At 59.7% G+C, this 115343-nt stretch carries 97 protein-coding genes, 3 tRNA genes and 6 pseudogenes (2 of these 106 cut by a window edge); 28 read left to right on the top strand and 78 right to left on the bottom strand.

The features are described from left to right. From R5R73_RS02195 to mobH, 14 genes are all read right to left on the bottom strand, one after another. Nucleotides 1-1904 carry the 5' portion of a heavy metal translocating P-type ATPase gene (locus tag R5R73_RS02195; RefSeq protein ID WP_322528646.1) on the bottom strand. The gene continues 637 nt to the left of window position 1, outside the view, so only the first 1904 of its 2541 coding nucleotides appear in the window; the start codon lies at nt 1902-1904; its stop codon lies off the left edge, out of view. A 688-nt stretch (nt 1905-2592) separates the two neighbouring features. Further along, nucleotides 2593-3582, bottom strand: coding sequence for an IS481 family transposase (locus tag R5R73_RS02190; protein ID WP_322527567.1), 990 nt, complete (start codon nt 3580-3582; stop codon nt 2593-2595). 92 nt (nt 3583-3674) lie between these two features. Further along, nucleotides 3675-4637, bottom strand: a complete 963-nt coding sequence (egtD, locus tag R5R73_RS02185; protein ID WP_071232303.1) for an L-histidine N(alpha)-methyltransferase — start codon at nt 4635-4637, stop codon at nt 3675-3677. Nucleotides 4638-4639: 2 nt separating this feature from the next. Next, entirely contained in the window at nt 4640-5956 is a 1317-nt protein-coding gene (gene egtB / locus R5R73_RS02180) for an ergothioneine biosynthesis protein EgtB (RefSeq protein ID WP_322528645.1), read from the bottom strand. 62 nt (nt 5957-6018) lie between these two features. Continuing rightward, nucleotides 6019-7428 carry an NADH-quinone oxidoreductase subunit N gene (locus R5R73_RS02175; protein ID WP_322528644.1) on the bottom strand — a complete coding sequence of 470 codons (1410 nt, stop codon included), beginning with the start codon at nt 7426-7428 and terminating at the stop codon, nt 6019-6021. Then, entirely contained in the window at nt 7428-8915 is a 1488-nt protein-coding gene (locus R5R73_RS02170; RefSeq protein WP_322528643.1) for an NADH-quinone oxidoreductase subunit M, read from the bottom strand. Before R5R73_RS02170 ends, R5R73_RS02175 begins: the two co-directional genes overlap by 1 nt. Continuing rightward, complete coding sequence (locus R5R73_RS02165; protein WP_322528642.1) at nt 8912-10798, bottom strand: NADH-quinone oxidoreductase subunit L; 1887 nt, start codon at nt 10796-10798, stop codon at nt 8912-8914. Before R5R73_RS02165 ends, R5R73_RS02170 begins: the two co-directional genes overlap by 4 nt. Then, on the bottom strand, nt 10798-11103 hold the full coding sequence (gene nuoK, locus R5R73_RS02160) for an NADH-quinone oxidoreductase subunit NuoK (RefSeq protein WP_035413666.1): 306 nt from the start codon (nt 11101-11103) through the stop codon (nt 10798-10800). Before nuoK ends, R5R73_RS02165 begins: the two co-directional genes overlap by 1 nt. Nucleotides 11104-11130: 27 nt before the next feature. Further along, a complete protein-coding gene (locus R5R73_RS02155; RefSeq protein WP_075563585.1) occupies nt 11131-11751 on the bottom strand; it encodes an NADH-quinone oxidoreductase subunit J in 621 nt (206 codons plus the stop codon). Nucleotides 11752-11776: 25 nt separating this feature from the next. Further along, complete coding sequence (locus tag R5R73_RS02150) at nt 11777-12703, bottom strand: NADH-quinone oxidoreductase subunit H (protein ID WP_322528641.1); 927 nt, start codon at nt 12701-12703, stop codon at nt 11777-11779. Further along, the gene (locus R5R73_RS02145; protein ID WP_322528640.1) at nt 12696-14006 is read right to left on the bottom strand and encodes a hypothetical protein; all 1311 of its coding nucleotides are present in this window, start codon (nt 14004-14006) and stop codon (nt 12696-12698) included. The genes R5R73_RS02150 and R5R73_RS02145 overlap by 8 nt, the downstream gene beginning before the upstream one ends. Further along, on the bottom strand, nt 13997-14344 hold the full coding sequence (locus R5R73_RS02140) for an NADH-quinone oxidoreductase subunit A (RefSeq protein WP_322528639.1): 348 nt from the start codon (nt 14342-14344) through the stop codon (nt 13997-13999). The genes R5R73_RS02145 and R5R73_RS02140 overlap by 10 nt, the downstream gene beginning before the upstream one ends. Before the next feature lie 668 nt (nt 14345-15012). After that, nucleotides 15013-15966 carry a tyrosine-type recombinase/integrase gene (locus R5R73_RS02135; RefSeq protein WP_322528638.1) on the bottom strand — a complete coding sequence of 318 codons (954 nt, stop codon included), beginning with the start codon at nt 15964-15966 and terminating at the stop codon, nt 15013-15015. After that, nucleotides 15959-17827, bottom strand: a complete 1869-nt coding sequence (gene mobH / locus R5R73_RS02130) for a MobH family relaxase (RefSeq protein WP_322528637.1) — start codon at nt 17825-17827, stop codon at nt 15959-15961. The genes R5R73_RS02135 and mobH overlap by 8 nt, the downstream gene beginning before the upstream one ends. A gap of 441 nt (nt 17828-18268) precedes the next feature. On the opposite strand from mobH, the pseudogene R5R73_RS02125 reads away from it, so the two are divergent. Together R5R73_RS02125 and R5R73_RS02120 are read left to right on the top strand one after the other, a co-directional pair. Next, nucleotides 18269-18880 (top strand): annotated as a pseudogene (locus R5R73_RS02125) (transposase); the annotation flags it as partial. Between the two features lie 71 nt (nt 18881-18951). Then, entirely contained in the window at nt 18952-19251 is a 300-nt protein-coding gene (locus tag R5R73_RS02120; RefSeq protein ID WP_322529551.1) for an RES family NAD+ phosphorylase, read from the top strand. A gap of 349 nt (nt 19252-19600) precedes the next feature. Here the strand turns inward: R5R73_RS02120 and R5R73_RS02115 are convergent, their stop codons facing one another. The 5 genes and pseudogenes from R5R73_RS02115 to R5R73_RS02095 form a co-directional block, all read right to left on the bottom strand. Further along, nucleotides 19601-20494 (bottom strand): SH3 domain-containing protein, encoded by an 894-nt coding sequence (locus R5R73_RS02115; RefSeq protein WP_322528635.1) that lies wholly within the window; start codon nt 20492-20494, stop codon nt 19601-19603. A gap of 148 nt (nt 20495-20642) precedes the next feature. Beyond that, on the bottom strand, nt 20643-20939 hold the full coding sequence (locus R5R73_RS02110) for a DUF6447 family protein (protein WP_322528634.1): 297 nt from the start codon (nt 20937-20939) through the stop codon (nt 20643-20645). Nucleotides 20940-20984: 45 nt separating this feature from the next. Then, on the bottom strand, nt 20985-21806 hold the full coding sequence (locus tag R5R73_RS02105) for an OmpA family protein (RefSeq protein WP_322528633.1): 822 nt from the start codon (nt 21804-21806) through the stop codon (nt 20985-20987). Between the two features lie 10 nt (nt 21807-21816). Beyond that, complete coding sequence (locus R5R73_RS02100; RefSeq protein WP_322528632.1) at nt 21817-34494, bottom strand: YadA-like family protein; 12678 nt, start codon at nt 34492-34494, stop codon at nt 21817-21819. 109 nt (nt 34495-34603) lie between these two features. Further along, nucleotides 34604-35098, bottom strand: a pseudogene (locus tag R5R73_RS02095) (integrase core domain-containing protein); the annotation flags it as partial. A 794-nt stretch (nt 35099-35892) separates the two neighbouring features. Here R5R73_RS02095 and R5R73_RS19260 point away from each other — a divergent pair. Next, on the top strand, nt 35893-36120 hold the full coding sequence (locus tag R5R73_RS19260; RefSeq protein WP_416221231.1) for an IS3 family transposase: 228 nt from the start codon (nt 35893-35895) through the stop codon (nt 36118-36120). A 46-nt stretch (nt 36121-36166) separates the two neighbouring features. On the opposite strand, the pseudogene R5R73_RS02090 reads toward R5R73_RS19260, so the two are convergent. Then, nucleotides 36167-36762, bottom strand: a pseudogene (locus R5R73_RS02090) (ISL3 family transposase). A gap of 244 nt (nt 36763-37006) precedes the next feature. Here R5R73_RS02090 and tnpC (R5R73_RS02085) point away from each other — a divergent pair. Next, complete coding sequence (gene tnpC, locus R5R73_RS02085) at nt 37007-38446, top strand: IS66 family transposase (RefSeq protein WP_023004967.1); 1440 nt, start codon at nt 37007-37009, stop codon at nt 38444-38446. A gap of 120 nt (nt 38447-38566) precedes the next feature. Here tnpC (R5R73_RS02085) and R5R73_RS02080 read toward each other — a convergent pair whose 3' ends face one another. After that, nucleotides 38567-39946 carry an IS1380 family transposase gene (locus R5R73_RS02080; RefSeq protein ID WP_416221211.1) on the bottom strand — a complete coding sequence of 460 codons (1380 nt, stop codon included), beginning with the start codon at nt 39944-39946 and terminating at the stop codon, nt 38567-38569. Between the two features lie 125 nt (nt 39947-40071). Between R5R73_RS02080 and R5R73_RS02075 the strand changes: the two genes are divergently transcribed. From R5R73_RS02075 to R5R73_RS02030, 9 genes and pseudogenes are all read left to right on the top strand, one after another. Beyond that, nucleotides 40072-41207 (top strand): IS3 family transposase gene (locus R5R73_RS02075; protein WP_322528243.1). Its coding sequence is split into 2 segments (ribosomal slippage): nt 40072-40342 and nt 40342-41207, totalling 1137 coding nucleotides; the frame shifts between segments, so codons are not numbered across the junction. Between the two features lie 314 nt (nt 41208-41521). Next, a complete protein-coding gene (locus R5R73_RS02070; protein ID WP_322528630.1) occupies nt 41522-44188 on the top strand; it encodes an AAA family ATPase in 2667 nt (888 codons plus the stop codon). 466 nt (nt 44189-44654) lie between these two features. Next, entirely contained in the window at nt 44655-44894 is a 240-nt protein-coding gene (locus R5R73_RS02065) for a hypothetical protein (protein WP_035415460.1), read from the top strand. Nucleotides 44895-44993: 99 nt separating this feature from the next. Then, complete coding sequence (locus R5R73_RS02060) at nt 44994-45527, top strand: hypothetical protein (protein ID WP_156961575.1); 534 nt, start codon at nt 44994-44996, stop codon at nt 45525-45527. A gap of 86 nt (nt 45528-45613) precedes the next feature. After that, nucleotides 45614-46012 carry a hypothetical protein gene (locus R5R73_RS02055; protein ID WP_035415462.1) on the top strand — a complete coding sequence of 133 codons (399 nt, stop codon included), beginning with the start codon at nt 45614-45616 and terminating at the stop codon, nt 46010-46012. 108 nt (nt 46013-46120) lie between these two features. After that, nucleotides 46121-47266, top strand: a complete 1146-nt coding sequence (locus R5R73_RS02050; protein ID WP_416221210.1) for a DUF3275 family protein — start codon at nt 46121-46123, stop codon at nt 47264-47266. 23 nt (nt 47267-47289) lie between these two features. Continuing rightward, entirely contained in the window at nt 47290-47550 is a 261-nt protein-coding gene (locus R5R73_RS02040; protein WP_035415463.1) for a hypothetical protein, read from the top strand. Nucleotides 47551-47626: 76 nt separating this feature from the next. Next, nucleotides 47627-48220, top strand: coding sequence for a hypothetical protein (locus R5R73_RS02035; protein ID WP_035415465.1), 594 nt, complete (start codon nt 47627-47629; stop codon nt 48218-48220). A gap of 14 nt (nt 48221-48234) precedes the next feature. Then, nucleotides 48235-48798 (top strand): annotated as a pseudogene (locus tag R5R73_RS02030) (DUF6094 domain-containing protein); the annotation flags it as partial. A 49-nt stretch (nt 48799-48847) separates the two neighbouring features. Here the strand turns inward: R5R73_RS02030 and istB (R5R73_RS02025) are convergent. Together istB (R5R73_RS02025) and istA (R5R73_RS02020) are read right to left on the bottom strand one after the other, a co-directional pair. Next, on the bottom strand, nt 48848-49621 hold the full coding sequence (gene istB / locus R5R73_RS02025) for an IS21-like element helper ATPase IstB (RefSeq protein WP_322527534.1): 774 nt from the start codon (nt 49619-49621) through the stop codon (nt 48848-48850). Continuing rightward, complete coding sequence (gene istA, locus R5R73_RS02020) at nt 49614-51137, bottom strand: IS21 family transposase (RefSeq protein ID WP_416221188.1); 1524 nt, start codon at nt 51135-51137, stop codon at nt 49614-49616. Before istA (R5R73_RS02020) ends, istB (R5R73_RS02025) begins: the two co-directional genes overlap by 8 nt. Nucleotides 51138-51258: 121 nt before the next feature. On the opposite strand from istA (R5R73_RS02020), the gene R5R73_RS02015 reads away from it, so the two are divergent. The 3 genes from R5R73_RS02015 to R5R73_RS02005 all read left to right on the top strand — a co-directional run bounded on the left by R5R73_RS02015 (nt 51259) and on the right by R5R73_RS02005 (nt 55739). Next, a complete protein-coding gene (locus tag R5R73_RS02015; protein WP_322528629.1) occupies nt 51259-51867 on the top strand; it encodes a hypothetical protein in 609 nt (202 codons plus the stop codon). A 91-nt stretch (nt 51868-51958) separates the two neighbouring features. Continuing rightward, nucleotides 51959-54190: a DEAD/DEAH box helicase gene (locus R5R73_RS02010; protein ID WP_322528628.1), complete on the top strand. Its 2232-nt coding sequence runs from the start codon at nt 51959-51961 to the stop codon at nt 54188-54190. Nucleotides 54191-54359: 169 nt separating this feature from the next. After that, complete coding sequence (locus R5R73_RS02005; RefSeq protein WP_416221209.1) at nt 54360-55739, top strand: IS1380 family transposase; 1380 nt, start codon at nt 54360-54362, stop codon at nt 55737-55739. Between the two features lie 391 nt (nt 55740-56130). Here R5R73_RS02005 and R5R73_RS02000 read toward each other — a convergent pair whose 3' ends face one another. Further along, nucleotides 56131-59376, bottom strand: a complete 3246-nt coding sequence (locus R5R73_RS02000) for a type ISP restriction/modification enzyme (protein ID WP_035415458.1) — start codon at nt 59374-59376, stop codon at nt 56131-56133. 286 nt (nt 59377-59662) lie between these two features. Between R5R73_RS02000 and R5R73_RS19255 the strand changes: the two genes are divergently transcribed. Together R5R73_RS19255 and R5R73_RS01990 are read left to right on the top strand one after the other, a co-directional pair. Beyond that, the gene (locus tag R5R73_RS19255) at nt 59663-60193 is read left to right on the top strand and encodes a helix-turn-helix domain-containing protein (protein WP_035415457.1); all 531 of its coding nucleotides are present in this window, start codon (nt 59663-59665) and stop codon (nt 60191-60193) included. Then, nucleotides 60121-60609, top strand: a complete 489-nt coding sequence (locus R5R73_RS01990) for an IS30 family transposase (RefSeq protein WP_322528626.1) — start codon at nt 60121-60123, stop codon at nt 60607-60609. Before R5R73_RS19255 ends, R5R73_RS01990 begins: the two co-directional genes overlap by 73 nt. A gap of 14 nt (nt 60610-60623) precedes the next feature. On the opposite strand, the pseudogene R5R73_RS01985 reads toward R5R73_RS01990, so the two are convergent. Continuing rightward, a pseudogene (locus R5R73_RS01985) lies at nt 60624-60917 on the bottom strand (IS3 family transposase); the annotation flags it as partial. Nucleotides 60918-61501: 584 nt separating this feature from the next. Between R5R73_RS01985 and R5R73_RS01980 the strand changes: the two are divergent. The 4 genes and pseudogenes from R5R73_RS01980 to R5R73_RS01965 all read left to right on the top strand — a co-directional run bounded on the left by R5R73_RS01980 (nt 61502) and on the right by R5R73_RS01965 (nt 64438). After that, nucleotides 61502-62422 (top strand): Rpn family recombination-promoting nuclease/putative transposase, encoded by a 921-nt coding sequence (locus R5R73_RS01980; protein ID WP_035415456.1) that lies wholly within the window; start codon nt 61502-61504, stop codon nt 62420-62422. Between the two features lie 75 nt (nt 62423-62497). Continuing rightward, the gene (locus tag R5R73_RS01975; protein WP_322528625.1) at nt 62498-62878 is read left to right on the top strand and encodes a hypothetical protein; all 381 of its coding nucleotides are present in this window, start codon (nt 62498-62500) and stop codon (nt 62876-62878) included. A 100-nt stretch (nt 62879-62978) separates the two neighbouring features. Next, a pseudogene (locus tag R5R73_RS01970) lies at nt 62979-63302 on the top strand (transposase); the annotation flags it as partial. After that, nucleotides 63248-64438 (top strand): IS1182 family transposase, encoded by a 1191-nt coding sequence (locus R5R73_RS01965; protein WP_322529550.1) that lies wholly within the window; start codon nt 63248-63250, stop codon nt 64436-64438. The pseudogene R5R73_RS01970 and the gene R5R73_RS01965, both read left to right, overlap by 55 nt. A gap of 81 nt (nt 64439-64519) precedes the next feature. On the opposite strand, the gene R5R73_RS01960 is transcribed toward R5R73_RS01965, so the two are convergent. Genes R5R73_RS01960 through R5R73_RS01940 form a run of 5 tightly spaced genes read right to left on the bottom strand, consistent with a single transcriptional unit; the run spans nt 64520 to nt 69218 of the window. Beyond that, nucleotides 64520-66037: a conjugal transfer protein TraG N-terminal domain-containing protein gene (locus R5R73_RS01960; protein ID WP_322528624.1), complete on the bottom strand. Its 1518-nt coding sequence runs from the start codon at nt 66035-66037 to the stop codon at nt 64520-64522. Between the two features lies 1 nt (nt 66038). Beyond that, a complete protein-coding gene (locus R5R73_RS01955; RefSeq protein WP_322528623.1) occupies nt 66039-66398 on the bottom strand; it encodes a hypothetical protein in 360 nt (119 codons plus the stop codon). An 11-nt stretch (nt 66399-66409) separates the two neighbouring features. Beyond that, nucleotides 66410-67840, bottom strand: a complete 1431-nt coding sequence (locus R5R73_RS01950; RefSeq protein ID WP_322528622.1) for a hypothetical protein — start codon at nt 67838-67840, stop codon at nt 66410-66412. A gap of 2 nt (nt 67841-67842) precedes the next feature. Then, nucleotides 67843-68799 carry a TIGR03756 family integrating conjugative element protein gene (locus R5R73_RS01945; RefSeq protein WP_275286853.1) on the bottom strand — a complete coding sequence of 319 codons (957 nt, stop codon included), beginning with the start codon at nt 68797-68799 and terminating at the stop codon, nt 67843-67845. Beyond that, on the bottom strand, nt 68796-69218 hold the full coding sequence (locus R5R73_RS01940) for a TIGR03757 family integrating conjugative element protein (protein ID WP_035415451.1): 423 nt from the start codon (nt 69216-69218) through the stop codon (nt 68796-68798). The genes R5R73_RS01945 and R5R73_RS01940 overlap by 4 nt, the downstream gene beginning before the upstream one ends. Before the next feature lie 518 nt (nt 69219-69736). Here R5R73_RS01940 and tnpC (R5R73_RS01935) point away from each other — a divergent pair. After that, on the top strand, nt 69737-71176 hold the full coding sequence (gene tnpC / locus R5R73_RS01935) for an IS66 family transposase (RefSeq protein WP_023004967.1): 1440 nt from the start codon (nt 69737-69739) through the stop codon (nt 71174-71176). A 9-nt stretch (nt 71177-71185) separates the two neighbouring features. Here tnpC (R5R73_RS01935) and R5R73_RS01930 read toward each other — a convergent pair whose 3' ends face one another. The 13 genes from R5R73_RS01930 to R5R73_RS01870 all read right to left on the bottom strand — a co-directional run bounded on the left by R5R73_RS01930 (nt 71186) and on the right by R5R73_RS01870 (nt 81515). Beyond that, a complete protein-coding gene (locus R5R73_RS01930) occupies nt 71186-71605 on the bottom strand; it encodes a hypothetical protein (RefSeq protein WP_322528621.1) in 420 nt (139 codons plus the stop codon). 23 nt (nt 71606-71628) lie between these two features. Further along, nucleotides 71629-72402 (bottom strand): DsbC family protein, encoded by a 774-nt coding sequence (locus R5R73_RS01925; protein WP_322528620.1) that lies wholly within the window; start codon nt 72400-72402, stop codon nt 71629-71631. Then, the gene (locus R5R73_RS01920) at nt 72399-73052 is read right to left on the bottom strand and encodes a hypothetical protein (protein ID WP_035415446.1); all 654 of its coding nucleotides are present in this window, start codon (nt 73050-73052) and stop codon (nt 72399-72401) included. The genes R5R73_RS01925 and R5R73_RS01920 overlap by 4 nt, the downstream gene beginning before the upstream one ends. Next, the gene (locus R5R73_RS01915) at nt 73022-73609 is read right to left on the bottom strand and encodes a DUF2726 domain-containing protein (RefSeq protein WP_322528619.1); all 588 of its coding nucleotides are present in this window, start codon (nt 73607-73609) and stop codon (nt 73022-73024) included. Before R5R73_RS01915 ends, R5R73_RS01920 begins: the two co-directional genes overlap by 31 nt. Further along, nucleotides 73606-76542: a conjugative transfer ATPase gene (locus tag R5R73_RS01910; protein ID WP_322528618.1), complete on the bottom strand. Its 2937-nt coding sequence runs from the start codon at nt 76540-76542 to the stop codon at nt 73606-73608. Before R5R73_RS01910 ends, R5R73_RS01915 begins: the two co-directional genes overlap by 4 nt. Next, nucleotides 76542-77024 carry a TIGR03751 family conjugal transfer lipoprotein gene (locus R5R73_RS01905; RefSeq protein ID WP_084076115.1) on the bottom strand — a complete coding sequence of 161 codons (483 nt, stop codon included), beginning with the start codon at nt 77022-77024 and terminating at the stop codon, nt 76542-76544. The genes R5R73_RS01910 and R5R73_RS01905 overlap by 1 nt, the downstream gene beginning before the upstream one ends. Beyond that, nucleotides 76987-78462, bottom strand: coding sequence for a TIGR03752 family integrating conjugative element protein (locus R5R73_RS01900; RefSeq protein WP_035415445.1), 1476 nt, complete (start codon nt 78460-78462; stop codon nt 76987-76989). The genes R5R73_RS01905 and R5R73_RS01900 overlap by 38 nt, the downstream gene beginning before the upstream one ends. Then, entirely contained in the window at nt 78459-79334 is an 876-nt protein-coding gene (locus R5R73_RS01895; RefSeq protein WP_052046823.1) for a TIGR03749 family integrating conjugative element protein, read from the bottom strand. Before R5R73_RS01895 ends, R5R73_RS01900 begins: the two co-directional genes overlap by 4 nt. Next, a complete protein-coding gene (locus R5R73_RS01890; RefSeq protein ID WP_035415444.1) occupies nt 79331-80026 on the bottom strand; it encodes a PFL_4703 family integrating conjugative element protein in 696 nt (231 codons plus the stop codon). The genes R5R73_RS01895 and R5R73_RS01890 overlap by 4 nt, the downstream gene beginning before the upstream one ends. Next, nucleotides 80023-80439 carry a TIGR03750 family conjugal transfer protein gene (locus R5R73_RS01885; RefSeq protein ID WP_052046822.1) on the bottom strand — a complete coding sequence of 139 codons (417 nt, stop codon included), beginning with the start codon at nt 80437-80439 and terminating at the stop codon, nt 80023-80025. The genes R5R73_RS01890 and R5R73_RS01885 overlap by 4 nt, the downstream gene beginning before the upstream one ends. Nucleotides 80440-80457: 18 nt before the next feature. Beyond that, nucleotides 80458-80826 carry a TIGR03745 family integrating conjugative element membrane protein gene (locus R5R73_RS01880; protein WP_052046821.1) on the bottom strand — a complete coding sequence of 123 codons (369 nt, stop codon included), beginning with the start codon at nt 80824-80826 and terminating at the stop codon, nt 80458-80460. Between the two features lie 87 nt (nt 80827-80913). Next, nucleotides 80914-81132, bottom strand: coding sequence for a TIGR03758 family integrating conjugative element protein (locus R5R73_RS01875; protein WP_035415442.1), 219 nt, complete (start codon nt 81130-81132; stop codon nt 80914-80916). An 11-nt stretch (nt 81133-81143) separates the two neighbouring features. Beyond that, nucleotides 81144-81515, bottom strand: a complete 372-nt coding sequence (locus tag R5R73_RS01870; protein ID WP_035415440.1) for an RAQPRD family integrative conjugative element protein — start codon at nt 81513-81515, stop codon at nt 81144-81146. Nucleotides 81516-81686: 171 nt separating this feature from the next. Here R5R73_RS01870 and R5R73_RS01865 point away from each other — a divergent pair, with 171 nt between their 5' ends. After that, entirely contained in the window at nt 81687-82109 is a 423-nt protein-coding gene (locus R5R73_RS01865; protein WP_052046820.1) for a DUF6166 domain-containing protein, read from the top strand. Between the two features lie 50 nt (nt 82110-82159). Here the strand turns inward: R5R73_RS01865 and R5R73_RS01860 are convergent, their stop codons facing one another. The 16 genes from R5R73_RS01860 to R5R73_RS01790 form a co-directional block, all read right to left on the bottom strand. Next, nucleotides 82160-82864, bottom strand: a complete 705-nt coding sequence (locus R5R73_RS01860; protein WP_035415439.1) for a TIGR03747 family integrating conjugative element membrane protein — start codon at nt 82862-82864, stop codon at nt 82160-82162. Then, the gene (traD, locus tag R5R73_RS01855; protein WP_084076106.1) at nt 82851-85031 is read right to left on the bottom strand and encodes a type IV conjugative transfer system coupling protein TraD; all 2181 of its coding nucleotides are present in this window, start codon (nt 85029-85031) and stop codon (nt 82851-82853) included. The genes R5R73_RS01860 and traD overlap by 14 nt, the downstream gene beginning before the upstream one ends. Further along, a complete protein-coding gene (locus tag R5R73_RS01850) occupies nt 85028-87037 on the bottom strand; it encodes a hypothetical protein (RefSeq protein ID WP_322528617.1) in 2010 nt (669 codons plus the stop codon). The genes traD and R5R73_RS01850 overlap by 4 nt, the downstream gene beginning before the upstream one ends. Nucleotides 87038-87047: 10 nt before the next feature. Then, nucleotides 87048-87629, bottom strand: a complete 582-nt coding sequence (locus R5R73_RS01845) for an integrating conjugative element protein (protein ID WP_322528616.1) — start codon at nt 87627-87629, stop codon at nt 87048-87050. 21 nt (nt 87630-87650) lie between these two features. After that, on the bottom strand, nt 87651-88394 hold the full coding sequence (locus tag R5R73_RS01840; protein ID WP_279585977.1) for a transglycosylase SLT domain-containing protein: 744 nt from the start codon (nt 88392-88394) through the stop codon (nt 87651-87653). Nucleotides 88395-88412: 18 nt separating this feature from the next. Further along, a complete protein-coding gene (locus R5R73_RS01835) occupies nt 88413-89144 on the bottom strand; it encodes a TIGR03759 family integrating conjugative element protein (RefSeq protein WP_052046818.1) in 732 nt (243 codons plus the stop codon). Beyond that, nucleotides 89141-89788, bottom strand: coding sequence for a hypothetical protein (locus R5R73_RS01830; RefSeq protein WP_322528615.1), 648 nt, complete (start codon nt 89786-89788; stop codon nt 89141-89143). The genes R5R73_RS01835 and R5R73_RS01830 overlap by 4 nt, the downstream gene beginning before the upstream one ends. 10 nt (nt 89789-89798) lie before the next feature. Then, nucleotides 89799-90548 (bottom strand): hypothetical protein, encoded by a 750-nt coding sequence (locus R5R73_RS01825; protein ID WP_322528614.1) that lies wholly within the window; start codon nt 90546-90548, stop codon nt 89799-89801. After that, nucleotides 90541-91170 (bottom strand): PilL N-terminal domain-containing protein, encoded by a 630-nt coding sequence (locus tag R5R73_RS01820; RefSeq protein WP_322528613.1) that lies wholly within the window; start codon nt 91168-91170, stop codon nt 90541-90543. Before R5R73_RS01820 ends, R5R73_RS01825 begins: the two co-directional genes overlap by 8 nt. A 147-nt stretch (nt 91171-91317) precedes the next feature. Then, nucleotides 91318-92082 carry a hypothetical protein gene (locus R5R73_RS01815; RefSeq protein WP_322528612.1) on the bottom strand — a complete coding sequence of 255 codons (765 nt, stop codon included), beginning with the start codon at nt 92080-92082 and terminating at the stop codon, nt 91318-91320. A gap of 172 nt (nt 92083-92254) precedes the next feature. Next, nucleotides 92255-92809 (bottom strand): STY4534 family ICE replication protein, encoded by a 555-nt coding sequence (locus R5R73_RS01810; protein WP_035415425.1) that lies wholly within the window; start codon nt 92807-92809, stop codon nt 92255-92257. Between the two features lie 870 nt (nt 92810-93679). Then, nucleotides 93680-95704: a DNA topoisomerase III gene (locus R5R73_RS01805; RefSeq protein ID WP_322528611.1), complete on the bottom strand. Its 2025-nt coding sequence runs from the start codon at nt 95702-95704 to the stop codon at nt 93680-93682. A 100-nt stretch (nt 95705-95804) separates the two neighbouring features. Then, on the bottom strand, nt 95805-95984 hold the full coding sequence (locus R5R73_RS19250; protein WP_409359854.1) for a TraR/DksA C4-type zinc finger protein: 180 nt from the start codon (nt 95982-95984) through the stop codon (nt 95805-95807). A gap of 75 nt (nt 95985-96059) precedes the next feature. After that, nucleotides 96060-96632, bottom strand: coding sequence for a hypothetical protein (locus R5R73_RS01800; protein WP_322528610.1), 573 nt, complete (start codon nt 96630-96632; stop codon nt 96060-96062). A gap of 53 nt (nt 96633-96685) precedes the next feature. Continuing rightward, nucleotides 96686-97258 carry a PH domain-containing protein gene (locus R5R73_RS01795; RefSeq protein ID WP_322528609.1) on the bottom strand — a complete coding sequence of 191 codons (573 nt, stop codon included), beginning with the start codon at nt 97256-97258 and terminating at the stop codon, nt 96686-96688. Nucleotides 97259-97349: 91 nt separating this feature from the next. Then, complete coding sequence (locus tag R5R73_RS01790) at nt 97350-97859, bottom strand: single-stranded DNA-binding protein (protein WP_322528608.1); 510 nt, start codon at nt 97857-97859, stop codon at nt 97350-97352. Nucleotides 97860-98121: 262 nt separating this feature from the next. On the opposite strand from R5R73_RS01790, the gene istA (R5R73_RS01785) reads away from it, so the two are divergent. The 4 genes from istA (R5R73_RS01785) to R5R73_RS01770 all read left to right on the top strand — a co-directional run bounded on the left by istA (R5R73_RS01785) (nt 98122) and on the right by R5R73_RS01770 (nt 101740). After that, complete coding sequence (gene istA, locus R5R73_RS01785; RefSeq protein WP_416221188.1) at nt 98122-99645, top strand: IS21 family transposase; 1524 nt, start codon at nt 98122-98124, stop codon at nt 99643-99645. Further along, nucleotides 99638-100411 carry an IS21-like element helper ATPase IstB gene (istB, locus tag R5R73_RS01780; RefSeq protein WP_322527534.1) on the top strand — a complete coding sequence of 258 codons (774 nt, stop codon included), beginning with the start codon at nt 99638-99640 and terminating at the stop codon, nt 100409-100411. Before istA (R5R73_RS01785) ends, istB (R5R73_RS01780) begins: the two co-directional genes overlap by 8 nt. Nucleotides 100412-100613: 202 nt before the next feature. Beyond that, nucleotides 100614-100925, top strand: a complete 312-nt coding sequence (locus R5R73_RS01775) for a DUF1153 domain-containing protein (protein ID WP_035410216.1) — start codon at nt 100614-100616, stop codon at nt 100923-100925. After that, nucleotides 100889-101740 carry an IS3 family transposase gene (locus R5R73_RS01770; protein ID WP_322528607.1) on the top strand — a complete coding sequence of 284 codons (852 nt, stop codon included), beginning with the start codon at nt 100889-100891 and terminating at the stop codon, nt 101738-101740. The genes R5R73_RS01775 and R5R73_RS01770 overlap by 37 nt, the downstream gene beginning before the upstream one ends. A gap of 23 nt (nt 101741-101763) precedes the next feature. Here R5R73_RS01770 and R5R73_RS01765 read toward each other — a convergent pair whose 3' ends face one another. From R5R73_RS01765 to R5R73_RS01675, 19 genes are all read right to left on the bottom strand, one after another. Continuing rightward, the gene (locus R5R73_RS01765; RefSeq protein WP_322528606.1) at nt 101764-102045 is read right to left on the bottom strand and encodes a hypothetical protein; all 282 of its coding nucleotides are present in this window, start codon (nt 102043-102045) and stop codon (nt 101764-101766) included. A gap of 6 nt (nt 102046-102051) precedes the next feature. After that, nucleotides 102052-102531: a DUF3158 family protein gene (locus R5R73_RS01760; protein WP_181950030.1), complete on the bottom strand. Its 480-nt coding sequence runs from the start codon at nt 102529-102531 to the stop codon at nt 102052-102054. Between the two features lie 241 nt (nt 102532-102772). Continuing rightward, entirely contained in the window at nt 102773-103537 is a 765-nt protein-coding gene (locus tag R5R73_RS01755; protein ID WP_052046839.1) for a PFL_4669 family integrating conjugative element protein, read from the bottom strand. A gap of 85 nt (nt 103538-103622) precedes the next feature. Further along, nucleotides 103623-104894 carry an STY4528 family pathogenicity island replication protein gene (locus R5R73_RS01750; protein ID WP_322528605.1) on the bottom strand — a complete coding sequence of 424 codons (1272 nt, stop codon included), beginning with the start codon at nt 104892-104894 and terminating at the stop codon, nt 103623-103625. Next, nucleotides 104894-105505: a DUF2857 domain-containing protein gene (locus R5R73_RS01745; RefSeq protein WP_035415583.1), complete on the bottom strand. Its 612-nt coding sequence runs from the start codon at nt 105503-105505 to the stop codon at nt 104894-104896. Before R5R73_RS01745 ends, R5R73_RS01750 begins: the two co-directional genes overlap by 1 nt. After that, nucleotides 105502-107541 carry a ParB family protein gene (locus R5R73_RS01740; protein ID WP_322528604.1) on the bottom strand — a complete coding sequence of 680 codons (2040 nt, stop codon included), beginning with the start codon at nt 107539-107541 and terminating at the stop codon, nt 105502-105504. The genes R5R73_RS01745 and R5R73_RS01740 overlap by 4 nt, the downstream gene beginning before the upstream one ends. Next, entirely contained in the window at nt 107538-108044 is a 507-nt protein-coding gene (locus R5R73_RS01735; protein ID WP_035415582.1) for a hypothetical protein, read from the bottom strand. Before R5R73_RS01735 ends, R5R73_RS01740 begins: the two co-directional genes overlap by 4 nt. Beyond that, a complete protein-coding gene (locus R5R73_RS01730) occupies nt 108037-108741 on the bottom strand; it encodes a DUF2786 domain-containing protein (protein ID WP_322528603.1) in 705 nt (234 codons plus the stop codon). The genes R5R73_RS01735 and R5R73_RS01730 overlap by 8 nt, the downstream gene beginning before the upstream one ends. Nucleotides 108742-108951: 210 nt before the next feature. Next, nucleotides 108952-109146 (bottom strand): hypothetical protein, encoded by a 195-nt coding sequence (locus R5R73_RS01725; protein WP_156961588.1) that lies wholly within the window; start codon nt 109144-109146, stop codon nt 108952-108954. Between the two features lie 14 nt (nt 109147-109160). Beyond that, on the bottom strand, nt 109161-109934 hold the full coding sequence (locus R5R73_RS01720; protein WP_156961587.1) for a hypothetical protein: 774 nt from the start codon (nt 109932-109934) through the stop codon (nt 109161-109163). Further along, complete coding sequence (locus R5R73_RS01715) at nt 109931-110335, bottom strand: hypothetical protein (RefSeq protein WP_052046837.1); 405 nt, start codon at nt 110333-110335, stop codon at nt 109931-109933. Before R5R73_RS01715 ends, R5R73_RS01720 begins: the two co-directional genes overlap by 4 nt. Continuing rightward, entirely contained in the window at nt 110332-111741 is a 1410-nt protein-coding gene (gene dnaB / locus R5R73_RS01710) for a replicative DNA helicase (RefSeq protein ID WP_322528602.1), read from the bottom strand. The genes R5R73_RS01715 and dnaB overlap by 4 nt, the downstream gene beginning before the upstream one ends. Continuing rightward, entirely contained in the window at nt 111731-112621 is an 891-nt protein-coding gene (locus R5R73_RS01705; RefSeq protein WP_052046836.1) for a ParA family protein, read from the bottom strand. Before R5R73_RS01705 ends, dnaB begins: the two co-directional genes overlap by 11 nt. An 89-nt stretch (nt 112622-112710) precedes the next feature. After that, nucleotides 112711-112786 (bottom strand) — tRNA-Thr (locus tag R5R73_RS01700). 84 nt (nt 112787-112870) lie between these two features. Further along, nucleotides 112871-112945: transfer RNA gene (locus tag R5R73_RS01695), tRNA-Gln, on the bottom strand. Between the two features lie 7 nt (nt 112946-112952). Next, nucleotides 112953-113028, bottom strand: a tRNA-Phe gene (locus R5R73_RS01690). Nucleotides 113029-113119: 91 nt separating this feature from the next. Beyond that, nucleotides 113120-113392 (bottom strand): oxidative damage protection protein, encoded by a 273-nt coding sequence (locus R5R73_RS01685; protein WP_071231535.1) that lies wholly within the window; start codon nt 113390-113392, stop codon nt 113120-113122. A 12-nt stretch (nt 113393-113404) separates the two neighbouring features. Then, nucleotides 113405-114490, bottom strand: coding sequence for an A/G-specific adenine glycosylase (mutY, locus tag R5R73_RS01680; RefSeq protein WP_322528601.1), 1086 nt, complete (start codon nt 114488-114490; stop codon nt 113405-113407). Between the two features lie 162 nt (nt 114491-114652). Continuing rightward, nucleotides 114653-115343 carry the final stretch of an AsmA family protein gene (locus R5R73_RS01675; RefSeq protein ID WP_322528600.1) on the bottom strand. The gene runs 1697 nt beyond the window's last position, so the window shows 691 of its 2388 coding nt (coding positions 1698-2388); the start codon falls outside the window, past its right edge; it ends in the stop codon at nt 114653-114655.

The raw sequence follows: 115343 nt of genomic DNA, 5'->3' as shown, positions 1-115343 counted from the left end.
GCGCCGTCCCTAAACACCACGACGGCCGTCTTGCCCTGCTCCTCCAGCGCAGCGATCCGCGTCTTCAGAGCCTCTGTCAGTACGCCCTGGTCTTCAGCGTAGCGTGGCGAACCGACATAGCTACGATGACCGTCCACGCTTGCCTCGACACCATGGCCGGCGATGACGCGTGCGTCCGCCCCTTGAGAAAACGCGATATGACGCGATTCGGCATGACTTAACACCGCCTCGGCGAGCGGGTGGCTGGAGCCGGCCTCGACACTGGCGGCCAAGGCAACGACATCAGCCTCATCGTGGTCATCGGCAGCCGCTTGCACGTCGGTAACGACTGGTTTCCCGGCGGTTAGGGTGCCGGTCTTGTCGAAGGTCACGAGGCTAGCCTTGGCGGTGGACTCGATCACCGCGCCCCCCTTCAACAATAGCCCGCGGCGTGCCCCGGTAGACAGCGACGAGGCGATCGAAGCCGGTACCGAAATTACCAGCGCACACGGGCAGCCAATCAACAGCAGCGCCAGGGCTCGATAAGTCCATTCACCCCAAGCGCCGCCGAAAAGTAGCGGAGGAATGATCGCAACGAGTAGCGCGGTACCGACCACAGCGGGCATATAGACACGGCTGAAGCGATCAATGAAACGCTCGGTGGGCGCACGGGCTTCCTGTGCTTCTTCCACCAAGCGGATGATCCGCGCGATGGTATTGTCTTCGGGCGCCTTGGTGACGCGAATACGCAGCACGGCATCATTATTGATGGACCCGGCGAAGACCGACTCGTCGAGGGTCTTGCTCTTGGGCACCGATTCACCGGTCACCGGCGATTCATCGATAGAAGACGTTCCTTCAATGATCTGCCCATCGGCAGGAATCCGGTCGCCGGGTCGCGCGACGACGACCTGACCAATCTTCAGATTCGCGGCATTGACCTTGCGAGTCGCCCTCTGTGCGTCTTCGACCAGCGCGCTCTTGGGCACTAGATCACCCAGCGCGCGAATACTCGAGCGGGCACGATCCGCGGCCACCCCTTCAAGCACTTCGCCGACGGCGAACAGGAAGACCACCAGCGCCGCCTCCTCGGCGGCACCGATGATCAGCGCGCCACCGGCAGCGATGGTCATCAGCATTTCTATCGTGAATGGCATGCCCGCTCGTGCAGCGGAAAAAGCACGTTTCGCTACGGGAACCAGCCCGACCAGACACGCCAGGATGAAGCCCCAATAAGCCAGAGACTCCGAGGCCACCAGGCGCACCGCCACGGCGGCCAGCAGGACAGCCCCGGTCATGACCACCAGCCGGCCCTTGCCATGCAGAAACCAGCGTTTCGGTGAGGCCGACACTGCCTCGGCGACGCCTTCGTCAGCTGTGGAGCTGGCGCCATTGGAGCCATTACCGGTTATGGCGGTGCGCGGCGTTACACTGTAACCGAGCCGCTTGATCGATTTCTCGACGCTGTCCGGCGAGGTTTGCTGTTCGTCGAGCTTCAGCGTGAGCGTCTCGTTCATGACCGACACTTTGACGTCGGAGACTCCCGGCAGGTTCTCCACACCGCCACGAATTTTCGCCGCGCAACTGGCGCAGTCCATGCCGCCGACCTTCCAGCTGAGCGTGCTCTCGGCGTCGGCCCGATCAGGTACCGTCACCGTTTCCGCGTCGTTGTCTTGAGCGTTACCGTCACAGCAAGGTGAATGACATTCGGATGAGTTTTCTGGACTGGCAGTATCAGAATCAGGCATGAATTGGACGGAATAGCCAAGTCGCTCGACGGTCTTCGCGACACGCTCCATCGAGGTTTGTTGCGTGTCCAGCCCAAGCCTCAGCGTCTCCTTCATCACCGAAACCTGAACGTCGGAAACGCCTTTCAAGCGTTCCACCGCACCACGGATCTTACCGGCACAGCTTGGACAGTCCATGCCTTGAACGGTCCACTGGTATGTGTTACCGGATGCTTCGGTATGTGTAGCTGGCATGAAAAGTTACCTAGTTCAATTTCTCTGCTCAAACTCTAAACCTTCTAGTGGCTATAGAGTCAAACCGCATCGTCTTACTGGTAAGGAGGCATGCGAGGCGGGCTGCTGGTTAGCTGCCATGTTCGTTGTCCTGTTTAGCGATGGCCTGCGGATCGTGTAATCGCTCGCTCTTTAAGCTAAAAATGCCCCTATTGTTGTGATCCGATGAAATCGACATCCGTATAAAAGTGGCATTCGCCATCCTGCACGAGTTGATCCATGGCAAGATAGCGGCATATTTCCCCCTGAGTTTGGCGGGCTCGTACTCGACTAGGGGTATTTGATCGCGGAAGCCGCTCAAGCCGTCAATATCCGTGCCAGCCCTTGAGACGCTGGGTCGAACGGTTTCGAACGGAGCGTAGCGGTGCGTGAAAGTCAGAGGGCAGTTTGCCCAAAGCCCCCGCTCCGCCGAAAGTTGAACCTTAATGATGCATATCTGGGTACGGAATCGATGGTATTACTCGCCAGTCGTACTGGATTAATCTCGCTGCGCATCGAAATTATTGTAATTATCTTAACGAATTCCCGCTCAACTTTATCCAATTAAAAATGACATAAAGCCTCAAATACTTTAGTGAATCCCACTTCTTTTTTAGGTGTCGGGTCCCGTGTGATTAACCACCCGCCTGGTAAATAAGTCAGGCCGTTTAGTCTGCCATTCTTTCATCATCGCAATAGGTGATTGATGGTGCAGTGCCTTCTGCGGGATGTGGTGATTGTACAGCCAGGTATAGCGTTTCAGCGTCTGTTCCAGGTCCTCGCCTGAGGCATAGCTCCGAGTCGCCAGCACGTCGCTGATGCGGCCGTTGAAGCGCTCCACCATGCCGTTCGTTTGCGGCTTTCCCGGCTTGATCAGGCGGTGTTCGATGTCATGTGCCTGGCACTCCTGGTCAAACGGATGCCGGCCGCTGGGCTTGCGCTCACCTGCACGTGTGAAGCGATCGGTAAAGGATTTGCCGTTGTCAGTCAGCACCGTCTGGATCTTGAAGGGCGCCTTCTCTTCCACCTGCTTCATGAACGCGCGAGCATCCTTCGCGGACTGACTGCTTCGGATCTCCAGATACACCCAACGCGTGGCGCGATCGATGGCGACGTACAGGTAGCGTTTCTGCTGCTCGTCGGGCATCCGAGGCAGGTGCTTGATGTCGATGTGCACATACCCCGGTTCGTAGTCCTTGAAGGGCTTGTGCCTCGGCTTCTCGTCATCTCCGATGTCCTGCCGAGCCAGTTCCGCCAGTGTCGGCACGCCGCGCCGCTGGAGCATGCGATGCAGGCCGGAGCGAGACAACCGGGAGTTTAGGAACTCACGCGCCACGACGAGGAGATCATCCAGGCCGAGGCGAAGGAATTCGCGTGCTGCGATCAGCACCTCCTCCTGCTCGGGCGTGAGCGTGGCCAGCAGGTTGTGACGCGTGTGCGATCGATCATGGACATCGTCACGGTAGCGCCAGCGCCGTATGGTCGCGGTGGCGACGCCATACTGGCGAGCCAGCTCGCTATCCGTGATGCTGGAGGGCGCTGCCTGGATCTCGGCCCGGATCTTCGGTGTCGTGGTCGCTTGTTTATGCAGCTTGATGTCCATGAACTTGCTCCCGGATGAATTGCTGAAGAAGCTCTCTCGCTGCTAGCAGAGGATAACTTCTATAGGCGATCCGATCATCCGGGACCCTACATTTAGGCACGACCCAGATAGTGCACGCTAAACAAGCCTTGAGTATCAGTCCAGCAGGAAATCGCTTCAAATCCTGCACGATCTGCCAGTGCCTGAAAGCCCTCGACCGTATATTTGTAGGAGTTTTCGGTATGGATCGTCTCGCCCTCCAGGAAATGGAAGCGTTCGCCTTCGATCGCAACGACCTGGGGTAACTGGCTGACCAAGTGCATCTCGATGCGGGATTGAGCCTCGTTGAAGAAGGCCCGATGGGCAAAATGCCCGGGGTCGATTTCGGTGTTCAGCTCCTCGCGCAGGCGATCCAGCAAGTTCAGGTTGAAAGCTGCCGTCACGCCTGCCGCATCGTTGTAGGCGGCTTCGAGTGTCGTCTTGTCCTTGATCAGGTCGACACCGATCAGCAACCCGCTGCCAACGGGCAGCAGGGAGTGCAAGCCGCGCAGGAAATCCTCGGCGGCCTGCGGGTCGAAGTTGCCGATGCTCGATCCCGGGAAGAAGCCGACCGGCCGTTCGCAGCACAGCCCCTCCGGCAAGGCCATGTTGCAAGAGAAGTCGGCACAGGCGGCGTGCACCTCGAGCCATGGATAGTCGGCAGCCAGGCGACGCGTGCTTTCGAGCAGGAAGTCTCGGGATATATCGATGCCGAGATAGCTTGACGGTCGCATGGCTTCCAGCAGTAACCGTACCTTGCGACTTGCTCCGCTGCCGAGCTCGATCAACGTCGCCTCACTCCCGGCGATGTCCGCTATCTCATCGGCGGCGTTGGCCAGGATCAGCTCCTCTGTTCGTGTCGGATAGTACTCCGGCTGTGCGCAGATACGGTCGAACAGCTCGGAACCCCGCTGATCGTAGAAGAACTTTGGCGAGGCGAATTTCTGGTCGGCGCTGAACCCCATCAATATCTCATCGCGAAGCGACGTTTTGGCAGGGGTCGTGTGCATGTCATGGAATTGTACGGCCAGGGTCATGATCAGCTCTCCTTGGCAAGACGGAAGCCGGAAAATGCCCAGCGGGCATGAGGCGGGAAGAAGTTGCGATAGGTGGCACGAATGTGATCGGCCGGCGTCGCGCAGCAGCCACCCCGCAACACCATCTGGCCGGACATGAACTTGCCGTTGTATTCCCCCAGGCTGCCCGGCAACTTGCGAAACCCCGGATAGGGGCGATAGGCGCTGCCGGTCCACTCCCAGACATCGCCGAACATCTGGCTCGGCGCGCCGGTGGTCGCGGCGGCAGCTACCGGCTGCAGATGGTCCTGCTCGACGAAGTTTCCCTGCCCGACGTTGCCCCGAATGGCGGCATCATGGGCCACCGTCTCCCACTCGGCCTCGGTGGGCAGGCGGGCGCCGGCCCACTGTGCATAGGCATCGGCCTCAAAGAAGCTGACATGGCAGACCGGCGCATTCATGTCGACCGGTACCAGGCCGCCCAGGGTGTAGTGATGCCAGACGCCGTCGCGCTCGACCCAGTAGAGCGGCGCCTGCCAGCCTTCTGCCTTGACCGTCGCCCAGCCATCCGATAGCCAATAGTCAGGTGTGTCGTACCCTCCCGCCTGCATGAACGCGAGAAACTCGCCATTGGTCACCGGACGCTCGGCGATCTGAAAAGCCTCGACGAACTGGCGGTGGCGCCCCATCTCGTTGTCATAGGCAAAACCCTCCTCGGTGTCGTCATGGCCGATGTACCGGACGCCGGCCGGGTAGGCATGCCAGCCGAGCGCAGCGACGTCATGCGCAGGCGTCGGCGCCAGGTCGTCCCGGTAGACCGGGCACAAGGGGTTCTGGGCCAGGATGTGCTTGATATCCATCAGCAGCAGCTCCTGATGCTGCTGTTCGTGTGGCAGGCCCAGCTCGAGACGCCGGAGAATCTCCTGGAGATGTTCCTGCGGTGGATCGCTGAGCAGCGCTTCCATGGCCCGGTCGACGTGAGCGCGATAGCGATAGACATCGTCCACGGTCGGCCGCGAGATCATGCCGCGTTCGGGCCGGGGGAACGGCGTGCCATGGGTCACGTAATAGGAGTTGAAGAGGTGATCGTACGCGGGGTCGAGGGTCTGGTAGGCGGGATGAAACGGTTTCAGGATGAAGGCTTCAAAGAACCAGCTGACATGGGCGATGTGCCATTTCGGCGGGCTGACATCCGGCATGCTCTGCACCATGTAGTCTTCCTTGTGCAGAGGCGCACAGATGGCCTCGGTGGCGGCACGGATCCGCTGGTACGCGCGCAGCCATTCCTTGGCGTGAAGGCTATCGGGTCTGTCGATGACCAAATCATGAACGGATGCCATGAATGATTCCCTCCTGAGTCTGACTCCATGAAACTTGATCGGCAGGCTTGGCCTGCCGGGACTTACCGTGCAAAGCGTATCGAGTCCGTAAACACCATGAGTGCTTCTGCACCAAGCCCCCCGACGATTAACAGTAGACCAGCCACGATCATTGTGAAGCTTGCCCAGGGACCTGAAAGCACATGCACGGTAGATCGGGCGCTGCCGAACATCATCGGCGCGACGATGCGCAGGTAGTAGAACAGCGAGACGACGGTGTTGATCACCGCCACGAGCGCCAGCCAGGCGTAACCGCCCTCGATCGTGACGCGAAACAGCATCAGCTTGCCGAAGAAACCCACCAGCGGCGGGATACCCACCAGGGACAACAGCGACACGATCAGTATCGTGGCCGCGATCGGTACGTGTCGGGCCAATCCCCGGTAATCGTCCAGCGCGGTACGCCCCCGCAGGTGCGTGACCACAGCGAAGGCAGCCAGATTGGCCGTGGCATAGGTCGCCAGGAAGAACACCAGTACCGGCAGGGCCTGATCGCTGACACCCAGCACCACGATGGCCATCAGGGCATAACCGGACTGGGAAACCGATGACCAGCCCAGCAGGCGGCGCACGTCCGCCTGTCGCAGCGCCGCCACGTTGCCCAGCGTCATGGTGGCGACGGAGATCGATGCCACGATCGCCCGCCAGACTACATCCGGTGGCAGCAAGGAAACAAAGCGGGCCAGCGCTACCGCGGCGCCGATCTTGGGGATGACGGTCAGAAAGGCCGCCGCCGGTACCGGGGAACCCTGCGCCACGTCCGGCATCCAGGCATGGGCCGGAAACGCCGCCAGCTTGAAGGTCAGACCCAGCACGACGCAGGCCGTGGCGATGGTCAGCGCCAGGCGGTCGCTGTTCGTGGCCAGCGCCTGGGTAATGTCCGGATACCCGGTATTGCCGGTCAGGCCGAACAGCACCACCACTCCGATCGTCAGCAACGTATTGGTCAAGGCGCCGATCAGGAAATACTTCATCCCGGCTTCCAGCGCGGGCGCCCAGCCACGGTGGTAGGCGGCCAGCGGGTAACTCGCCACCGAGGACAACAGCACGCCCAACACCAACTCCATGGTATCGCTGGCCGATGCCATCATGATCACGCCCAGCAGGGCGAACAGCACCAGCGCGTAGTACTCGCCATGGCGTCGATCGGTCCGCATCCATTCAGGCGACATCGCGACGACCAGCGCACCGGCCACCAGCACGACCAGTTTGCTGGCGAGCGCCACGCCATCCAGGGCCCAGACACCGGAAAACGTCAGCCGCGGCGTCCCGCCCCATTGCGCGAAGGTCAGCCCTGCACCGAGACCGATAGCGAGCAGGGCCAGCACAGCTGCCCAGTGCTGCTGCCGCTGACGGACGAAGCTGGCGAACAGGACGATCGCCACCGCTCCCAGCGTCAGGCTGATTTCCGGCAATACGTCACCGATAGGCATCAGTGGCCTCCCATCAACAGCGTCGCCGATGCCTCGACCAGTGTCAGCAGAAACGCCGGCGCCACGCCGATGATCACGAAGCCTGCCGACAACACCGCGAGCACGCCCCACTCGAGGGGACGCAGATCCTCGAACTGCGCCCAGCGCTCCGGCATCGCCCCGAAGAACACCTTCTGCAGCATCTGCAGGAACAATGCTGCCGTCACCAGGATGCCCAGCACGCCGATGACGGCGAGCCACGGATAGACACCAAAGGTGCCGACAAAGATATGGAATTCCGCCACGAAGCCGGCCAGGCCAGGCAGGCCCAGACTGGCAAACGATGCGAGCACGGCGAAAGCTGTCAACCACGGAGCCTGACGAAGCAATCCACCGTAGCTGTCCAGGTCGTACTCCTCGGTGCGCTGCCAGAATGAGCCACAGATCAGGAATAGCGTGCCAGTGATCAGACCATGCGCGACCATTTGTACCGTTGCCCCGGTCAGCGCTATTTGCCGGGCGACAGTGTCATCGCTTAGCACCGCGGCGGCTACGGCGATCCCCAGTACCGTGTAGCCCATGTGGTTGATCGAGGTGTAGGCGATGCGCCGCTTGAGATTACGCTGTGCGAGCGCGACCAGGGCGCCGTAGAGTATCGAAACGACGGCGAGCACGGCGATGAACAGGGCATAGCGAGCGAACGTCTCCGCCATCATGGCGAACGGAATGCGGATGATCCCGTAGGTGCCCATCTTGAGCAGCACCCCGGCGAGAATCGCCGAGACCGGCCCCGGTGCATCGACGTGTGCCTGCGGCAGCCAGGTATGCACGGGCACCATCGGCGTCTTGATCGCAAAGCCCAGCATCAGTGCCAGAAATACCAGCCCGGCGTAGAGCCCGGTACCGGCCAGTGGCTGCTGTTCGATAAGCACACGCATGTCGAAGGTATGCGGTTCGACCGACAGGTAAAGCCCGATGATCGCCAGCAGCAGCAATAGCGAGCCAAAGAAGGTGTATAGAAAGAACTTGAACGCGGCGGGCTGCGCCTGGCCATGCCCCCAGCGGCCGATCAGGAAGAACATCCCCACCAGGCTCAGATCGAAGAAGACATAGAAGAGCAGCAGATCCAGCGCCAGGAAGACACCCAGTGACACGGACTGCAGGAAGAGCATCCAGGCGTAGTACTGGCGAGGCTGATGCTTCGTGTCCACGGGGTAGGCGATACTCGCCGAGAAAACCAGGGAGCTCATCGTCGCGACAGCCAACGCAATGCCGTCCACGCCCAGCCTGTAGCCCATGCCCAGGCTGGGTACCCAGGGCACTTCCTCGACGAACTGGAATAGCGCACCTTGCGGGTCGAACTGTCGCCACGCCCAGGCCAGCAACAGCACCGGCAATACCGAAACCACAATGGCAAACCGGCGAGCCGTGGTCTCGGTCCAGCGGCTTGAAACGGCGAGTGCGAGGGCCCCCAGCATGGGAAGCCCCAAGGCTGCAGTCAAAATCAAAGGAGCGCTCCTATGCTCAGGATGATCAGGATCGCGGCGAGTCCTGCCGCGATACCGGTGTAGTAGTGATGCATCTGCCCGGTATGCGCCCGGCGTACCACTTGCCCCGCCCAGTCGACGCCCTTCGCGAGCTGGATCGTGGCGCCATCGAACGCGCCTTCGCCACGCCGCTCTCCCAGCCTGGCCAGCCACGCACCGAAGCGGGCACTGCCCCGGATCCCGGCATCCACGGCGCGATCGTCGAAGCGTGCCAGGCCATGGCTGAACATCAGCACGGCATCCGCGCCTCGCGCCGTCAGCGTCGGCAGCCCCAGCCAGTCCGCCATGCCGGCACGCTTTTCGCTCTGCTGGCGCGACACCTCACGACGCGTCGCCCAAATGCCGAGGCCCACTCCCATCGCCACCAGCAATAGCGATACGATCAGTTCCCACGGCCTGGTCTTGGGAAAGTGCACAGACAGCAAATCAGCAAGGCTATTTCCGACACCGGGCCACCAGAGTAGCGATAGCGCCAGCGTGCCTGCCGCCAGCAGGTAGAGCGAGATGGCCTCCGCCCGGGAGTGCCCGGACCGGGAGGAAGCGGTACTCGTACGGTCCTGCCGCCCCCGCCCGAACGCCAGCAGTTGAAAGCGTGTGGCGTATAGCGCACTGAGGCCTCCCGCCACGGCGGCAATCACGGCCAGCCAGGACGCCTGATGGCCGGCGGCCGTGACGATCTTCTCCTTGCTCCACGCCGCACTCAGCGGAACGACCCCCGCCAGTGCCAGGCTGGCCACCATGGCGGCTGCCGCGACGCCCGGAAGCAGGCGGCCCAGGCGCATCGCATTAAGCGAATAGCTGCCGACATGGCGTTCGGCGATGCCGGCCGCCAGAAACAGGGCCGCTTTCGTGAACGCATGTGTGACGAAGTGCACCAGGGCGACACCGGGAAAGCCCGCTCCTGCCGCCAGCCACATTAGGCCATACTGGGCCGATGTAGAGGCGGCCAGCAGCTTCTTGGCATGGTCCTGAAGACAGGCCACGACCCCCCCTGCCAGGGCGGTGGCCATTCCGAGCGTGATGGCGACCGGCGCAAACCAGGCGACTGCGGATAGTTCCGCATGCAGCCGAATCACCAGGTAGATCCCCGCCGCGACCATGGTCGCCGCATGGAGCAATGCCGACACCGGTGTCGGCCCGGACATGGCGGCAAACAGCCAGGGAGAGAACGGCACCTGGGCGGATTTCGCGGCGGCGGCCAGCACGACGCCGGCAACGAACACGTCCAGCCGCCACCCATCGAGTTGGGCCAGGTCTGCAAAGGCAAACGACCCCGTGCCGGCGAACGCTGCCGCCGCGGCGATGTACAGCCCCAGATCCCCGAAGCGAGTGACCAGGAACGCCCAGGCGGCATCCCGCAGGTTGCCGGCCTTCTGCCATTCATGGGCGATGAGCGCCCACGAGCATGCCCCGACCAGTTCCCAGGCGATCAGCAGGGTGACGAAATCCTCGGCCAGGACGAGCAGTTCCATCGCGCCGACGAACGCCGTCAGCAGCGCCACCAGTCCGACGGGGGGGCGCACCGTCTCTCTGCCACTGACCGGCGATGCTTCATGGTAGGCGCTGTAGACGATGATCGGCGCGGCGATCAGTGGCACGACGATGGCGAACACGGCGCTGGTGGACGTCATCCCGAGTGACAGAACGATTCGGGAGCTCCAGCGATAGGTGCCGCCCCAGTCCGCCGTGACCGCGATGCTCACGAGCAGCAAGGTAGCGACCGTGATCGCCACCCCCGCCAGGGTCAGCACGGCACGGCCCCTGTCGTCGCCCGGCCAACGCTTGCCGACCCCATGGATGACGAGGGCAGCCAGCAGCGGCAAGAGAGGAACGAACCACAGCATCAGTGCTTCAGCCCGGTCAGCGATTCGGTCATGTCGGCCTGTTTACCGCGGAAGACCGCGACCACCAGGGCGAACCCCATCGCCATCTCGATGGCCATCACGGCCATGACGATGATCGTCAGCAGTTGGCCTTCCGGTGCTCCGGCCCCGCTGAAGGCCCAGAACGCCACTGCCGCCAGCATGACACCGTTGAGGATCAGCTCCAGTCCCATCATCAGCATCACGAACGACTGCTGGGAAAGCGCGCCATAGATCCCGATACCGATCAGTGCCGCTGCCAATAGCAAAAGTGTGGTGAGTGTCATGCAAGCCTCCCTGCCTGTCTGTCCCGCTCAGTGATGATGGTGATGATGGTGATGCTCGCCCTCTTCGTCCTCCTCGGGCTTGCCTGCCGGGTCGCCGCCCGGTTCCAGCCCCGGCGGCATCGAGCCCTCCGCCGCCGCGCCATAGCGCCCGCGATGGCTCGACAGCACCACCACGCCGATCATGGTGGTCAGCAGCACGAGACCCGCCGATTCGAAAATCAGCATCGAATCACCGAGCATTTCGTTGCCCAGTGATCTGACGGGGTCGAGGCCTGCCGGCACCGGCTGATCGGGAAAGACTGCCAACAGGGCCATGGCGCCCAGTACCAGAAAACCGGCGACGCCAGCCCCGATGGCGATACGTTCCTGATGGACCATGTTCATGGGATTCAGGCCGGCCGGGTTCATCATGAACATGACCATGAACAGCGCCATGACCGTCATTTCCACGGCCATCATGAAGAACATGGCAACGCCCAGGTATTCCGCCGCCAACAGGATCATGATCACGCCTACGGCGATGAACGACACCAGCAAAAAGAAGGAGGCCCGTACCATCGAATCGGTGCGAAACACGCGCCACCCGGTGACCACCGCCAGCGTGGCCAGCAGCAGAAACGCGATATCGACACCGAGGCCGTGATTCATGCTCTCCATCACAATAACGCTCCGTTCATTCCCATAACGCCCCAGCGCCGGCCCATACCAGATCGATGAACGACAGCGGCAGCAACACGACCCACATCAAGGTGACGCAGCGCTCCGGCGCCAGTCGCGGCAGTAGCCGCCCGAGCAACAGCAGCACGCTCAATACCGCCAGCATCTTGAGGGACATCCATAACGGGCCGGGCAGCCAGGGCCCCAGCCAGCCCCCCAGGAAGGCAGTCGCTGCCACGCCGCTGAACGCGACCAGCATGCCCGCCCGGGCCATGTCCCAGACCAGCCGTGGCGGCCCCGAGATCTCCGAGGCCGTGCCGCCGGCAAGATCCGTCGAATCGGCCAGGTTCAGCGGCCCCCAGAAGGTCATGCCCAGGCCGACGATGAGAAACAGCGGCAGTCCCAGTGGCTGGCGGATGACATTCCACAGGTCTTCCTGCGAAGCCACCACCTGGGTGAATTGCAGCGATTCGGCCGGCAATGCCACGCCGATCAGCACGAACATGCTGATCAGGATGTAGGAAAGCCCCAGCGCCACGTACCGGTACCCGCCGATCAAGGCCAGTAACGAATTCGCCGACCAGCCATGCAAGAAGATGACGACGGTCGCCAGCGCCTCCACGCTGCCCCACAGCACCACGCTGGTGACCAGATCCGTGGCGACCAGCGATGCCGACCATGGCACCACCGCCAGCCCGCCCGCCGCCAACGCCAGATACAGGGCCGGTGCCAGCCGCCAGGCCCGCCAATCCGGCGCTTCGGTGGCATTGGCGTGCTGGGTCAGCAACCAGGCGCCGCGCGCCATCGGCGCCAGCCAGATACCTCCGGCCTGGGGGGTGCCAAGCGCGCTGGCAACCAGGCGATCGAGCACGGCAACGGCATAGCCGCCGACAACCAGCATGAAGATCACCATGAGAACCGGCAGAAATAGCTCGCTAAACATCGTTTCCGTTGCCTCCCCGCGCCGCGCGGGACTCACCGGATGGCTGTGTGCCGACAGGCTGGTCGGCCAACGCCGCGACATCCAGACTGGCGACCGTTGCCAGGGCGTCGCCCCACTCCAGCCCGGGCAACAGCTCATCGAAGAGCGCACTCGCATCCGCCGGCCGCCGCTCCGACCAGGGGCCACGCGGCGTCTCGATGCTGTCTGCTCGCTCCGTGTGTACCCTGTCACGTTCGGCCAGACGGGCCAGATGGAGGGATTGATCGATTTCATCCAGAAGCTGCCGCCAGCGAGCATGGGTATCGCCTTCGGCCTGGCAGACGGGAGAGAACCCCAGCCGTCGATAGCCGGCATCCTCCAAGCGCAGATCATCATCCATTCCGGCAGCTCGGGCGGCGGGCCCGCCGACCATGCGTGCCTGCTCGGGGCCGAGCACGCCGCCGCCCGCAGTCAGTCGAAAGAAGCCACTACGTGATAGCGCGCGGCGCAATCCATCGAGGGTGCTCGACGTCGACAATCCATGCGCCAGGCGCAAGGCCCGCAGGCTCACGCCTTCCAGGCCCGCCAGGTGTAACGCATGAAACAGCCGCTGCAGATGATGGCGGGCCCGGGCAAGCTCGACCTCCGCAATGGGGACGGGGCGCTCGAGCGCGTCGAAAAAGACCTCGTCGAGAGGCTGTGGATACGGCGCCAACTGCGTTTGCCATGTCTGCACGAGATCCCCCTGCAGGGTGATCTCCGCCGCCATGCCGGGCGGAAACGCGCAAAAGAACGGCCCCAGCCGGAACGTCAGTGAATCCAGCGTCAAACCGTCGCGAATGTCATCGGCCATGTTCATAGCCATGGGCCGCCCGTAGGGCACCCCGCCCATCATGCCTTCGCCGCCCTGGCCAAAGTCGCCCTCGCCTTCCCAGGGGTTGGGCGGCTCATCCGGCAGGAGACGATGAGCACTGCCGCGACGGCCTTCCATCAGTTCGCGATGCGCCGTGACCAGTGCAACGGGCAGGTCGTCGAGCTCGTCGATACGGGCCACGCGCTCCAGATGGGGCCAGGGTTCGCTGCGAAACCATAGTGTCGTGAACGGATATGGCACTTGGTCATGCACCCGGCGCAGGGGCTCGAAGCGGTCGGCCGGCACCTCGCCTGCCACCAGCAGCACGCTGGCGTGGCGCGGCGAGTCGACCAGTTCGATTTGTGGCGATAGCGCGAGGTGCCGCAGCGCGCTATCGCCCTGCTTGCCCAGCACGGGAAACACGGGAACGCTGCCACGCGCGGCGAGTTTGTGCAGCCAGTTCACTGCCACTTGAACACCCCCTCACGCCAGGCATAGACGATGCCCACCGACAGGATGGCGAGAAACATGCCCATCTCCATCATGGCCTTCATGCCCTTCTCGACGAACACGACCGCCCACGGGTACATGAACATCATCTCCATCTCGAAGGCGATCAACAGCAGCGTCATGGAGTAGTAGCGAACGTGGTAGCGGCTCCAGGCGTGACTGTCGGGCGTCCCCCCGCCCAGAAACGGCACGCGCTGGGACCAGCTGGGCCGAGGCTGGTGACGCATAGGCAGCCACTGCACCAGCAGCCCGGCGCCCAGTACCACGATCAGAATGATGAGAAGAGCGAACAGCTCCATGCGAATCCCTCGCGTCGCTGATTCAAACGAACCCGGGCCAGAGACAATGACCGCGGGCTCCAGTCCCTTCGCTGATAACCAGCCCTTTATAAAAGGGTAGGCGGCTCAGCTGAACGCAAACTGAATAAGCGTCCTCATTTAGCTTCCTGGATAAAGTAGGTTAACAATAGCCAAGGTGCGAGGCAGAGCCGGGCGCCACGCAGCCAGCAGCCATCGAGTTCATGGGGGAGCCACGGTCGAATGTCGCGGCTGGAGCGGAAAGGTAGGAACGACAGGAATAGGCATGCCAGGCAGAGCTGACAGAACTTTCTGACAAAACTGGCAGGCACAAAAAAACCGCCTTGAAGGGCGGTCTCTTGTAAGGCTTAAAAAGCCTTATGAATCAATCTCTAAGCTCTGGTGCCGACACCAGGAGTCGAACCCGGGACCTACTGATTACAAGTCAATTGCGGGTTTCTGGGCGGCTGGAATAGCGCAGTCGCCATGCGCTATGAAAATTGTCATTCCCCAAGCGTGCAAGGAGGGCCTATTCCGGCCTATTTGCTCTATTGCACTACATTGGCGCTAAGAAGCATGGCCAACACCGACAGGGATGTCAACCCACCAATCATAGGTTGTGGCTAAGTGAGGAGGGGCATCCCTCCTCACCTCTCACCGACCCTGTTCAGCTAAACTGGCACACGCCTGTTCAACGCACGGCGCATCGCTTCAACGTCTGGATGTATGTACTCCATCGTGGTGCGTATGTCGGAATGGTTCAGGATGTTCTGCGTGATATGGATGTTTCTTTCTGGGCTATCCATGAGATCCGTTCCCAGAAAGTGACGAAAACGGTGCGGTGACATCTTGTACCCCGTAAGCTCCGATAATACTTGAAAGAATCGTTCAACTTGCCATGTATCCATCGTCGTACGTTTATGACGTTGGCTGAAACGATTCACATTAAAGAGCTGATCCTCTCTTTTGAAACCAGAGTTATGGGCTGCGACAATCAGCTGACGCATATATGGATACAGCCCATCAGGTATGGGCATTATACTTTCAGAATGGGTCTTCGAACCCACAGCTGACGTGCGAAATACACGCTTTTTCAAATTTATATCCCCTGCCTCAATATGTAATAACTGGTTGAGACGTATCCCTGTGTAAAAGAATGTCTCCATCAAGGTCTGCCAGAACCAGGCTGGGTGGATTTTTGAGCGTTCATTGTAGCAATGCTCGTACCGTCGGCAGACCTCAAGGACCTCCCTGGCGTAGCGTATCTGCAAGGGTTGCAGGGACTTTTTGGGTACCTTTGGCTGCTTAACCGAAACATCTATGAATGGGTTTTGGCTGCAGGCTATCAATCCATGCTTGATGCCAAAGCTATAGAGTGCCTTGAGATGCCTCACGTAGTTATTCCAGCTTGATTCAGTGATGCCATCAGGTTTGTCCTTGGTGCGTATGATCGATACCCGCCAGTCAATCACTATCTGTCGTGTTACCATGCTAGGATAAGCTTCATGGCCTAAATAGCGTCGAAACAATCGGACGACAGCCGTGTAAGTGCTTACGCTTTTGGGGCGTAGATGTTTGTCGGCGGCATAGCGGCTCAACAATTCCAAGAACGACACATCATTCATCTGAAACTCCCTTTTCTCCCTTGGTGGTTACAAGAGTCAGAACCCAGTTATCAGGTGGGATCTTCTGACTCACAAGTTCCGGATCCTTGATTAAGTAGCCCATCAGGGTTCCGGTTTTGTTCTGTCCCTCGACAGAAACTTTATGTATATTCTGTCCCTGGGTTCTGACGTGTACACCCAGCTTCTGGAACCGCTTCTGAACCGCCTGCCATTGGTTTTTGTCATTCAGCACGCTGTTACAGAAACGCTTAAAAATGCCGGGGCTGACAAGGAAGTAGGTACCATTAACGGTATGTACCGGGGCCTTTGTGTCATTAATAACAATGGAATGGTCCGCTAGACCCATCTTCAGCCACTCCCAGAACCGCTCTCCAAGGTCCGCTGGATCGTTGGAATTGTTGGCATCCTCACTAGACTTTTGTATAAGAGGTGTCGTTTTAGCAGATTCTGATGCTTCTTGCAGTTGTGTTTCAGATTCGCTACTCGATCCTTCTTTCGTAACATCCTGTTTATCCTCGCCATTTACTTCCGGGAAAAGTGCCATGATGTCGTCATCTATTGACCCAGACTCTGCCTCAGACGCTATTGATGAGGTTGCCGCTACCTCTGCAGGGGCAGGGGCAGGGGCGGGGGTAGGCGTATCGGTCTGATCCCGCGTTGATTGTTCTACTGCTGAAGTCGGCTCTGTAGATTTCTCCTGGGGAGCCGTACCTGTAGGAGGCTGCTGCTCATCGACTGTCCCTGCTCCCTGGACCGTCAAATGACCGCTGAATGAACTCGGTCGCTCGTCGACTCCCCAAATCAGGGTGGGGGGCACCTTGATCATGTTGAGGGTCTTCTGCCAGTCACCATCCGTGATATTGCATTTCCAGACGTGCTTGCCTTCCTCAACTTCCTCGATGATGCCGTGAGCATGCATTTCCCCCTGCAGCCGGTTCAGTTCCGCAGGAATGCTTTTTATCCCTTGTGCATAGATGTGCGCTTTGAGCTCGTTGATGGCACGAGGTGATACCAGCCATAGTGCTTCATCGGTCAACCAGGCTTGCCCCCCTCGTTTGTTGAGCTTGAACTGTTCCTTGACCAGGAACCTGAGGCCTTCGGCCAGCTTGCGCTGGATGGATTCAATGGGTGCGGAAAGCGCTTGAACAGGATTTCCACCAAGAGCCTTGGCGACACTGGCGCGGTCAGCCTGATGGATCAGTTCGGCAATGATGCCGCCTCGCTCGGTATGCCCCGAGATGGTGTACATGAAAAGAGAGAAAAGCTTGGGCTGGCTCATTAGCCAGTCCATGACCTTTCCTCCCAAGACTTGTTGTCCGAGCAGGGTGTTGACGGCGCTGTGAAGGTGATACTCCCGGTTTGTGCGATACCTCATGCGGTAGGGTTTCGGGATCACACCGTGCCATACACGCCATTCACTGCCGTCCTGGAGGTGGATCTCGATGTCGACCAACACTTTGGCGACGTCGTGCATCAGCGCGCCATAGATGATGGCAGCACTCCACAACTCACCGGTTGAGCTCTGGTCCTCTGGTTTCGCACCAGGTGGGAGAAGATGGCGTTGCCGGAGACGCAATCCATAACAGGCCATCTCGAGCGCGTGATCCAGCATGCCGCCGGCGTAGGCATGGTGGTGGGACTCAGAGGCTGGAAGAAGCTGCACCAGTTCGGCGTACCGCTCTATCGGGGCCAGCAAATACTCGTTGAAGACAGGCTGCGTCAGTGACGTTGTATCCCACAGCATCTTGACCATGGACTGACGACGTGGTGTCGCCAGGAGCTCCTTACCTGAACGCGGCGTATGGAACCCCTCTGCTGCTTGCGAGGTGGTCGTGGAGCGCGAGAATAGGCGTCGGAGCATCGGTTGTTTCCTGCAGCTATCAAACAGTCGATAGGTGTGACAGAGGAAGGGGGCTACGCGAAGCCAAAACGTTAAGCTCAAGGGCTAGGCTTTCTTGCACTATTTGGGATGCATTCCTCGTGCTGTTCATACATACAGTGAGTGGTCATCATGTGCAGCGTGGTAATGTCTTCAGTAGGCGATCTAGCACGGCTTAGCTTTATAATGTGGAGAATCACCTAATGAAAGCTTCGGAATACGGGTTGAAGCATGGTGAAGAATCTGACAGACCAAACTGCAAATTATGTGGTGAACCTACGCTTTGTCTGAAAAATGTCTGCGCTTAACCATACGGTGTTAAAAATCGGCTCAAAATGCTCATTTACACCCCGTAAACTCCGCTTTTTCGCCGATTTTTGCCTTGTCTGGCTATCGCTCGCCGATTTTTCAGACAGAGCTTAGGTGCGTGGTCAGTTCTACTACCTGTACATGATCGTCGACATCTACAGTCGCAAGATCGTCGATGCCGAGGTCTTCGACCAGGAGTCCATGGCCAATAGCAGCGAGGTAATCCAGCGTGCCGTGCTGCGCGAAGGCTGCATCAACCAGCCACTGGTATTACACGCCGATAATGGCTCCGCCATGAAAGGCTCGACGCTTCAGGCGACGCTGCAGCGGTTAAATATCACTCCGTCGTACAGCCGCCCTCGGGTCTCCAATGACAACGCCTTCTCAGAGTCGCTGTTCAGGACCTGCAAGTACCGGCCCGTCTACCCGATGGACGGATACGAGAACCTGTCAGCGGCGCAGCAGTGGGTGACGCGCTTCGTGCAGTGGTACAACCACGAACACCGCCACAGCGCCATACGGTTCGTCACCCCGGGGGAGCGGCATGCCGGCCTGGATAACGAGGTGCTGGCAAGGCGAGACGCCATCTATGCCGAGGCGAAACGGCAACATCCCGGGCGGTGGAGCAGTGCCACCCGCAACTGGACACCGCGCCGGACAGTCTGGCTGAACCCCGACCAGGAAGACCCGCTGGTTCAACAGGATCAGCGATTAGAAGCCGCCTGATTACAGGTTCCAACAAGCTTGACAGACATCGGAAGTGGCTAAAGACAGCCTTTGGTGGGTAAGGGGCTCGGCTGTACGGCGGGCGCTGGAACAGCAAAGGTAAGGCCTGTGTGTACCTCGCGAGCACAGAGTCCCTGGCCATGCTCGAGGAGATGGTTCACCTGGAAGACAATCAACTGCTGAAGAAGTATACGCTCCTGGAGGTGACATTCAGGGAGGAGATGCTAATGCAGCTGCCGGAGGACGTTCTGCCAGCAGATTGGCGAGCTAAGCCGGCGCCACCCTCCACATCCGAGATCGGTGACGACTGGCTTGAGGGACAGTCGAGCCTAGCTCTGGCTGAAGTGGACCCCATCCTTTGGACCACCTGACGGGTCGCCTAAGCTCGGATCAGGTCATCATCGGCGTCAGGCCGCCTGGGTCAGTGATTGAGAGAAGTACACTTCATCAGGTGTAGCATCGTCCAGCCCTTGATGGGGCCGCTCCGTGTCAGTACTTTCCTTTGACCGGGGAAGCCGTGTGTCGCCCTTTTTTGTCAGGAGCGCTATTGCCTCGCTCCTTCGCCCCCTCTGACACTGTCTTACTGTACAGCAATAGAGAGGGGACGTTGCCCTTCCAACATGATGACGCTACCCCTTGCGGAGTCGAAGAGCACAGAAAAATCAGGTGGTTAGCAATATCTCAGCAACAGCCACCTGAATAGCTAGTTATTCTCATTGCTTAGTAAATCAATCGTGTGGCTACCCAGCCCAGGACAGGCTCACCCTCTTCCTCAAAATAGACCTGGCTCCAGCCCTCGCCTTCTCCCAGAACATATACCTCGGTTCCCCGAGCCAATTGGGCGATCCGCGAATTATCGGTTCCAGCACCAGATCGAATATTCACGCGTGCGCCGGAGACCTCCTTCTTCCGAAGCTTCGGCAGGCTAGGCGGAATATTATCCTTGGCCACCTCATTTCCATTTCGCGATGCGGTGGCAAACCAGAATACTGCCCAGGCATGATTAGCCTCTACACCACGCCCACGGGCATACATCGCCCCCAAGTTGTTCTGTGCCATGGCATCACCCTGTCGGGCGGCCTGACTGAAGAGCTCGAAGGCGCGCGAGTAATCCTGCTCCACACCGCGTCCGTTCTCGTACAGGCTTCCCAGGTTGTTCTGTGCCTGAACATGCCCCTGATCGGCGGCCTGAGCGAACCACTGCGCCGCGCTGACCGCATCTTCCTCAAGTCCGAAACCTTCCAGATACATCAGCCCAAGCTGAAACTGGGCCCCGGCATGCCCGGCCTGTGCCGCCCGCTGCAGCCATTCAGCGGCGTCTGCCGGCCCATGCCCCTCCACCCTCTCACCCAGATACAACTGAGCAAGCTTGACCTGTGCTTCCAGGACATCATTATCGGCAGACAGGCGATACCATTTGTAGGCCTCATCCAGGTTTTGACGAACCCCAGAGCCGCTCTCGAACATCCGGGCCAGCGCAAACTGTGATTGGCCATCGCCCTGCTCCGCGTCTTCACGCCACTCGTACACCGCAGAAGCAAAATTCCCCTGACGAAACTCGGCCAGGCCCGACTCATAATCGGCATAGGTCAGGGTGCTGACGCTCAGCAGCACAACTCCCAGCCAAATCTGTACTCTCATAACTCGACAACCATAAATTAGCGTCACAAAGAAAACCCCGACATGTCAGACATGCCGGAGGATCCCGAAGACAATGCAGAGCGCGATAGCTCAACTAGCATGAAATATTATCGTTAACGGATCACGTCTGTGGTGTCACATTCTTGACCACATCACCCAGTATCCGAGCATAGGTATTACGTGCGGTCTGCATGATGGCCAGCTGGTCCTGCAACCGACGCATCTCCTGGTCGGTAACCTGGAGATTCTTCAGCTGTTCACGCCCCTGTTCCCCCAGGCTCTCCAATGTATAGGTGGCCCCATCAATGGTGACCGACGGCTTATCTCCTCGCTCTTGTGCATTCATATCCACGGCTTCGGTTTCACCCTGATTCTCGATGTTCTTGCTGTCCTGTTGACGGCCACGTTGTTTGCTCATCGTTCCATCCTAGTGATTCTCTACCATCGATACCGGTGGCTGGCTTCACCCATCCACCGCCTCGCTGATCGTGATTTCAACGCGTCTATTAGGGCGCAGACATTCCGTCACGCTCTGCGTAGCCACGCTTCCCTGGCATGTCACCACAGGATCGGCCTCACCGCGTCCAGTGGTGCGGATATCGCCACGACTGATTCCCTGAGTGGAGAGATAATCGGCCACGGTATCTGCCCGAGACCGTGAAAGCTCCTGGTTATACGCCGCGTCACCGAAACGGTCCGTATGACCTGCGACCAACATCCGGGGGGCCTTGAACTCGCTGAGCGTCGACTGCGCCACCCGCTCCAGGGCGTGCCTTCCTTCCAGAGACAGCCGATCGCTATCGAAATCGAACAGCACATCACCGGAAAGCACCAGCGTCTCGTCTTGCTTCTTCTCGACGGGCATCAGTAATGCCGGGCACTGCTCGTCGCGCCAACGAGTATCTTTCAAAGCCATATCTTCATTGAACACCACCTGATACTGGCAGGTGATGTAGTCCCCACCAGATTCCCCCGTATAGAGGTTGAAGACATAGTTCCACTCGCGAACACCGAAGAAACCCTCACTGAAGTGAGGATTACCGATCAGTTGACGCACCTGATCCTTGGTCTGCCCCTCGGCGAGGCGCAATATATTCTCCGGCTCGACGAAGCGGCCACCGTCATACCAATTCTTATCCAGTGCGGGGAAGCCATCCCCCGCTTCATGAATATCCGTGCGGTCGTTATTCGGCGGGCTGGCACAGCCCGCAGTTATTGCCAGGCTGGCGATACCGGCGGCCCCGAGGGCCGCCCTGAGCATTGCAGATGAGCGCAATATTTTCACAGTAGTCTCCTTACCAGTGCCAGCCGGCACCGATGCCAGCGCCGAAGTTGCTCTGAGAATCACCCGTCACCTTGCCCTGGATAACAAATCGACCATTATCGGAAAGGCGCGATACACCAACCGAAATGGCGGTCTCACCCTCGTAGGTACCGGTACCTACGCCCACCATGCTCTTGCCGGGCATCCAGGCCTGGGGAACAGTACTCGCCGCAATAGCACTCGCGCTACCTGCATTTGCGTTCTTTTCCACTTCATTGATGCGTCCGTGGACATTGTTAATCTCTTGAGCAAAGCGCTGGTTGAGCTCCTGCATCTGACCAACGTTTACGGCATCGGTAGGTTCGCCCCCTGGGGCCACGTTGGTGACCCGTTTGCCCCCCCCGTCGATACCATCGACCGTCATGCTGGGGCCGCCTTCGATCGTCACACCCTGGTCACTGACCGTGGTCCTTCCGGCAGACACACTATCGACATTCAACTCCTGATTCAGAGTCACCTGCACCCCATCATCGGAGGTCCGTGTCGTGATGTTGTTATCGCCGGTGATGGCTACGGTATCGCCCAGCTTGCGGTTCACAGCATCACCTTCATCGGCTGCGAAGTCCATGCCACCATCCAGGGAGTTATTGATATCTCCAATCTCTTCCTTGACATCGTAAAGCTGGCCACCATTCACGGCATCCGTGCTGTCAGCACTGACTTCTCCCCTGCCAACACCGGCAATGATGGTATTACCATCTCCATCGACATTGTCCTTATCGATGGTGACAGAGCCAACATCCATCTTGTCGAACTCCACCTCGTCAGCGGTAGCAACTTCATAGATGGTCTGGCCGTCACTACCGGTCGACTCGGTGACAGAGATATTCTTGCCCTCCGTGACCTCGGTCTTGGCTGCCGCCACATCATCTCCGATATCACCGGCCACCTGTTGGAGGTCACTCACATTCACGGCATTCATCAGGTCATCACCGCTGATCTGATCCAGCGACTGACCACCCAGGCCACTACCTACGTTAGTGATCTGCATGCCACCAGCATTGATACCGCTAACGGTCACGCTCGGCCCGCCAGTGATGGCCAAACCAGTTTCGTCCAAGGCTACATCATCACCAACGCGCACACCGTCGCCGTTCATGATGGTGTCACCGGTGGCAATACTTCCCTCAGTACCGTCTAACGTGATGGCACTGTCGCCTTCGCCCAGGGTGATAGTGTCGTTCAGGGCCACCTGAATCTCCCCAGCATTATCGGTACCGGCCTGTGCCACACTGATGTTGCTATCACCCTGGAAGTCCACCGACCCCTCCGGCCCGATGTTCACCTCATTGGAGCCAGAGCCGGTCAAGTTCCAGCCGGCGTTGGCGACCTGCTGTACGTCATACAGCTGACTACCGTTGATGGCATCGGTGCTGGTCTCGCTGACATCACCCGCGGCCACGCCGGTGATCTTGCTTCCGCCCGCGTCGATACCGCCAGCCGTGACGCTCGGCCCACCAGCGATCTCAAGCCCCGTATCGCCCAGACTCACATCATCGCCAACGCTGACACCGCCTCCATTCACGAGGGTATCGCCGACGCCAATCTCGCCCTTCTCGCCATCAACGTTGATCGCGGTTTCGCCATCACCCAGCGTGATGCTATCAGCCAGGTTGAATGCCAGATTGGTGCCGTCGCGGTTGATAACAACGTTGCCGTCCTCGCTGGTGAAATCCACTACTTCACCGGGGCCAACATTGTTGCTGCCGTCTGACTGGGCACCCTCACCATCCACCGACACGCTCCAACCAGCGTTGGCCACGGTATAGACCTGACCTAACTGGTCTTCTGTAGCCGCCTGACCACTGGTGAAGTTATCCGGATCGAACGTCGTGTTGGTCAACCCACCGATGGTGCCGCTGTTGGCATCAATCACGATCTCGTTGGCCGAGCCAGTGGTCGGGTTAGCCGCCAGTGTGATCATGCCCGCTTCTACCGAGGTGGTGGCCGTCGGATTCGCGGTGCTGTCGTTTACCACCAGCCCCTCGGTGTCGAGCGACGCATCTCCTGCGGTGACGCTGTCCACATTCAGGTCGCGGTTCAGGGTAATGTCGATCTGACCATCATCCTCCGCACCGTTCTGCGCCACGCTGATGTTGCCGTCGCCCTGGAAGTCCACGTTACCGTTCGGCCCGATGTTCACCTGATTGGCACCGGAACCGCTCAGGTTCCAGCCGGCGCTGGCGGTCTGGTTGACCAGGTCCAGCTGCTCCTCGGTGGCTGCACGTCCTGCCTGGGCGAAGTCGGCACCGTCGAGGTCGGTGTTGGCCAGGCCCGTGATATCACCGGCGCCACCATCCATGGTGATGCTGTTACCACCACTGGTCACATTGATACTGCCGGCGCTTACCTTGGTGGAGTTGGTACCGTCATCGAGGGTCAGTCCATCGGTATCGAGCGTGCTGTTGCCGGTAGTGATGCTGTCGACGGCAATGTCGTCGTTCAGCGCGACCTGGACCTTGGCGTCATCGTCAGCGCCAGACTCGGTGACAGTGACATTGCTGTCGCCGTCAAAGGTCACCTGGCCGTTGGGACCGATGTTGTGGCTGTTGCCGTTGGTGTCGGCCACGTTCCAACCGGCATTGGCGGCGGTGTTGGCCGAGCGGATGGCGTCATCGATGGTGCTCTCGCCGGTACCGCCCACATCACTCATGCTGAAGTCGTTGCCGGTGTAGTTGGCATTACCGCCCAGCACGTTGCTGGCCAGGCTGTCGCCCGCCGCCTGCAGCTGGCTGCCGTTGATAGCATCGCTGCTGGTGCTGTTGATGGCGCCATCGGCCACACCGGTGATCGTGTTGCCGGCCGCATTGATGCCGCCGGAGGTCACGCTCGGCCCGCCCGCAATGGTCATGCCGTCGGCGCCGTAGGCGGTGCTGTTGATGCCATCGGTAACGCTGGTGCCGGTCGCGGCCACCTCGGTGACATTGCCGGCGCCGTCGTCGACGGTCAGCCCATCGGTGTCGAGCGTGCTGTTGCCGGTGGTGACGCTATCGACGGCAATATCGTCGTTCAGCGCGACCTGGACCTTGGCGTCATCATCAGCACCAGACTCGGTGACAGTGACGTTGCTGTCGCCGTCGAAGGTCACCTTGCCGTTGGGGCCGATGTTGTGGCTGTTGCCGTTGGTGTCGGCCACGTTCCAGCCGGCATTGGCGGCGGTGTTGGCCGAGCGGATGGCGTCATCGATGGTGCTCTCGCCGGTACCGCCCACATCACTCATGCTGAAGTCGTTGCCGGTGTAAGCGGCATCACCGCCCAGCACGTTGCTGGCCAGGCTGTCACCCGCCGCCTGCAGCTGGCTGCCGTTGATGGCATCACTGCTGGTGCTGTTGATGGCGCCATCGGCCACACCGGTGACCGTGTTGCCGGCCGCATCGATGCCGCCGGTAGTAACGCTCGGGCCACCGGCAATAGTCATGCCGTCAGCGCCGTACTCGGTGCTATTGGTGCCGTCATCGACGATCAGGCCATCGGTGTCGAGCGTGCTGTTGCCGGTGGTGACGCTGTCGACGGCAACATCGTCGTTCAGCGCGACCTGGACCTTGGCGTCATCATCAGCACCAGACTCGGTGACAGTGACGTTGCTGTCGCCGTCGAAGGTCACCTTGCCGTTCGGGCCGATGTTGTGGCTGTTGCCGTTGGTGTCGGCCACGTTCCAGCCGGCATTGGCTGCGGTGTTGGCTGACTTGATGGCGTCATCGATGGTGTCTTCACCGGTGCCGCCCACGTCACTCATGGTGAAGTCGTTACCGGTGTAATCGGCATTGCCGCCCAGCACGTTGCTGGCCAGGCTGTCACCCGCCGCCTGCAGCTGGCTGCCGTTGATGGCATCGCCGCTGGAGGCGTTGATGTCGCCATCGGCCACGTTGGTGACCTTGTTGCCAGCCGTATCGATACCGCCGGTGGTAACGCTCGGGCCACCGGCAATGGTCATGCCGTCGGCGCCGTACTCGGTGCTGTTGGTGCCATTGGCGACGCGGGTACCAGCGGTTGTCACCTCGGTGATATTGCCCGCGCCATCGGCGACGGTCAGGCCATCGTTGTCCAACGTGCTGTTGCCGGTGGTGACGCTGTCGACGGTAATATCGTCGTTCAGCGCGACCTGGACCTTGGCATCATCATCGACACCAGACTCGGTCACCGTGACGTTGCTGTCGCCGTCGAAGGTCACCTTGCCGTTCGGGCCGATGTTGTGGCTGTTGCCGTTGGTGTCGGCCACGTTCCAGCCGGCATTGGCTGCGGTGTTGGCTGACTTGATGGCGTCATCGATGGTGTCTTCACCGGTGCCGCCCACGTCACTCATGGTGAAGTCGTTACCGGTGTAATCGGCATTGCCGCCCAGCACGTTGCTGGCCAGGCTGTCACCCGCCGCCTGCAGCTGGCTGCCGTTGATGGCATCGCCGCTGGAGGCGTTGATGTCGCCATCGGCCACGTTGGTGACCTTGTTGCCAGCCGTATCGATACCGCCGGTGGTAACGCTCGGGCCACCGGCAATGGTCATGCCGTCGGCGCCGTACTCGGTGCTGTTGGTGCCATTGGCGACGCGGGTACCAGCGGTTGTCACCTCGGTGATATTGCCCGCGCCATCGGCGACGGTCAGGCCATCGTTGTCCAGCGTGCTGTTGCCGGTGGTGACGCTGTCGACGGTAATATCGTCGTTCAGCGCGACCTGGACCTTGGCATCATCATCGACACCAGACTCGGTCACCGTGACGTTGCTGTCGCCGTCGAAGGTCACCTTGCCGTTGGGGCCGATGTTGTGGCTGTTGCCGTTGGTGTCGGCCACGTTCCAGCCGGCATTGGCGGCGGTGTTGGCCGAGCGGATGGCGCCATCGATGGTGCTCTCGCCGGTACCGCCCACATCACTCATGCTGAAGTCGTTGCCGGTGTAAGCGGCATCACCGCCCAGCACGTTGCTGGCCAGGCTGTCGCCCGCCGACTGCAGCTGGCTGCCATTGATGACATCGCCGCTGGAGGCGTTGATGTCGCCATCGGCCACGTTGGTGACCTTGTTGCCAGCCGCATCGATGCCGCCGGTGGTAACGCTCGGGCCACCGGCAATGGTCATGCCGTCAGCGCCGTACTCGGTGCTGTTGGTGCTGTCGGTGACGCTGGTGCCAGCGATTGTCACCTCGGTGATATTGCCCGCACCATCGGCGACGGTCAGGCCATCGTTGTCCAGCGTGCTGTTGCCGGTGGTGACGCTGTCGACGGTAATATCGTCGTTCAGCGCGACCTGGACCTTGGCATCATCATCGACACCAGACTCGGTCACCGTGACGTTGCTGTCGCCGTCGAAGGTCACCTTGCCGTTGGGGCCGATGTTGTGGCTGTTGCCGTTGGTGTCGGCCACGTTCCAGCCGGCATTGGCGGCGGTGTTGGCCGAGCGGATGGCGTCATCGATGGTGCTCTCGCCGGTACCGCCCACATCACTCATGCTGAAGTCGTTGCCGGTGTAAGCGGCATCACCGCCCAGCACGTTGCTGGCCAGGCTGTCGCCCGCCGCCTGCAGCTGGCTGCCGTTGATAGCATCACTGCTGGTGCTGTTGATGGCGCCATCGGCCACGCCGGTGATCGTGTTGCCGGCCGCATCGATACCGCCACTGGTGACGCTCGGGCCACCGGCAATGGCCATGCCATCGGCGCCATACTCGGTGCTGTCGGTGCCATCGCTGACACTGATGCCCGCGGTCGTCACCTCGGTGACATTGCCGGCACCGTCGTCGACGGTCAGCCCATCGGTATCGAGCACACTGTTACCGGTGGTCACGCTGTCGGCTGTGAGGTTGGCGGCCAGATCGAAGGTGACATCGTTATCGGTGGCGGTCTTGCTGACCACGATATTGCCATCACTGTTATTCAGATCGACGCTGTCGTTCGGCCCCACATTGGTCGAGTTGCTGCCCTGGGCACTGATGTCCCAGCCGGCATTGGCGGCAGTGTTGGCCGAGGCGATCGCCTCGTCGATAGTGTTCTCACCGGTACCGCCCACATCACTCATGGTGAAGTCGTTGCCGGTGTAGTCGGCATTACCGCCCAGCACGTTGCTGGCCAGGCTGTCGCCCGCCGCCTGCAGCTGGCTGCCGTTGATAGCATCGCTGCTGGTGCTGTTGATGGCGCCATCGGCCACGCCGGTGATCGTGTTGCCGGCCGCATTGATGCCGCCGGAGGTCACGCTCGGCCCGCCCGCAATGGCCATGCCCTCGGCACCGTAGGCGGTGCTGTCGGTGCCATCGCTGACACTGATGCCCGCGGTCGTCACCTCGGTGACATTGCCGGCACCGTCGTCGACGGTCAGCCCATCGGTATCGAGCACACTGTTACCGGTGGTCACGCTGTCGGCTGCCACACTATCGACCGTAATGTCGTCATTCAGCGCGACCTGAACCTTGGCATCATCGTCAGCACCAGACTCGGTCACCGTGACGTTGCTGTCGCCGTCGAAGGTCACCTTGCCGTTCGGGCCGATGTTGTGGCTGTTGCCGTTGGTGTCAGCCACGTTCCAGCCGGCATTGGCGGCGGTGTTGGCCGAAGCGATCGCCTCGTCGATGGTGTTCTCGCCGGTACCGCCCACGTCACTCATGGTGAAGTCGTTGTCGGCATAGGCAGCATCACCACCCAGCACGCTGCTGGCCAGACTGTCGCCTGCCGCCTGCAGCTGGCTGCCGTTGATGGCTTCACTGCTGGTGCTGTTGATGGCGCCATCGGCTACGCCGGTGATCGTGTTGCCGGCCGCATCGATGCCGCCGGAGGTCACGCTCGGCCCGCCCGCAATGGTCATGCCGTCGGCGCCGTAGGCGGTGCTGTCAGTGCCATCGCTGACACTGGTGCCCGCGGTCGTCACCTCGGTGACATTGCCGGCACCGTCGTCGACGGTCAGCCCATCGGTATCGAGCACACTGTTACCGGTGGTCACGCTGTCGGCTGTGAGGTTGGCGGCCAGATCGAAGGTGACATCGTTATCGGTGGCGGTCTTGCTGACCACGATATTGCCATCACTGTTGTTCAAATCGACGCTGTCGTTCGGCCCCACATTGGTCGAGTTGCTGCCCTGGGCACTGATGTCCCAGCCGGCATTGGCGGCGGTATTGGCCGAGGCGATCGCCTCGTCGATGGTGTTCTCGCCGGTACCGCCCACGTCACTCATGGTGAAGTCGTTGTCGGCATAGGCAGCATCACCACCCAGCACGCTGCTGGCCAGACTGTCGCCTGCCGCCTGCAGCTGGCTGCCGTTGATGGCTTCACTGCTGGTGCTGTTGATGGCGCCATCGGCTACGCCGGTGATCGTGTTGCCGGCCGCATTGATGCCGCCGGAGGTCACGCTCGGCCCGCCCGCAATGGCCATGCCCTCGGCACCGTAGGCGGTGCTGTCGGTGCCATCGCTGACACTGATGCCCGCGGTCGTCACCTCGGTGACATTGCCGGCACCGTCGTCGACGGTCAGCCCATCGGTATCGAGCACACTGTTACCGGTGGTCACGCTGTCGGCTGTGAGGTTGGCGGCCAGATCGAAGGTGACATCGTTATCGGTGGCGGTCTTGCTGACCACGATATTGCCATCACTGTTGTTCAAATCGACGCTGTCGTTCGGCCCCACATTGGTCGAGTTGCTGCCCTGGGCACTGATGTCCCAGCCGGCATTGGCGGCGGTATTAGCCGAGGCGATCGCCTCGTCGATGGTGTTCTCGCCGGTACCGCCCACATCACTCATGGTGAAGTCGTTGTCGGCATAGGCAGCATCACCACCCAGCACGTTGCTGGCCAGACTGTCGCCTGCCGCCTGCAGCTGGCTGCCGTTGATGGCATCGCTGCTGGTGGCGTTCACATCTCCGTCGGCCACGCTGGCAATAACCTGATCACCGGCATCGATGCCACCGGAGGTCACGCTAGGGCCACCGGTAATGGTCATGCCGGCGGTGCCGTACTCGGTGCTGTTAGTGCCATCGTTGACGGTGAGGCCGCCGGTGTCGAGCACGCTATTGCCGGTGGTGACACTGTCCAGCTCGGTTAGGTTGCGCGCCATTACCAGGTTGAGCTGATTGCCGTCGCTATCCACGCGCAGGTTGGCGCCACTGGAAGCCTCGCCCAACGCCAGCCCACCGGAAACCGTCAACGGGGTGGTGTCTCCCAGCGTCTTATCGATGGCCCCCCCGGTGTTACCGGCAAAGCTCAGACCGTCGGCCTGGGTCGCGATTTCATTACCGTCATAGGTGACAGTATCCCCGGCCACGACGAAGGTATCACCACCAACCGTCAGGTTGTTGGTCGTGACGCTGTCACCATCGACAACGGTATCGCTACCGACGCTGACGCTTCCGTCGACGCCGATATCCTCCGCGAGGTTGAACACCAGGTCGGTGCCCGCGCGGCTGATGGCGATATTGCTGTCGGTACTGCTGAAATCCACCGAGCCGCCGGGCGCGACATTGGCACCGGCATCATTGTTGGCGGTGACATCCCAGCCCTGAGCGGCATACTCGATGGCATCGTTGAGGGTATCTTCGCCGGTGCCACCCACATTGTTCATCGTGACCTGGTGGGTCTGCGGATCATAGGCAGCGTTGCCACCCATCACGGCGGCCACAGAACCGCCGGCAGTGTCCAAGTTGTCGGCCAGTGCATCGACTGCCTGGTTGGTGCCATAAAGCTGGCTGCCGTTGACGGCGTCGGTACTGGCAGCGCTGACGCGTCCGGCGGCGACGTTAGTAAGAGTACGCTCTTCACCCAAGCCCCCCACGCTAACAGTCGCTACAGGAGAGGTGCCCGCGAAGTCGTAGGTATTCTTGTCGACCGTCATTTCATCAGTGGAGACTGGCGCCGCTGTGACCGCGTTGCTCCCCAGGGCCACCGAGCCCTGGTGGTTGGCCAGGGCTCCAGCGCCGATCGCCGTGGCGGACTGGGCGTCGGCGCGCGCCCCGGAGCCCATGGCCAAGGCCTCGATGCCCTCCGCTTTGGCGCTCTGGCCGAAGGCGGCGGCGTTCTGCGCGGTGACCCCTGCGCCGGCCCCGACGGCTAGGCCGCCCTGGGCGGTGTCCGAGGCTTCGGCCCCATCGCCGATCGCCGTGGCGGACTGGGCGCGAGCCTGGGCCTCGACGCCGAGCGCCAGCGCATGCTCTTCGTCCGCACGGGTCTCATTGCCAATCGCGATACCTCCAGAGTTGCGCAAAGGGTCGAGGTTATTGGGATCATCGAAGCCTGCCTGGGCTCCAGTGCCCATGGCGATACCGTCGCTGGCATATCCACGCGCATCCGTACCTGATGCGATGGCATTGGATCCACTCGCGGAAGCCCTGGTACCGCTGGCCTGAGCATCGGTACCGCTGGCGCGGGCATCGGTGCCACTGGCCTGAGCATTAGAACCGCTCGCCTGAGCTCTGGTACCGCTAGCCTGAGTGTCGACGCCACTGGCGTTGGCATCGGTGCCGCTGGCCTGAGCGTTGGCGCCACTGGCGCTGGCACGGGTGCCGCTGGCCTGGGCGCTGACACCACTCGCCCGGGAGCCTGTACCGACAGCCATGGCGTCATCCGCCGTTGCCTCGGCATTATCACCCTGTGCCATAGCTCTTTCGGCATTTACGAGGGAATCTCTGCCGATAACGATCCCTTCGCGCGCTGTCGACTGGGAGTCCGTACCGATGACGATGGAGTTTTGGACATTAGTACCATCCTGGTCGTCCGACTCAGAGCGGGTACCAATAACGATCGAGTTTGTGCCACGGCTTTGCGAGTCCGCGCCAATGGCCACGCCGCTTTCGTCGCGCGCTTCGGTCTGTTGGCTGCCGATGACGACCGAATTATCGTTTAGCGCCTGGACATCGTGGCCCAGAACAACCGAGGAAGCCCCTTCCGCCGATACGCTGGAGCCAATCGCTGTCGCATCGTCGGCCCCATTACTGGTAGAGGCATCCGGACCAATCGCTAATGACCTGACGCCTAGCGCCCCACTGTTATCTTTGTTGCTCCTGTCGGTGCCGCCATCCCCGATACTGACATAAGACAGCAAGTTCTGATCGATCTGGTCCTGAAGATCCAGGATCACGCCATCGGCGAAGTCAGGATCCGTCAGGTCGATATTATTCACTGCATACTGTAGCTGCCGTACGTTTACCGCATCAGTGTCCTGTGCGCCATCCTCCACATTAACGATACGCCGCGTCAGGCCTGTCTCGCTATTCCCCACAGAAACGGCGCTGCCCGAGAACGCACGATTGGTCAGATAGCTACTTCCATTAACATCACTTTGTAAGGCCTGGGTGCCAGAGCCCAAGGCAATATAGCCGGTGGCTGCCTCAGCGTTTTCACCCAAGGCCACGCCTGCACCACTCGTTGCTGCACCACTACCCAATGCAAGACCGTTGGTGCCGGAAGCGACAGCCTCGTGACCGATGGCAACGCCATCGGTACCCGCCGAGGCATCCTCGCCGATGCCCACAGCGCGATTCTTCCCTCCCCCATCAGCATTGTTAGCATTCAAACCAATGCTGATATTACTGTCACCTTCCAGGCTGTTACCAGCCCCGGAGCCAAAGGAAATGTTGTCGTTCCCATCGGCAGCATTGCCCGCACTGCTTCCCATTGCCACATTACGTTGGCCGGCAACGTTCTGACCAGCCTGGGCGCCGATGGCGATATTATTTACCTGATCGTTGGCTGTAGCAGCATTTGTACCAACGCCTGCTTCCTCACCGATCGAAATATTGTTTGTAGCGGCCGCCACGGCATCTTTACCTAAAGCAATGCTAACCGCACCACCTGCTTGCGCCCCAGCGCCTGCGGCGAAGCTGTTGGCACCGCTCGCGGTGGCATTATTGCCGCCGGCGAAGCTGTTGGCACCGCTCGCAGTGGCGCCGGGGCCAATGCTGACGGCGCCACCTGTGGCGGTCGCATTGCGGCCGATGCCAACCGCATTACTTGACGCGCTGGCCCTATCTCCGATGGCAACGCTGGAGTCACCGGCTGCGATGGTGCCGACGCCAAGCGACACACTGTTCTTGCCCGAGGCAAGGTTGGCGCCGGCCTTCAACGCACTGATAAACTGATTGACGCCGTCTTCGTCCACCGCCACACCGGCAATTTCGGTAATCTGGTCTGAACCGGTGGGGTTGTAGGTCCCATCGGGGTTGAGCGGCGTGCCGATTGCCGTCACCGGTACGCCATTGATCGACGTCAAGTCGGCGCCATCAACAGCCAAATCCAGAATCGTGATGGGATCGCCAGTCGTACCAATGGAAGTGGCATTCTCACCCAGGGCTAGAGTTTGCTTGCCTAAGGCAATCGAGTTTTCGGCCTTCGCCTGCGCTTGGTTGCCAATGGCCGTTCCGGACTCCAAGGCCGCGTTGGCCTGGTTCCCCACCGCCAAGGTGTTGCCCGCCTCGGCACGGGCCTGGTTGCCCAGGGCAATGCCGTTGTCTGCCAAGCTGCTAGTCGTGGCACTCAATCCTGCGGCTAAGCTGTTGGTGCCGCCAGCGACGCTGCTGGGGCCAATGGCGACAGACTCAGAGCCGTTAGCCTGAGCATCAATGTCGTCAGAATTCGCACGAAAATATTTGACGCCTGGGGAGTTCTCATCGACACCCAGATTGGTCAGAGAATCGTTGATTGTAATGATGTCGGTTTCATTGTCACCGACTCGGGTGTCGAGATTGCCAAGATCGGTATCCAGGCCCGCTATATCAGTTTCATTAGTGGCAACGCGACCATCGAGGGCCGTGATGGCCGACTCATTGTCACCGACTCGGGTGTCGAGATTGCCAAGATCGACATCCAGGCCCGCAATATCAGTTTCATTAGAGGCAACGCGACCATCGAGGCCCGTGATGGCCGACTCATTGTCACCGACTCGGGTGTCGAGATTGCCAAGATCGGTATCCAGGCCCGCTATATCAGTTTCATTAGAGGCAACGCGACCATCGAGGCCCGTGATGGCCGACTCATTGTCACCGACCCGGGTGTCGAGATTGCCAAGATCGGTATCCAGGCCCGCTATATCAGTTTCATTAGTAGCAACGCGACCATCGAGGCCAGTGATGGCCGACTTATTGTCACCGACTCGGGTGTCGAGATCGCCAAGATCGACATCCAGGCCCGCAATATCAGTTTCATTGGTGGCAACGCGACCATCGAGGCCCGTGATGGCCGATTCATTGTCACCGACTCGGGTGTCGAGATTGCCAAGATCGGCATCCAGGCCTGCAGTATCAGCTTCATTTGTGGCAACGCGACTATCTAAGCCCGCAATATCAGTTTCATTGGTGGTAACGCGCCCATCCAGGCTCGTGATGGCTGACGCATTGTTACCGATACCGGCAATATCACTGACTGTGGCAACATCCTCGCCACCGACGGTGAGCGACCCAGTGATAGTAGCGGCTCTACTCACCTCTAGGGCGCCAAGAATCGCGTCGTCGTTGATCGTCAGGTTGTCGAAAGTGGCGTCCTCTGCGGTAGCCATAGCACTCACCCCACTACCGACCAGTCCTATCGCCACGACCAAGGGGCGCAAGATACCTGCAGGTAAGACTTTCACAGCTTCCGCTGGCACCACCTGGAGCCGCTGCCCACTTGGCTTACCCTTAGAGTGAGCCGCCTCCGACGTAACTACCAGGCGGCCAAGAGTGCTGTTCCAGATGACTTTAAATATCTTGTTCATACTCACCTACGAGGTATCGTTCTAATTGACTGACGCGACCTTAGTTTGTATTGCAGCAAGCAAACCACCCCGACCCAAAAGGGTAGTTTGATACAAGGCCTCAAATTTTCTACTTGTCGGGTCCCGTGTGATTAACCACCCGCTTGGTAAATAAGTCAGGCCGTTTAGTCTGCCATTCTTTCATCATCGCAATGGGCGATTGATGGTGCAGTGCCTTCTGCGGTATGTGGTGATTGTACAGCCAAGTGTAGCGTTTCAGCGTCTGTTCCAGGTCCTCGCCTGAGGCATAGCGCCGAGTCGCCAGCACGTGGCTGATGCGGCCGTTGAAGCGCTCCACCATGCCGTTCGTTTGCGGCTTTCCCGGCTTGATCAGGCGGTGTTCGATGTCATGTGCCTGGCACTCCTGGTCAAACGGATGCCGGCCGCTGGGCTTGCGCTCACCTGCACGTGTGAAGCGATCGGTAAAGGATTTGCCGTTGTCAGTCAGCACCGTCTGGATCTTGAAGGGCGCCTTCTCTTCCACCTGCTTCATGAACGCGCGAGCATCCTTCGCGGACTGGCTGCTTCGGATCTCCAGATACACCCAACGCGTGGCGCGATCGATCATGGACATCGTCACGGTACCGCCAACGCCGTATGGTCGCGGTGGCGACACCATACTGGCGGGCCAGCTCGCTATCCGTGATGCCGGAGGGCGCTGCCTGGATCTCGGCCCGGATCTTCGGTGTCGTGGTCGCTTGTTTATGCAGCTTGATGTCCATGAACTTGCTCCCGAATGAATTGCTGAAGAAGCTCCCTCGCTGCTAGCAGAGGATAACTTCTATAGGCGATCTGATCATCCGGGACACTACATCTACTGAAAATCAACACGATATTAAATATTTTTTCAAATACTTAATGATACACAAAAAATCACACTTCAGCAATCATATTTACCTAGATTTGTAGAATAAGTGCGCGCTAGCCATTCAGAGCCTCGTCTTGTGCGATAGAGAGCTTCGAGAATACTAATCTTGCCCGGCGGCAGTGAAGCGGATCCGGGAATTCGGACTAGGCGCTAAGCTCTGACCAGACCGACTAGGAGAACTTGATCATGAGCAGGAAACGTCGACAGTACAGCGGTGAGTTCAAAGCCAGGGTAGCCCTAGCCGCCCCCAAGAGGAACAGATCACGTCGGAGATCGCGGCCCGCTTCGAGATCCATCCAACCATGGTGAGTCAGTGGAAGCGCGACCTGCTGGACAACGCCACCGGCGTCTTCAAGGGCAGAGTTCCAGTAAAACCGCCCAAAAGACCCAGGAGGAGATCGATACGCTCTATCGCAAGATCGGCAAGCTGACGGTGGAACGGAATTTTTGTCACGCAGGCTCGATCGTTGAGTCGGGCCCAGCGCCTGACAATGGTCGAGCCGCAAGCGCCCGGCATCAGCCTCCGACGTCAGTACCAGCCACTCGGTATCAGTCGCTCCTCGATGTACTATCAGCGAAAGGCGCTACGAGCCTATGATCTGGAGCTAATGCGTCTAATTGACGCGGAATATCTGCGCACACCGGTCTATGGCTCACGACGGATGTCAGCCTACCTCAATCGCCTGGGACACGCAGTGAGCCGCAAGCGCGTTCAGTGATTGATGCGCGGGATAGGGCTACAGGCTTTTATGGCTCTTCGACGTTTCATGTGGATTTGGCTTCATCCAGCATGCGCCCCACGGGGCTGCCGATCAGGTAGATCATCGCAATGAAATTGCTTTCGTTTCGGTAGCCGCGAGCGCGAGATCTGGCAGCCTGAAAGAGGCCATTCATGCCTTCCAGACGTGCGTTCGTCAGGCCTGAATACCAGCGCCTCACAACCTGGTCGGCATGTCGCTCCAACGTATTGAGTGCTTTTACCACTGGCTTGAGAAGCGTGTGGCCGGCGACTGCCTCACGCATCACATTGAGGTAATTCGTGATGCGCCAACGAGCCCCGCGCGCTGTCGGTGCGCGACGAATCCACCTCAGCTTTTCCTTGATGATCCATGCATTCGCGGTAGCCCCTTGGTCAGCAACCAGCTCCCGGAGGGCGACCATCTGCTTTTCCGTCAGGTTGTGGTTATCCATGCTTTTCAGCACTGCCCAGCGCAGGGCCTTGGGATGGTTTTTTCTCGACGTTCCCGCTTACGCACTTCATCCAGCGCCTTGGTGAACGTCTGCACGATATGGAACCAGTCAACCGTCACTCGAGCATCAGGAAGATGTTCCGCAGTGCCATTGAGGAAGGCCGGTGACATGTCACACACGACTTCAACCCGCCTTATTCACGAGGGCGCTGATTGAGCGGTCTGAAGGTACTGGCTGTTGGCATTGCTTATCAGGATTCGCCTCTTCAGCGCGAGTGGCTGTTGAGTAATGCCAGAACGCAGCCCTTTTCCTACTTACTTAGTAACTATTCAGGTGGCTGCGGATGGCATGTCGCCAACCACCTGATTTTTTTGGCATAGTGTGCCTGATCCTTCGGCACGTCTATGCGGTGACATGACCATCAGCGATATCAACGTCGACGAGGCCCTGGAACGGGTCCGGCAGCAGCTCAAGGAAGACCACACGGTCTCGCCTTCCTTGCGTGCTGCCATCGACGTGCTGATGCTGCTGGTCAAGCTGATGGCCGACCGACTGGCCACCAGCAGCCGCAACAGCAGCAAGCCGCCGTCACAAGACCCCAACCGCCAACGCCGTTCCCGGGCCAAGGGCGAGCGTCGCCCTGGCGGGCAACCGGGTCACGAAGGCAAGACGCTGGCGCCGGTCACCGATCCCGACGAGATCGTGTCGTTGCGCGTCGATCGCCGCACCTTGCCCAAAGGGCGCACCTATCGCTCGGTCGGCATCGAAACGCGCCAGGTGCAAGACATCGTGATCCAGGCCGTCGTCACCGAGTATCGCGCCGAGGTGCTGGAGGACGATCTCGGGCGGCGCCATGTGGCGCCGTTTCCCGACGGCGTGACCCGCCCGATCCAGTATGGCCCACGTCTCAAGGCGCATGTCGTCTATCTCTCGCAGTATCAGTTGCTGCCCTATGCCCGCATCCAGGCGCTGCTGGCCTCACAGTGCGATCTATCGCTGAGCACCGGCACGCTGTTCGCCTTCAATCAAGAGGCCTATCAGCGCGCCGAGGCGTTTGCCGAGTGGGCGATCCCGGCGCTGAGGCAAGCCGCGACCGTGCATGCCGACGAGACCGGGATGCAGGTCGGCGGCAAGCGCTACTGGCTGCACAGCGCCTCGAATGACGCCCTGACCTACTTGGCGCCTCACGCCAAGCGAGGTCAGGAGGCCATGGATGCCATCGGCATCCTGCCCTATGTCCAGGGGGTGCTGGTGCATGATCACTGGAAGCCTTACTACCGCTACGCGGATTGCCGCCACGCACTTTGCAACGCCCATCACCTGCGTGAATTGACTGCGGCCTGGGAAAATGACCACCAAAAGTGGGCCAAGGCGCTGCATGATCTGCTGCTGGAGATGCATCAGGCCGTTGACGCTGCCGGTGGCACGCTCTCGCCCGAAGAGGCGCAACGCTGGCGAGTCCGCTATCGGCAGTGCCTGACAGAGGGTGAGACCGAGTGTCCGCCACCGATCCCACCACCACCGGGAAAGCGCGGTCGTGCCAAACGTACCAAGGCACGTAACCTGCTCGAACGTCTCCAGGCGTACGAGGACGACGTGCTGCGTTTCCTCGACGACCCCGCCGCGCCCTTCACCAATAACCAAGGGGAGCGTGACCTGCGGATGACCAAGGTCCAGCAGAAGATTTCAGGCTGTTTCCGCTCCTGGGAAGGTGCCGAGATCTTCTGCCGGATGCGCAGCTTCCTCTCGACGGCGGTCAAGCAGGGCCTGGCAGCGCACACCGCACTGGAACAGTTGTTTGCCGGTGAAGTGCCCGAATTCATGCGTCGGGACGGCCTGGATCAGGCAGCGTGACCTGAATAGTTACCTTACTTATAGCTCTTTGGAATCAATGGCGGCCGTCCAAGCAGCCGTGATCGCCTACCGCCGCTCCGGTCGCTCGCTTTCTGATGCTGTGGTGGTCTCGCAGGAGCGTCAGCTCAGTGCGGTCAGCTTCGGCAACCCCTTCAGCAGCGTCGGCCACCACTTGTCGGCGGCGGCACCCAGATGAACGGTGATTCGCCGAGCGTGCAGTCTCAGCGTGGCGGCGACCTTCAGCACCTGCTCGCGCATCCGGCTGAGGCTCCAGCCTTGCCGGGTCTGCCGCTCCAGCAGGCAGCGCAGGCCATGCAGGACCTGGTAGGCGTAGAGGCTGAGCAGCAGGCTCACCTCGTTGCGTGCCATCACGTCCTGAACGGTGGAGGCGCCGCGATCGGTCGACGAGAGGTGCACGTCGAGCGCCGACTTCACCTCGCCCATGTGCGCCTCGGCGCTGCCGCGCTTGCGGTAGAGCGCCAGGACCTTCTCCGGCGGCCAGTCGAACTTGCCGAGGTTGGTGACCAGGAAGAAGGCATGCAGCAGCAGGTCATCGGGGCGTTCCTGCACCACCAGCACCACGCGACGCGGTGCCGACCAAGAGCCCGCTTGATACTCCAGATCGTGGCACCACTCGCGAGGCTGCTCGGGTGGCCGGCCGGGTGGCCGCTTCAGGTGCGGTGCCGCCAGTTTCTGCAGGCCGGAGTGACTGCGCAGTCGGCCCAGGTACTCGATGTCGCACTCTTCCAGGGCCTCCAGCGTCGCGTTGTCGGTGAAACCGGCGTCGATGCGCACCCGAACCTGGGCGCCGGTGCTCTCGTTGAGTCGCCGCACCAGATGCGGGATCCAGGTGTCGGCGTTCTCGGCCGGGCCGGCGTTGCCCTCGCGCAGCAGGCCGCCCACCATGTCGCCGGTTTCTGCCAGCGAGGCGACCAGCGGTGAATAGATCCGCGCGCCGTACAGGCCATGATAGGCCGAGCCGCCCTGGTGGCCGTGGACCTCGATCGGCAGGCCGTCGATGTCCAGCGTCAGCTGCTTGGGGCGCTCGCCGTTCTTCAGCGCGGTCAGGCGCCAGATCACCAGTCGCAGCAGGCCTTCGTGCACGGCATCGATATTGTCGCAGCGCCCGAGGCAGGTCAGCAGCCGCGACAGCGTGGCTTGAGACGGCCGGTCCTGGGCCAGGGGCGTCATGCCGCGTGCATCGCTGCAGGCCAGCTGCCAGAGCGGATCACGGCGCAGCGTGTCGGTATCGCTGAGGTCGATCCAGCCCATCGCCCGTTGCAGCACCAGGGTACGCAACTGGCTGGCCAGCGAATGAAGGATGCGCAGCGGGTGGCGTCGATCGACCAGATTGTCTTCCAGCGCCTCAATCACGCCGCTGTTGTCGAGGGCCTCACGCAACAGCAGAGCGCCGCTGTCGCTGGTAGTGCGCTGGCCGCTCAGCTCAACACGGACAGCGCCGTTGCATGAGGGCGTCCAGGTGGATAGGCTTTCACCCATAGCGGATGGCTCTCTTGGTTCAGATTCTTGGCGGAACACACTGAATTTTCAAGAGAATACTGAGGTGGTCCCCGAAATCAGGACCAGGCGTTAAGCTCTGATCATGACGATTGGAGACGATGATCATGAGCAGGAAACGCAAGCAGTACAGCAGTGACTTCAAGGCCAAGGTGGCTCTCGCAGCCCTCAAGGGCGATCAGACAACGTCGGAGATCGCCGCCCGCTTCGAGATCCACCCCACCATGGTCAGCCAGTGGAAGCGTGAACTCCTGGACAACGCCACGGGCGTCTTCGAAGGCAAGGATGGTAAAGCCGCCCAGAAGAGCCAGGAGGAGATCGACACGCTTTACCGCGAGATCGGCAAGCTGACGGTGGAACGCGATTTTTTGTCGCGCAGGCTCGATCGTTGAGCCGGGCTCAGCGCTTGGCCCTGATCGAGCCGCCATCCTCCGACACTCCCAGCCTGCGCCGGCAGTGCCAATTGCTCGGTATCAGTCGCTCATCGCTATACTACCAGCGCCGTGAGTTACTCGCCGAGGACCTGATGCTAATGAGGCTGATCGACGAGGAGCATCTGCGGACGCCGGTCTACGGCTCCCGGCGGATGACGACCCATCTCAACCGCTTGGGGCACACGGTGAACCGCAAGCGGATCCGTCGCCTGATGCGGCAGATGGGGCTGCACGCGGTGTACCCGAAGCCGCGCACCAGCCAGTCTGGCGTGGGGCATCGGGTCTATCCTTACCTGCTCAGGGATCGCGTCATCGATCGTCCCAACCAAGTCTGGGCCACTGATGTGACGTATATCCCAATGGCGCGAGGGTTCATGTACCTGGTGGCCATCATGGACTGGCACAGTCGCCGTGTGCTGGCCTGGCGGGTATCGAACACCCTGGATACGGACTTCTGCATTGACGCACTGGAGGAGGCCCTGGACCGCTATGGGCCGCCGAGCATCTTCAATAGCGATCAGGGCTGCCAATTCACCAGCCAGGCGTTCACCGAGGTACTGAAGGCCCATGGCGTCCGGATCAGCATGGATGGAAAAGGCTGCTACCGGGACAACATCTTCGTCGAACGGCTCTGGCGTAGCGTGAAGTACGAGTGCGTCTATCTGAAGGCCTTCGAAGATGGTGCCCACCTACGCCGGGAGCTGAGGAAGTACTTCACTTGGTACAACCGTCAGCGGCCCCATCAAGGGCTGGACGATGCGACACCCGATGAGGTGTACTGCGATCAACCACTGACCCAGGCGGCCTGACGCCTGATGATGATCCGGTCAGAGCTTAAATCGTCTGTCAGGTGGTCCAACGGATGGGGTCCACTTCATACCATCCGCTATCTTCGTTTTCGGGCCGGCCTCATGAATAAGCCGGGATATGCTGGAGGATCGTACCCAAAAGAGACTAGATATAGCTCTTCGTGACGAAAAGCCATGAAGTAGAGTAGCTCATTATTTACAATCGACAAACCGCTAGACTGAAAAAAAACCGTGGAACAGCATGGTTGCATCTTGCTGAGCATTAGCACGATGAGCGTCCAGCGGGAATGGGAACTACAACGTATGAGGGAGATATGGCAACAGCAAGGCAGGATTTCGAGCGGTTCGTCGGGTGGCTTTATCAAGAAGACAAGCAGGTCCCGGCCGATGTCCGGCGCCTAGCCCATCTTGCATTGGAGAATTTCGATATGCTGGCTGGGACATCTCGCCAACGTAGCCAGCGTGCCAGCTATCTGGTAGAACTGATTCGAGAAAATCTAGCACAAACTGCTGATACGCCGCCCCAGATCCAACCCGATGGTGTCGTTGATGCATGGCCTTGGGCTCGACTTAGCCACCTCACGCTCGGGCCATTTCGGGGCTTCCTCCATCCCGAACCATTCGACCTCCAAAACCAGGTCGTTCTTTTCTATGGACCGAACGGCAGTGGCAAGACAAGCCTGTGCGAGGGGCTAGAATATGCACTGCTGGGGGAAGTTGAAGAAGCGGGTGCCAAGCGAATCGCTGCACGAACCTATCTTTCCAACGTCCATGCACAGTGCTATGAGCCGCCGATTCTCAAGGCTACCAGTCATCAGGGCCAGGAAATAGATGTAGTCGCTAATGCAGACATGTACCGATTCTGCTTCATCGAGAAGAACCGGATCGATGCCTTCTCCCGGATTGCCGCTCGCCCCAACAACCAACGTGCTGAATTGATCGCCACCTTGTTTGGTATGGATCAGTTTAATGACTTTGTCAGTCACTTCAACGAGAGTATTGATGGTCAGCTTGTCCTTCCTCCAGCTAAGCAGACCGAGCTGGCAGATTTGCGTGCGGCTCTGGAGACCGATAAGGCGATTGTTGATGGCGAACCCGACACGCGTCATCGCCTAAGGGACGAGGAAGCGGCGCTGGCGATGTCTTATGCCGAAGGCACAGACTATGCTGGCCTCAAGGAACTGATCGGGAGCGCCGAGGCACCAGGCCGCTTACAGGAACTGAACAAACTGCTTGATGCCGTTCCACCCTCTATCATCGGCGTTAAGCGTCAGACGATGCTCGATGCTTTTGAAAAGGCACATCAATGCCAGCAGGACCTGAATGAGATCACTTCAGAGTTGCAGTCTCAAAGCAATCAGGTGTCTTTCAAGGCATTGTACGATGCTGTGCTTGCGTTACAGCAAACGGTGGGCGAACGCTGCCCCGCCTGTGACACCCCACTACAAGGAACCGTTCATGTCGTTGCCAATCCATACGAAAAGGCAACTACAGGCCTATCGGATTTGCGCTCTTTGAGCGAATTGCAACAACGACAATACAATGCCCAACAGGCTCTCACCCAAGCATCGCGCGAGCTGCGGGAGATGATGACACGTTTGGAAAACTTCATTGATCAGCAACAGGAACAACCCTGCGAGGCCAAACAGTACCTCTCCGGATTATCCGCCGATCCGGAGGGTATCTGGTGGGCCACACTTTACCCACTATCCGAAGGCGACAACGCCAAAGCAGATCTTCTTGAACAGTTGCTCGGTATTGCCGATTCCATCGACGCCCAGGATACGATGTCGCAACATATGCAACAAGAACGGGCACCTCTCGTTGCCGAAAGACAACGCTTGCTCGACTTCCAGCTGAAGGTGCAAGCGCAAGACCAGAAGGATAAGGAGCTGGCAGACGCGATTGATAAAGCAAAGGCGAGAATTGCTGCATTCGATACAGATCATGCAGAGCTAATTTCCCTGGCCAAACAGGAAGAGCAGGACATCATACGAGACACAGGTTTTAAAGAAACTTATGACCGTTTCTTGAAGGAATTGAAATCGTATCGTGAACAGCTTCCGGGGCAATTCCTTGCTGGACTCAATGAAATGGCTCTGATGCTCTATAACGAGTTCAACCAGAATGATCTGGATGCAGACAAGCTCGCTAGTTTGCACCTTCCCTTGACGAGCGAAGACAAGATCGAGATCGCCTTTCGAGGTAACCCTACACAAATGGTGAATGCCCTGCATGTATTGAGTGAGGGTCATATTCGATGCCTTGGGCTAGCCATCCTGATGGCCAAGGCTAAGAGCATAGGAAGCCCCTTGATAGTGTTCGACGACGCCATCAATGCCATTGATCACGACCATCGAAGAGGGATTCGCGAGACGATATTCGAGAGTGAGCATTTCGATCGAACACAGATCATTGTGACGTGCCACAGCAACGAATTTATCAAGGACATTCAACAACATCTTCCCAGGCCGCGCCGAGAGGACTGTCAAGTATACCTGTTCAAACACCATACGGGGGACAATCAACCGCGGGTTGTCAACAACGTCGCGACTCGCAACTACATCGCAAAGGCTCGGGCCGCACGCGAAACACTCAATGATCGCGAAGCGTTGGGGGCATCCCGGCAGGCCTTGGAAATGCTCTCTAATAAGGTATGGCAGTGGCTAGTGCACCATGAATTGGGGCTGCTGACAGTGCCACTGGCAAGGGCCGGCGCCGAACCTGACTTGCGAAATCTGTGTGAGGCGTTGCTAAAAAAACTGCGGAAAGCGCACACGTTTGATCATGCTAACAAGGACCCACTAATTGAAGCTTATGGCCGCATCATCGCCATTTCTGAGTCCAACCTGATCTGGACATACCTCAACAAGGGAACACACGAAGAGGCTGACCGTGACGACTTTGATAGTGATGATGTGGAGTCGGTCGTGCAGACCCTCGAGCAGATCGATTGTCTCGATTTCAGACGGCCGCGTTAGAACGTATTATGCAGAGTCTCACCTCGTCTAAAGCTAGGTGACAAACCAAAATTGCATGCTACAGTGCCAATCTGCTCCGTCTCATCTTGGTTGATCGCCCAGCTTCTTGCAAAGTGAGTCTGTTCGTCGCCAACCACCGACCTTGAGGTCTAACCCTATGGCCCGAACGAATGTGTTCAGGGCCTCAGGGATTTACCCTAGCAGCTGAATAAGCTGACGATAGCGTCACTCATATCTGACTTGATCAGCAACCAAGCCAACTCTTGCACCTTCAATTGATCCGTTTCATACTCAAGCTGCACCCGTTGGCTGCTGACGGCAACAGCAGCGCCCTTTGCCCTTCGGGGCAGCCCGCAAGCCGTAACGCATCCCGAGAGACGGCGCCCGCAAGGGCTGGATGCTACCTCACCCTACCAGGGAGACTCTCCCTGGACGGGAGTCTCCCATCTAATATAAGGAGATTCCCATGCAGCTAGGCATTGCCTTGTACAACGCCTTGCGTTCTGCCGATATCTCGGATGAGAAGGCAATGGATGTCGTCAATGCTCTGGAGAGCGAGATGAATCAGCACCTTGCAACCAAGCATGACCTGAAACAGGAGATCAGTCAGTTGGAAACCCGGCTGACCGTTCGGTTTGGCGGCATGATTGCTGGCTCTGTCGGCGTTCTCAGTATCGTCATGGCCGTGTTGAAGGTCTTCGGCTGACCCAACCGCTTTGATCTACCTCTGTACTTCTACCCATCTGGGGACACATCCCCAATGGGGATGGTGTGTCTCCCGGATTTGATCCACTGGAGCATCACCATGAAGAAGAATCCACTCAAAGGCTCTCGAGCCCTACTCCTCTCCGTTCTGGTTCCGCTTATGTTTCCGCAGGTCATACCTGAGCCACTCCGGTGGATCTGGTTGACGCTTGTCGCCCTGGTGGTGCTCAAGCGCCTCGGAATCATCAGCTTCGGACTCGATCGACGTGCATGCGATGAAGATGAGACGACTTCCACGAAGTCCTCTGCCTCCCATCAAGACGGCGTTACGCATCGAGGAGAGATCGTTGCCCATGGCAGCGCTCCCTATCAGTTCGATGAGGCAAACCGCCTCAGCTATTACATCACGCTGCGAAATGAGCGTGGTGATGACAGGACCGTGTGGGGTATCGATCTCAAGCGCGTGGCGCAAGAGACCCCGCTGGCGGTTGGAGACACCGTTGCGCTCGAGTTTCTCGGACGTGAAGCGGTAGTCGTCAAACAGCCGGTTCGCAATGAACAGGGGCATGTCGTGAATCATCGCAAGGTGAGCACGCATCGCTATTCCTGGAAGGCACACGTTCTGCCGGTATAAACCAAGCGGTATCCACCCCAAGGGGAAGATCCTTCCCTTTGGGGCGAGGTGCTTCCCCTTTTTTGTTCAATCGAAGGAGAAGCACGATGAAGTCTGCTACGACTCAACATGCCGTTCCTCGCCTCGATGTCACTACCAAGGCCATACATCGCGGCCTGTGCCCATCGAATCGGAATTGCATGGTCCACATGGAGCAGCCTCTGCTGAACGAGGTTGTCATGTTATCTGCCGCTACCTCAGCACATGAGCGTGTGCCTGGGGTGTTCTGGTTGGATCTCATAGACGGCTTCATGGACAGCGCGAGAGACCAACTCGCCGGTGTTCCTTCGGGCTGTCGTGCCTTTGACTGTGAGGTCGAGGTACACGGCAACCCCAGCGTCAGCAACTTGCCATGCTCACTGCGGGTTCATGTCGAGGTGCAGCGCTTCTGGCACAAGCAAGTGCTGGTGTTCTCTCTGGCCGGTCACAGCGTCATGGCTGCCTGACCCTCCCTTTATCCACAACATAGCCCGGCTCGCCGGGCTTTCTCTCCTACCCCGACCGGGATGCGCTCCCGGTGGGGGCCTCTCGGTCGTCATCTTGAGGATCTAATGATGGCCGACATCTACCAGGCAATCACTGACCGGATTCTGGAAAGCCTTGAGCAGGGAGTTCTTCCCGGAGTCGGGAAACCCTGGGATCCGTCCAGTCGAACGCCACTCATACCCTGCAATGCCGTCTCTGGGCGCCAATACAATGGCATCAACGTGCCGCTGCTTTGGGATATGGCCGACAAGCGCGGCTTCTCCCAAGATCGTTGGCTGACCTTTCGCCAGGCGAAGGAAGCCGGAGGCACGGTACGCAAGGGCGAGCGAAGTACGCTTGCCTGTTTCTACAAACCCATGAAGCGGGAGATCGTCGACGACGCAGGCGAGGCCGTTCTGGATGAGGAAGGCAACCCGAAGGAGAAGCATTTCGCCATCCTGCGGGGGTTCAACCTCTTCAACATCGATCAGTGCGATGGACTTCCAGACGAAGTCACGAACCCGCCTGCCACCATGATTGATGGATTCGAGAGCGTGGATGCTTTAGATGACTTCATCAATGGCTGTGGCATCAAGGTCGTGCACTCACTGGATCGTGACGTTGCTGGCTATTACCCCAAACAGGACCGTGTACTGCTGCCAGCAAAGGAGCGGTTTCATGACGCCGAGGGGTATTACAGCGTCGCACTGCATGAACTCACGCACGCTACTGGGCACGAATCACGCCTGGCGCGTCCCGGTATCACCGATCCCGACGCGACGTTTGGCTCGCCAAAGTACGCGCTCGAGGAGCTGGTCGCACAGCTGGGCAGCGCCTTTCTGTGCGGGCACTTCGGTATCCGAAACGAGGCTTTCGACGCCGCCTACATCGCCAGCTGGATCCAGGCGTTGAAGGATGACAAGAGGGCCATATTTCGGGCAACCGGCGCGGCACGCCTGGCAGCGGAGTTTCTGAAGCAAGCGCATCAGGAAACCCGTGTACCGGCATCCTCTGACCAGGAAAGCACTGAGGCTATGCCGATGCGCCGACCTAAAGCGGATGACCAGGACATTGAACTGTTCGGACATCAGTGGCCGCTGGGTAACAGCGTCAAGTTGGATGCCACTGTCGATCGAAGCACGCTTAGGGCGCAGATTTTGCGTCTGAAACAGCTCGGCTATGAGTTTGATGGAGCGACGCAAACCTGGAATTACAAAGCTGCGGCTGCAGCCTGATCACTGAACCAAGGAGATTTCTCATGAATCCCGTCTTTTCGGCACTCACTGAATCGCAACTTCGTACAGTTGAAGACGTGTTATCCAATGATGAGACGTCGACCGACGAAGAGCTGCTCGAGTTTTTCATCGAAGAAGGCATACCGGTGACGCCGGCGCGACAGGCAGTATCCCTTCGCGACGACTACCTGACCCGGATCTTCGAAGAGGGCTACACACCGATACGTGCAGGTGAGAACGCACGTTTCTATGACCCGCAATCCCGTCAGTTCAAGCGGGCCTGATCACATTCATTTCCCCGAGGGGCGACGCCTGCCCCTCGGGGGGAGCTCGCCCCTTTTCCTTATCTCGGAGGCGAGCATGACGACTCAACCCAGGCTCCGGCGCCTCGAAGAGGCCCCGGAGCTGTTTCTGGACAGCTACGTCGCCGATGGCGACAACGCAGTGTTTCTTTCCCTCTGGGGACGGGATACCGCGATCCATGAACTAATGGCCAAGTTGACGCTGCCGATCAGCGAAGGCGGTCTCGACAGCCTGACCCTGATGGGAGAGCGGCCAGTCCGGCTGCGCATGAATCGCGACCGACTAGGGAAGCGCACCACGCGGACCTATCGACAAACGCGGTTCGGCAGTCTGCTGAACCTCTGGTTGTTCGATCAGCGTTGTCAGGAGCCGGATCGAGCCAACCGACAGTGCTACGCCATCTTCAACGAACGAGATCCCCGACAGGATAAGAGCGCGATGCTCTGGTCGCGACTGCGGGATCTGGCGGCATATCCGCTCCTGGATCATTGGCGATCGACGATCGTGCAGTTGCTCCTCGAGCATGAAGCCATCCGCATGCTCGACCAGACGTCCGAGCGTCTGTCCGGCGTCTGGATCGATCTTTCGCTGGCTTCGGCTCAGGAGGCGATTGGCCACCGCATTCAGTCCGGTGAACTCACCATCCAATAATCCAGGAGGCCACCATGGCTCTAATGTTTCCACGCCTGGCGCGCAACTTCGCCAAAAATGGCTATTACCCAACCGATGAGGCCACGCTCGAGCGTGTGCTGAATGCGCTGGAGACGTCCCATGACCAGCGTGTGCGCATCCTGGATCCGTGTGCTGGTGAAGGCATGGCGATCCTGGAAACCGCGTATCGCCTGGGCCGGGAGCGTACCGAAGCCTACGGCATTGAATACGATCTGGAGAGGGCTCGGCACATGCAGCGCGTCGTGGATGTCGGTATCCAGTCAGATCTGATGGATACCGTCATTTCCCCGCGTTCGTTCGGGTTTCTGTTCTTCAACCCTCCCTACGGCGATCTCGTTGGCGAGACCGGCGGCAGCAAGGGATATGCCGGCAAGGGACGACAGCGGCTGGAGAAGCTGTTCTACCAGCGGTCAGTGCATCTCCTGCAATACGGTGGGGTGATGGTCATGATCGTGCCGGGGTATGTGTTCGATGACGAACTATCGAGCTGGGTTGCCCAGCATTTCGATCGCGTCAGCGTCCACCGGGCAGTCGTCGATATGCGACGTCAACTACTTTGGCCGCTTGGCGACAATTAAAATGGCCGGTTGGGTGGGGTAGTTGTCGTCAGTCCGACGACCCAGCTTTTCCTCCTTGTAATTGTCGTTGATAAGCACGCTTACGGTAGCTCTCCCCGCTCAGCTCCATCAGCGTGGCGTGGTGCACCAACCGGTCGATGGCGGCCACGGCCATCATGCTGTCGGGGAAGATACTGTCCCAGGCGCTGAACGGCTGGTTGGCGGTGATGATCAGGCTGGCCGACTCGTAGCGATGGGCGATCAGCTCGAACAGCACTGACGTCTCGGCCTCGCTGCGTTGGACGTAGCCGATATCGTCGATCACCAGCACGGCGTACTTGTCGAGCTTGATCAGGGCGTCGCTCAGGCGCAGTGCCTGCTTGGCAGCCTGGAGCTCCTGGACCAGGCTTGAGGCGGTGGCGTAGCGCACCCGGTAACCCTGGTCGACCAGCGTATGCCCGAGCCCGGCCGCCACGTGGCTCTTGCCGACGCCGGAGGGCCCAAACAGCAGCAGGTTGTGAGCCTGGTCGACCCACTGCGTGTCGCCGGCCAAGGCGCTCAGTTGCTGGCGCTGCTCGGCCGCGATGGCGTCGAACTCGAAGGACTCCAGCGTCTTGCCCACCGGCAGCCGGGCCTCCTTGAGGTGCCGGGCCAGCCGGCGTCGCTCACGCTCGGCCAGCTCGTGCTCGCATAGGGCGGCCAGTGTTTGTGGCAGGCTCCAGTTTTCGGCTCGGGCGCGGGTTTCCAGCTGGGGCCAGCAGGCGGCCATGGTGGGCAGGCGGAGCTGTCGCAGTAGCAGCGGCAGCGTCTGGGCATCAGGCATGGCAGCACACCTCTGTGGTCGGCACGCTGGGCACCAGATGGTTGTAGCTGGCGATGTCATGCTGAGTCACCTGGGGGAAAACCAGCGTGGCGCTCGGCGTGGCGGCGAAGCGGGCCTGGAGCTCGGCCAGCGTCGGGCTCTTCCCGCGCGCCAGGGCGCCCAGCCAGTAACTGGCGATCGCCTCGGCCTGGTCCTGCTCGGCGGCCAACGCCAGAGCGCCAACGATGCGCTTGCAGGCCTCGGCGACCGGCAAGGCGGCGGTCAGCCGGGCGTACAGCTCGCGCCACTCCGCACTCGGCAACAGGTCGTCGCGGAACGTCAGCCCCGCCAGCGCCCGGGGCTTGCGGACCAGCCAGCCGATCACATGGCGGTAATCGATGACCCGCAACCGGCCGCTTTCCGGCGTGGCATGCAGCCGCCTCAGCGTCAGCAATGCTTGCTGTGCGTGATGCAGCACCAAGCGATCATCGTAAAGGTGCACCCGCAGGTTCTCGCCGATCAGCCGGGACGGCACCGAGTAGAGCACCTTGCGCACCTGGATGGTGCTGGAGGTAGTGACGCGCACCGTCACCTCGCTGTAGTCGGTACCGGGCCGGCTGGGCAGTGGCTGCAGCGCGCCACGCTCGACGGTGATCCGGGCCGCGTTGCGGCGGTTGATCGCGGTGGTCACCTCATCGAGGAAGGCCTGGTAGTCATCGAGGCTAGCGAAGTCCTGGGAGCCGCGCAGCGTCAGGCGCTGTTGCAGGCGCCGCTTGAAGTGGCCATGTGGCGACTCGATGCTGGCGTTTTCATGGCCGCGCCCTGGGTTATTACGGGTGGCCGTCATGCCGTAGTGAGCGCACAGGGCAGCATAACGCTCGGTGAGGTCGGCTTCCGCCTCCCGGCCGAGGTTGCGGAAGGCCGCCGACAAGCTGTCGGTGCGGTGCTCCGCGGGGACACCGCCAAGCCGCTCCAGCGCACGGGTCAGGCCTTCAGCCAGCGCCGGGTAGCTCTCGCCACCGAGCACCACCCGGACATAACACCAGCCGCTGTAGGCCAGGCGGAAGTGGTAGAGCCGGTGATCAAGCAGCTCCCCTGCCACGGTAATGACAATCCCCTTGAGCTCGGTGAAGTCGGAGAGGCCGCGCAGCCCGGGGCCATGGGTTTGCGGGAACATTACCTCTTTCTCCGGGCCGTGCGCGGCTCGCCAGCCCTTGACCCGGCGCTGCAGGGTTCGCAGCAGGCTGTCCGGGTACTGGCCGGGGTGCTGCTCCTGCAACCACTCCAGCAGGGTCAGTGCCTGCAAGCCCGGGGCGGCGGCCAGCTGGGGGACGAGCGTGGTCTCCCACACATCGGCGAAGGGGTCGGGCCGGGTTCGCCAGTGCCGTGATGCCGGCGGCTCGGAGGACTCGGCCCGGCGTTCGAGGCGGCGAGCGGTTCTGACGGAGAGGCCGGCCTTGGCGGCGGCGACCTCCTGGGTCTGGCCTTGTTGACGTTGCGACATATAGAGCGTGACCTGTTGGCTGGTGACCGCCATACCGGCTCCCTGGTGGGTCGGGACAAGCGGTCAAGCTTAGGGCAACCGGTCACAGTAGTTGTCGTCGGCCGGCCAGAGTAATTGTCGCTCTATAGTCGTCGACACGTTCCAACAGGTGATCGTGTTTGGTGTGCGCACCAGGCGCAATGCACTTCTGGCCAACAGCCAGGCGAAAGAGGTCAAAACGCTGTTACAGGGAATCGGCTCGAAGGACATCGAGCCGGACATCCTGCCGGAATACTGGAGCAGCGAATCCTACGATGTACCACCGGCGATGAGTAGCACGCCGCACTGTTATCGCGTGACGCTGGAACCCGAGCAGCTGGAGCAGGAAATGGACCGTCTCGGCGGCCTATGGCCTGACTTCAACCTCGCGTTCTGGACTGATGGAGTCACGCAGCGACGTCCGCTGCGTCAGCTGTCCAGCTGGCACCTCGCGTTGTCACTGGCTGCGGGAGGCATATCGGGCATCGTGACCTCGAGGTCGGGGCGGCAGCTGGTCGTGAAAGGCGATACCTTCAAGGAGAAGACAGCGAAAGTCGAGTTTGAGGAGGACGCCGATGGCAACATCACCGAGCGTCGCATTCTGACTGACCGTTTCGTGCCGGCCATTTTGGCCTGGGACGTGACAGCGGATTCTCCCGACAGGGGCCGACTGTTCACAATCACGTCGACGCCGGCTGCTCCGGCCGTTGCTGAAACCACCGACTCGGAAGCCGAGACGGCATAACCCAACCACGATCGCTCCTCGAGGCGATCCATTCCCCACGCGGGCAGACACGCTGCCCGCTGGGCGCATGTCTGCCCATTTTCGTAAGGAGATGGACATGAACATGCCATGTACCACACCGGATAACGTCATCGCGCTCAACGATTTCATCGATGAGTTCGGTGATGGGCTTCTGGATACACTCAACCATACCCACCCCCCGGTTTACGATGGTCGGGGGCACCCGGGTCGCCAGGCGGTGATGGACTCACTGTCGCGCAAGCCGTTCCCGGCACAGGCCGATGTCGTTCAGGCGATATCGGCCTTGCTGCTGGATCAGAACGAGCGTGCCGGCATCATCAACGCCGAGATGGGTACCGGCAAGACGATGATGGCGATCGCTGTCGCCGCTGTGATGGCGAATGAAGGCTATCGCCGGTCCTTGATCGTCTCGCCGCCGCACCTGGTCTACAAGTGGCGGCGCGAGATCCTCGAGACGATACCCGAGGCGCGGGTCTGGGTGCTCAATGGCCCGGACACGCTGGCGAAACTGCTCAAACTGCGCGAGCAGCTGGGACAGCCCAGCGATAGCCGGCCGGAGTTCTACGTGATGGGCCGTGTGCGGATGCGAATGGGGTTTCACTGGATGCCAGTGGCCACCTCAAAGCGCACGCTGGATGGACGCTTCGCGGCGTGCCCGGACTGCGGCTGCATAATCCACGACAACGACAATGAACCGATCAGGTTCGAGTTGTTCCAGCAGACCGAACGTCAGCAGCGATGTGATGGGTGCGGTGGCCAGCTCTGGACACTCATACGACAGCGGCAACCAGAAGGAGATGCCCGCCGTCGTTCGGTGCTCAAGGCCCTACAACGCATTCCGACCATCGGCAAGGTGACATCGGAGAAGCTGGTCAGTCAGTTCGGCGAGGCGTTCCTCTCGTCGATGCTGGCCGACAATGTGCACGAGTTCATCAATCTGATGGACGAGAACGGCGACCTGGTGTTCAACGATCGACAGGCGACGAGAATGGAACGGGCGATGGCGAATATCGAGTTCGGCTTCGGCGAGGGCGGATTCCAGCCGAGCGAATTCGTGAAGCGCTACCTGCCCGATCAGTTCTTCGACCTACTCATCGTCGACGAGGGGCATGAGTACAAGAACGCGGGATCGGCCCAGGGCCAGGCCATGGGCGTACTGGCAGCAAAGGCACGCAAGACGCTTCTGCTGACCGGCACGCTGATGGGTGGCTATGCCGATGACCTGTTCTATTTGCTCTTTCGGGTTCTGACGCCGGTGATGATCGAGGACGGCTACCGTCCCCAGCGCAACTCACTGGGTGCGGCGTCCATGGCCTTCATGCGTGAGCATGGTGTCCTTAAGGATATCTACTCTGAGCGCGAGGGTGCTGGACACAAGACGGCGAAGGGCCGAAAAACCTCGGTGCGGACAGTCAAGGCACCAGGCTTCGGGCCGAAGGGCATACTGCGTTATGTGCTGCCCTTCACGGTGTTTCTCAAGCTCCAGGACATCGGCGGCGATGTACTGCCGCCGTATGACGAGGAGTTCGTGGAAGTACCGATGTCGTCAGAACAGGCCCGTGCCTATGACAGGCTCTCCCGGGAGCTGACACAGGCGCTCAAGGAAGCGCTGGCACACAAGGACACCACCTTGCTGGGCGTGGTGCTCAATGTCCTTCTGGCGTGGCCTGATTGCTGTTTTCGGCCTGAGACGGTCAAACACCCGCGATCGCGGGCGTTGATCAACTTCACCAAGTCGATCTTTGATGACGAGTCGACGATGCCCAAGGAGGACGAGCTGGTCGCGATGTGTCGGTCAGAGAAGGCTGAGGGCCGCAAGGTCCTGGTCTACTCCACCTATACTGGTAAGCGTGACACGACGAGCCGCCTGAAGCGCGTCCTCGAGCAGGCAGGGTTGAAAGTGGCCGTGCTGCGCTCGAGCATCGACACCAGCCGTCGCGAGGACTGGATTGCGGACCAGGTTGAGAAAGGTATCGATGTCCTGATCACCAATCCCGAGTTGGTGAAGACAGGACTGGACCTTCTCGACTTTCCGACGATCGCGTTCATGCAGACGGGCTGGAACGTATACACACTCCAGCAAGCTGCGCGGCGGTCCTGGCGTATCGGACAGCATCGGGCGGTGCGCGTGGTGTTCTTCGGCTACGCCGAGACCTCGCAGATCGCCTGTCTGCGGCTGATGGCCAGCAAAATTGCTGTGGCACAGAGCACATCCGGGGACATACCCGAGTCGGGCCTGGATGCGCTCAACAGTGATGGCGAGTCGGTCGAGATGGAGTTGGCCAGGCAACTGGTCGCTTGAACCCCAGCCCCTCTTCGGAGGGGCTTTTTTCTTGTCATGTTTAGGGTGTATCCAATTTGATACGCCCGGCTTATTCATGAGGCCGGCCCGAAAACGAAGATAGCGGATGGTATTCTCTTGAAAATTCAGTGTGTTCCGCCAAGAATCTGAACCAAGAGAGCCATCCGCTATGGGTGAAAGCCTATCCACCTGGACGCCCTCATGCAACGGCGCTGTCCGTGTTGAGCTGAGCGGCCAGCGCACTACCAGCGACAGCGGCGCTCTGCTGTTGCGTGAGGCCCTCGACAACAGCGGCGTGATTGAGGCGCTGGAAGACAATCTGGTCGATCGACGCCACCCGCTGCGCATCCTTCATTCGCTGGCCAGCCAGTTGCGTACCCTGGTGCTGCAACGGGCGATGGGCTGGATCGACCTCAGCGATACCGACACGCTGCGCCGTGATCCGCTCTGGCAGCTGGCCTGCAGCGATGCACGCGGCATGACGCCCCTGGCCCAGGACCGGCCGTCTCAAGCCACGCTGTCGCGGCTGCTGACCTGCCTCGGGCGCTGCGACAATATCGATGCCGTGCACGAAGGCCTGCTGCGACTGGTGATCTGGCGCCTGACCGCGCTGAAGAACGGCGAGCGCCCCAAGCAGCTGACGCTGGACATCGACGGCCTGCCGATCGAGGTCCACGGCCACCAGGGCGGCTCGGCCTATCATGGCCTGTACGGCGCGCGGATCTATTCACCGCTGGTCGCCTCGCTGGCAGAAACCGGCGACATGGTGGGCGGCCTGCTGCGCGAGGGCAACGCCGGCCCGGCCGAGAACGCCGACACCTGGATCCCGCATCTGGTGCGGCGACTCAACGAGAGCACCGGCGCCCAGGTTCGGGTGCGCATCGACGCCGGTTTCACCGACAACGCGACGCTGGAGGCCCTGGAAGAGTGCGACATCGAGTACCTGGGCCGACTGCGCAGTCACTCCGGCCTGCAGAAACTGGCGGCACCGCACCTGAAGCGGCCACCCGGCCGGCCACCCGAGCAGCCTCGCGAGTGGTGCCACGATCTGGAGTATCAAGCGGGCTCTTGGTCGGCACCGCGTCGCGTGGTGCTGGTGGTGCAGGAACGCCCCGATGACCTGCTGCTGCATGCCTTCTTCCTGGTCACCAACCTCGGCAAGTTCGACTGGCCGCCGGAGAAGGTCCTGGCGCTCTACCGCAAGCGCGGCAGCGTCGAGGCGCACATGGGCGAGGTGAAGTCGGCGCTCGACGTGCACCTCTCGTCGACCGATCGCGGCGCCTCCACCGTTCAGGACGTGATGGCACGCAACGAGGTGAGCCTGCTGCTCAGCCTCTACGCCTACCAGGTCCTGCATGGCCTGCGCTGCCTGCTGGAGCGGCAGACCCGGCAAGGCTGGAGCCTCAGCCGGATGCGCGAGCAGGTGCTGAAGGTCGCCGCCACGCTGAGACTGCACGCTCGGCGAATCACCGTTCATCTGGGTGCCGCCGCCGACAAGTGGTGGCCGACGCTGCTGAAGGGGTTGCCGAAGCTGACCGCACTGAGCTGACGCTCCTGCGAGACCACCACAGCATCAGAAAGCGAGCGACCGGAGCGGCGGTAGGCGATCACGGCTGCTTGGACGGCCGCCATTGATTCCAAAGAGCTATAAGTAAGTAGGAAAAGGGCTGCGTTCTGGCATTACTCAACAGCCACTCGCGCTGAAGAGGCGAATCCTGATAAGCAATGCCAACAGCCAGTACCTTCAGACCGCTCAATCAGCGCCCTCGTGAATAAGGCGGGATATGCCATGCTAGGGAACGACCTCGAACCTGTGATTACGATCATGCTTCCTGAGGATTGGAGCGTAAGCGTCATGATCTATTCTCTTACCTCATCCCTGCCAGCCTTGTGCTGCCAGAGTTTCTCCTTTAGATCGTCTCCATCGTGATGTGTATGTGTCATAGGTCCAACTGAGAACCGCTCCGTGCCCTGGCCTTGCGTGCTGCCTCGGGGACGTCATTAAAGTCATCTGCTCTGAAGGTGGGGCCGTTCACGATCTTATCGAGCAATTCTCCCTGGTAAGGGGCGATGTCGACTGTTCTGCTCAACAGATTCAAAAGCTTCAATAGTTCGCTCGTGTAATTCGCTGACCAACCAGAGGGCGCAATCTCGTCAAGAGGAGACGACCTCTTTCCCCGCCTGTTCTTGAGTCGATAGCCGAGCCAGTTCTGCACAACCATATGGCCTGAGACTTCAAATTCGTAGACTTCGCGAGTCACTGGGCCAAACTCGCCATCACCGACCATTAGTACCTGGCGTGATTCATCATAGCTGTAGCGTTCAGGAAGACTGGAGCTATCGACTGCCTTTAGGTTCATCACAACAGGTGATGGCCAAGACTGCCCTGCGCTAAATCGTTCTCCATAAGTATGTAGAAACAGCAGCTCTCGACCAATGGAAACAGCTTGATCGAATAGAGCCTTGTCGCAAGTGAGGGGGATCCGCAGCTCGCGGCTAGTTAGCTCTTCATGGTATTCGGTCGTAAAGGCCGGGTTAGCGAGTACGGCATAGAAGTAGGCGGCGACATCTTCAGGGGTTACATCCTTGCCGAAAGCAGTCGAAAGCAGAGAAAGTAACTGAGGGTGCAAGTTAGCGATCTCAGCTTTTCCGTCCTTGTACAAGGGCATAATGTCCTTGGCTCCATATGAACCTCGGAAATAATGTAGGTCTGGAACCGCTGAAGATGCTGTAAGTGCAGGCCCTGATCCGAGAGGTTGGGTGAAGAGGCTTGCAAAGTAAACTTGGTGCTGCGAATGAGCTTGCCATAGAGTCGGCCTGAGATAATCACACAGCCGGTTATCCTGAAGGAGTACATGGCGGTCGAAGGATCGATAGCCGTATTCCACAATAGGCGGTGGTTGATGCCCCACCGGAACGTCCTGCAAAGGTGTCAGTTGCTCGGTTCCGTCGATTGAAAGTACACTGCGGTTAATCTTTCGGTCGCGGGTTTCTTTAAATGAAGATGCACGATCTGTGGACTTGAGAAGTGTCTCCCAGCGTGTCGTTAGTGTTGTCTGAGTTGGGGCAACAGGCCAGGTCCGCTTGATCTGGACGCCTGATGTTCGCCATGGCATCAGGTCCGTCAGGAGTGGCCAATCAAAGAAAACCCCTTCTCCCCCGGGCCGGAACGGGGAGTCCCAGTCGTCAGGACAAGGCTGGAAATTGAGGTCATCAAGTCCGCTCAGGGTTTCCATGACGTGTAGCTTTTCGGCACGATTCCCCTCCACACGGGCATAGTTCACTTTTGCGGGAGACTCTGGCTGAGGGCCGCTGTACCTCACTGCGATCGTGATCGCTACTGGAGTTTGGATAGCAAAAACATTCTCATCTCTCCGCGTGCCGCGGCCTTCGCCGCCTAGGTCAATAATCCATATTTCGTCACAGACCTTGCGCATATGACGGCGCATCCCCAAAAAGGCATCGCCATCAAGGTAGGAACTGGCTGTGATATAGGTGACCACCCCTGGCCCTTGGGCCAGGTCATGCTCAAAGGTTTTCCAGAGCGCCCACCGCCAGAAATAGACGTAGAGGTTGTAAAGGTTCTTGAGATCGCCTCCTTTACGGGCCTTCTTTACAGGCTCGATAAAGTCATTGAGAATGGAATCGCGTCCATCCTCTGTCTCTCCCCAGCGAACCCAGCCACCCATCATCGCTCGGTTCTCCAGCGTAGCCGCAGCATGACGATCGTAGGGAGGGTTGCCCAGGCATACAAGAACCGGAACGCTCTCCTTCACTCGCTTAGCGCGTTTATGCTCAAGCCCGATTGGCTGATATAATAAAGGAAGCTCGGGAATTTTTTCATAGGGAGACTCCAAGGTGTTGTTCAGCATGATCTGCACCCCATCGGCAGGAGGATGACCACCATACTGATAAAGCATGCGAGTCATGCGTAAAGCGGCTACGGCATATGGGCCTACCATGATCTCAAAACCGTATAGATGGGCGCCCAGGAGATCCGCTCGGGCCGGCATTGCCCCTTTTCCTTCAGTCTTGCGGACTTCTTCCATGACGTGCTCAATGACACCTAGCAGGTAGGTTCCGGTTCCGACTGCCGGATCAAGTACATTGACTCCGCCAGTTGCAAAGCCATGCCGCTTATTAAGCTTTCGGCGCAGTAGGTCATCCACCAGACGGACCTGACCCTGGACAACCTCAACAGGGGTGTAATAGGCACCAGCATCTTTGCGAAGCTGGGGGTCGTACTCGGCAAGGAAGTCTTCATAGAAATGCAACCACGGATCGCGCCGGCCTCCGCTCATGGTTCCTTCCGGTACCCGGTCGATAACCCGCTGAAGCATCCCCAGGGATGTACTCAGGTGCTCCTGCACCAAGGGATCTGTGAGCACCTTCAGTGCTCGAGAAAGAAGCGTGTTGGCGTGCGTCAGCGATTCAACGGCTGTGTCGATGAATAGGGTATCGCTACCGTTGGAGCGGGCAAGCAGGAGGGAGAAGGTCACCGTCTGAGCATAAGCGTCGGCAAACCTGTCATTATCTGCCCCTGGAAACAGGTATCTCTGCCAATCATGGGCGGCAGCCTTTACGGCTGCTGTATCAGCACGCAGTGCATCTAGGACATCATTGCGCAGCATACGACAGAGTGGTGCCAGGAACTGGGCCAGCTGACGAGAGGTTTTGGGGACATCAGGCTCCCAGCGGAAGTAGGCCGTGAATAATGTCTCTAGCTCACGGGCGTTGCTCTCGGTGATGGCAGCCCTGCCCAAGGATGCTGGGGAGCCATCGAGTCGAACTTGGCGTTCTAACTGCCCTTTCCGATAGAGGGCAAATTCCTGCCCATCGCTGTAGAGCAGGTTGGGGAGGTCGGAAAAGCGCTGCCACTGCCTGCGATCATGACCCGTGAAACGAGAGGTGTCAGCACCCTTGCCAGGGGCCTTCAACTCCAAGTGGCCACTAAGCAGACCATCGCACTCGATGCCGAAATCAGGCTTTCCGACTCTGGCCCCCAGGAGCGTTTCCCCAATGGGAACGACTGTAATCCCTAGCGCCTTACCTCCCTCAATGAGAAGGCGCTCAAATGGGGAACGTAGTTGATCCTCTGGTTCGCCAGTGGTCAGCGCAGAGTACTTTGCTTGCAGGGCATCTGCGTATTCTTGAAGTGGCCCTACCCATGGACATGAAACTGGCATAACACCCTTATCCTCCTCCATTTACGTGGTGAACATCACACGAAACTGAACCGTACCAGTTTTCTCGGAGACCCGTTAGCTTGAGTCAGGCCGCCTTCCTGGCCTGCCCCTGTTGCTCATAATACAGAGCCTGTCGCTCAACCGGTGGCATGTTATCGATCGGCTCCAGTAGCCGCCGGTGGCTGAATCAGTCGACCCTGGATTCATAGAATAACCACAGCACTTTGGGCACCACGGTGGAGGCAGGTGGGCCAGCGCCGGTACCCTCCCAGCTCTACTGACCAAAGTGAAGCAGAGCATAGGATACCGACAGCTGACCCAGACCCAACGATACCAAATCCACGCCCGCTATGACTTGGGCATCAGCCAGCGCCAGATCGGCAGGGTGCTGGGCATCCATAGCAGCACGATCAGTCGTGAGCTGCGCCGCAACGCCACCGCCATCGGCTACGACCTTGAACAGGCACAGGTCCGTAGTGATCATCGACGGCGCACCGCCTGGAAGTGGACTAAGCGCTTGTTCAGCATGATCATCGCCGTCGCCGGCCGGCTGCGTGAGGAATGGAGCCCGGAGCAAATCAGCGGATTCATGGTGCCCTTGGCCGGCGTAGGCGTCAGTCAACAGTGGATCTACTCCTTGATCTGGGATGACAAGGCCCGGGGCGGAGCACCCAGGCCTGCCCAAGTGGCGCAGCAAGCATCGTGCCCAGGCCAAGAGCGCAGGGCTCGGCAAAATTCCTCCGCGTGGGCATCGAGCATCGTCTGGCTGAGGTTTATGACAGGCTATTCATCGGGCACTGGGAGGGTGACCCTGTGATCCAGGGGCACACGCAATCGGGTCTAGTCACGCTGGCAGTACGGCTACCCAGGATCTCCGCGGAGCTGCCGCAAACAGGCATGATCTGCCTGCTGAAGCCTCGCCGGGGTGCTGACCAGACCATCACACTGGACTCCGGTTCGGAGTTCGCCGGTCACAAATCCGTGGCCAAGGCGGTGACCGCAGCGACCTACTTTTGTGGTCCCTACTGCCCCGGCCAGCGTGGGGCCAACGAGAACACCAATAGCCTGGTACGGCAGTACTTCCCCAAGGGAACGGACGTCACCGGCACCGAGTTGCGCAAGGCGGTCAGAAAGCCGAATGACCTCCCCGAAAGCGCCTCGACCGGTACAGGTATTCCTGGGGGGGAATACTCAGGAGCCCCGAACACCGCAGGTGATGCGCTTATTGCTTGAATTCGGGGGACTCACTCCAAAGTGGCGAGCTCAACGGCTTCCAGGTGCCGCCATTGTCCGTGTTGGCGAATTACGTCGTCTTAAACAACTTGATCACTGTCTCGGCCAGTGCGTTGTCGTAGGAATCGCCGTTGCTCCCTGCCGATGGCTCGATACCGGCATCCGCCTTGAGCGATTCTAGCGCTATGTGGATCAGGTCGCTGAGGCCGTTCATGAAGCACCTGCTCCAGCGCATTCATCACCATGTGGTCGATGCGGGGCGAGCAGGAGACTCGCCAACCGATGATCCAGCGGGCAAAGGCGTCGATGGCTGCCCATTGCGAGGGGGAGTCCGCCCCGTGCGCGAAGACGGACTGTCCGCGAACGGATCTCAGAGGCATATCGTTTGGAAGTGTTTATGGCTCCATCATCTCAAGGTTTGGAGCCTCCGGAAATCCCGGTACGGTTCAGTGCAACCTCAATGAGTACCTCCCGGAGGAGGTTCGAGAGAAGGGTTTGCTGGAAATGGAAAGGTGGGGGCTGAAAAATCAACTGAGGCCCAGCTCCCAAGACTGGGAAAGAGCCTGTAGATCTCCTTTTCGATGGGCTATCGCGACTTTCGTTTCCAAGTTCGTGAGAGGGAATTAGGAGGCAACATCCTTTGCCCTTTCCCTGGCCCTTTGGGGTTGGCCACTGATATCCGGGTAAGCCCCTTCCCCTTATTCCCCTTCCATTCCAACCCTTTGCCTGCGCCATTTCCCTTTCCCTCGTGGCGGCTGTACGCAAAATCTGTGGGCACTTCCCGGTCTAGGGTGCCTGGATTGAGCGAGAGAGCGCCATTCTTCCGGCCGCACTCCAATCGAGGAGGTATGTCCTCCGTGGTAAGCTGCTGCCATCGAATGATGGAGATGTCATGAACAACCAGCATGACCACAGCTATAAGCTGCTGTTCAGCGAGCCAAGGGTCGTTCGCGATCTGCTGACAGGCTTCGTGAAGGAAGAATGGATTGATCGCCTGGACCTCGATTCGCTGGAGAAGGTCAGCAGCACCTTCGTCACCGATGACCTACGCGATCGTGAAGGCGATGTGATCTGGCGTGTGCGCTTTGGCGACGAGTGGGTATACGTCTACCTGCTGATCGAGTTCCAGAGCACCGTCGACCCGTTCATGGCGCTGCGCATCATGACCTACGTGGGACTGCTGTATCAGGAGCTGGTCAAACAGAAGAAACTGACCCAGGACGGCAAACTGCCCCCCGTGCTGCCTATCGTGCTGTACAACGGCGAAAAACGTTGGAATGCGGCACTCAACGTGGCTGAGCTTGTCCAACCGGTACCGGGAGGCTTGGAGCATTACCGACCTGACCTCCCATATCTGCTCCTGGACGAGGGCGCTATCGTGACCAGCGAGCAGTGGTCGGAAGAGACCCGAAATGTGGTGTCGGCCATCTTCCGGCTGGAACATCACCGTGATCAGCAGGATGCCATCGACCTGATCGGATTACTGGTACAATGGTTACAAGCGCCGGAGCAGACCCAGCTACGCCGGCACTTCGTCCTCTGGATCCGGCGCGTGCTGCTGCCGAGCTGGGTGCCCGAGAGCGAAGGGGCTGAGTGGCAGTCGCTCAACGACTTGAACGAGGTGCACAACATGTTGGCTGAACGTGCAAAGCAGTGGCCCGAGCAGTGGAAGCAGGTAGGCGAAGAGAATCACGCTCGTCAGGTGGCTCAGAAAATGCTCGAGCGAACCGCCATGGATGACCAGATGATCTCTGAGCTGTCTGGGCTGGACATCGAGCAGGTCCGTAAGTTGCGGGAAGAGCTACAGCACTGACCCATGATCGAATTGCACTGATCTGGCTTGCAAGCTACTCTCGGACTGACTGTACCCGTATTCTGGAGGTGCCCCATGGGCCTCAAAAAGCTCCTGTGGAACGACAACGCAACAGAGCTGTTCGGTCATCGCCGTGACCAGAATGCGCAAGCTGCGTCCGAGCGACCTGGAGAGGGCACCGCCTCCCATCGTCCCTACACTGCCCGCAAGGTGCTCAAAGGCTCTGCAGCGTTCACGTCTGCGCTGCTGTTCGGGAACGGTGAGTCTCAAGGGCTGGTTCGGACCTTTGGCCAAGCGTCGGCTGAGGCTGGCAAAGGTATATCTGGTTTCATGAGATCTTCAACAGAAGAAGATAGGCCGACTTTCGCACCACCTGAAGCAAATCTCAATGACGGTCGTACAAGCACTACGTTCGGCCATTATTACGATTCGTTCGGCAATGAAATAGACGATTAAAAGAGGCCGCATCAGCGGCCTCAGACTGCTGACAAAGCTCTGGCGTCTTCGCCGGAGCTTTGTTGTTATTGGCAGACCCGTTTTCGCTGCAGCTGCCGACATGCTCAAAGATCCTTCCCCACAACAACATGAACTCGAGATGGTCACGCTCGAGGAGCTGGTTCCCCACAACCACCTCCTGCGCCAGATCGATGCCGCGCTCGACTTCACCTTCATTCGCGACAGGGTGCGTCATCTCTACTGCGCCGATAACGGCCGGCCCGCACTCGATCCGGTACTGCTGTTCAAGGCGCTGTTCATCGGCTATCTGTTCGGCGTTCGCAGCGAACGCCAACTGATGCGCGAGATCCAGGTCAACGTCGCCTATCGCTGGTTTCTGGGGCTGCGACTGACCGACAAGATACCCGACGCCTCGACGATCAGTCAGAACCGGCGCCGCCGGTTCTCCGACAGTACGATCCATCAGGAGATCTTCGACACCGTGGTCGAGCAGGCCATCGCGCAGGGACTGGTCGGCGGCGAGGTACTGTACACCGACAGCACCCATCTCAAGGCCAACGCCAACAAGCATCGCCTCGAGCGACGCGAAGTCGAAACGAGCACGCAAGATTATTGGGAAGCGCTGGATGTGGCGGTCGAGGAGGATCGCGCTCAGCAGGGAAAAAAGCCCTGACGCCGCGTGCCAAGGCACCGGCGACGACCGAGAAGAAGATCAGCCTCACCGATCCCGATAGCGGCTACATGGTGCGCGACGGCAAGCCTACCGGCTTCTTCTACCTGGATCACCGCACCGTTGACGGCAAATGCGCCATCATCACCGATACCCATGTGACGCCGGCGAGCGTGCATGACAGTGTTCCCTATCTGGCAAGACTCGATCATCAGTGCCAGCGCTTCGGACTCAACCCCATCGGTGTCGGCCTCGATGCTGGCTACTTCACGGCCGCCATCTGCCACGGGCTGGAAGCGCGCAGTCTCTACGGCGTCATCGGCTATCGCCGACCCAGCAAACTCAAGGGTTATCTGCCGAAGCGACTGTTCACTTATGAAACGCAGAGCAACACGTATCAGTGCCCGGAAGGCCACTCCCTGACCTACGCCACGACCGATCGCAACGGCTACCGCCATTATCGCAGCGACCCCATAATCTGCCGGGACTGCCCTCGACTCGCATCCTGTACCCGTAACGCTAAACAGATCAAAACCGTCACGCGACATGTGTGGCAGGACGACAAGGATCGGGTGGATGCCCGACGGCTGACGGAGCCGGGCAAGAAGCTCTACAAACGCAGGAAAGAAACGGTGGAGCGCAGCTTCGCCGATGCCAAACAGCTACATGGGCATCGCTATGCGCGAATGCGTGGGCTAAAGCGGGTGAGAGAGCAGTGTCTGCTAGCCGCCGCGTGCCAAAACCTCAAGAAGATAGCGCTGGCGCGATGGCGCCGGCTTTTTAGCGCGATTTTGAGCTACCTGAAGGCGTATCAGAGCCCTCAGGGCGTGTTCTCTCGGCTGACATCGCAACAGCGCGTTATGCCGATTGCATGGCGACGGTGTGGGTAGTGCCATCCTGAAAACAACGAACCCACCGAAATCGGTGGGTTCGTCAGCAGTCTGAGGCCGCATCAGCGGCCTCTTCCATTTCTAACCAGTAGCTTTGTTTTGAGCCTTGTCCGCTGCTTTTGAACCGGCTTGCTGGGTAGGCTTGGCACCTTGGCCAATCCCATCGACAGCCCCGCCCGCTTTGAACCCAGACCACCCCAATGCAGACATCCAGACACCTGGCAAAATCAGGAACATCATGCCGTTCACGAACTGAAGTACCATCTTGTCGTTCGCATTCTCTACCCCGGCCAGCCAGTTCAGCTTCGCTGCTGCGCTGTTGTACATCAGGTTAACTAGGTTTGAGTCCAGCCAGCGTGCCAATTCCCACCAGAAGGTCAGGAAGTACAGACCGAACAAGGCGAACATGGCCATCCCCACGACCTTGACGGAGTAGCTCGAAGCGACCATGACAAACGGTAGGCAGATGACGATCGCCATCAGTAACACGCCCTGAATCATCGGCAATGACTGCTTGAGGCTATCCATACCGGCACGAAACGGCACTGTGGCCATGGCGTTACCTGCCATCCCCGCCACGGCAACCACCGCATCATCAACACCACCATCGAGGCTCCGATACCCCATGGAGGCCTGGCTGGTGTTACCGTTGGCTGCCCCTGATCGGGGGCTCACCATGCGACGAATCATGTGCTCTGCAGCGGCCTCCTTGCTGATGGCAGCCTTGGCATCATGAAGCAGAGCTGTTGTTATCCGATCCCAACCGCTGACCTGATCCTGAAGACGTGCTGCCAACCCTGCCGAGCTATCACTCCACCATTCGCGACAAGAGGGATACCCCGGCTGCCCCGGGCCTGTGCTGGGCCGTGCCTCGTCCCGATCTGCATTATAGGGGAATCCCGGGATAGGGCGTTTGGCATAAAAGCTGTCATAGAAACCTGATGTCTCAAGGAAGTGTTTCGACCCAATCCAGTCAACATCCATTCCCTTGGCCTCCTCGAGGGTGGTGCCACTCTGTAACAGCTTGTTCATGGCCGGTCCAAAGCACGCCAGCTGGAACTCCCCGATCTCACGCTTCAGTCCCTGGTCGGAGATCGATGAGAGGTCGAGTGCTGTACGGATAGACTGATAGTCAGTCGAACAGGGGATCTTCGAGACGGCCACGTTGGTCAAGCCCTTGGAGATCGAGTGCGTCAGTGCCCACCACATGGGCAAACGGGCCTGCTGCCCGTCAATCGACGTCATTGTCGATTCTCCCCATTGGCCACTGGATAGCATGACCGTCCCGCATTGCTCTGCGTGGTCTTTGTTGACGTTCACCGGGTTCACGTTGAACGTGAAAACGGGCACGCAGGTAAACGCTACTACAATAATCATCACATAGAGCCGCGACTCGATGCGGTTGAGAGACAGTACCCCCTTGTTCCCCTCGTCATCGCCTTCCTGTCGCGCTTTGAACCACTCGCCCGCGACCAATGCGATGAAGGGAACAACGGCGATCCCGGTCGCGGTCATGGCATCCCAGATGCCATTGTTAACGACCCAGCCCAGGGTGAGCATAGTGCCTTCCATGTAGTCATTGACTGCGAACGTCGCCATGTCAGGCTCCTCCCCACCAGATGAACAGGTTGTAGCCCTCGATCAGAACCACAACGATCAGAATCATGCGTTCGAGCTTGTGCAGTAGGACACGGCCTTGCCGACCGCCATCCTTGTCCTGCTCAATGCTCCGTAGGATCTTCGGTCGCCAGAGCCGGAACCAAGCCAAAGCGATCCCCCCATAAAAGAGGACACGCCAGACCATCAGCCAATGACGGTTTTCACCCAGAGCGACCTGGAAGTCCGTGATGCCGCCATACAGGCGCATCCCGATGAAAACGATGAGGGCACCAACCCAAAATGCGGCGATCAGGCCCAAGAGCCCCAGTAGCAATGGGTGACGTTTGAAAATCCGAACCATTGGGGGGCTCCTTATTGACCTTCGATCGGCGCACCACGGCCATCCAGCTCACTACGCGGGATGTTCGTTTCGTTCTGCATAGAGTCCCTGGCTCGATTGGCCGCCCGTTGGAGCGCTGACGTTGCAGCACTGCTGGCAAGAGACTTGCGAATTTCCATCTCGCTCTGCAGTAGCTCGATATCCCGGTTGAAGGCCTCGAGCTTGCGATCCAGGGCCGTCATCCCTTCGGGATTATTCTCGATACCCGGGTCACTTGTGCCCGCAATCAACGCTCTTCGCGCCCACATCGCCTTGGTCAGGGTCCTGGCCAGGGCCATCTCACTGGCCAGGCGCTGGGCGAGAAGGGGGCCTTGGGGATCGGTGCGCATCGCCTCGATCACGCCACGAGACACGGCCAGGCCATTGCCTGCAGAGACATCATTCAGCTTGTCCTGGGTGATTTTGCTTCCGTTCAGCATCTCAACCAGGTTCTGGTGAATGGACTGCTGTTCGTCTTCGAGCTCCCGGATCAAACCGGTACCGGCAACACTCTCGGATTTCTCGCATCCATCGCAGGACCGCAGCTCGGTATCGCCGACGATTTTCTTGGTCCATTCGGCGGCTTCCTCGGGAGATCCCCATATGGTGCACATACCGCCCTTACAGTCGCTGCCACTCCCGGAACCACCGCTACCGCTGCCACCGGCAATACCGCCACCACCAACCCAGTCACCATTGGAGGTGGCGACGGATCCCCAGCCTCCACCACCACCCGAAACTGACGCATTCGATGTTGTGTCGGTACGGCCATGGAGGAGGTTGTAGCCTGCTTTCGCTGTGTCCTCGACCACGCGCATGGGCGCCTGGCCGCTGCCACCACGCTTCTGACCGCCCACCCAGGTGCGCCCCGCGTTGCCGGCCTCGGCTTCGGCTTCTTCCTGAGCTGCCACAGCATCGGGGTTCGAGCTCGCGATGTCCTGCCAGTTTTCCGCCATGGCACTCTGCTGCATTTGCCCCCCGATCGTGGCGTCGGCCAGGGCTTCGGACATGCGTTGGCAAGAGAGCTTAGACTTGTCGAAGTCCATTCGTCCCTGCAGGACACCATTGGTCAGGAGATCATAGAGCGCGGGATTGGATCGCTGGATAATCATCGCCGGCAGACTGGCCACAGCGCCGGTGGCATTCTGTACAACATCCCCCATCATGTTCTGAAAGCCATCCGTCAGTCCGTTGAGCTGATTGCTCACGGTCGCGCCGATATCAAAATTGCCGCAGGTGGCATCAACGTTCCAACGAACCCCCATTCCACTCATCCTCGGGCCATGTCCCAACCCGGCAGACGCACCGAAGGGGGCAGCGCCCCCAATGTCGTAATAGAGCCTGTCCGCTGATTGCGCCTGAGCGAGTAGTGGGGTGACCAGTGCCACCGAGAGCGTCAGGCTCTGCAGGATGTGTCGATTCATGCTTACTCTCCGGTGAAATACAGCAGTTCTTGCCCCCGGACGGCACAACACCGATAGGGTCGCCACAGCGCCCAGGCGTAGTTGCCGGGATCCTGGAGTTGATGGCGTTCTCCCCCATCCGGGAAAATCGAGCAGGACATGCTCATGTTGGGTTCCAGGCGCTGCCACTTGTGCGTGTCTGGATCCCCTTCCTTGACCGGGTCAGGTGCCCACTTACCAGCGTTTGGGTTGTCAGTTGGGGCCAGTGGCATGTAGACGTGAGGTTGTCCATTTCGAGTCACGACGTCCGCTGCACGCTGAGCCGTAGTGGCCGCCGCCTTGTAGTCATGGGGTTGAGAGACGAAACCGCTGCGCGGATAAATTGGGCTCCACAGATCCCCCACAGAGCCCATCTCACGCATGCCGGGTGTCAGGGCCTCGGGATACGCCATCTCGGGCAGGGACGAGCGCCAGGCCAGCGCATCCAGTGTCGATAGAAAATAGGGGGTATAGGGCAGTGCCTCACTATCGCAGGAGTACCCGAAGGAACTGAGCATCCGGTAGAAGACCGCGCCCCCGGGGTGGCCAATCGCATCGGTATTCTTGAACCTGGTGTTGGAATGGCGGCTATCGGCTTCCTCTGTCGCGCGACCACCGCCTGTGGCATTCCCTGTTGGCGGGGAAAGCATCGCCACCTCGCTCCAGGGATTATCACCAGTGTTCTCGTAGGACGACACCACCAGCTCGGGGATGTAATGCTTCACGCGCATGGATGTGCGTACGGTACAGCCGAAGGCTGTGCAATAAAGCCAGGCACAGAAACCAATGACCTGGTAATCGAGACACTGCGTACTCAACGACGACTCGACGATCTCGGGGGTGGTGAGGGCGCGTGCTTGAGGTGCCGACGTCAAGCTGGCCATGCTGATGACCAGGGCGCAGGCTATTGCCATCGGCAGAGTGGAGAGCGTCCGCTTCATGGGGTGTCATCCTCGTCTCGGGTGTACCGTGCAATCTCCTCGAGGGCGACTTGGACGTCAGCCTCGCCATACACGACATAGCGACCATCGAGAACGACAGCGGGAACTTTCTCGATACCGAGCATCCAGGCACGCGCTACGCCTGTATATGTCTCGCCATAGCGGTCCAGCGTGGCCTGCCAGTCTGGGCCGCTCATGCGCGACCGTAGAATCTGTTTCGCGCGATCGGGATCTGCCGGCAGATCTCGCGAAATCTGCGCGTCGAGTCTGGCCGGGGCATCCAGTTCAACCACGGCTGCAGACTCCGGCGCGTTGACGATGGGCTCGCCGGCGACGGTGAACACTTCGACGCCAGCCCATGCTGGCAGGGCGAGTATTGAGAGCAGGGGAATCAACCAGCGTGTCGGATGTCGTGCCACAGTGGCCTCCTGGAAAGGTGGGCATGTGGCCATGGTGAGCAGCCTTGGCAGTAAGGGCATCGAAGAATGTTAAATGGAAGGCTGTACGTTTTTGCTGCGGAGCCATTGGCACGAGGAAGCCATTGGATTGATGTGCTGATGAGTGATTACACTGAGAGCGGCGCTCAGGCCGCTAGCGTTGCCAATCTGGATGGCGCTCCACCGTTAGCGGCCTGAGACGCCTCTCAGGTACAAAATGCCAATCAGCAAGAGGCGCCGTATTGCCCATTGGCATCAGATCACCCCGTTGCCCAGGCGGGGTGGAGCCTTCAAGAGGCCTTCCTGCTTCTCCGGTTCGTGGTGGTCTTGAGGAGTCGCTTGAACGCTGTGCTATCCGCGACATTTAGATAGGTATCGAAGGTGGCATTCCAGACTGTTGTTTCTTCGTAACTATTCAGGTGGCTGCGGATGGCATGTCGCCAACCACCTGATTTTTTTGGCATAGTGTGCCTGATCCTTCGGCACGTCTATGCGGTGACATGACCATCAGCGATATCAACGTCGACGAGGCCCTGGAACGGGTCCGGCAGCAGCTCAAGGAAGACCACACGGTCTCGCCTTCCTTGCGTGCTGCCATCGACGTGCTGATGCTGCTGGTCAAGCTGATGGCCGACCGACTGGCCACCAGCAGCCGCAACAGCAGCAAGCCGCCGTCACAAGACCCCAACCGCCAACGCCGTTCCCGGGCCAAGGGCGAGCGTCGCCCTGGCGGGCAACCGGGTCACGAAGGCAAGACGCTGGCGCCGGTCACCGATCCCGACGAGATCGTGTCGTTGCGCGTCGATCGCCGCACCTTGCCCAAAGGGCGCACCTATCGCTCGGTCGGCATCGAAACGCGCCAGGTGCAAGACATCGTGATCCAGGCCGTCGTCACCGAGTATCGCGCCGAGGTGCTGGAGGACGATCTCGGGCGGCGCCATGTGGCGCCGTTTCCCGACGGCGTGACCCGCCCGATCCAGTATGGCCCACGTCTCAAGGCGCATGTCGTCTATCTCTCGCAGTATCAGTTGCTGCCCTATGCCCGCATCCAGGCGCTGCTGGCCTCACAGTGCGATCTATCGCTGAGCACCGGCACGCTGTTCGCCTTCAATCAAGAGGCCTATCAGCGCGCCGAGGCGTTTGCCGAGTGGGCGATCCCGGCGCTGAGGCAAGCCGCGACCGTGCATGCCGACGAGACCGGGATGCAGGTCGGCGGCAAGCGCTACTGGCTGCACAGCGCCTCGAATGACGCCCTGACCTACTTGGCGCCTCACGCCAAGCGAGGTCAGGAGGCCATGGATGCCATCGGCATCCTGCCCTATGTCCAGGGGGTGCTGGTGCATGATCACTGGAAGCCTTACTACCGCTACGCGGATTGCCGCCACGCACTTTGCAACGCCCATCACCTGCGTGAATTGACTGCGGCCTGGGAAAATGACCACCAAAAGTGGGCCAAGGCGCTGCATGATCTGCTGCTGGAGATGCATCAGGCCGTTGACGCTGCCGGTGGCACGCTCTCGCCCGAAGAGGCGCAACGCTGGCGAGTCCGCTATCGGCAGTGCCTGACAGAGGGTGAGACCGAGTGTCCGCCACCGATCCCACCACCACCGGGAAAGCGCGGTCGTGCCAAACGTACCAAGGCACGTAACCTGCTCGAACGTCTCCAGGCGTACGAGGACGACGTGCTGCGTTTCCTCGACGACCCCGCCGCGCCCTTCACCAATAACCAAGGGGAGCGTGACCTGCGGATGACCAAGGTCCAGCAGAAGATTTCAGGCTGTTTCCGCTCCTGGGAAGGTGCCGAGATCTTCTGCCGGATGCGCAGCTTCCTCTCGACGGCGGTCAAGCAGGGCCTGGCAGCGCACACCGCACTGGAACAGTTGTTTGCCGGTGAAGTGCCCGAATTCATGCGTCGGGACGGCCTGGATCAGGCAGCGTGACCTGAATAGTTACGTTTCTTCTTGGTATCGGATACTGACGTTGAGCGTGTCCGTCTGTGGAGGGCGTGACAGCGACACGGTGGCCTGTGCATCACGCAGGCTCGAGATTCCCAGCGACTCGAGATCTTCCTGGAACTGCACAACTAGGAGCAGATTGACCTGGTGCGCCTCGCACCATGCCGTGGCCTGTCGCACCTGATCCTCGGCATCCGGCAAGAAGGAGAGATGATCAAAGACCACCAGGTCGGCGGGACCTGTAGGCGCTGACCACTGTTGGTGACCATCTCCCGGTACCGTTTCGGCAGGAGCTGTTGGCACCGACCACTGCACAAGCGGATCGATCAGCATCACGCGGCGGCCCACGCCCAATGCCTCGACCACTCGAGATTTCCCGATACCGGTTTCGCCTGTCATCACAATAATGTTCATGACCGTACTCCTCTTCGATTGTCTCAGTGATTTCCTGACGTACGGCCAATGGCCTGCACCATTTGATCAACAGGCCGGTACCCTTCCCCCATCTCCCCCGATGGCAAGACGATCGTCGGAGTCCCCGTCACGCCAAATTGCTGCCCCAGTTGAAATCCGTCTTTCACAGCGGACTGGCAGCTTTCAACCGGTTCCATCTCCATAGGGAGAGGGCGGCCCTCGAATACGGCCGTCATCGCTTCTTGCGGGTATTTCGAGCACAAGATCTGTGCCAGTTGACGTGCGGCTGGGGACTGGCTGCCGGCACGTGGGAACGGTACGTAGTGGACCGTGATACCGGCAGCCGTCAGTTGATCGATCTGCTGATGCAGTTTCTGGCAATAGGGACAGGTTGTGTCCGTGAAGACCGTGATCTCGCCAAGGTCATCTCCCTGAGCGGGGTAAGTCACCAGATGTTCCTCAGGCACATCCTGCAGCTGCTCCAGCCGTTCTTGACGGTTGTGCTGCTCGGTGACGTTGATGAGCCCCTTTGGCGCGTTGTCGTAGAGAGTCCCCACGACCATGTGACGCCCCTGAGCGTCGCTGTAGAAGGTGTCTCCATTGCGTAGCCGCACCTCGTATATTGGCCCTTCGAGGTCGACACGATGAATTGACTCAGGAGTAATGGCCTGGCCATTGATGGTGAGATCCTCCAGTGCCTCCGGCACATCCTGCCCTGATGCAGCCAAGACCATTGTCGAGGCCGTCATGGTCACGACGGCCGCACCAAGGATCAGACCGGTCAGTTGACGTTTCATCGCAGCGCCTCCAGGCATGAGAGAGCGGACTCGCCCCCATAGGTTTGAATGGTCCAGCAATCACCCAGCGTGATAGCAGGGAGAGACAAGGACTCCTGGATGTCGAGATAGCGACACCCCTCGCGTATCGACTCATGAACGTGCGCCCGTCGTGATGGCGAGATTCCCTGATGTTGCAATCGAGAAAAGCGGTTGCGGCCAATTTCGGGTGTAGTGTGCCCTTCGCCAGCAAACTCGCTCTGTGCCCACCAGTTGGCCACGTCCATGGAGTAGGTACGTCCGTCTCCTTCTTCAAAGGTCAGCTCGATACGGTGTTCGATCTGAAAGCGGCCGGGCGGCAGGTTCTCGACAGCCACAGACCATTGAAATACGACTTCTCCCGCAGTGAGATCCGCGGGGAGCGTGATGAACTCCCCCAGCTGGCATTCAGAGGATCCCCCCACGAAATAGAGCCCATTGGGATAGGGTTGATGGATGACCCAGCCCCCATCAGGGCTGACAGGTTCTTTCATCCAGCTAGTTGAGACGTTCAGGGTGATGTCCTCAGCCGTTAACTTGTCAAAAGGGTCTGCCTGCAGGACCGGCAGCAAATGAAGTGTGCGTTCGCGCGCATCGGCGTTCACGGTGTCGAAGACTTGGATTTCTGACATACCACCGATCCTTCTTCCGGGGGCGTGAGATGGGGAGCAAGTTGAGCGCGGATCTCTTGGACGTTGTAGCGTCCACGGGCGGGAAAGCGCAGCAGCGGGATGCCTGCTGAGGCAAAAGCCCGATCCACGAACCGATCGCGACGCTTCCTGTCGCCACGACGGTGACTGCGATCGTCGAGCTCGATCGCGATGAGAATTCGTCCGCCGCGAGGCTCACACAGCACCAGATCGACGTGCTTGGAGCTGATCAAGCGGAAGTAGCGCCACCAGCGCTGGTCGCGAGAGTGGTGTTGGCGGAAACGCACGTGGAGTACATCGGCGATACGTACCTTGCAGGCGATCATCGCGCTGGATCCGACGGCCAGCGAAACGGCGCCATAGAACGCCTGCTCGGTAGGTGAGTTGAGGGCGGGCTGTCTTTCATAGGGCAACGTTCCCTTTCCCCGCCGCCAAAACACCAGCAACACCAGGACATAGAGAGTAGCCAGCACCAGAGGCCCCAAGATCGCGATCGTCCCGAGAGTGACCGCACCTGACGGGGCGACTGTTTCACTCATGCCGAGACCTCTGCCCGATCCCGATCGACGCCGGAAGCGTCCTCCTCGATAAAGCCACGTTTCGCATCCATCTCCTTGGCCAAGGTGATGGCGGCATCCAACTCGGAGCAACGCTTTTCCAGCATGACGTTGCGCCGAGCCTTCTTCTCGTCCCCTTCGGTCCCGGACAACGCCAGGTAGAGACTCGGCTGGACCACCCGAAACAGCGCCTCAACCGTAGAGGCCAGTACGACGCCCTCGGTGTATTTCTTGGAGATCTTCGATGCCGAGAGGAGGAGCTCTTCCTGGGCCGGTGTCAGTGACTTGAAACGCTTGATCTTCTGAACCTCATCCGGTGGCATCACCAGGCAGATCCAGAATTCGATCATGTTGAGCAGCTTCTCGGCCGCGTCAGGGAAATCTTCGACGTTCTGAGTGGCGAACCACAGCCAATAAAAGAGCTTACGCCCCATCTTGCCCACCTTGACGAAAAACGGTGACAGCAGGGGATTGACGGTGACAACGTGGCTCTCGTCGATGATCTGGACGATGTGGCGACCGTCATACTGCGTCCGCTCTGCCAGGTTGGTGATCATGTTGGTGATCGAGATGACGGACAGCGCTAATTGCCCCCCGTAACCCTCACGGGCGTAGGTGGCTAGGTCCACCAGGGTTACATCGCACTCAGGCCAGGGATCACCGGTTGAGTTGAATACCTCACCATCGAAGCCATCACAGTACAGGCCAATGTTCATGCCCATCTCTTCGATGCGGCGCTGGGTGTCTTCATGGAAACCAGGGTCGCGTGAGATCTCGAAGAAGGCATCGCGAACATCTTCGGTCTTGCAGGGGCGTCCTTCTTCAAACGTCACCCGTGCAGCGCGCATGATGGCGTCGCGCACAATTCGCCGATCGGCACGACGAAAGCGACGTTCCTCTTCTTCCTCCCCACCGGTAATCATCAGACGTGCGGTGATTTCCATCTCACCGAGAAGATCCCGCTTGTCTTCATCGAGCTCTTCCTCCTCATCCTCGATCGGCGCTGGCAACGCATCATCGTCTATCTCACCCTGGGCACGTGCCTTGGCATCTTCGTCGGCCTGCTTGCGTGCACGCTCGTCCTCGAGTAGCCGGTGTGCTTCCAGAAAGGGGGCCAGGGAGACGCCTGAGCCGGGTGACAGCTTGACCTTGTTGACGCTCAAGCCGTTACGTTCGAAATAGTCGGCGAGCAAGCCAAAGCTGTTGCCCACTTCCAGGATGAACAAACGCGGCCGGCGCACGGCCATCAGCTGAGCGCAGATGGCCGTCAGTGAGGCCGATTTTCCTGCCCCTGTCGGGCCACTGATGAAGGCATGCGCATTCTTCTCGCGATCGGCCAGATGGAAGGGATCAAACGAAAGCGTTTCGCCGCCACGATTGAAATTTGTGATACCCGGGCGTCCCGTACCACGAGCTCGACCGAAGAAGGGGCTCAGGTTCGCAATGTGCTGAACGTAGTTGTAGGCGGTATACCAGCGGTTACGGGCATCCTTGTCGGGATCGAAAGCCATCGGGAGCCAGCGAAGGTACGTGTTGAGGGAGGCGATCTCATCCTCGGGCTCAACCGGCTTCAGGCTGGACTGATACAGCTTGGTGCTCAACGCCTGGGTCTTTAATCGCAGGTCCTCCTCATTGTCACCACGCAAGTAAAACACCAGGGAGGACTGGTACAGGAAATGGCGCTCCGCCATGTATTCCTTGGCTTTCTTGCAGTCATTACGCACGCTGACTGCCAGCACGCTATCGCCATGCGCCTTATTGCTGAGCCGGTTGACATGATCCTCGAGGGGTTCCTGGGGCGACGCCACCACCGTCAATACCATGACGGTACCCTCGGGTAGCACATCCATCAGCGCATTGGAGACCTTGGACTTGCTGCCTTGCCGCTTGACCTCACCGGTGATGTGTCCGATCTCCGGCTTCTTGCGCAGTTCATCCACCACCAGACACCGATGTGGCAGGCCATCGAAATACCAGAGGCCCTTGTCGACATCAGACGTCGGGATGTTGAAAAGGACATCGCCCCCCAGGTCATAGTCGTAGGGCAGGTTGTCGTCGCCGGGATAGTCGACCAGGTCAAGAAAGGCCTGGGGATCGTCGGGGAACATAGACGGGCGAGGATTGAACCAGGCTACCATCCAGCGATGGAAGTCACGCCCATCATAACGTCGTAGGGTGAGGCCTGCCCCTTCAAGCGCCGACGCCAGGCGGTCGTAGACCATATTGGCATCTTCTTCCGGCGTCATCGGGTTGCCACGCCCTGATCCTGTGGATTTGTTCAGGCGGCGGTAGAGCACCAGGCGCGTGCGGCGCGTTTGTCCCTTCCAGGAGGTCTGCGTCACCACGTCGTCGTGGAACACGCCACCCTCCTGAGAGATGGATTTCAGATGCCGCTCAAACTGACTCAACCACTCCTGGGTATAGGTGGTCTCGAGCAAGCCACTGGATTTCTCCGTTGATTCGGGATCCGGGCAATCAATATAGGCTTTCAGCCGATCCATGATGTCGCGGAAGTCGACTTCATCCTGGGCGTAGATTTGGGCGACCCAGGGTGAGTTGTCGTGCTGTGGCAGAGCATCCTGAAATGCCCCTTCGATCAGGTCACGCTTATCCCTGAGCCATTCCTCCGACCGCCCCTCGGTCGCGAGCGGCATGATCTCGGCCACGATGCCGACCGAGCGACAATCATCCATCAGGAAGCATTTTGAATCGGTCAGATACTCGATAAAGGGCAGATAGTTGGCGAAGGACGGCGCCCGTTTGTAGAGCCGATCAACGTCCTGCTCTGTGATCGACTTCCCCCTTGGGACCGCCAATGGCCGCTCGCCATTGCCATTCATCTCGGAGGCATCGATGGGATCAGCCTGCTGTTCGGCACCACCGAACCAGCGATTCATCAGGTCATTGAATGACATCAGCGCGTCCTCCCCACCGGACGAGCTCCCTCACCCGGCATGGCGTACTGGTGCTTTGTGTGTAGCGGGAAGATGGTGGAGTAACCCGGTACCGGCACCGACTCCCCACCGGCCAGGTGGGGATAGATATACATCACCAGGTCTGGGTTCGGCAGGCGTGAGAATTGACTGTAGATCTCATTGGCCGCGTCACGGGTATAGCGCGTCTGTTCAGCGGTCACCTCGCCATCCCCGATCGGACGACGCAACGCCCCCCGGGCTTCCAGCACGGCCTGTTTCCCAGCGCTGCCACTCGCACTCTGCCGGGAGCCCTCTTTCCAGAGCTCCTGCATGGTCATCCCGTTGGTAGGCATCAGCTCGTCCTTGGACGTCGCACAGCCGGAAAGCAGCCCCAATCCCACCAGGGCCAGAGTGAACAGAGTGGCTCGTGGGAAGGCCCTGCGATCAGTCGAGCCCGTGTGTGGTTGCCCTTGATGAGTCATAGCGCACCTTCCTCCCTTCGGTCTCGTAATCGATCGGGATCTGCTTGTTGATGTGAATGGCCACGTCCTGGCCGGGGGGGACATAAACGGCGGCAAATGCTTCGCCATACAGCCTGTTGACCCACTGGGACATGTCATTCACCCCTTGAGAGAGGATCTGCCCCATGGCCTGGTTGCCTGTCATGGCCTGGGAAATGCTGCCATCGGGGCCGATGGACGTGATTGAGGTCGAATCGTCATCAGACAACATCGTCGCCGCACCGGCCCCGGCAGCAGTGAGCAGGCTTTGCGTACTCAGGTATTCCTTGGCGTTGCTGCGACGCATGCCACTGATGCAGGGAATCCCGTTCCGGTCACTCAGCCAGCCGATGGAGTCACCACCTCCGATCGTCTGGTTTTGATTGCGATCGTTGCTATTTCCACGCCCCTGATTGACGTCTTCCGGCGACGGCACGGTTCGAACCGTGCCGTCCTCGAACACAAACGTCATCGACGAGATGTTTCCGCGCACGCAGGAGAGGGTCCAATCCCCCGTCGCTGTCCCACTGACCACTGCAGCTTGCACCTCGGGGAGCTCGATACCGTTCGCGGTGAGGTTGTCCTTACCCACCATCACTTTGAATGGATAGGGATCGTTTACGGTGCCATCGACCGGGACCCGGCCCAGGAGCGCCGTCATGGACAGAGATCCCATCAAAGTGGAGTTCTCGGGGATGGTGTAGACGGGTTCGACGGTGGCTTCATCGGGCTGTCCCGTGGCACTCGCCTTGACCGCACTCCCCGCTCTCGAGGCAGCCTCACCGACATCACTTGCCGCGGATTGGAACGATGTCGGGAATGTCGGTCCTTCCTGACCACGACGACCGGGGCCTTCCTCAACGCGTTGATCCATGGGTTCGACCCAGGCCAGATTACTGCCGGTGCCACCAGCACCGCCGCCTTCAAGCCCCAGACCAATCGGCACGTCCTCATTGTTGCCTTCCCCCGAGAAACCGTCCTTCAGATTGCTAATCTCGCTTTGCAGACTCTGAAGCAGGCTCTGGTTCTCACGCTGTGACGCCCGGCGCTCCTGATCGAATTCCTGCTCCTGTTGATGCAGGGCACTACGAATCTGGCTCTGAACGTCACGTCGATCCTCGAGCATGTCGGCATTTTGTTCCCGGAGCCGCTGGTTGGTCTCGAGCACTCGATTCATTTCCTCCCGCATGGCTCGCGTCTGACCGACCAGGGTGGCGACCGTATCCTGTGGCGTGTCTCCCTCGATCCCCAGCGCCTTGAGCTCATCTTCACTCAGCGTCAGCGATGGATCGCTTTCTTCACCACTTGACCCTGATTGCTGGCTGGAATCGGATCCCGACCAGAGAATGACAATCACAGCGACCAGGGCGAGAAATGACGGCACCAGAATCCTGACCAGGCCGTTGCCCTTGAGCTTCATGAGTCACCTCCCGCATCTGCGTGGACTGAGTGATCCTCGGCCACGGAGGCCGAAAGTGGCACCGCCTGAGCCAACGACACCCCATCCGTGACGATGAAGACGGTGGTGGTATCCCGTACCGAGCCTCGGCGGCCGAGCGTGGGATGCATGAAGGTGGCGCTGAAGAGATCGCCTTGCAGCCAACGTGGATCCAGCTCAAACGCCCGAGATGGGTCGCGATTGGAGAGCTTCACTGCCGTGACGGTCCACCCGTCGAGTTTCCAGGCGGCAACCGGTGTGGCGGATACCGGTAAAGCCGGCAACAGCGAGGGCAGGCTTTCAGGCAGTCGCATGGCCACGCGATTGACGCCTTGCACCGGCTCAATGGTCCGCGTCGGGGCGTATAAGGATTGCGCCGCATAGCGTGTCAGCACCACAGGAACCGGTGTATTGGCCGATGACGACGATCCATCATCCTGCTCCTGGGAATCCGAGCTTGAGGCAGTCTCTGAATCGACATGATCGTCTTCAGGAAACACCACCTGAATCTCTTCGTCGCTTGCTCCCGTCTCCATGGCCGTCAGATCAAACAGGACCACTTCATTGGTCTCGACGTCCTGAAGGCGAACCCGTTGGGTATCGAACGGCTTGTCAGCCTTTAGATAGATGGCACCACCGGCACTCTGAACGCGTAGTGTCTCCGAGTCGGCAATCTCGGGTGGGAGCCCCACCCGTACATTGCGATCCAGCACGATCACACGTTCCGTTCCAACCGGGAGGTCGACCGGCAGAGGCTTGCGATCCCAGTGAAGGATCTCCACCGCCTGTGCCTGGGTGGCGAGCACCAAAGCGGCGCTCGCAATGCTCAGTCGGGATAACAGGCGTCTACTCATGGTGAAGCTACCTCGCTTGGCTGGTCGGCGTCGCTGTCGTCGTCGGCATACCCGAGTCGCTGGGGCACCCCGGCAAAGCATCCGTCAGCGGAACCGATCTGCAGCCCCCAGGGATTCGAATCGGGATCGTTGTCCACGCGGCTGACGTAGATGGGATAGCGAACGAAAGCGTCACGAACGGACGTGCCGGCGTAGGATTCACTGACCCCCATATCGAGCGTGGCAATCCAGTGATCTCGATCGATCACCTGCACGCCACCGGGTCCATCAGGGCTCTCGTCCTGGAACCCTCGACCGGGAATTTCATAGATTCCTCGAACACGTCCCTTCAATTCGCCACGGGCGCGGCGCTGCTCATACTCGTTTTCGAGGTAGTTACGGCAGCCGGGCGTCAGGAATGTGCTGTACGCCTGAATGTTGCGCCTGTAGTTGACTTCGCCATTGACCGGCCAGCGGTTGATCGTCTGCCAGACATAGACGGCGAAGGTATAGATATTGGGCTCCGGTACTTTCCACCACTCGCGAGTGCTGCCGGTTCGTAGATCCGGGGGAACATGGACATCCAGCCGATCCGGTGACGTCTTCCACCCCCAGTAGAGTCCCGCGCACACCAGGACCATCACCACGATGACGCCACGTAACGTGGTGATATGAGCGTCCCGGGCCGCCAAGGCATGACGTTTACGACTCATGAGTTATCTCCCTTGCTGCGCGAGAGGCGTCCCGTCGAATTCGTCACTGGACGCCGAACGGGATCGCGTCGGATGCGCCAACGGATGGATTCCTGGATCAATTCATTACCCCCCGGCACGGGAAGCCCCGCTTTGGTGAGTTGCCACTGGATCTTGCGATACACCCAGGAGCTAGGGCGCCCTCGGCGTAGCCGACGCATGAATGCGCCGCCAAACCACAGAAAGAGACCAGCCCCTGCAAACATGCAGGTCGGGACCATGGCCCCCATGCCCACGACTGCCCAGCCGATCAACCCGACAGGAATGAACGCCATCAGCCCCGCAAAGGTGCAGATCACCAACTCCTTTCCGGTCATGCCGCGAAAGACGACGGGGGTGGCGTTCAAGCGAGAGGGAATGAAATCGATGGTCATGGCCCGACGCCTCCGTGATTAAGTGCTCTGCATGATCGGGTCGCCGTAATTGGCCAGCCAGATAACGACGACGATCATGACAACCCCAAGACCGGCCACCATCCCGAACAGGCCCCACTCGCCTTTCTTTCTCGATTCGTTGAAGGCCCAGATCAGTGCACCGATGTAAGCGAGAATCGCGAAGGCTGTCACGACGATGAAGGCGATACTGAAGCCTTCCGACCCCACATTGCGGAAGGTGTCGAGAAGGTTACCGTCTGCCCCTTCGGTAATGTTTTCCTGTTGAGGCAACGCCGCGAGCGCAATGGCGGGTAGAGAGGCAAGTGCAGCCACCCCACCTCGCAGTACGCCTTTGGTTCGGCTGTAAAGTGACGTGATGACGTTCATGGTTCCATTACTCCTTGGGTCTCTTGCTGATGAACCTCCTCACGCGAGGAGGAATGGTGCCCCGGGAAAGGGCTTCCAGCTGCGCTGCTACAAGAACAGCCAGAACAGAATCACGACCACCATCACGCCCCGGATGAAATTCCAGGTCATGACGTGCTCGCTGAACATGCCTCCCACCCAACCGCGCCAGTTGCTGACGCCGAGCCACGCCAGCCAGATCACCGCCAGGGCACAACCGACACCAGCGATCAACAGGTAGAGGTCATCTGGGGTGGCGCTTGCACCAGCCTTGAAGGCTTCTTGCATTGAAAGCGCCATCACTGCCCCCGATCTTCGAGGTAGTCGCCATTCAGCGGCATGGGCTGACGCGGAAGTAGGCGTTCGGGGGCGAGGTAGGCATCGATACCGGAGGTAATGGACTTGAGATCCGATCGCAGCATGCGGGTATCGAAATAGATGCGAGTATTCTCGGGGCTGGTTTTCTGCTGTCGCGCATCGATGCGATCGACGACCACCTTGATCTGCTCGATCTGGGTCTGGATCAGGGCGAGATCGCGACGTTGAATTTCATCGATGTCGCTCGCCTGAACAGACAGTGACATCGAACTGGCCATCAGCAGTCCCAGGAGAAGCGCCGCCTTGCCTGTAGCGTCCGGGCCAGAGATGGGAGAGTGCTTCCGCTCCGTCATAATGGAATCCTGCCGTGGGTGGTGACGACATGAGTCCATGGTCGAGGGATGTGTTCGCGGGATCAGCCAGAAACGTTAAGCGGATCAGACAGGTATTCTTGTCCAGCGACTTGACGGCTAGCCCCTGGTCTAGGACATTCCACGGGATGTTCCATCAGGAAGGGTGATCGTATGAGTGACCGTCGGGGGCTTGAGGATTTTGATTTCAGCCAGGTAAAGAATGTGACCCAGGCGGATATTGCCAATCCGGCGCATGGCGTTAGTGGAATGCTGCTCTTCCGCTTCGTGGAGGGCGCACCGGTGGTTCTGTATCGTCATTGCGACGATAGCGCGGCGCAACTGGTCATACCGCGCTACGATCGTTTCCAGTATGAAGGCGGCTTTGCATGGGGCTATTCAGGTACCGGCCCCCAGTGTTTGAGCCATGCCCTTGCTGCCCTGGTCTATCCCGCCATTCATGTGCGTGAAGACCAGGCTGAGAAGGCCATCGAAATACTGGATAAGGTGGTATCGCGTCTTCCCGCCGATGAAGAAATGGACCTCCCGGTTGTCCACATCTATGAGCGCTGCGGCACTCCCGAGCTTGTTGAATGAACCATTCCGACCCCGGCTCCCTTGCGCCGGGGCTGTCAGATCCCGCCCATTCACAGGTATTTCTTGAAGCTCGAAGTGGCGATGGTGATCATCGCGCCGAACAGCAGCGCACACGGCAGCAGAAACAGGTTGGGATGGATCGAGAACGGCAGAGAGAGATAGATCAGCCAACCGGTGAGGAATATCGGTGTCACCATCCGCTTGGCGTGATGGTAAACAAAGGCCGACTCTCGGCCTGCACCGAACCGTCGAAGATCGCGGCTGACCAGGCCATCGGTGAAACCGACCAGGCCAGCCAGAATGAACAGGGGGGCGGTCAACATCAGGATCACACACCGCGTCAGGGTCATGAGCGTGACATACATGCCTGCCTGCAGATATGTCTTGATGATACCGATCCAGCCCTCGGAGCCGCTCCCTGTCTCGGCCCAGGCGGCAATCCCGGTTTTCACGAACAGCCACTGGTAGCAGGTATTCACGATCATGGTCGCAAACTCCACCGGCGAGGACACCAGCAGCGATCGCGTGAATTGACTGTCCAAGTACCCCATCTCGGCCATCATGGTCTGACGTGCGTGTTCTGAGCCTGCCTGACTGAACCACCCAAAGGTGATGCCGACCCATTCGATCAGGATCGAGCAGATGATCGAGATGGCAACAATCACGAGAAGGGTGAAGGGCAACTTGAGCAGTGTCGCAATAACGCCCGAGCGTTTACTCTCCGCTCGCTTTGCCGGAGCTTCAGAGCTCGCCATGGTCAGCCACCCCGCTGTTGTCGACAGGTGCCTCGGGCACATCACGGTCCTGGGGTCGAGACGCCTGCTCCGGGGGCTCGAAGTCCATATGAATCGGCGGCGGCATCACCGCTTCCCACCACTGATCGCCCGTGCTGTATTTGGCTCGCATCCGCTTGGCAATATCGGCCACATCCTTCGGAACATCTTCTGTCTTGTCTGGTAGCGGCATTGGCATGCGGATTTTCCAAGGCTGGCCACCCTCCAACAAAGCGAAGGCCTGGCCCTTGGGAAGACCAATAATGTTATTGGGGACCAGCATGTCGACGGACTCGGTGCCTATCCGATCGCCCGCTGAGCTCGAGAAGTCCTGGTCACTGTTCACGTCGGCATTGTCGCTGGCCATGGAGACCATCAGCCTGGTGGAGACATTGACTTTGGGTAACTGATCGGTGAGCTGCCTTGCCGTACGCTCTTCCCGTACACGGAGCATGATCAATGTATTGAAATTGCCGACTACCTGACCTGCTTTCGCCGTGGACCCGATCCGCGCCTCGATGTCAGAGAGCGTCTGGGTATAAGCGGTCACTTGAATCCCCGCGCCGCCCCCTTTGTTGACCAAAGGTATAAACTCATCCCCCATGAGCTCATTAAATTCATCGCAGTGAAGGTTGATCGGCAATTTCTTCCCAGAACGACTGCCTGGCAATCCATCATCGGACCCGAATTTATAGATGTGGCCGGCGACGCTGACGATGTCGGCGAACATGGAATTGCCGACTGCCTGTGCGACTTCGAAGTCGGAGAGCGCATCGAGGCCCACATAGACGATGCCCTTCTTGCGAATGATCTGCTGCCAATCGATTATCGGGCGCTCGTCCTCGATGTCGTCGTAGTCCGGGCTCAACAACTCGGCGATCTTGCCACTGGTCAGCTTCTCGAGCAGCGGCAACAGCGACGCCACGATCTTGTCGAAGTAGGTCTTGTCGTAGCGCACCGCACTGAGCAAGCCATCCAGGACGGGGTCGGTGAGTGTCTCGATGACCTCCGGTTGCTGCAGGTACTGGACGATCGCGACTACCCGTTTATGGCGCCCCTTCATGTTATTGGGGAGCTTGTTCTCGTTGATCGTGCCCTCGATCTCGGTGATCTTCTGGTTGGCGCCCTGCATCTGCTGTTCCAGCGTCTCCTGAACGTACTGCATCAAGAGCGCATCGATGTTCACGACATCCGCCAGAATCTGGTTGTAGGAGGGACGCTCGCCCAACGCATGGCGCGCCCGGGCGACGATGTTCACGAACCGCCAGGCAAACTGACGAAACGCCGCACTGTCCCCCTCGCCGGATAGCTGTCCCGTCACGCGAGTCGGTACCTCAGAGAGTCGCGAGAAGCGCCCCACTGCGTTATAGCGGCAAGAGACGTCAGGCCAACCCAGGTGGAAAATGTAGAACTCATCGCCTCGACCCGCCTTCTGCGCCTCGGCATACATCCTCAGCAACAGATCCGCGTCCCCTTTGGGGTCGAAGCAGATGGTGATGTCACCACGATGGATATCCTGAGTGATCAGGATCTCGGCCAGACGTGTTTTGCCCACCCGCGTGGTGCCCTCAACGAGGGTATGTCCGACGCGCTCGCCCAGCGGCATCCAGACATCATGCTCTTTCCACTCCACTGCATGCAGTGCCGGACGGCCACCGACAGGAGGAAGTGGACGAACAGGGTTCAAGGGGGAGTCCCAGCGCAGCAGGGAGGCGATGTGCTTACCTATCGCGCCGCCTTCCAGGGATTGCTCCAATCGCCGTGCTCGCTTGAACCAGACGCTTGGCTGTACGTAGACCTTTGCTGCGGGTTGCGCAGACTCATGTAACCGCTGCGTATGTTGGGAGTCCCACATGAACCCCTTGCCGAGCCACAAGCTGCGCTGGCTGACGGGCACCTTCCTCGCCGGAAGGGCGAAACGCGGCAGTCGGCGCATGTTGCGCCGATAGCGCAATACGATCCACGCCTGGCGAAACCGCCAGGCACCATAAGTCAGGAAACCGGCAGCGGTGGTCATCCCCACACTTGGCGTCAACGCTAGTGACCAGGGCGCATAGATACAGAGCACGGCACAGCCGAGACAGACCCAAACGGTATTCAGCTCGACAGCAGGACGTAATAGCGATTCCAGAGGATGATGACTGCTCATGCGGCTTTCTCCTCCAGGATGGCGTCGTTGAGGGATTGAACAACGTGTTGAGCAAAGTCCTGGATGGGCTTGGGAGTGGATTGGTGACAGGGGCCTTCAAGTTGATCGAATCGGGCACCGCAGCGGCTGTAATACACACCGAGGGTTGCCCGATCGTTCTTGTCAGCGTCGGGGCCGAGAGGCTTGATCGAGAACACGAGGTAACTACCCTCGTAGCATTCAATGTCATAGGAATCCACGCAGTGGCCCATTTCATGGGCTTCCTGCTGCAGGGACTGGCTATAGGTCAATGCGACGGCCACGTAGGTGTCAGACCGTATCTCTTGAAGAGGGGACGTCCAGGCAAGCGCTTGACCGCGGTACTGCGCTCGGTCACGGTGCTGTTGTTGCAATGCTTCATGCCACGCATCGGAGTGACGCTGTATCGCTTTCCAATCCATGTTGTTGTCGGGTAAGTGGTGGTCGGTACTGGCACTCCAATCGAGCGCGTTGCGCAGTGCTTGTTCCGCTTGGGGGTGGGTTCGCATGAGTTCGCGATACCCCCGTGTCCGCCAGGTTTCCAGACGATCCGCCACCCAGGCTCTCGCCAGGCGACCAAAAACAGGTATCGCCAGTGCTGTTGTCAGTCGGTCTCGGCCAAAACGGTTCCCCTTGATCTCTTTCACCACTTTCAACCCAGCCGTGGCGCCAAGCACCTTCGCATAGGGGCGATGATCCTGTGTCGGGGTCACTGCCTGAATAAACTGCAACACCGCATCCGCCTCGTTGCGGTGCCAGCCGAAAAACGTGTCCTGCCAGACATTCAGGATCATCGTGACCACTGATGCCGGCGACCGGCTCAGAAAGCGGAAGCTCCGCTTCTCATTCAGGCTGCCTATCCGACGGCTGGGACAGAACGTCTTGCGATCCACGATCGTCTTCTCGTCTCTCTGGCGTACCCAGAGTCGACGAGAAAACAGATCGTCGCGGTGCCAATGGCGGGGATGAATGACGGAGAGCATGGGAAGCAACTGCGGCCTTTCAGTGGCGATACGCTCGACAGCCGCATGCTGAACCTGGACCCGAAGAAGATCCGTGAGAAGTAGCCGTGCTCGAGGCCCGACAATACGAGATGTCAGCGAGAGAGACGCCCGATCAACGACATCGCGCCATAGTGCCGACCCGAGGGCCTTCATGTTGCGAGTGGCAATGTGGCGCTGTTGATAGTAGGGACGCCCACGCCCCAGGTCCAACGCCCGGATATGGCTCAGATAGCGATCGTAAGTCGCCAATTGGTTCTTGGTGTGCCGTTCGTACTCTTCAAGGACGCGCTGATTGTAAGCGCACTGCGCACACACCTCCGGACCTCTGTCAGGGCCAGGGTATTCCGCATAGTCTGTGACGGTGATCCCGTGAATCGTTCCCCAGTCATCAATGCACGATTCGCAGTTCTCTGCCTCCAAGGGATACCGATTATGGACATGTAGGACCAAATGCCCGACATCACGATCAAGGCCCATGAGCACCTGCGCAATATTCAGACGGTGCCAGCGTATCCGCAGCTCACGCTGCAGATCTCTTCGCCACGGCTGAGGTAATATCAGTGCAGCGACGGTTTGTTGAAACACTTCGTTGAAGGCGTGCTCGAGGAGATTTTCCCAGGCAAAAGGTAGTTGCTTGTCGGTGCCACACGGCAGCAGTTTCAGTGTTGGCCAATGATCTAGCGTCTTGTCCGCTTTCCATTGTCGCCGCTTGAGATCACGTCGATAGGTACGGGTGCGGCCTTGAGAGCGAACGATGCGCCACAAGCCCGCCATGGTGAAGCTGACCGCACCATCCTGGCTTGTCTCGGAACGGAACAGGCGCGTGATATCCGCCTCCGACAGCCACTCCACCATCAGCGACTCAAGCGACGGCCAGATGAGATCGCAAGCCCCTTCAAGTGCATCCTCTCCAGGCTTCCTGTGCCGAATATAGTGATCAACCGACTCGGCTAAGACATCAGGGGACGGTAATACTGGATTCATGGTTCCCCCTCTATTGCTCGATGCCGCGTTGGCTGATCAGGGCGGGATAGTGTTGAAGCCCTACTCGTTCAGCCAGACCGTCTCCAGAGACAGGACGTAACTCCAATCCCTGAGCGGCCTGACGCAGTTCCTGCATGGCCTGTTCATCCTGAACCTGTACCACCAGACCCACGGCATTCATGTCGCGAAGGATGTCACCTCTCTGGTCAAGCCACTGACGTGACAGTGCGTCGTCACCGATCACGAAGATCGGGGTAAACCCTCCCGGGAGATCAAGCTCTCGCGCTACGAGCTGACCCGGGGTCAGCTGCTCACTCTCGACCGGCAACATGTCCTGTTCGCTGTACCGATCAGTCGGGCGCGACTGCGGTCCCATCTGCGGGGAGTACCCTTCCTGCTCGTCGACGCCGGCACCTTTGATGGCCACGTAATAGGGGCGTGCCGGCTCGCCGCCGTGATCGGCCACCACCTCCAGATCCGGCAACTCGGGCGGACGTTGAACAGGTGCCACTTGTGCCTGAGCGAACGACGTCAGGGCTAGTATCAGACAGCCTGTCATTACGCTGAGGGAGTGATGGTTCACAAGATTCATGGGCATGCTCCTGGTCGTGAATCAGCGGCTGGCCACGGCAACTTCTGCCATCCAGCGACGCGGTTCCGGTGTGACCCAAGTGACCTCGGACTCCGGCGATCGGGGCGATGGCGTGATCCAGGTCAGATTGGCGTCATTGGCAGGGATGGAGGGGGTAGATAAAGAGGGATCTGGGTGATGGGAAGACGTGGTGCGTGCCAGCATGAGCTCGGCAGAATCAGTCCCCAGCGTGGGTGAGGCGCCCAGTTGAGCCAGCTCCTCGCGGACTTTCCGGCGATAACGTGCTGCCGGCGCTCCACCGGCAGGGCGGTGATACCGACCCGCGGCCACCACCCAGTCCCCAGACGCATCGTAGTGCTGGCGAATCACCTTGGCGGCTTCATCGAGGTTCGCGTACGGATCCAACCCTGCACAGGGATCGGCAAATCGCTTTCCTGGACCAAATACCTGGGTCTGCCAGCGCACGTTCATCTGGGCGATGCCGACATCTACGACACGTGTCTGCTGCAGGAACGAACGAAGTGCACTACAGGCCTCATTACGTGTGTCATACCGATACCCCTTGCCACCCACGTTCAAGGTCCATGGCCAGGGCCGCACGGTATGCTCCAAAGACATCTTCGATTCCGTCATGGCCACGGCGTAGAGCACTTCTGGTGGGATGCCGTTGTCCTCTGCAGCTACGACATACGCAGAAGGAATATCTGGCCCGTTGGCGCTTGCCTGTCCTACCGTCAGCAGGCTTGCAAGGATCGACAGTGCCACGAACACACGTCGCATTGTTCACCCCCTCGGCGCGACACGCGGCAACTCAGCGCTGTCGATATTGTACGAACCACCATGATTGAGGGTGATGCTTCCGTTACGCACCTGGTCGGGGGGGATCCCCACTTTGGCCGCCCAACGGCGAATGCGCTCGTCATCCCCCTCGGAATCGACAATCCAGATGTCCATGGCTGCACCATTGCTCAACAGACGCTTTACCGTGGCATCGCACTGACCACAGGCCTGGGTGGCCACGACCACATTCAAGCGAGCGGATGACGATGCCGTCGCATCACCAAATACCGACTGAGTGGCATCGATGCCGCCTTTGGAGGTGAAGGAGTTGACCGGCATGTCGCCAGGGTAGAGACGCTGCCAGGCGTCGTCATAAGCACGTTGGAACGCCAGCTCAGCCTCGACACGTTTGCGCTCGGTCTCTACCAACAGTTCGGCGTACTTCTGACGTTCGGCGTCCGAGCGAGCCTCCAGCCCCAGTGCCGTCAAGGGGTCCAGATCGGGGGACCAGGTGCCACGAGGTCCTTCCATGATCGTCTTGTAGCGTTGGTACTCCTGCTGATCCAGTCCCCAGGCATCAGCAGCTCGCTGTTGGCTCCGTTCAATGACGGTTTCAGAAACTGTCGAGTCACGCTGCTGGGTCTCTTCAGCATCCTGGAGCGATTGCCCCCATGCAGGGAGTGCCAGGTAGGGCAGTATCGCCGCTGCCATCACGCATAGCGCATTGCGAGTCATGAACTGGCCTCCTCTTTGTCGTCGGCGGATTTCTCAGCCACCGCTTCAGACGAAGCTGATTCGGGCTGTGAATGGGTTCCTTCTGCGGCAGCCTTCTGATCGGTGTTCGCATTGCCATCGCCGCTGGAAGAACCTGATACCTCCCCGGGTTTGTCTTCAGAACCCTCGGGAGTTTTACGCGCTTCCTTCTCTGGCGATTCATCATCAGTGCTTTCGGGAGCCAGACGTTGGGACATATCCGCGATGCGTTCTTCGGTCATGGCGACCAGCGCTTTGACCGATCCCTCGAGCGCATCAAGCTGATCGGCCAATGCCTGTTGCGCTTGGCGCTTCTCTTCCAGGCGAACCGTCGTGTCTGAAAGACGCGTGGAAAGCTCCTCGAGCTTGCGATCCGTAGGCGCGAGCTCAGTGACGCGTTGATCCAGGTCGCTGACGTCGTCTTGGAGTTCTGTCACGGGTGCTGACGCGCCAGACGCGTCTTCCAGCTGGTCGGTGAGTTCATCCGGAGGAACAATGTCCGTCCCTGGTGGGACAGTGGCCTGCGCCGAGCTCAAGGTGAACATCACCAGGGCCGCTATCGTGGCAATGGCGTTGAGTCGGATGCCGCTACGCTCGAAAGGGGTCATGCGAATTGCCAGATTCATCATTCAGCTCCTACGGCAGATTGACCGTGACGTTCTGCCCGCGATAACGAAATACCGCCGTTGAGGCATTGATGGTGACCAGCTGCCACTCCCCCACGGATTCGCGTTCTCCCAGCAATCTCACCTGGTCGAGGTCATTCACTGGGCCGGTGGCGACACTCAAGTAGGGACGGCCACCTCGGTACTCGACGCCGGAAATGTGGAGAGGAAGACGGGGGATGGCAGGACGGCTTGCCGTACGTGGCTTGGCAGGTGAGGGGGATGGCTCAGGTTCTTCGGCTTGCTGAGACGCGACAGACGCCTCGGCGAGGCGATTCGACACCACTTCTTCCAGTGCCGTCAGCTGCATGTCGATTTGGCGTCTTGCCTCCTCGAGGAAGCCTTCCAGTGCTTCCATACGATGGCTCATGTTCTCTACATCTATCGCACCCGACTGCTGGTCGAGTTGCGCATTGACCTCACTCAGGCGCTGCTCCATGGAGGCCACACGAGCATTCAGATCACTCAACGAGCCCAGTCGCTGCTCCAGGTCCTGCACGGATCCTTGAAGTAGCGTGATGGCTTCCGGTTGATCCGGCTGAGCCGGCGCAGCAGATGCCGGCGGTTCTTCCGAGTTGTTCCCCAGTACAAAGAGGACAACAAACAGAAGCGTGACAAACACTGCTAATGGGACAGCCACGATCAACAAGCGTCGAAGCGGATGCCCGGCGGGCTTGTTGGGCACTGAATCCATGGACAGCTTGTCAGTCTGATCACTCATGGCTTCGCTCCGGCACAACGGTCGTAGTTTCCACAGTGCGGAGGTCTCGCTGCTCATAACAGACCTGACGGCGCACGGGATCTTCTTCGAGCTCCCAAGCATCGCCGGCGAGTACCTGCAGAGCTTCACGAAGCGTCATGGGCCCCAGATGGTAATGGGCAGCGGGCAGTTGACGACTGTAGAGCCACTTCTGATGATCCCGAGTCGCGGGGCATAGGGTGTATCCAGTGTTCTTGAGGGTGTAACGAATGCCGTCCCCCACCGTGGTGGAAATGCTCGGCGGAATGTGTACGTTGACGATTTGCTCTAGCAGATGACGCTGTCCCATCGGGGCCTGCATGGTGACCAGCTGATATCGTCCCGTGCGAAGCACTTCGACGGGGATCAACTCCTGGTCATAGACATCGGGTTCCACGATGCCGCGATGCGGGGGATTGGGACCGGTGACCACCTGGTGTTCCGTGGTGATGACCTCGGGCTCATCCAGTGGGGAGATCTGCAGAGCACTGGCGGCATCCACTTTCGATGTGGTGCCCGTGTTGACCGGAGGTTGGTGGGCACAGCCGGCCAGCAGCACCATCGCAACACCACAGGACAGGAAACGTGGGAAGGCATGCATCATGTTGGCCTCGTAATGTTCTGATCAGAATCAGGCTTACGGTGCCGCCATGGGGGGAACGGGTCGACGGGGAATGTTAAACAGGCAGGATCGGGTTTCTTGACACAGCAACCCAGAAATACAAAACGCCCCGAAGGGCGTTTGTGTGAATCATCGAAAGTATGTAAGGAAGGACTCGACTATCTCGTCGTTGATGTCGGCACCCAAGCGGTCAGCGCAATACTGGAGAGCACTGCGACAGTCGCTCCGATCGGCAACCCACTCGGCCTCGAAGCTTTGCGGATTTCGTCGGCAAATTGACCAGACACCAAATTCAGGGCGACGACCAATTTCTAGGCTGCGCTCTGGCATCAAGTCATTGGCCACCACAACATCCTGAGCATTGAGACCAAAGCCGACAACTCTCAGCATGGGCTGTCCGTGGCCACAAGCCGTCATGCCGATCGTATCCAGCACCTGCCCATGCCAACGACTACCGGCAGCAAACTGCCTGGCAATGGCGGACATGACCTCGGCATTGGACCTGAAAGGGCCATCCGGTTTGGCCATCACGGAATATGCCCCATCGACGACGTCGAGAAACCAGCCTTCATGGCCAGGATGGAAAATGGGCCAACCGGCATCGGCAAGGGCCGTGGCCAGATTGGCAGCCGTATCCGAGTTCCACTCGGGCCGAGAGAGTTCTGCGCGAAAGCGCTTGATGAGAACATCCCGCGCATCCTGATCACTGGGCTGCCCGTCCAGGTTCAGTCGCTCACACAGATCATTGATGTCGACGGTCTTCAGGCTCTCACCACCGATCGTCTGAATCGCATCCGGTATGTCCAGATCGATCGTACGCTGCAGCAGCCTCAAGGCTGCCAGAATGACATCAATATCTTCGGAAGCAAGCTGATGGTTCAGATAATCACTCATGGGATCGCTCCAATGCGTTTCGTTGAGATGGAGCCATCCCACCGGGGAATGGCCCCGGGAGGGAGAGAAATGGCTAATTCACGGCTTGAGAATTAGAGGTGGTACTGACATCAACCTCCATCCAACCGGGAATCATGTCCCCGGCTGAATGGATGGCTGGAAGTGCAGAGTTTCAGTGCGTGGCTGGCGAATCGAAGGATCCAGCGGCCTCACCTGAATGAACGGCAGCGTAGCTGCTCGGGACCGGTGATGCCTCGGGGGCATTACCGGAGGCCTGAGCGGCCTCGGACTGCTGGTCCTGGGACTCAACAGGCTGGGCCTGATCACTGTCGCGGCGAGGGGCCTGATAGACCATTTCGCCATCGACCTTGATCCAGCTTATGTACAGCAGACGGGCTTTCAAGCTGACGCCTGTTTGGCCGGCACGATCACCTTTGGAATAGGTGAACGTATCAGTCCACAGATCGCCGAGTCGGAAACCGATCAACACCTTCTTCTTCATGTTGACCGCTTGTTCACATTTCTTGACCAGCCTCTCCGCTTCACGACCGCTGACGCGGCAGTCGAAACGGGTGTAGCCAACGTCATCGCTAGGACCGTTGAGCGCCGCTATATCGCAGGCCCAGAAAGGGGTTCCGCGTTTCAGCGACACTTCACGAACACGGTTGAGATAGCCGACGCCGGTGATGTGCAGATCGAAGAATTGCTTATCGGTGGAAGTCGTCATGGTGATTCTCCTGGAGTTGAGACATACGAATCCGGGAGAAACACCATCCCCATCGGGGAAGCATTTCCCCGGATGGGTGGTTCGGCAAATTGCCGAGAATTTGAAATCTGCATCCAACCCGTCAGGGTGCCGTCTCTCGGGATGCGTTACGGCTTTGGGAGGTGCCCCGGAGGGCAAAGGGCGCTGTTATTACCGTCAACAGCCAACGTCTGACACCTGTAGGATTGCGCCACTCGCGTAGAACGTCAACCCTGAATCCTGATCATCAATCTCAAGCCGGGGCTGCGAGGCTCTGCCTCGCTGCCTCGACTTTGGATTGAGGACCAATACCGCAAGTCGAATCAGCTACCGGAAACCGGTATGGGTAGCGTGTGAAGACTGCCATTATGCCGACCATCGACCGTCATGCCCCTCGTCGCCATGCGATCGAATCTGCCTGTGCATCCCGTCCCGATTCATGGCGTTGGACAGGTACGTTTGTGCGCGGATCCCCGCACAAAGGGAGCCGGAGGGTCAGGCGACCGGCACCGCCATCGTGAAGCACAGTCCAACCGGCCAGCAAGATACCCTGTGGTGGGCGTCTTGCTGGCCGGTCCAACTTGACTGAAGGAGATGGTCGACGACCGGTCGACCTGAAACATAAGGAACCTGGAACCCGATACATGCCAATGTAGTGCAAAGAGTCTTTGCGGTGGGTGCGCGCTTTCGCCAGGTGTTCGCGCTTTGGGATCGGACTCATGGAGAGTCCAAAGGGACCAACTGATGACCGTCAGTTGGCAACGGGGTAGGGTTTCAATTATCAAGTAGTGTTGCCCTGATGGCAAGGAAGGCGCCTGTCACATCACCAACTCATGGTGCCTTGCCGCTGGCTCACTTCCTGGACGTTGATTTTCGGCTGCCCGATTTCCGCTTCTTCTTGCCGATCGGCTTTGTGCCCTTACACTCGGGATACTGTGTGCAACCCCAAAATGGCCCATCCTCACCGTTCCTCTTGCGCATCTTCGCCTGACACAGCGGACAGCTCTCGCTCGGCATTTCCGGGAGATTCAAACGGGGTTGCTGGAGCGCCAAGCCGATCAGCTTGTCGATCAGGGCGTTCTGACGCTGCATGAAGTCATCCAGCGACAAGGAACCTTCGGCGACCTGGTCCAGGGCCTGTTCCCAAAGCGCTGTCATACCGGGGTTACTGATTTGCGGTGGGAGCGCCGCGATCAATGCCTGTCCCAGGGGCGTGGACACAATCGTGCGTCCCTTCTTGCGGAGGAACCCTCGGGCCAGCAGCGTCTCGATGATCCCGGAGCGTGTCGCTTCAGTACCAATGCCCGCGCTCTCGCGTAACCGGGCCTTCAAGCGTTCATCGGTCACGAAACGGGCGGCGTTCTTCATTGCCGAGATCAGCGACCCTTCCGAGAACGGCTTCGGGGGTTGTGTCTGACGATCCTTGACCTGGAGCGCCTGCACAGAACAGCTCTCTCCCTGACGCAGAGGCGGGAGCGCCTGCGCTCCAGTCGATTCGTCGTCATCTGTATCACTGTCGTCCTGCCCTTTGCCCTTCCCTCGGGGAAACAGCGCTTTCCACCCCTCGACGCAGACCTGCCGGCCCGAGGTCACAAAACACTCGCCGGCCAAGTCCAACTGGACATCAGTCTGGTCATACTCATGCGCGGGCAAAAACTGGGCGAGGTAGTGACGCCGAATGAGGTCATAGACCTGCCACTCGGCTTCGTTCATCCGCGAGATGTCACAGGGGGTGGTGGTGGGAATGATGCCGTGGTGAGCCGTGATCTGGCCGTCGTTCCACACGCGGCTCTGGAGATTCACATCCAGACGCTCGATGATCGGTGAGAGCGAGGCATCCGAATGCAGGAGCGCCTTCACGACGACCTCGACTTCGGACAGCATCGATGTCGGCAGGTAGCGGCAGTCGGTGCGCGGATAAGACGTCGCTTTATGGGTCTCGTAGAGCGACTGCGCGATGTCGAGCACCTGCTGTGCCCCGAAGCCGAATCGCCGCGAGCATTCCTGCTGCAGCGTGCCCAGGTCCATCACCAACGGTGCGCTTTCGCGCTTGCGCTTGGTCTCGACCGATACCACGCTCGCTTGTTCGCCCTGTCCGCGAGCGGCCACCGCCTGCGCGGCCTCACGATTAACGCATCGCCCCTGTTCATCGAGCCAGGACTCGTTGCTCGGCACCCACTTTGCCTGGAAGGCACCACCATGGGCCTGCAGATTGGCCAGTACCTCCCAGAAGGGCTTGGGGACGAAATTGGCGATCTCCTGGTCACGCCGGACGACGATCCCCAATACTGGTGTCTGTACACGGCCCACCGACAACACGCCATCGAAGCCTTGCTGCTGAGCCAGCACCGTGAACGCTCGCGTCAGGTTCATGCCCACCAACCAGTCAGCACGCGAACGCCCCAACCCCGCCTGGTACAGTGAGACCGTCGATTCTCCGGGGCGGATGCTAGCCAGCCCCTTGCGAATCGACGTTTCATCCAACGCCGATAGCCAGAGCCGGGATACTTGCCCACGGTAATGACAAGCATCGAGGATCTCACGCCCAATCACTTCACCTTCGCGATCGGCATCCGTGGCCACCACCACCTCACTGCACTGTTTCAGCAAGCCCTGGATGACCTTGAACTGTTTGGCTGCATCTTTGCGCACGATGTTCTTCCACTGCGCCGGTCGGATCGGCAGCGAGTCCAATGACCAGCGCTTGAGGGCTGGGTCATAGGCATCAGGAGGCGCTTGTTCGAGCAGGTGGCCGACTGCCCACGTGACAGTGACGTCGTCACCATGAAGGCACCCGTTTCCACGGCGCGTGGCACCCAACACCTTGCCGATGTCACGCGCCTGGTTAGGTTTTTCGCAGAGAAAGAGGCGGGGCATGGGGTATCCTCGTGGACGTCATTTGAGGAATACGATGCCCCGTGAGAAGGGGAACGTCAGTCAGGAAGGTTAATCAGGCGAATCAGGTTTCCTGCAACCCTTACCGACGATAGTGCGTCGAGGCTCTTTCCTGAGCTTCCTTGCACGGTACACACACTGTCGCCCATGGTGCGGCTATCCGGCGTGCCGCAGGGATTGCATCTCCGCACTCTTCACAGTGGGTGTTATCAGCGACAGTACTGACGCTATTCAAAACACCGCCGACTCGCTCGCTGACCATTAGGTCTGTGATTTCTGCTGCAAAATCAGCCTCATCAGCCATAGATATCCCTCACGTCAGGTAGATACACAACGCTTACTGCAAGGCGGCATTCAGGCGTTGCGTCAGTGCATCTTCCATCGCGGCCCCATCGTAGGGAATCCGCTTGTCCGCCGGTGCCCAACTGTAATGGATCCGCGAACCGGCGCCACTCTTCTCGATTTGAACGCGCTGCAGGATGGAGTAGCGCGTGCCACCGACCGTCTGGCGACCGTAGTCCCCGAGGTTGTAGTAGGCACCCGGAGTGCGGTCATGCTTCCAGGCGGCATCACCCATCTGCATTTTCGCTGTCGTACTCTCGGGGCTCTCAAAATCGTTCGGCGATCGGAACCCCATAGACGACTTGATGCGAGCATAGGCGGTATCCACGTCGACAGGAGACTCAATATCGACAGATCCTCGCTGACTACCCAGATTGCTGACATCGACGGTCCCGCCTTGCGCATTGGTCGCCACCCGTTGTGGCGTTTCACTGGGGTCGTAGTTCACTGGCTCGCCGGTGATCGGGTTGTTGATGCATGTCACACACACGCCCTGAGAGTAGTAATGGTCCTGAGCGGCGCACCCTGTCAGTGCCAGTAGTCCTGCAGTCATCAATACACGTTTCATTTCCACATCCTTATTGAATCAGGCATTCAGTCGACCAACTAGGGACAACTGATTCAGAGCCCCTGCGTTCCTTCGTACTCCCGATACCCAAGTCGCTGACGCTCTGCAGCATTCAACTTGTGCAGCCAATCGCTGAGCTCATACACGTTCGGTTGGGCTTGGATTCTGAATTCGGGATGAGAACGGTCGACGGTATCCAAGATAACGGTGCCAATGCCTAACAGCCGGTCCATCAGCGTTCGATTCGAGGTGATATCTCGAATCCGTACCAACTCTAGCTGATCTCGACGGCGATGTAGAATACCCCGGGTATATTCCAGACGCTGAGTCGAAAGGGAGTAGGTCATCGTTTTCAGGACCAACAACTTGTATAACAGCGGTATCAAGCACACGGCCCAGATGAGCCCCAAGAGCAGTGCCAAGCGTGTTCCAGGCAAGTAGACCAGGTCCGGCCGCTGGATCATTGCAAAAACCAATGATGCCGAAAACGCGATTGCCAGTAGAACCCAGCCTAATGCCGTAGGTATCGCTGCTTTGGCTGAAGGCTTGAATACTGCGACATGCTCTTCCTGCTGGTTGTTCGGTGAATCTTTCCCTGGTGCAGGCCGGACTTCATTGGAATCCATCAGACTAGGGTCCATGGGTCATACCTCTACGTCGATACCTGAGTAGGTTCAGAGATCCCCCTGCAAACAGAGCGCCTACAGGGGGTTATGATTACTGGTCAGGTGTCACCCCTTGGCCCACCGGGTTTTCCCATTCGCCGTCTGGACCGGCAGCCTTGGAATAGGCTCCATTCTGGTTATGCGCCGGCGAAGGCTGTTGCTGTTGAGCAGGCTGTTGCGGCGGGTTATTGGCGGGCTCAAGAACGACCTGTGAGATTCGGAAGGGCAGGATGCCGATGCGAACGGCTTGCACCTTGAACTGAGAGCGGTCTTCTCCCGTTTCCCGATCCTTCCACTCATCGAGCACCATGCGACCTGACACCATGACGCGCATCCCCTTCTGATAGAGGCGAGTCGCCCAGTTCTCGACGTCGCGGTGCCAGATTTCCACATTGGCCCAGAATCCGCCGCGATTGACATTGCCTGTATCCGTGGGCACGGGATTGTCGAAGCGGACGTTCAAGCGCATCACGCCACGTGGTGGCTGATTGCCGTTGGCAGGGAGCAATTTGTACTCAGGATCAGTTCCGATGTTCCCCTCGCCCATAAAATGCGTGCTCATCTCAAAAGCTCCTGCGATCAGTGAATGTATGAGCACTGTCCATGACGGGAATCGGGACTGTCCGCCAAGAATGTTAAGGCGCTATCAGGACATTCATTCTGTTGCCTCGTCTGCATTGTCCCGGGCTTTCCTCGCATCGCGTGTCGCTCCTGCCGAATTGATATAGTCTATAGAGCGACAATTACTCTGGCCGGCCGACGACAACTACTGTGACCGGTTGCCCTAAGCTTGACCGCTTGTCCCGACCCACCAGGGAGCCGGTATGGCGGTCACCAGCCAACAGGTCACGCTCTATATGTCGCAACGTCAACAAGGCCAGACCCAGGAGGTCGCCGCCGCCAAGGCCGGCCTCTCCGTCAGAACCGCTCGCCGCCTCGAACGCCGGGCCGAGTCCTCCGAGCCGCCGGCATCACGGCACTGGCGAACCCGGCCCGACCCCTTCGCCGATGTGTGGGAGACCACGCTCGTCCCCCAGCTGGCCGCCGCCCCGGGCTTGCAGGCACTGACCCTGCTGGAGTGGTTGCAGGAGCAGCACCCCGGCCAGTACCCGGACAGCCTGCTGCGAACCCTGCAGCGCCGGGTCAAGGGCTGGCGAGCCGCGCACGGCCCGGAGAAAGAGGTAATGTTCCCGCAAACCCATGGCCCCGGGCTGCGCGGCCTCTCCGACTTCACCGAGCTCAAGGGGATTGTCATTACCGTGGCAGGGGAGCTGCTTGATCACCGGCTCTACCACTTCCGCCTGGCCTACAGCGGCTGGTGTTATGTCCGGGTGGTGCTCGGTGGCGAGAGCTACCCGGCGCTGGCTGAAGGCCTGACCCGTGCGCTGGAGCGGCTTGGCGGTGTCCCCGCGGAGCACCGCACCGACAGCTTGTCGGCGGCCTTCCGCAACCTCGGCCGGGAGGCGGAAGCCGACCTCACCGAGCGTTATGCTGCCCTGTGCGCTCACTACGGCATGACGGCCACCCGTAATAACCCAGGGCGCGGCCATGAAAACGCCAGCATCGAGTCGCCACATGGCCACTTCAAGCGGCGCCTGCAACAGCGCCTGACGCTGCGCGGCTCCCAGGACTTCGCTAGCCTCGATGACTACCAGGCCTTCCTCGATGAGGTGACCACCGCGATCAACCGCCGCAACGCGGCCCGGATCACCGTCGAGCGTGGCGCGCTGCAGCCACTGCCCAGCCGGCCCGGTACCGACTACAGCGAGGTGACGGTGCGCGTCACTACCTCCAGCACCATCCAGGTGCGCAAGGTGCTCTACTCGGTGCCGTCCCGGCTGATCGGCGAGAACCTGCGGGTGCACCTTTACGATGATCGCTTGGTGCTGCATCACGCACAGCAAGCATTGCTGACGCTGAGGCGGCTGCATGCCACGCCGGAAAGCGGCCGGTTGCGGGTCATCGATTACCGCCATGTGATCGGCTGGCTGGTCCGCAAGCCCCGGGCGCTGGCGGGGCTGACGTTCCGCGACGACCTGTTGCCGAGTGCGGAGTGGCGCGAGCTGTACGCCCGGCTGACCGCCGCCTTGCCGGTCGCCGAGGCCTGCAAGCGCATCGTTGGCGCTCTGGCGTTGGCCGCCGAGCAGGACCAGGCCGAGGCGATCGCCAGTTACTGGCTGGGCGCCCTGGCGCGCGGGAAGAGCCCGACGCTGGCCGAGCTCCAGGCCCGCTTCGCCGCCACGCCGAGCGCCACGCTGGTTTTCCCCCAGGTGACTCAGCATGACATCGCCAGCTACAACCATCTGGTGCCCAGCGTGCCGACCACAGAGGTGTGCTGCCATGCCTGATGCCCAGACGCTGCCGCTGCTACTGCGACAGCTCCGCCTGCCCACCATGGCCGCCTGCTGGCCCCAGCTGGAAACCCGCGCCCGAGCCGAAAACTGGAGCCTGCCACAAACACTGGCCGCCCTATGCGAGCACGAGCTGGCCGAGCGTGAGCGACGCCGGCTGGCCCGGCACCTCAAGGAGGCCCGGCTGCCGGTGGGCAAGACGCTGGAGTCCTTCGAGTTCGACGCCATCGCGGCCGAGCAGCGCCAGCAACTGAGCGCCTTGGCCGGCGACACGCAGTGGGTCGACCAGGCTCACAACCTGCTGCTGTTTGGGCCCTCCGGCGTCGGCAAGAGCCACGTGGCGGCCGGGCTCGGGCATACGCTGGTCGACCAGGGTTACCGGGTGCGCTACGCCACCGCCTCAAGCCTGGTCCAGGAGCTCCAGGCTGCCAAGCAGGCACTGCGCCTGAGCGACGCCCTGATCAAGCTCGACAAGTACGCCGTGCTGGTGATCGACGATATCGGCTACGTCCAACGCAGCGAGGCCGAGACGTCAGTGCTGTTCGAGCTGATCGCCCATCGCTACGAGTCGGCCAGCCTGATCATCACCGCCAACCAGCCGTTCAGCGCCTGGGACAGTATCTTCCCCGACAGCATGATGGCCGTGGCCGCCATCGACCGGTTGGTGCACCACGCCACGCTGATGGAGCTGAGCGGGGAGAGCTACCGTAAGCGTGCTTATCAACGACAATTACAAGGAGGAAAAGCTGGGTCGTCGGACTGACGACAACTACCCCACCCAACCGGCCATTTTAATTGTCGCCAAGCGGCCAAAGTAGTTGACGTCGCATAATAGTCAATTCGCCACTGAATTTCCCGGCGGAAAACGTTGCAGTACCCGCCAACGTTACGCATCGCACACCAAACGAGTGAAGTGACCCCCTCCAGAGCTGCACAGGCTATAGTGCAGTCATCAGGAGGACAGGATGAGCGACGACACCCCCATCAAACGATGGACCGCGAAGCGCAAAGCGTCCGTGGTCATGGATATCTTCAAGGGCAAGACCACGGTCGCTGAGGTCGCGCGACAGCATGACCTCACCGTCTCCGAGGTCGAAGGCTGGATCGATGAAGCCCAGCGCAACATGGAGAACGGGTTCAAGGCCCGCCCCAAGGATATCCGCGAGCAATATGAGTCTGACTTGCGGGAAACCAAGGAGGCACTAGGCGAGGCCCACTTGCAGATCTATGCACTAAAAAAGTGGCGTCGCCTGCTCGACGAGGACGAGAACTCGTAAGGTCGCTGCAGGCGGAAATGGCCCAGGAAGGCCGGGTGGTATCACTGGCCAAACTTTGCCGCTGGTTGGGCTTCCCACGGCGAAGTCTGTATTACCGGCCAAAGGCCCGGCCTCGTGTCGTGAATACGGACCTGACGGCCCGTGTGAAGCTGACGCTGGAACGCTTCCCCCGCTACGGCTATCGTCGGCTGGCGTGCGTGCTGGGTGAGAACCGCAAGCCGGTCCAGCGCATCCTGCAGCTCAAAGGCTGGCAGGTGCGCAAGCGACCGAAGGGCTTCCGACCTCGCGCCAGACGCTTGCCGTCGATTACCTCACGGCCCGATGAGCGCTGGGCCACGGATCTCACTCACGTGTGGTGCGGTAAGGATCGGCGGGCCAGCCTGGCGGTCATCATCGACTGTTGCACGCGTGAGATCCTCGGTTGGCGATTATCGGACAATGGTAGCAGCAAGACAGCGGAGGCCGCCTTGGAGGAAGCACTGATTTATCGGCTGGGGGCGCTGGGACGCGTTCAGCAACCGCTGGCCCTTCGCTCCGATAACGGGCTCGTTTTCAGCAGCCGCCACTACACGGGCACGGTAAAGGCCTATGGCCTCACGCAGGAGTTCACGACGCCGTATACACCGGAACAGAACGGGCTCGTGGAGCGCTTCTTCCGGTCCTTGAAGGAGGAGTGCATCTGGCTTCACCGTTTCGAATCGCTGGGCCAAGCCAGGGTCGTGATCGATCGCTGGATCCGGTACTACAACGAAGAGCGGCCACATCAGTCTCTGGACTACGTGGCACCCCGAGCACACCCCGCATTAACGGCGTAGGGTGTGCAGAAACCAGGGGGTCATTACACGAGCGTGCAGGAGCCTAGAAACGTGACGAGTCTCTGGCTGAGATAATGGAGTTCGGTATATGTAACGCCACTCAATGGATTGATCGGAGCTACTGAAATCGATATCAATGCGCCTCCCATCGTCAAACCGCCCAGAAGTGCGATGGCAGCAATAAGTGTTTTGATCGTGGCGACAAAAACATTACCCACCTGTTCCGCATAGTTATACGGATCCCAAAGCTCTTCCCGTCGTGCCTCCCGGATGGCCTCCTGAATCAATTCCTGTTGCTTATCCATGACCAGTCATCCCGTTGTTGTAGGGTGTGAGTTTTCCATCGTTTCGATCTCATCCAGGTCATTGATGACTTTGTTAAGTCGATCCACCTGGCGAGTCACCGCTGCGATTTTGGCATTGAAGATGGTTCGCTTGGTTTCGATCTCGACGAGCTCCCGCTTCAAGCTCTGCGGGACATCGCCATACTGCAAAACCGCTTCCAGTAGACGTCGCCCCATCTGGGTCTGACCCTTGTCTCGCCACTGCACTGCGCGAACTCGGCCTCCACTGTTGTTGTGCGGTTTTAGCCATAGACCGGCCTGGACCACGGTCCGGTTGTATTGGTTGGCAAAGTCGGCCGCTTCCTGCCACAGTCGCCGGCATTCTTCCTCGAGCTCATCCCTGAATCGGATGATTCCCCCTTTACCCTTAAGAAAGGGTTTTAAAAGGCCCTTTGCGTACTGATCCAGTGCAAAGTCTTGACGCTGTTCCAGTGCAGTCGAATTCATGGTCATGTCCTGTCGTGGTATTTAAAAACTCGCTGCCCCAGCCACCCAGTTGGACGTGATGACAGTGTCATCACCCGGCTGCCACCTTCCTGGGCTGTTTCCGGGGGAAACACCCGGCTGCCACCTTCCTGGGCTGTTTCCGGGGGAAACACCCGGCTGCCACCTTCCTGGGCTGTTTACAGTGGAAACACCCCAGCCACCCAGTTGGACGTGATGACAGTGTCATCACCCGAAGGTGGCCTCAGTCTTTTGTTTCGTCGCTTTGAGGCATTAACTGATCGCTATCGAGGTCCGCGCCTTCCAGTCCCTCACCACCAGAAGCGGGCACCGTTCCATCACGTCGAAGCGATGGAGCAAACTCGCTACGGCGCGTCCCTTCAAGGATGTCCTGCGGCAACTCGCCGAATTTCTCCCTAGCAGCTCGGGCTTTGGCGTTGTTTGCTGCGAAGTCGTCGCGTGTGGCACCAGAGAACCCGGGGAACTTGGCCGGAGCAAAGCACAAAGAACGTATCGCATGCCCTCCCTGGTCCCGGATCATGGACGCCATTTGTTTCTTGCCAATTAGACCGATGTGATGGGCAAGCAGCACATCTCGCACAATGCCGTCGTATTCCATGAGCAGCATGACGGCTTGCCAACCTATATGGCCTCCGGTAAACACCGGTGTCGTGAACGGCTGTTGGCTGACATTGCGGCTGACCTCTAATCCTTCCGGGATGTCTTCAGTCAGTATCTTGTCGATTCGCTTTCTGAGCTGTCTAAGCGCCTGACGTGATGTGTTGGTCCTGTCTTCAAGACTCAGTAGCCAGTAGTCAGCATATGGATCGTCCTTCGCTGCGGCCTGGTGAATGCGTCCAGCCAAGAATAAGTAGGTTTTCAGTCCGACCACCTGGGGTTTTCCGCTCTCAACTCCTCGGCCATGCCAGGCAAGCACGGCGGGGTAGGTGTGCAGGGTCATTTCGATCCGACTTCGCAACTGCCCTACACGGGGCTCTGCACCGGCCATAAATTCTCCTGAGTCAATGCACTGGATGGGATCCCATCATCAATGCTTCTCGAATTGCGCCCCACCGAAAACGTTAAAGGCGATGTCATAGGTTTCTAGCTGGATGTATCCCCAGGCGTTTCAGCATGTTCTCTCGGGCCTTCTGCGTTTCCGCAGAGATCGGTTGAGGGGCCTGGTCAATCAGTGAGTCAGCGGATCGGGGGCCAGGGGTTGATGGGGTATAAGGATCCACTGGAGATGCCTGTGATGGCGTCTGTACGGATTGTCCATTTCGCTTGTCAGCAATGCCTCGCCCGAAGTGCGTGACCTGGAATTGATTCGAGGCCGCACGTTTGGCCAGGGTGTGCAGGAAGCCTTTGGGGGACTTCACCTTGCCAGCCTCGAGTCGTCCGGCAGCTTCGTCGATCACCGCCTGCTGAACGTCGTTTGGCAGACCGTTCAACATGACCGTCACCGACTCACGTTCCTCACTGGTCAACTCGAGTGGCCATGACCAGATCAATGACGCTTGGGAATCCTCGCGCGCGGTGGTTTTACATACTGAGTTTGTATAACTACGTACTGTAGTAGGGGCGCCCTCAATGGAAACTGCGCTGTAAGCTTCTGATTCTGGACTGAGTTTCCGCTGGGAACTGGGCGATTCGCTGCCTGGAAACTGCCTTGGTTTCCGCTGGAAACTGGGTGAATTTGCCTGAGTTTCCATAGGGAACTGGGGGGCTGATGCCTGAGTTTCCGCTGGAAACTCGGATTCCCGCTGGTGCTTGGCACGCTGCTCGATGACGTCCAGTCGCGTCGGAACTTCGAGCACACCACTTTCGGCCAGCTCGTCCCTAACCAGTCGAGCGACGGTGGCCACGGCCTTGTTGCTGTGCTTCGTGCAACGGATCACATACTCGATGTAGTCCTGGTCAAGGGACAGTGACTCGGCAGGAGCCAGCGGCTCGTCATGTAACACATAGACGTTGCCGATCATGCGCCCGTTCGTGGTATTGCGAGCCTTCATCCCCAGAGTCATCCAGCGTGTCAGACGCAGGATCGCGATCACTCTGGCAACTGTCTTCCGCGAGGCTTTCTGTCCGGCCCCTGATCGCAACAACGGCTCCAGTTCGTCATAGGTCGGAAACGCGGTTGTGCGGTCGGCATTCGACAGAAGCCGGATCATTTGCCAACCCAATACATCGACAGCGCCCAACCGCTGATCCAGCAGTAGTGCTCGAGGCACTGTTTCATGGGGATTTCCCATGAAGAGCAGTCCGTCGAGTGCGTCATCTTCAACGGCCGACGCCGAGGCATCATTGCCTCGGCGTTGAGTCAGGGATGACGCGGCGCGCCCGACAAGCGCGTCAAAATTCTTCATCACGCCACTCCTGCACGCATCTCGCCCTCGTCCTCACCCGGCAGACTTTCCTGCCGTGGTTGCTCTGGCGTCGTCCATTGCTTGATCAGTGTCCAGATCACGGCCAGTGGCAATTCGACTTCTTCCGCCAGCACCAACATGCCTTTGATGTCCTCGGCGGCTGACGGACTGGACGGATCGTCACTGATGGTCTGCCAGCGGTGCCAGGCATCGACCTCGATAGCCTCCTCTGGCATGGGCAGGCGCCCCTGCCGACTGGGCACCCCGAGCAGGGTGCGCCGCGCTGAGCAGTCGTTCGGTGTCAGGCCAAAGAAGGTGGCCAACATCTGCACGCTGGCCCCGTGACGAATGCAGTGATCAACGAGGCTGTCGCGATCCTGATCGCGATCGATGCGTCGAAGAGCCGCCTTGAAGGTGTCGTGATCCAGCTCGAATCGTGCGACCCCTGGGAACTCGTTGATCAGGCTCTCGATCTCACTGGCCCGCAGTCGACTCAGGCGCTGCAGCTCTTCATTGTTGAACCCGAGTGCGCGCGCCCGGCGCATATCACCCTCACGGATCAGCACCAGTGCCTGGTTGAAAAGTGCATGGTTGAGTTGTGGCGTCGTCATTGGGGATCCCCCTCTGCGAGTACTTCACGCAATACACGGATCAGGCGAGTCAGCCAGAACACGCGGATGAACAGGCCATCAGGCAGGCAAACATCGCTGTCGGTGCCGTGACTGCCGACCAGTTCCCCGAACAATGAAATCTCGGCGGGCAGCATCGGATCGATGTCGCCCTGCAGGCCAGCGAGTAGCTGCCAGATCAATTGAGCACGGCGTCTTGGATTGTCGCCGAGCGGGTCGAGCTCGTACCCCAGTCCATCACGGGCGTTGAGGCGGATGATTTCACTGGTGCCAGAGACCTCGATGTCGGCCCAACCGGCCAAGGCCTGGACGACCTCGCCGATTTGCATGCGGAGATCGCGAGCATTCCGGCGCCAAGCCGGGACATGCCAGAGATCAGTGATCGGTGCGACGGGGCCGCCTGACATCAGTGGCACGGATTTGAGGGCGGCGGCTTCGAAGTCGATGGCTTCTTCACCATGCTCTTTCGCTTGCCAGTGGCGAAGCTGCCGATGCCCCTCACTCTCTTCATAGGGTGAGAGGGTCAAGTCGTCGACCAGAGTTTCTTGTTCCTCGGGCGACCGAGTCGGCTGTGGGTTGTGCTCCTGCATGAACCCATCGGAATCCAAGAGTCCTGCAAGGTCATCGCCACTGGACTCACTGGAGCCAGTCGATGGTGGGGCAACCAGAGGCTTCTGAGACTCTGCCTCAAGCTCGGCATTCCGTTGCTCGAGTTTGGCGAGTTGAGCTCGCATCTCTTTCATCTGTGCGGACTCATCGACTCCACCTGGGGTAGGTACACCTCGCTCGTTGGCTTTGGGGGTGGCGGGGGGTGACAGATCGGTCTGGCCTTCTTCGAAGGTCAGATCATCATGATCGCCCTCGGCACCACTCTCGCTGTGACCGGTTTCATCGGCATCAGGCGAAGGGTTTCCAGACGCCAGCTTTTGCGATGGTTTTGATGAGGTCTTGCTTCCCTTACTGGAGTCCTCTTTCGGCGGATAGAGGTGGCGTTCCTGGGGATGACGCAGCCGCTCCAGTTCACTGTCGACCGTGGTCCAGATATCGGCTTTCTCTTCCTCACTGGCTGCACGCGCATGCTTGCGTACCGTAAACCAGTTCTTCCACGCCATATCGATAGGGTTGAAGTGGAGCCCAGTATGGTCGTGGAGCATGCCCTTGAGACGGTCCTCGACGATGTTCCAGCGAAACTCCGTCTGGCCTTCATGATCGAGCTGGGTCATCTCGTCATGCCATGCCTGAGCGAAGTCACCCTCAATGACACTGTTAGCCCACTGCTCACCCTCACCGAGATCATCGGCATGGGCTTCCCAGTAGGCACGGCAACGCTCCCAGCACTCCTCGCAGAATTGCCGATAGGAGATCAATTTCTCGATCTGCCCCTTACCCATGCCGCTATCGAGTGTCAGAGGGAGGGTGGGCAGGAAGTGCTCCACGGTATAGAGCATTTTGGAAACGTGGCTCAAGCTGATAGAAAAACCGAGCTCTTTCAGCCTACGAGTCAGTTCACGCAAGGAGATGGATTCGTTAGCTTCCTCCTCAATCATCCGTTTGGAGTCATAGACACCCCGTGCCCGCTCGATCCAGCTGAGTTGACCACGGTTGTCGTTCTCGGCCAGGTGCCCGGCGAGGACATTGATCTCGCCTTGCCAAGGAATGAAATGGCAGTCCTGGTAGTAGAAGCGCTCTTCACCAGTTTCCTCATGTAATTCATTGAGGATGGTCAGCCGTGTGTTACCGCCATCGGAGATCATGTAGCGGTCATCACCTGGACGCTGGGTGACCGTCAGCTTCTGCTTGAGCCCCACCGCCCGGATGGATTCCTTGATCTCGTCGTACTTGGCATTCCGTTGCGTACGCGGATTGCGATCATAGGGACGCAACTGATCCAGCGTCAGGGTCATCGCCTGCTCGGTGGTCGGTGCCGGCAGCCGATCGGCGGGTTTAGTGCTCAGCTTTGGGCCAGGCTGGGTCAGCTTGGCGGCGATTTGGTCAGGTGTAATTGCTGTCTTGCTCATGATGTCCACTCCGGCTGCTGCGAGGCGGAATATTCAGTCTCGAAAAGTCGATCCAGTTGCTGTCCCAGGTGGTTCATGCCCTGGACCAGCGCGAAAAGGCCAAGGTCACTGCGCGATTCAGGGGGATACCGCTGGCTCAACTCATTGATTCCCCGCCGCAGATCACTCAGGTTGTCGCTGACGATCACCAGCAGCTCGATGTCACTCAGTCGGTGATACTGGAGTTGCGTCCAGCGCAAGCTATGGTGTGGCTGCATTTCCAGCTGACTGGTCTTGTCACAGGCCATGTGAAACACCAGCCATGTGTCGGCAAGCAGTGAGCGGAGAGCTTCATTGCGATTGGTTCGTGCTTGGGGATGCTCGTCAAACCAGCTGTCCAGTGTTTCTACCCAGTTGGCGAAGGGATCAATCAGCCCCAGTGCTAGGCATTCGCGCCCCATCAGATAACGCTCCATGCCGTGACCATGTGCTTCTTGCACGGGAAAATTCAGGATGTCAGCCATGACCCAGGGCCTCCCGTTCCGGTGTCTGGATGGCGTCGTGCAGCCGGACCTGCCGGCCCGCGTCGTAGCCCTGGTGTACCGCCTGATAATCGTGGTGGCGGAGTTGGCCACGCTGGCGTGACGACAGTGAACAGAGCTCACCGTGTTGCCGCTCGGCATAGGCCTCGAGGGCCTCGGTCGCCGCCGGGGACAATTCGACCGGCACGATGGATTCCCGTGCACCGGCGACCCAGGCCTCGGCATAGGCGTCGCCACGGCGGATGCGTGTGGAACGCTTGATGCGCCTGTTGAGCCCTGACTGGTAGGCCTTGCGATCACGGATCAACTGACGTTGCAGGACCTCGTAGGCGTAAGCGGCCACCTGGCTGGCCCCGTCGGTGCCCAGGAACTGCCACTGACCGATCCAGCGAATCTGGGTACCGCGGATCTGCGGCGTGGCCAAATAGATCGCCTGGGCGCCGAAGGCTTTCATGACCAGAGTGGCAAGCGCATTGAGATAGCGGGGCGGCACCTTGCCAGCCTGGGCGGAGGCCATGTGGTCGGTCACCGACGCCAGGGTGATGTCCTGCTCGTTCAGGCCATAGCGCTGCATCAACTGTTGGGCCTGACGCAGAGCGATGCCTGCCTCGTTGGCATTGGAGCTATGGGATAAGGCCATGCAGCGCTCGATCTTGCGCATGATGCGATCGGGTATCATGACTCCCTCCTTACGCCAGAACTTCTCTGCACACGGCGAAGCAACGCGATGGCGTTGCGCTGCGACCGAGCATCGCTTGGTGAATAGCTGGTGAAGACAGGAGGCATCCCGGGCTTGGTCAACTTGATATGCCCGCCTCGAGTGCGCTCGATATGCCAGTTGTGAGCCTCTGCGAAGCGAACTACCCTCTGCAGTCCCTTGCCATACCGCTTAGCCATGGCGGACCTCCTCGAGCAGCCGCTCGCTGTGATGGACGTGATCCCGGAACAGATCCAGCTGGCCCTCCAGGGCCTGGATCAATTGGCGCTTCCGAGCGCGTAAAGCCTGGACGTCACTCTCCAGTTGCTGGCATTGCGCGCGCAGCTCGGCCAGGCGGGCTTCCAGCTCGGTAAGCTCCTGTTTCATTGTCTGCTCGTCCATCATGCCACCTCCCGCTCTGCCAGGAGCTCGTCGAGCCGCAACCCCCAGGCGAGGGCGGCGATGTCAGGGGACCAGGGTTCAATAGGATCGGTGAGTGGCTCGACGCCCTCGAGGCAGGGCCACTCCATGGGTGAGTCCGGCAGCAAGTCACGCCGCTCGGTGGCGAGTAACTGCAGGTCGGCGGACTTGACGCTGGCAGGCAGCACCGGGTCCACGCTGAATCGCTGGGCAATGGCGGACCAGAGGCGTTTCTCGATGGCTTTGTAAGCCGGCAGCATCGATTTCAGCGGCGAGACCATGTCGCCGATGTAGGCTTCGGTGGCGTCGTGCAGCAAGGCAGCCAGGGCGTCCTCACGGGGGACGATCTCGCTGACATGCACACAGTGCTGAGCGACGGAATAGAACTGGCGAGAGTGGCCACCGAATCGGCAGATACGTGACAGCGCCTGGGCAATGTCCTGGTCATCGATGTTCTGCCACGCAGGAAACGTCAGTGACATCGGCGTGCCAGAAGCTGTCAGAATCGTGGGCGTTGGCGTGGTGGCCAGCGCCTGGTCGACCTGCCGCTGATCGAGTGCGTCACGCACCTGATCGGCAATGGCCTGGCCGCTGTAGCGGCCCTGGCCATCGGGCTCGGCATGAATGCCGAGCATGCCGGCGACCCGGAGCAGTGCCGACTCTGCCGTGATTAAGCGCGCGATCTCCACCTCCATGTGGTTGATCATGCGACTAGTGGGATCCAAGCCAACGGTCGAGGTAGAAGGCGTATTCATGACTCACCTCCTTTGTCGGATTCGGCGTGCCAGAAGCGCCGCATCAATGCCTCACCGTCGCCCAGTGACTCGTGCAGTTCGTGACCGGAGTAAGCGGACCACTCGATCACAGTGAGCGCAGCCCGCTGCAGGTCGCGGTCCAGGCAGCGCAGTCGGGTGAGTTCGAGCGGCCACTCGGGGCCGTTGTAGATTGCGAGCAAGATCCGGCGACAGTGGCGGCTTTGGCCGCTATGGCCCTGGGCCACCTCAGCCAAGCGCTCAAGGGCAGAGGGGCCGCTCTGGTCCAGTGTGCTGAGGCGCTGCTCAACGGCAGCCTCTTCTGCGGCGTGTCTCTCGAGGGCGAGACGACTGCGCTCGTTGAGTCGCTGTGACACCTTGGGCATACGAGAATCGGTAGTCATGACCAGCCTCCTTGCGTCTGCTTCCATTCCAAGGACTCGAACCGTGTACTCGCCCCCAGGAATGCCAGGTGGACGGTGCCGGTGGGGCCGTTGCGCTGCTTGCCAATAATCAATTCGGCCAATCCCTTCACGTCAGGGTTGTCCGGGTTGTAGACCTCATCGCGGTACACAAACCCAATCACATCCGCGTCCTGCTCGATCGCGCCCGAGTCACGCAGATCAGCAAGGCCCGGACGTTTGTTGGGACGGTTCTCAAGTCCTCGGTTGAGCTGTGCGAGCGCGATGACGGGACAATTGAGATCCTTTGCGGTGGCCTTGAGGATGCGTGAGATGGCCGATATCTCGTTATTGCGGTTCTCGCATCCGGGCTCTTCGAGGAGTTGCAGATAGTCGATCAGGATCAGCGCCGGCTTTCCGTGGCGACGCATCAGCCGGCGAGCGCGAGATTTGAGTGACGTGGCTGAAATGCCACTGGAGTCATCAATGAACAGGCGATCCTCAAATTCGAGGATACGGTTGGTGGCGGCAGTCAGTTTCTCCCAACCACCGTCGTCCAGCTTCCCGGATCGCAGCTGACTCATGTCCAACCGGCCAATGCTGGACATGAGACGCAGCATCAGCTGTTCCTCAGGCATTTCCAGCGAAAAGACGAAGATAGGGGAATTGGCAAGCTCGGTGTTGCCGGCCGTGGCGATCAGCGCATTCTCGACGAAGTTCATTCCCAGGGTGGTCTTGCCTTGGGAAGGCCGTCCGGCGATGACGATCAGGTCCGAGCTCTGCCAACCACAAGTGAGGTTATCGAGATCCTTGTAGCCAGTGGGCGTCCCCGTAATGCCATCCTTGGCATTGAAGGCGCGATCGATCGTGTCGATCGCAGACGACAGGGCAGAGCGAATACCAGCAGACTGAGTCTGGCGATCTTCGGCCAGCTCAAACAGCTGACGCTCAGTCGCTTCGATTATCGCCTTGCTGAGGTGGTTACCCTCAAGCGCCTGCTGGCTGAGATCACGCCCCATGCAGGAGAGCTGTCGGCGGAGTTGATGCTCGCGCACGATGTCGGCATACGCCACGATGTTGGTCGCGGTCGGTGTGTTGCGCGCGATTTCAGCCAGGAAGGCCAGCCCACCTATGGTCTCGAGCTTCCCGTCACGCTCCAGAAGCTCCGAGATCGTCACCACATCCATCGGCTGCTCGCCCAGGGCGAGTTCGCGCATGGCCTGGAAAATCAGGCGATGGGGGTAGTAATAGAACGCCTCGGCATCGACGATTTCGCAGATGTCGTCCCACTTGCTGTTGTCGAGCATCAGTGCGCCCAGGGTGGACTGTTCCGCCTCAATGCTGTGGGGAGGAACGAGTCCCATGGCTTCAACGTCGTTAGGCGCGAGGGACTGGGCATCAGTGAACATGGCCCACCCCCGACTTATCTGCACCCGGCTTACTATTGGGCTTGGTCGCACCGACCGCGTGGATGGCGTCGGCCCATTCGGGATAGAGGTCGGCAGCGATGGCCTTGATCTGATCAGCGCAAGACGGCGCCTTACGACCAGAAGGCTTGCGAGGCTCGACTCGATGCACCGGCTGGCTTTGGAGCGCAGCCGAGCGATACGCGGAAAGGTTGACCAGCGGCGTGTCGAGCACTCGAATGCCGTGATCCTCGACTTCGGCATACATGCTGCGGATGCTGTCCGATATATCGCGGGCATCCTTCAGCTGATCGGTCATCTTGTTGAGGAGGATCGAAACGGGAGGGACGTCGAAGCGCGTGTACTGAGTGAGCTCACGCATCTCGCTAAGCATCCCCTGTGTGCCGCGCACGAATTCACGGGCAGTCAGCAACTCGGGGACAATGGGGGAAACGAGGTGATCAGCAGCGAGAACGGCCATCTCGAGCAGGATGGAGCGAGCGCCCTGTGTATCGATGAGGATGGCGTCGTAGCGATCCGAGAAGCGTTCGAGCAACCCGATCAGGCGGAATCGGCCATTGGGCGCGTTGAGCAGCAGTTGCTGCAACTGATTCCGATAGTCGTTGGAGACAACGATATCGAGATTGGGAATGGACGTCCGGGATATGATCTGGTCGAGGTCAACCAGGTCAGTGGCGAGCAGTTCGTACACCCCGCCGGGAGCAGGATGGGTCAGCTCATAATAGGAGGAAAGGGTAGGCTGGGAGTCCAGGTCAATGAGGAGAACCTTGAACCCTGCATCGGCCAGCAGGCCACCCAGGTTGGCGGTTGAGGTCGTCTTGCCGACGCCGCCCTTGGAACAAACTGTTGCAGAAACACGCATTTAGCTGCACCTCATCCAAGTTGAATTGAATGAGTGCAATAGATGCCTGGGCGTGAAATTTTCTTAGGAGGCGCGTAAGGTAGGTTGGGTGGTGCTGGCACCAGGAGTCGAACCCGGGACCTGCTGATTACAAGTCAGCTGCTCTACCATCTGAGCTATGCCAGCTTTTCCCAAATTTCTGCCGCTCTTGATTACAAGTCAGTTGCTCTACCAACTGAGCTATGTCGGCGAGCATAGAGACGTTAGCGATGGCTGGGGTAGCAGGATTCGAACCTGCGCATGCCGATACCAAAAACCGGTGCCTTACCACTTGGCGATACCCCAGCATTGATGGTGGCCAGAGACGGAATCGAACCGCCGACACGGGGATTTTCAATCCCCTGCTCTACCAACTGAGCTATCTGGCCCTCGCCAACGGGGACGCATTTAACCAGCAAGCCGTTTTGGGGTCAACCCTTTTATTTCAAAAAGATGAGTTCTTTTTTCACCGCCCGGAATTCACTGGCTGGGCGGCACGTATCCTTCGGCGTGATCGGTTTCCTGATTGTCGAAAAACCGGTTCATCTGCGTCATCAGATACTCCCGAGCTTGCGGCTCCAGCATGTTGAGGTGCTTCTCGTTGATCAGCCGAGTCTGCAGCGCCTGCCACTCCTCCCAGGCGCGTTTGGAGACGGTCTGCTGGATCTCCTGGCCCTTGGCGCCGGGCAGCGGCGGGAAAGCCAGAGCTTCGAGTTCCTGCTGATACTTGCGGCAGAATACGGTCTGCGCCATGAAAACCTCCTGTCATGCGTTGAGTGCGTGCGTCTGGGCCAGTGTCGCCAGCAGCGCCTTGACCGGTGCCGCCAGGCCAATGCTGGCGGGCTCGGCGGGATCGACCCACTGCCGATTCGATTCGGCCACCGCCGTGGCGGCGTTCCGGTCCGGAAGCCGCGCCGGTCGCGGCGTGATCTCCAGCCGGAAGTGGGTAAAAGTGTGGGTGAACGGCTGCCAGGCGCTTTCCAGATGAACGCCTCGACAGTGCCGCTCCAGCCACTCGTGCAGTTCGCTGTCGCCATCGAACTGGGGGAAGCCCCACAGGCCGCCCCACAGGCCGCTGGGCGGACGCTGCTCCAGCAGCACCCGGCCAGCCTCGTCCTGCAACAGTAACATCTGTGTCTGCCGCGTCGGCAATTCGCGCCTGGGCTTGGAACCAGGATAGAGGCGCTCCTCGCCCCGGGCATGCGCCACGCAGACATCCTCGAACGGGCACAGCAGGCAGCTCGGCTTGCCACGCGTGCAGATCATGGCCCCCAGATCCATCATTGCCTGAGTGTAGTCCGGCAGCTGCTCCGAGGGCGTGTAGCGCTCCGCCAGCTCCCATAGCCGGGCGAGAACGTCGTTCTTGCCGGGCCAGCCTTCCACCGCATGCAGCCGGGCCAGCACGCGCTTGACGTTGCCGTCCAGAATCGCGGCACGCCGGCCGGTGCTGATGCTGACGATCGCGCCAGCGGTCGAGCGGCCAATCCCCGGCAAGGCGGTCATCGCCTCGAGATCGTGGGTCGGGAATTCGCCATCGTACTCGTCGACGACGACCTTGGCGGCCTTGTGCAGATTGCGGGCGCGGGCGTAGTAGCCCAGCCCGGTCCACAAGTGCAGCACCTCATCCTGGGGCGCTCGCGCCAGTGCGTGGACATCCGGGAAGCGCGCCATGAAGCGCTCGAAGTAGGGAATGACGGTGGCGACCTGGGTCTGCTGGAGCATGATCTCCGAGACCCAGACCCGGTAGGGCGTCTTGTCGTACTGCCACGGCAACGACTTGCGGCCGTGCGCGTCGAACCAGTCGAACACGCGCTCGCGGAAGGCTTCGGCCGACAGGGCTATTTCTGCCAAACGGCACCTCTTCGGAATGATGGAAACGATCCAGCCCGCCATGCGACGGGACCGGGTCGAGGTGATGAACAGGATGGGAAGACGGAAGCGAAGCGACAATCCGCCAGCAGAATGACAAGGCGCCGACATGACGTCGGCGCCCAGGCTGAGTGCTGACCAGGCTTACTGGAAGATATCCCGAATCTTGTTGCCCAGCTTCTCGGCCGCGCCGTCTCCGAGCTTTTCGTCGATCTTCTGGCGAGTCTCGTCGTCGAGCTGCTTGTCCAGTTCTTCGTCGATCCGTTCGCCGGCCTTTCGCTTGGCCTCGTCCCTGGCCAGTTCGGCAAGGGAGCTCTGGAACGCCTCGCGATCGAATCCGCACCACTGCCCTGGCGCCTCGTCGAGGCTGCCCTGGCAGCGGATCGGGAAGTCGATCCGGGCCAGTCTCGGATTGACGCCACAGGCAGCCTCGTCGGCAGTATCGGTAAAGCGCGCCGCGGCGCGATAGTCGAGACGGTTGGTCACCAGATTGACGTCACCCTTGCCGGTCACCTCGATGCCCGGGATGGCGATGACGAGATCGTCGTTGTGCGCCACGCCGTTGTCGACCGTCACGCTGGCCTGCAGGCGATCGAAGGCGGTGTCCTCGCTCCATTCGCGGGTCGATTCACGCCCTTCCAGCGTCGCGACCGCCGTGCACAGCTGACGCGAGACATTGACGTCGAGCATGGCGCCGTCATCGACACGCAGCGCAGCCTGGCCGTCGAGATTCTGCTTGAGCCCTTCGACCGTGTTGGTCCGCGAATCGAAATCGCCCTGCAGGTTGAGCTTGCCGCGTAGCGGTGACGTCTTGCCGCTGAAACCCTGATACAGC

Source organism: Salinicola sp. LHM (assembly GCF_034479735.1).
In the GTDB taxonomy this organism is placed as follows: domain Bacteria; phylum Pseudomonadota; class Gammaproteobacteria; order Pseudomonadales; family Halomonadaceae; genus Salinicola; species Salinicola salarius.
Note: the sequence above shows the minus strand (reverse complement) of the source record. Positions and strands in the feature narration are given on the sequence as shown.

Bases quoted from the DNA above. Each gene is read 5' to 3' on its own strand.
- R5R73_RS01790 (WP_322528608.1), bottom strand. From the start codon at position 97,859: ATGAGCACGCATTTTATGGGCGAGGGGAACATCGGAACTGATCCTGAG.
- R5R73_RS01760 (WP_181950030.1), bottom strand. From the start codon at position 102,531: ATGAATTCGACTGCACTGGAACAGCGTCAAGACTTTGCACTGGATCAG.
- R5R73_RS19260 (WP_416221231.1), top strand. From the start codon at position 35,893: ATGGTCGAGCCGCAAGCGCCCGGCATCAGCCTCCGACGTCAGTACCAG.
- R5R73_RS01950 (WP_322528622.1), bottom strand. From the start codon at position 67,840: ATGAATCGACACATCCTGCAGAGCCTGACGCTCTCGGTGGCACTGGTC.
- R5R73_RS02000 (WP_035415458.1), bottom strand. From the start codon at position 59,376: ATGCCAGTTTCATGTCCATGGGTAGGGCCACTTCAAGAATACGCAGAT.
- mobH (WP_322528637.1), bottom strand. From the start codon at position 17,827: ATGCTCCGACGCCTATTCTCGCGCTCCACGACCACCTCGCAAGCAGCA.
- R5R73_RS01740 (WP_322528604.1), bottom strand. From the start codon at position 107,541: ATGAGCAAGACAGCAATTACACCTGACCAAATCGCCGCCAAGCTGACC.
- R5R73_RS02050 (WP_416221210.1), top strand. From the start codon at position 46,121: ATGGCCGACATCTACCAGGCAATCACTGACCGGATTCTGGAAAGCCTT.
- R5R73_RS02080 (WP_416221211.1), bottom strand. From the start codon at position 39,946: ATGGGTGAAAGCCTATCCACCTGGACGCCCTCATGCAACGGCGCTGTC.
- R5R73_RS01685 (WP_071231535.1), bottom strand. From the start codon at position 113,392: ATGGCGCAGACCGTATTCTGCCGCAAGTATCAGCAGGAACTCGAAGCT.
- R5R73_RS01845 (WP_322528616.1), bottom strand. From the start codon at position 87,629: ATGAATCTTGTGAACCATCACTCCCTCAGCGTAATGACAGGCTGTCTG.
- R5R73_RS02140 (WP_322528639.1), bottom strand. From the start codon at position 14,344: ATGGAGCTGTTCGCTCTTCTCATCATTCTGATCGTGGTACTGGGCGCC.
- R5R73_RS01910 (WP_322528618.1), bottom strand. From the start codon at position 76,542: ATGTCATTCAATGACCTGATGAATCGCTGGTTCGGTGGTGCCGAACAG.
- traD (WP_084076106.1), bottom strand. From the start codon at position 85,031: ATGAGCAGTCATCATCCTCTGGAATCGCTATTACGTCCTGCTGTCGAG.
- R5R73_RS01745 (WP_035415583.1), bottom strand. From the start codon at position 105,505: ATGACGACGCCACAACTCAACCATGCACTTTTCAACCAGGCACTGGTG.
- R5R73_RS02005 (WP_416221209.1), top strand. From the start codon at position 54,360: ATGGGTGAAAGCCTATCCACCTGGACGCCCTCATGCAACGGCGCTGTC.
- R5R73_RS01870 (WP_035415440.1), bottom strand. From the start codon at position 81,515: ATGACGGAGCGGAAGCACTCTCCCATCTCTGGCCCGGACGCTACAGGC.
- R5R73_RS02175 (WP_322528644.1), bottom strand. From the start codon at position 7,428: ATGCCTATCGGTGACGTATTGCCGGAAATCAGCCTGACGCTGGGAGCG.
- R5R73_RS01895 (WP_052046823.1), bottom strand. From the start codon at position 79,334: ATGAGTAGACGCCTGTTATCCCGACTGAGCATTGCGAGCGCCGCTTTG.
- R5R73_RS01905 (WP_084076115.1), bottom strand. From the start codon at position 77,024: ATGACTCATCAAGGGCAACCACACACGGGCTCGACTGATCGCAGGGCC.
- R5R73_RS01815 (WP_322528612.1), bottom strand. From the start codon at position 92,082: ATGAGTGATTATCTGAACCATCAGCTTGCTTCCGAAGATATTGATGTC.
- R5R73_RS01755 (WP_052046839.1), bottom strand. From the start codon at position 103,537: ATGGCCGGTGCAGAGCCCCGTGTAGGGCAGTTGCGAAGTCGGATCGAA.
- R5R73_RS02010 (WP_322528628.1), top strand. From the start codon at position 51,959: ATGGACATGAACATGCCATGTACCACACCGGATAACGTCATCGCGCTC.
- R5R73_RS01860 (WP_035415439.1), bottom strand. From the start codon at position 82,864: ATGGCGAGCTCTGAAGCTCCGGCAAAGCGAGCGGAGAGTAAACGCTCG.
- istB (WP_322527534.1), bottom strand. From the start codon at position 49,621: ATGCCTGATGCCCAGACGCTGCCGCTGCTACTGCGACAGCTCCGCCTG.
- R5R73_RS01900 (WP_035415445.1), bottom strand. From the start codon at position 78,462: ATGAAGCTCAAGGGCAACGGCCTGGTCAGGATTCTGGTGCCGTCATTT.
- R5R73_RS02150 (WP_322528641.1), bottom strand. From the start codon at position 12,703: ATGTTTAGCGAGCTATTTCTGCCGGTTCTCATGGTGATCTTCATGCTG.
- R5R73_RS01975 (WP_322528625.1), top strand. From the start codon at position 62,498: ATGGGCCTCAAAAAGCTCCTGTGGAACGACAACGCAACAGAGCTGTTC.
- R5R73_RS01800 (WP_322528610.1), bottom strand. From the start codon at position 96,632: ATGAAACGTGTATTGATGACTGCAGGACTACTGGCACTGACAGGGTGC.
- R5R73_RS01980 (WP_035415456.1), top strand. From the start codon at position 61,502: ATGAACAACCAGCATGACCACAGCTATAAGCTGCTGTTCAGCGAGCCA.
- R5R73_RS02135 (WP_322528638.1), bottom strand. From the start codon at position 15,966: ATGAATGATGTGTCGTTCTTGGAATTGTTGAGCCGCTATGCCGCCGAC.
- R5R73_RS02040 (WP_035415463.1), top strand. From the start codon at position 47,290: ATGAATCCCGTCTTTTCGGCACTCACTGAATCGCAACTTCGTACAGTT.
- R5R73_RS01890 (WP_035415444.1), bottom strand. From the start codon at position 80,026: ATGAGTCGTAAACGTCATGCCTTGGCGGCCCGGGACGCTCATATCACC.
- R5R73_RS01730 (WP_322528603.1), bottom strand. From the start codon at position 108,741: ATGATACCCGATCGCATCATGCGCAAGATCGAGCGCTGCATGGCCTTA.
- R5R73_RS02060 (WP_156961575.1), top strand. From the start codon at position 44,994: ATGAAGAAGAATCCACTCAAAGGCTCTCGAGCCCTACTCCTCTCCGTT.
- R5R73_RS01720 (WP_156961587.1), bottom strand. From the start codon at position 109,934: ATGAATACGCCTTCTACCTCGACCGTTGGCTTGGATCCCACTAGTCGC.
- R5R73_RS01820 (WP_322528613.1), bottom strand. From the start codon at position 91,170: ATGATGCATGCCTTCCCACGTTTCCTGTCCTGTGGTGTTGCGATGGTG.
- R5R73_RS02070 (WP_322528630.1), top strand. From the start codon at position 41,522: ATGGCAACAGCAAGGCAGGATTTCGAGCGGTTCGTCGGGTGGCTTTAT.
- R5R73_RS01880 (WP_052046821.1), bottom strand. From the start codon at position 80,826: ATGAACGTCATCACGTCACTTTACAGCCGAACCAAAGGCGTACTGCGA.
- R5R73_RS19250 (WP_409359854.1), bottom strand. From the start codon at position 95,984: ATGGTCAGCGAGCGAGTCGGCGGTGTTTTGAATAGCGTCAGTACTGTC.
- R5R73_RS01945 (WP_275286853.1), bottom strand. From the start codon at position 68,799: ATGAAGCGGACGCTCTCCACTCTGCCGATGGCAATAGCCTGCGCCCTG.
- tnpC (WP_023004967.1), top strand. From the start codon at position 69,737: ATGACCATCAGCGATATCAACGTCGACGAGGCCCTGGAACGGGTCCGG.
- R5R73_RS01955 (WP_322528623.1), bottom strand. From the start codon at position 66,398: ATGGTTCGGATTTTCAAACGTCACCCATTGCTACTGGGGCTCTTGGGC.
- egtB (WP_322528645.1), bottom strand. From the start codon at position 5,956: ATGGCATCCGTTCATGATTTGGTCATCGACAGACCCGATAGCCTTCAC.
- R5R73_RS01875 (WP_035415442.1), bottom strand. From the start codon at position 81,132: ATGCAAGAAGCCTTCAAGGCTGGTGCAAGCGCCACCCCAGATGACCTC.
- R5R73_RS01765 (WP_322528606.1), bottom strand. From the start codon at position 102,045: ATGGATAAGCAACAGGAATTGATTCAGGAGGCCATCCGGGAGGCACGA.
- R5R73_RS01825 (WP_322528614.1), bottom strand. From the start codon at position 90,548: ATGAGTGATCAGACTGACAAGCTGTCCATGGATTCAGTGCCCAACAAG.
- R5R73_RS01930 (WP_322528621.1), bottom strand. From the start codon at position 71,605: ATGAACATTATTGTGATGACAGGCGAAACCGGTATCGGGAAATCTCGA.
- R5R73_RS01715 (WP_052046837.1), bottom strand. From the start codon at position 110,335: ATGACTACCGATTCTCGTATGCCCAAGGTGTCACAGCGACTCAACGAG.
- R5R73_RS01705 (WP_052046836.1), bottom strand. From the start codon at position 112,621: ATGCGTGTTTCTGCAACAGTTTGTTCCAAGGGCGGCGTCGGCAAGACG.
- istA (WP_416221188.1), bottom strand. From the start codon at position 51,137: ATGGCGGTCACCAGCCAACAGGTCACGCTCTATATGTCGCAACGTCAA.
- R5R73_RS01795 (WP_322528609.1), bottom strand. From the start codon at position 97,258: ATGGATTCCAATGAAGTCCGGCCTGCACCAGGGAAAGATTCACCGAAC.
- R5R73_RS01960 (WP_322528624.1), bottom strand. From the start codon at position 66,037: ATGGCGACGTTCGCAGTCAATGACTACATGGAAGGCACTATGCTCACC.
- R5R73_RS01830 (WP_322528615.1), bottom strand. From the start codon at position 89,788: ATGAATCTGGCAATTCGCATGACCCCTTTCGAGCGTAGCGGCATCCGA.
- R5R73_RS01915 (WP_322528619.1), bottom strand. From the start codon at position 73,609: ATGAGTGAAACAGTCGCCCCGTCAGGTGCGGTCACTCTCGGGACGATC.
- R5R73_RS01805 (WP_322528611.1), bottom strand. From the start codon at position 95,704: ATGCCCCGCCTCTTTCTCTGCGAAAAACCTAACCAGGCGCGTGACATC.
- R5R73_RS02065 (WP_035415460.1), top strand. From the start codon at position 44,655: ATGCAGCTAGGCATTGCCTTGTACAACGCCTTGCGTTCTGCCGATATC.
- R5R73_RS02110 (WP_322528634.1), bottom strand. From the start codon at position 20,939: ATGAGCAAACAACGTGGCCGTCAACAGGACAGCAAGAACATCGAGAAT.
- R5R73_RS01835 (WP_052046818.1), bottom strand. From the start codon at position 89,144: ATGACTCGCAATGCGCTATGCGTGATGGCAGCGGCGATACTGCCCTAC.
- R5R73_RS01725 (WP_156961588.1), bottom strand. From the start codon at position 109,146: ATGAAACAGGAGCTTACCGAGCTGGAAGCCCGCCTGGCCGAGCTGCGC.
- R5R73_RS01920 (WP_035415446.1), bottom strand. From the start codon at position 73,052: ATGTCAGAAATCCAAGTCTTCGACACCGTGAACGCCGATGCGCGCGAA.
- R5R73_RS02155 (WP_075563585.1), bottom strand. From the start codon at position 11,751: ATGAATCACGGCCTCGGTGTCGATATCGCGTTTCTGCTGCTGGCCACG.
- R5R73_RS01735 (WP_035415582.1), bottom strand. From the start codon at position 108,044: ATGGCTGACATCCTGAATTTTCCCGTGCAAGAAGCACATGGTCACGGC.
- R5R73_RS01925 (WP_322528620.1), bottom strand. From the start codon at position 72,402: ATGAAACGTCAACTGACCGGTCTGATCCTTGGTGCGGCCGTCGTGACC.
- egtD (WP_071232303.1), bottom strand. From the start codon at position 4,637: ATGACCCTGGCCGTACAATTCCATGACATGCACACGACCCCTGCCAAA.
- istB (WP_322527534.1), top strand. From the start codon at position 99,638: ATGCCTGATGCCCAGACGCTGCCGCTGCTACTGCGACAGCTCCGCCTG.
- nuoK (WP_035413666.1), bottom strand. From the start codon at position 11,103: ATGACACTCACCACACTTTTGCTATTGGCAGCGGCACTGATCGGTATC.
- R5R73_RS02055 (WP_035415462.1), top strand. From the start codon at position 45,614: ATGAAGTCTGCTACGACTCAACATGCCGTTCCTCGCCTCGATGTCACT.
- R5R73_RS01865 (WP_052046820.1), top strand. From the start codon at position 81,687: ATGAGTGACCGTCGGGGGCTTGAGGATTTTGATTTCAGCCAGGTAAAG.
- R5R73_RS02190 (WP_322527567.1), bottom strand. From the start codon at position 3,582: ATGGACATCAAGCTGCATAAACAAGCGACCACGACACCGAAGATCCGG.
- R5R73_RS01850 (WP_322528617.1), bottom strand. From the start codon at position 87,037: ATGAATCCAGTATTACCGTCCCCTGATGTCTTAGCCGAGTCGGTTGAT.
- R5R73_RS01750 (WP_322528605.1), bottom strand. From the start codon at position 104,894: ATGAAGAATTTTGACGCGCTTGTCGGGCGCGCCGCGTCATCCCTGACT.
- R5R73_RS01775 (WP_035410216.1), top strand. From the start codon at position 100,614: ATGAGCGACGACACCCCCATCAAACGATGGACCGCGAAGCGCAAAGCG.
- R5R73_RS02100 (WP_322528632.1), bottom strand. From the start codon at position 34,494: ATGAACAAGATATTTAAAGTCATCTGGAACAGCACTCTTGGCCGCCTG.
- istA (WP_416221188.1), top strand. From the start codon at position 98,122: ATGGCGGTCACCAGCCAACAGGTCACGCTCTATATGTCGCAACGTCAA.
- dnaB (WP_322528602.1), bottom strand. From the start codon at position 111,741: ATGTTCACTGATGCCCAGTCCCTCGCGCCTAACGACGTTGAAGCCATG.
- R5R73_RS02035 (WP_035415465.1), top strand. From the start codon at position 47,627: ATGACGACTCAACCCAGGCTCCGGCGCCTCGAAGAGGCCCCGGAGCTG.
- tnpC (WP_023004967.1), top strand. From the start codon at position 37,007: ATGACCATCAGCGATATCAACGTCGACGAGGCCCTGGAACGGGTCCGG.
- R5R73_RS01810 (WP_035415425.1), bottom strand. From the start codon at position 92,809: ATGACGACTTCCACCGATAAGCAATTCTTCGATCTGCACATCACCGGC.
- R5R73_RS02165 (WP_322528642.1), bottom strand. From the start codon at position 10,798: ATGCTGTGGTTCGTTCCTCTCTTGCCGCTGCTGGCTGCCCTCGTCATC.
- R5R73_RS01885 (WP_052046822.1), bottom strand. From the start codon at position 80,439: ATGACCATCGATTTCATTCCCTCTCGCTTGAACGCCACCCCCGTCGTC.